The sequence below is a fragment of the Gleimia hominis genome (assembly GCF_032085515.1).
GTDB lineage: Bacteria > Actinomycetota > Actinomycetes > Actinomycetales > Actinomycetaceae > Gleimia > Gleimia hominis.
In genome coordinates, this window is sequence record NZ_JASXSX010000001.1 from 1,428,759 (window position 1) to 1,525,368 (window position 96,610).

84 protein-coding genes, 2 tRNA genes and 1 riboswitch are annotated in these 96,610 nt (G+C 58.7%); of the genes, 13 read left to right on the plus strand and 73 right to left on the minus strand.

Features of this window, described 5'->3' with window-relative positions; translation table 11 throughout:
• Positions 1–723 (plus strand): LPXTG cell wall anchor domain-containing protein (locus QS713_RS06065; RefSeq protein WP_313273355.1); only part of this gene is annotated, 723 nt, incomplete at its 5' end.
• Positions 724–963: 240 nt separating this feature from the next.
• Here the strand turns inward: QS713_RS06065 and QS713_RS06070 are convergent.
• The 7 genes from QS713_RS06070 to pepN form a co-directional block, all read right to left on the minus strand.
• A complete protein-coding gene (locus QS713_RS06070) occupies positions 964–1,476 on the minus strand; it encodes a MerR family transcriptional regulator (protein ID WP_233187348.1) in 513 nt (170 codons plus the stop codon).
• 307 nt (positions 1,477–1,783) lie between these two features.
• A complete protein-coding gene (gene ftsR / locus QS713_RS06075; RefSeq protein ID WP_313273357.1) occupies positions 1,784–2,530 on the minus strand; it encodes a transcriptional regulator FtsR in 747 nt (248 codons plus the stop codon).
• Positions 2,527–2,967: an FHA domain-containing protein gene (locus QS713_RS06080; protein ID WP_313273359.1), complete on the minus strand. Its 441-nt coding sequence runs from the start codon at positions 2,965–2,967 to the stop codon at positions 2,527–2,529. Before QS713_RS06080 ends, ftsR begins: the two co-directional genes overlap by 4 nt.
• Positions 2,968–3,133: 166 nt before the next feature.
• Positions 3,134–3,838, minus strand: coding sequence for a DUF881 domain-containing protein (locus tag QS713_RS06085; RefSeq protein WP_313273361.1), 705 nt, complete (start codon positions 3,836–3,838; stop codon positions 3,134–3,136).
• A gap of 3 nt (positions 3,839–3,841) precedes the next feature.
• The gene (locus QS713_RS06090) at positions 3,842–4,174 is read right to left on the minus strand and encodes a small basic family protein (protein WP_102215808.1); all 333 of its coding nucleotides are present in this window, start codon (positions 4,172–4,174) and stop codon (positions 3,842–3,844) included.
• Positions 4,171–5,049, minus strand: a complete 879-nt coding sequence (locus QS713_RS06095; RefSeq protein WP_313273364.1) for a DUF881 domain-containing protein — start codon at positions 5,047–5,049, stop codon at positions 4,171–4,173. Before QS713_RS06095 ends, QS713_RS06090 begins: the two co-directional genes overlap by 4 nt.
• On the minus strand, positions 5,037–7,580 hold the full coding sequence (gene pepN, locus QS713_RS06100) for an aminopeptidase N (RefSeq protein ID WP_313273365.1): 2,544 nt from the start codon (positions 7,578–7,580) through the stop codon (positions 5,037–5,039). The genes QS713_RS06095 and pepN overlap by 13 nt, the downstream gene beginning before the upstream one ends.
• Before the next feature lie 123 nt (positions 7,581–7,703).
• Between pepN and QS713_RS06105 the strand changes: the two genes are divergently transcribed.
• Positions 7,704–9,626: a solute carrier family 23 protein gene (locus QS713_RS06105; protein WP_313273368.1), complete on the plus strand. Its 1,923-nt coding sequence runs from the start codon at positions 7,704–7,706 to the stop codon at positions 9,624–9,626.
• A 282-nt stretch (positions 9,627–9,908) separates the two neighbouring features.
• Here the strand turns inward: QS713_RS06105 and QS713_RS06110 are convergent, their stop codons facing one another.
• Positions 9,909–11,330, minus strand: coding sequence for a YkvI family membrane protein (locus QS713_RS06110; protein ID WP_313273370.1), 1,422 nt, complete (start codon positions 11,328–11,330; stop codon positions 9,909–9,911).
• Between the two features lie 144 nt (positions 11,331–11,474).
• Here QS713_RS06110 and QS713_RS06115 point away from each other — a divergent pair, with 144 nt between their 5' ends.
• The 4 genes from QS713_RS06115 to QS713_RS06130 all read left to right on the plus strand — a co-directional run bounded on the left by QS713_RS06115 (position 11,475) and on the right by QS713_RS06130 (position 17,277).
• Positions 11,475–12,350, plus strand: coding sequence for a metallophosphoesterase (locus QS713_RS06115; protein WP_313273372.1), 876 nt, complete (start codon positions 11,475–11,477; stop codon positions 12,348–12,350).
• Complete coding sequence (locus QS713_RS06120) at positions 12,350–13,687, plus strand: MFS transporter (RefSeq protein WP_313273374.1); 1,338 nt, start codon at positions 12,350–12,352, stop codon at positions 13,685–13,687. The genes QS713_RS06115 and QS713_RS06120 overlap by 1 nt, the downstream gene beginning before the upstream one ends.
• 165 nt (positions 13,688–13,852) lie before the next feature.
• On the plus strand, positions 13,853–15,397 hold the full coding sequence (locus tag QS713_RS06125) for a Na+/H+ antiporter NhaC family protein (protein ID WP_313273377.1): 1,545 nt from the start codon (positions 13,853–13,855) through the stop codon (positions 15,395–15,397).
• Positions 15,398–15,522: 125 nt separating this feature from the next.
• Positions 15,523–17,277 (plus strand): glycoside hydrolase family 13 protein, encoded by a 1,755-nt coding sequence (locus tag QS713_RS06130; protein WP_313273379.1) that lies wholly within the window; start codon positions 15,523–15,525, stop codon positions 17,275–17,277.
• Positions 17,278–17,280: 3 nt separating this feature from the next.
• Here QS713_RS06130 and QS713_RS06135 read toward each other — a convergent pair whose 3' ends face one another.
• The 12 genes from QS713_RS06135 to QS713_RS06190 all read right to left on the minus strand — a co-directional run bounded on the left by QS713_RS06135 (position 17,281) and on the right by QS713_RS06190 (position 29,595).
• On the minus strand, positions 17,281–18,180 hold the full coding sequence (locus QS713_RS06135; RefSeq protein WP_313273381.1) for a carbohydrate ABC transporter permease: 900 nt from the start codon (positions 18,178–18,180) through the stop codon (positions 17,281–17,283).
• 1 nt (position 18,181) lies between these two features.
• Positions 18,182–19,138, minus strand: a complete 957-nt coding sequence (locus tag QS713_RS06140; protein ID WP_313273383.1) for a carbohydrate ABC transporter permease — start codon at positions 19,136–19,138, stop codon at positions 18,182–18,184.
• Between the two features lie 16 nt (positions 19,139–19,154).
• The gene (locus tag QS713_RS06145; protein WP_313273389.1) at positions 19,155–20,375 is read right to left on the minus strand and encodes an ABC transporter substrate-binding protein; all 1,221 of its coding nucleotides are present in this window, start codon (positions 20,373–20,375) and stop codon (positions 19,155–19,157) included.
• Between the two features lie 246 nt (positions 20,376–20,621).
• Positions 20,622–20,695, minus strand: a tRNA-Pro gene (locus tag QS713_RS06150).
• 182 nt (positions 20,696–20,877) lie between these two features.
• Entirely contained in the window at positions 20,878–21,984 is a 1,107-nt protein-coding gene (tal, locus tag QS713_RS06155; RefSeq protein ID WP_313273391.1) for a transaldolase, read from the minus strand.
• A 170-nt stretch (positions 21,985–22,154) separates the two neighbouring features.
• Positions 22,155–24,311, minus strand: a complete 2,157-nt coding sequence (der, locus tag QS713_RS06160; RefSeq protein ID WP_313273797.1) for a ribosome biogenesis GTPase Der — start codon at positions 24,309–24,311, stop codon at positions 22,155–22,157.
• Positions 24,312–24,342: 31 nt separating this feature from the next.
• Positions 24,343–25,491, minus strand: a complete 1,149-nt coding sequence (locus QS713_RS06165; protein ID WP_313273393.1) for a prephenate dehydrogenase — start codon at positions 25,489–25,491, stop codon at positions 24,343–24,345.
• Positions 25,488–26,234, minus strand: a complete 747-nt coding sequence (locus tag QS713_RS06170) for a pseudouridine synthase (protein ID WP_313273394.1) — start codon at positions 26,232–26,234, stop codon at positions 25,488–25,490. The genes QS713_RS06165 and QS713_RS06170 overlap by 4 nt, the downstream gene beginning before the upstream one ends.
• Positions 26,231–26,815 (minus strand): SMC-Scp complex subunit ScpB, encoded by a 585-nt coding sequence (scpB, locus tag QS713_RS06175; RefSeq protein ID WP_313273396.1) that lies wholly within the window; start codon positions 26,813–26,815, stop codon positions 26,231–26,233. The genes QS713_RS06170 and scpB overlap by 4 nt, the downstream gene beginning before the upstream one ends.
• A 105-nt stretch (positions 26,816–26,920) precedes the next feature.
• A complete protein-coding gene (locus tag QS713_RS06180) occupies positions 26,921–27,790 on the minus strand; it encodes a segregation and condensation protein A (RefSeq protein ID WP_313273399.1) in 870 nt (289 codons plus the stop codon).
• On the minus strand, positions 27,777–28,643 hold the full coding sequence (locus QS713_RS06185) for a ParA family protein (protein ID WP_313273400.1): 867 nt from the start codon (positions 28,641–28,643) through the stop codon (positions 27,777–27,779). The genes QS713_RS06180 and QS713_RS06185 overlap by 14 nt, the downstream gene beginning before the upstream one ends.
• A gap of 34 nt (positions 28,644–28,677) precedes the next feature.
• On the minus strand, positions 28,678–29,595 hold the full coding sequence (locus QS713_RS06190) for a site-specific tyrosine recombinase XerD (protein ID WP_313273403.1): 918 nt from the start codon (positions 29,593–29,595) through the stop codon (positions 28,678–28,680).
• A 270-nt stretch (positions 29,596–29,865) separates the two neighbouring features.
• On the opposite strand from QS713_RS06190, the gene tkt reads away from it, so the two are divergent.
• The 3 genes from tkt to QS713_RS06205 all read left to right on the plus strand — a co-directional run bounded on the left by tkt (position 29,866) and on the right by QS713_RS06205 (position 34,303).
• Positions 29,866–31,941, plus strand: a complete 2,076-nt coding sequence (gene tkt, locus QS713_RS06195) for a transketolase (protein ID WP_313273404.1) — start codon at positions 29,866–29,868, stop codon at positions 31,939–31,941.
• A 295-nt stretch (positions 31,942–32,236) separates the two neighbouring features.
• Positions 32,237–33,013, plus strand: coding sequence for a glucosamine-6-phosphate deaminase (locus QS713_RS06200; RefSeq protein WP_313273406.1), 777 nt, complete (start codon positions 32,237–32,239; stop codon positions 33,011–33,013).
• A complete protein-coding gene (locus tag QS713_RS06205; protein ID WP_313273407.1) occupies positions 33,014–34,303 on the plus strand; it encodes an N-acetylglucosamine-6-phosphate deacetylase in 1,290 nt (429 codons plus the stop codon).
• Between the two features lie 65 nt (positions 34,304–34,368).
• Here the strand turns inward: QS713_RS06205 and QS713_RS06210 are convergent, their stop codons facing one another.
• The 5 genes from QS713_RS06210 to tatA are packed head-to-tail and all read right to left on the minus strand — an operon-like array spanning position 34,369 to position 40,672.
• Positions 34,369–35,139, minus strand: a complete 771-nt coding sequence (locus QS713_RS06210) for a polyprenol monophosphomannose synthase (protein WP_313273409.1) — start codon at positions 35,137–35,139, stop codon at positions 34,369–34,371.
• Positions 35,132–36,727: an apolipoprotein N-acyltransferase gene (lnt, locus tag QS713_RS06215; RefSeq protein ID WP_313273411.1), complete on the minus strand. Its 1,596-nt coding sequence runs from the start codon at positions 36,725–36,727 to the stop codon at positions 35,132–35,134. Before lnt ends, QS713_RS06210 begins: the two co-directional genes overlap by 8 nt.
• 32 nt (positions 36,728–36,759) lie before the next feature.
• Positions 36,760–39,660: a DEAD/DEAH box helicase gene (locus QS713_RS06220; protein WP_313273414.1), complete on the minus strand. Its 2,901-nt coding sequence runs from the start codon at positions 39,658–39,660 to the stop codon at positions 36,760–36,762.
• Entirely contained in the window at positions 39,647–40,474 is an 828-nt protein-coding gene (tatC, locus tag QS713_RS06225) for a twin-arginine translocase subunit TatC (RefSeq protein WP_313273416.1), read from the minus strand. The genes QS713_RS06220 and tatC overlap by 14 nt, the downstream gene beginning before the upstream one ends.
• 6 nt (positions 40,475–40,480) lie before the next feature.
• Positions 40,481–40,672: a twin-arginine translocase TatA/TatE family subunit gene (gene tatA / locus QS713_RS06230; RefSeq protein ID WP_102215778.1), complete on the minus strand. Its 192-nt coding sequence runs from the start codon at positions 40,670–40,672 to the stop codon at positions 40,481–40,483.
• 151 nt (positions 40,673–40,823) lie between these two features.
• Between tatA and QS713_RS06235 the strand changes: the two genes are divergently transcribed.
• Complete coding sequence (locus QS713_RS06235) at positions 40,824–42,011, plus strand: DUF3866 family protein (protein ID WP_313273799.1); 1,188 nt, start codon at positions 40,824–40,826, stop codon at positions 42,009–42,011.
• Between the two features lie 114 nt (positions 42,012–42,125).
• On the opposite strand, the gene QS713_RS06240 is transcribed toward QS713_RS06235, so the two are convergent.
• From QS713_RS06240 to aspS, 26 genes are all read right to left on the minus strand, one after another.
• Complete coding sequence (locus tag QS713_RS06240) at positions 42,126–43,163, minus strand: ABC transporter substrate-binding protein (protein WP_313273422.1); 1,038 nt, start codon at positions 43,161–43,163, stop codon at positions 42,126–42,128.
• Positions 43,164–43,174: 11 nt separating this feature from the next.
• Positions 43,175–43,954, minus strand: a complete 780-nt coding sequence (locus tag QS713_RS06245; protein ID WP_313273424.1) for an ABC transporter permease — start codon at positions 43,952–43,954, stop codon at positions 43,175–43,177.
• A 64-nt stretch (positions 43,955–44,018) separates the two neighbouring features.
• Positions 44,019–44,143: riboswitch (FMN riboswitch) on the minus strand.
• Positions 44,144–44,163: 20 nt separating this feature from the next.
• Positions 44,164–44,835, minus strand: a complete 672-nt coding sequence (rpe, locus tag QS713_RS06250; protein ID WP_313273426.1) for a ribulose-phosphate 3-epimerase — start codon at positions 44,833–44,835, stop codon at positions 44,164–44,166.
• Between the two features lie 31 nt (positions 44,836–44,866).
• Entirely contained in the window at positions 44,867–46,303 is a 1,437-nt protein-coding gene (locus QS713_RS06255; RefSeq protein ID WP_313273428.1) for an RsmB/NOP family class I SAM-dependent RNA methyltransferase, read from the minus strand.
• The gene (gene fmt / locus QS713_RS06260; protein ID WP_313273431.1) at positions 46,300–47,235 is read right to left on the minus strand and encodes a methionyl-tRNA formyltransferase; all 936 of its coding nucleotides are present in this window, start codon (positions 47,233–47,235) and stop codon (positions 46,300–46,302) included. Before fmt ends, QS713_RS06255 begins: the two co-directional genes overlap by 4 nt.
• Positions 47,236–47,368: 133 nt before the next feature.
• Positions 47,369–49,696 (minus strand): primosomal protein N' family DNA-binding protein, encoded by a 2,328-nt coding sequence (locus QS713_RS06265; RefSeq protein WP_313273434.1) that lies wholly within the window; start codon positions 49,694–49,696, stop codon positions 47,369–47,371.
• A 65-nt stretch (positions 49,697–49,761) separates the two neighbouring features.
• Positions 49,762–50,952, minus strand: coding sequence for a methionine adenosyltransferase (gene metK / locus QS713_RS06270; RefSeq protein ID WP_313273436.1), 1,191 nt, complete (start codon positions 50,950–50,952; stop codon positions 49,762–49,764).
• Positions 50,949–52,157 carry a bifunctional phosphopantothenoylcysteine decarboxylase/phosphopantothenate--cysteine ligase CoaBC gene (coaBC, locus tag QS713_RS06275; RefSeq protein ID WP_313273438.1) on the minus strand — a complete coding sequence of 403 codons (1,209 nt, stop codon included), beginning with the start codon at positions 52,155–52,157 and terminating at the stop codon, positions 50,949–50,951. The genes metK and coaBC overlap by 4 nt, the downstream gene beginning before the upstream one ends.
• 18 nt (positions 52,158–52,175) lie before the next feature.
• Entirely contained in the window at positions 52,176–52,454 is a 279-nt protein-coding gene (rpoZ, locus tag QS713_RS06280) for a DNA-directed RNA polymerase subunit omega (RefSeq protein WP_102215770.1), read from the minus strand.
• A 58-nt stretch (positions 52,455–52,512) separates the two neighbouring features.
• Entirely contained in the window at positions 52,513–53,109 is a 597-nt protein-coding gene (gene gmk / locus QS713_RS06285; RefSeq protein WP_313273441.1) for a guanylate kinase, read from the minus strand.
• A gap of 92 nt (positions 53,110–53,201) precedes the next feature.
• Positions 53,202–53,513, minus strand: a complete 312-nt coding sequence (gene mihF, locus QS713_RS06290) for an integration host factor, actinobacterial type (RefSeq protein WP_102215768.1) — start codon at positions 53,511–53,513, stop codon at positions 53,202–53,204.
• Positions 53,514–53,638: 125 nt separating this feature from the next.
• Positions 53,639–54,256 carry a transcription antitermination factor NusB gene (nusB, locus tag QS713_RS06295; protein WP_313273446.1) on the minus strand — a complete coding sequence of 206 codons (618 nt, stop codon included), beginning with the start codon at positions 54,254–54,256 and terminating at the stop codon, positions 53,639–53,641.
• A gap of 1 nt (position 54,257) precedes the next feature.
• Positions 54,258–54,821, minus strand: coding sequence for an elongation factor P (gene efp / locus QS713_RS06300; RefSeq protein ID WP_102215766.1), 564 nt, complete (start codon positions 54,819–54,821; stop codon positions 54,258–54,260).
• A 39-nt stretch (positions 54,822–54,860) separates the two neighbouring features.
• Positions 54,861–55,412 (minus strand): shikimate kinase, encoded by a 552-nt coding sequence (locus QS713_RS06305; protein WP_313273449.1) that lies wholly within the window; start codon positions 55,410–55,412, stop codon positions 54,861–54,863.
• Positions 55,405–56,460: a 3-dehydroquinate synthase gene (aroB, locus tag QS713_RS06310; RefSeq protein ID WP_313273451.1), complete on the minus strand. Its 1,056-nt coding sequence runs from the start codon at positions 56,458–56,460 to the stop codon at positions 55,405–55,407. The genes QS713_RS06305 and aroB overlap by 8 nt, the downstream gene beginning before the upstream one ends.
• Before the next feature lie 39 nt (positions 56,461–56,499).
• Positions 56,500–57,051 (minus strand): shikimate kinase, encoded by a 552-nt coding sequence (locus QS713_RS06315; RefSeq protein WP_313273454.1) that lies wholly within the window; start codon positions 57,049–57,051, stop codon positions 56,500–56,502.
• Positions 57,048–58,256: a chorismate synthase gene (gene aroC, locus QS713_RS06320; protein ID WP_313273456.1), complete on the minus strand. Its 1,209-nt coding sequence runs from the start codon at positions 58,254–58,256 to the stop codon at positions 57,048–57,050. The genes QS713_RS06315 and aroC overlap by 4 nt, the downstream gene beginning before the upstream one ends.
• 147 nt (positions 58,257–58,403) lie before the next feature.
• The gene (locus tag QS713_RS06325) at positions 58,404–59,081 is read right to left on the minus strand and encodes a prepilin peptidase (RefSeq protein ID WP_313273457.1); all 678 of its coding nucleotides are present in this window, start codon (positions 59,079–59,081) and stop codon (positions 58,404–58,406) included.
• On the minus strand, positions 59,078–59,905 hold the full coding sequence (locus QS713_RS06330) for a shikimate dehydrogenase (protein WP_313273460.1): 828 nt from the start codon (positions 59,903–59,905) through the stop codon (positions 59,078–59,080). Before QS713_RS06330 ends, QS713_RS06325 begins: the two co-directional genes overlap by 4 nt.
• Positions 59,906–59,928: 23 nt before the next feature.
• Positions 59,929–61,236, minus strand: coding sequence for an endolytic transglycosylase MltG (mltG, locus tag QS713_RS06335; protein ID WP_313273462.1), 1,308 nt, complete (start codon positions 61,234–61,236; stop codon positions 59,929–59,931).
• Positions 61,237–61,242: 6 nt separating this feature from the next.
• Positions 61,243–61,734 carry a Holliday junction resolvase RuvX gene (gene ruvX / locus QS713_RS06340; protein ID WP_313273464.1) on the minus strand — a complete coding sequence of 164 codons (492 nt, stop codon included), beginning with the start codon at positions 61,732–61,734 and terminating at the stop codon, positions 61,243–61,245.
• The gene (gene alaS / locus QS713_RS06345; RefSeq protein WP_313273467.1) at positions 61,731–64,415 is read right to left on the minus strand and encodes an alanine--tRNA ligase; all 2,685 of its coding nucleotides are present in this window, start codon (positions 64,413–64,415) and stop codon (positions 61,731–61,733) included. Before alaS ends, ruvX begins: the two co-directional genes overlap by 4 nt.
• 145 nt (positions 64,416–64,560) lie before the next feature.
• Positions 64,561–65,181 carry a 30S ribosomal protein S4 gene (gene rpsD / locus QS713_RS06350; protein WP_102215756.1) on the minus strand — a complete coding sequence of 207 codons (621 nt, stop codon included), beginning with the start codon at positions 65,179–65,181 and terminating at the stop codon, positions 64,561–64,563.
• A 129-nt stretch (positions 65,182–65,310) separates the two neighbouring features.
• Positions 65,311–66,651: a replication-associated recombination protein A gene (locus QS713_RS06355; protein ID WP_313273471.1), complete on the minus strand. Its 1,341-nt coding sequence runs from the start codon at positions 66,649–66,651 to the stop codon at positions 65,311–65,313.
• A 76-nt stretch (positions 66,652–66,727) separates the two neighbouring features.
• Positions 66,728–67,342 carry an L-threonylcarbamoyladenylate synthase gene (locus tag QS713_RS06360; RefSeq protein WP_313273472.1) on the minus strand — a complete coding sequence of 205 codons (615 nt, stop codon included), beginning with the start codon at positions 67,340–67,342 and terminating at the stop codon, positions 66,728–66,730.
• A 162-nt stretch (positions 67,343–67,504) separates the two neighbouring features.
• A complete protein-coding gene (gene aspS / locus QS713_RS06365) occupies positions 67,505–69,295 on the minus strand; it encodes an aspartate--tRNA ligase (protein ID WP_313273474.1) in 1,791 nt (596 codons plus the stop codon).
• 336 nt (positions 69,296–69,631) lie between these two features.
• On the opposite strand from aspS, the gene QS713_RS06370 reads away from it, so the two are divergent.
• The gene (locus QS713_RS06370) at positions 69,632–71,374 is read left to right on the plus strand and encodes a DEAD/DEAH box helicase (protein WP_313273802.1); all 1,743 of its coding nucleotides are present in this window, start codon (positions 69,632–69,634) and stop codon (positions 71,372–71,374) included.
• On the opposite strand, the gene QS713_RS06375 is transcribed toward QS713_RS06370, so the two are convergent.
• The 4 genes from QS713_RS06375 to QS713_RS06390 are packed head-to-tail and all read right to left on the minus strand — an operon-like array spanning position 71,371 to position 76,705.
• Positions 71,371–72,948 carry a GTPase gene (locus tag QS713_RS06375; protein ID WP_313273476.1) on the minus strand — a complete coding sequence of 526 codons (1,578 nt, stop codon included), beginning with the start codon at positions 72,946–72,948 and terminating at the stop codon, positions 71,371–71,373. The genes QS713_RS06370 and QS713_RS06375 overlap by 4 nt on opposite strands.
• Positions 72,948–74,624, minus strand: coding sequence for a dynamin family protein (locus tag QS713_RS06380; protein ID WP_313273479.1), 1,677 nt, complete (start codon positions 74,622–74,624; stop codon positions 72,948–72,950). Before QS713_RS06380 ends, QS713_RS06375 begins: the two co-directional genes overlap by 1 nt.
• A 2-nt stretch (positions 74,625–74,626) precedes the next feature.
• A complete protein-coding gene (gene hisS, locus QS713_RS06385; RefSeq protein ID WP_313273480.1) occupies positions 74,627–75,952 on the minus strand; it encodes a histidine--tRNA ligase in 1,326 nt (441 codons plus the stop codon).
• Positions 75,953–75,985: 33 nt separating this feature from the next.
• Positions 75,986–76,705, minus strand: coding sequence for an MBL fold metallo-hydrolase (locus QS713_RS06390; RefSeq protein WP_313273482.1), 720 nt, complete (start codon positions 76,703–76,705; stop codon positions 75,986–75,988).
• Positions 76,706–76,926: 221 nt separating this feature from the next.
• On the opposite strand from QS713_RS06390, the gene QS713_RS06395 reads away from it, so the two are divergent.
• Complete coding sequence (locus tag QS713_RS06395; protein WP_313273484.1) at positions 76,927–78,267, plus strand: DUF349 domain-containing protein; 1,341 nt, start codon at positions 76,927–76,929, stop codon at positions 78,265–78,267.
• A gap of 124 nt (positions 78,268–78,391) precedes the next feature.
• On the plus strand, positions 78,392–78,877 hold the full coding sequence (locus QS713_RS06400; RefSeq protein ID WP_313273486.1) for a hypothetical protein: 486 nt from the start codon (positions 78,392–78,394) through the stop codon (positions 78,875–78,877).
• A gap of 14 nt (positions 78,878–78,891) precedes the next feature.
• Here the strand turns inward: QS713_RS06400 and QS713_RS06405 are convergent, their stop codons facing one another.
• The 18 genes from QS713_RS06405 to QS713_RS06490 all read right to left on the minus strand — a co-directional run bounded on the left by QS713_RS06405 (position 78,892) and on the right by QS713_RS06490 (position 96,601).
• Positions 78,892–81,219, minus strand: coding sequence for a RelA/SpoT family protein (locus QS713_RS06405; RefSeq protein ID WP_313273488.1), 2,328 nt, complete (start codon positions 81,217–81,219; stop codon positions 78,892–78,894).
• A 53-nt stretch (positions 81,220–81,272) separates the two neighbouring features.
• Entirely contained in the window at positions 81,273–81,812 is a 540-nt protein-coding gene (locus QS713_RS06410; RefSeq protein WP_313273490.1) for an adenine phosphoribosyltransferase, read from the minus strand.
• A complete protein-coding gene (secF, locus tag QS713_RS06415; RefSeq protein ID WP_313273492.1) occupies positions 81,813–82,934 on the minus strand; it encodes a protein translocase subunit SecF in 1,122 nt (373 codons plus the stop codon). It lies immediately after the preceding gene.
• Positions 82,931–84,817, minus strand: a complete 1,887-nt coding sequence (secD, locus tag QS713_RS06420) for a protein translocase subunit SecD (RefSeq protein WP_313273494.1) — start codon at positions 84,815–84,817, stop codon at positions 82,931–82,933. Before secD ends, secF begins: the two co-directional genes overlap by 4 nt.
• A gap of 37 nt (positions 84,818–84,854) precedes the next feature.
• Positions 84,855–85,496: a preprotein translocase subunit YajC gene (locus QS713_RS06425; protein WP_313273496.1), complete on the minus strand. Its 642-nt coding sequence runs from the start codon at positions 85,494–85,496 to the stop codon at positions 84,855–84,857.
• A gap of 138 nt (positions 85,497–85,634) precedes the next feature.
• Positions 85,635–86,669, minus strand: coding sequence for a Holliday junction branch migration DNA helicase RuvB (ruvB, locus tag QS713_RS06430; RefSeq protein WP_313273499.1), 1,035 nt, complete (start codon positions 86,667–86,669; stop codon positions 85,635–85,637).
• A complete protein-coding gene (gene ruvA, locus QS713_RS06435) occupies positions 86,662–87,249 on the minus strand; it encodes a Holliday junction branch migration protein RuvA (protein ID WP_313273501.1) in 588 nt (195 codons plus the stop codon). The genes ruvB and ruvA overlap by 8 nt, the downstream gene beginning before the upstream one ends.
• Positions 87,250–87,305: 56 nt before the next feature.
• Positions 87,306–87,935, minus strand: a complete 630-nt coding sequence (gene ruvC / locus QS713_RS06440; protein ID WP_313273503.1) for a crossover junction endodeoxyribonuclease RuvC — start codon at positions 87,933–87,935, stop codon at positions 87,306–87,308.
• 3 nt (positions 87,936–87,938) lie between these two features.
• The gene (locus QS713_RS06445) at positions 87,939–88,703 is read right to left on the minus strand and encodes a YebC/PmpR family DNA-binding transcriptional regulator (protein WP_102215739.1); all 765 of its coding nucleotides are present in this window, start codon (positions 88,701–88,703) and stop codon (positions 87,939–87,941) included.
• Between the two features lie 39 nt (positions 88,704–88,742).
• On the minus strand, positions 88,743–89,264 hold the full coding sequence (locus QS713_RS06450) for an NUDIX hydrolase (RefSeq protein WP_313273506.1): 522 nt from the start codon (positions 89,262–89,264) through the stop codon (positions 88,743–88,745).
• A gap of 85 nt (positions 89,265–89,349) precedes the next feature.
• On the minus strand, positions 89,350–89,832 hold the full coding sequence (locus QS713_RS06455) for a hypothetical protein (RefSeq protein WP_313273508.1): 483 nt from the start codon (positions 89,830–89,832) through the stop codon (positions 89,350–89,352).
• Positions 89,829–91,001, minus strand: coding sequence for a glycosyltransferase family 4 protein (locus QS713_RS06460; RefSeq protein WP_313273510.1), 1,173 nt, complete (start codon positions 90,999–91,001; stop codon positions 89,829–89,831). The genes QS713_RS06455 and QS713_RS06460 overlap by 4 nt, the downstream gene beginning before the upstream one ends.
• Positions 90,998–91,891, minus strand: a complete 894-nt coding sequence (locus QS713_RS06465) for an LpxL/LpxP family acyltransferase (protein ID WP_313273512.1) — start codon at positions 91,889–91,891, stop codon at positions 90,998–91,000. Before QS713_RS06465 ends, QS713_RS06460 begins: the two co-directional genes overlap by 4 nt.
• Positions 91,892–91,895: 4 nt before the next feature.
• Positions 91,896–92,513, minus strand: coding sequence for a phosphatidylinositol phosphate synthase (gene pgsA, locus QS713_RS06470; protein WP_313273515.1), 618 nt, complete (start codon positions 92,511–92,513; stop codon positions 91,896–91,898).
• Positions 92,514–93,062: an HIT family protein gene (locus QS713_RS06475; protein ID WP_313273518.1), complete on the minus strand. Its 549-nt coding sequence runs from the start codon at positions 93,060–93,062 to the stop codon at positions 92,514–92,516. It lies immediately after the preceding gene.
• Entirely contained in the window at positions 93,062–95,065 is a 2,004-nt protein-coding gene (gene thrS, locus QS713_RS06480; RefSeq protein ID WP_313273520.1) for a threonine--tRNA ligase, read from the minus strand. Before thrS ends, QS713_RS06475 begins: the two co-directional genes overlap by 1 nt.
• Positions 95,066–95,237: 172 nt before the next feature.
• Entirely contained in the window at positions 95,238–96,263 is a 1,026-nt protein-coding gene (locus tag QS713_RS06485) for a lipid II:glycine glycyltransferase FemX (protein WP_313273523.1), read from the minus strand.
• A gap of 263 nt (positions 96,264–96,526) precedes the next feature.
• Positions 96,527–96,601: transfer RNA gene (locus QS713_RS06490), tRNA-Val, on the minus strand.
• Positions 96,602–96,610 lie beyond the last annotated feature (9 nt).

Genomic DNA, 96,610 nt, shown 5'->3' on the forward strand with positions numbered 1-96,610 from the left:
GCACTGAAGGATGAGGATCCTGCTGGTAACACGGCGATCACCAGTGATTCGGACAAGCCTATGGGTATTCCTCCGGCACTGAAGGATGAGGATCCTGCTGGTAACACGGCGATCACCAGTGATTCGGACAAGCCTATGGGTATTCCTCCGGCACTGAAGGACGAGGATCCTGCTGGTAACAAGCCAATCCTGAGCGATTCCGAGAAACCGAGCTTGTCGCTTGATGACTTCATTAACTGGGAAGGTATTAAGGATATCCTGAAGCCCGGTAAGACCCTGGATGACTTCATTGATGTCACCAAGCCTGGTAAGACCCTGGATGACTTCATTGATGTCACCAAGCCTGGTAAGACCCTGGATGATTTCATTAACTGGGAGGGTCTCAAAGAGGCGCTGAAGCCGGGTAAGACGATTGATGATCTGATTGATCACGAGAAACTGGCTGACCTGATTGCTTCCATGAAGGAAGAGGGCAAGCAGGAGGCTCCGAAGGCTGAAGAAGGTAAGCAGGAGTCCCCCAAGGCTGAAGAGGGTAAGAAAGCTGAAGCAGTGGTTAACGCTGCCGGCGAGCAGAAAGTTGTGATAGTTGCGAAAGCAACCACCGCTGCTCCGAAGGCTCTTGCCTCAACTGGTGCTGACTCCACCGCTGCCGCCATCCTGGGCCTAACCGCTCTGACACTCGGTGGTGTAGGTGTCGCTGCTGCACGTCGCCGCGCACACTAAACCAGGTGACTAGATATGATCTAAGCGGTTAATTCGGACATTTCTATTAACCGCCTAGAAACAAAACGGGGGCTGAGTACACAACGTACTCAGCCCCCAAAAGTATCCAAAAAACAAATAACTATCTAGAAACAATCACAAGACCACACCGCTGCCGCGCAACCGCAAACTAGCTAACCGGAACCAACAGCGTGACCCCCAGGCACAAGAACTGCACCGGTAAAGAAGAAAGCGAAAAAACTACGAAGCACTCCGACGCGCATGCCGCAAAGCAGCGAGCTCATCAACCACCGCTGGCTGTGCCTCCTCAGAAGGCAATTCCGCTAGCGAACCCTCTATCTCACGCCACACGCGGCCAACTGCAATGCCAAACACGCCCTGGCCACCCTCAATCAAGTCAATCATCTCATCACGGGAACGACACTCATACACCGAAGCACCATCGCTCATCAGAGTAATAGAGGACAAATCCTCCACGCCCCGATTCTTTAAATGCCCCACTGCAACCCGAATCTGCTGCAGTGAAACACCCGTGTCGAGCAATCGTTTAACAACCTTCAGCACCAGCACATCACGGAACGAATACAAACGCTGCGAGCCGGAACCACGGGCAGAGCGAATCGATGGCTCCACCAAACCCGTGCGAGCCCAATAATCCAACTGCCGGTAAGTAATCCCAGCTGCATGGCAAGCCACTTTGCCGCGATAACCCGTGTCAGGTCCAATGTCAGCAAGAACATCCCCAAACAACATCCCTTGCTTAGGCTGCTGGGCCTCCCTAGCCTGTTCGCTCACCTTGCATCCTCGTTTCATACCAGTGTCAATGTCGATAATTCAACGCTAAACAGTTCCGCAGCTATCGTCAACGACACCCGCGGCGTGGCTAACCCTCAAGTTGAACTTGATACCATTTCGTTATCTTCCCTATAAACCATGCCAAGACCACATCGCAGTAGATCGCAAATAATACGCGCTACAGAGCCTAAAATATCGGCGCCAACATTGCGAAACACCGTCTGAATCCGCAGGTTTGTGCCCATCATTTCGTAGCCTCGGCCCATCATTTCGAAAGCCTGTCCACAGCAATGCGCAAAAACTCCACCTGCAGTTCCCCAAGTGTGCCTGCGAGTTCGCGCGCCCGCGCGTTCGCTCGCTCTTTATCCCCAGACCGGCCACGCGCACGCGTAGACTGCACACTCATATCAATTAGATCCGCAGTGCGCTCCGCACCAGCGCGCACCGACCGCAGGTTCCGCGGCGCTATCCCCAAGCTCCGCGCAGCCAAAATCAGCTGCACCACTCGGATCGAACGAGTTGGGAAATACCCCGCTAAATCAGGGGAAAGCAAACCCAACTCAACCAGGTCCTCCACCTGCGACTTCGACACACCCGTCAGATCCATCAGCTGGCGCACCGAAATGAAACTCGAAGCTGGAGTTCGTGCCTCCCCCCGGTCACTAACCACGCGGGCAGCACCCGGAACCTCAACGTCATGGCCGGCATCCAACGCCAACAGCTGCTCGTGAATCACCTTCAGAGGCAAATACGAATCCCGCTGCTGAGCAAGCACATAGCGCAAACGCTTAATATCCGCTTCCGAATACTTGCGGTAACCCGCCCGAGTGCGATGCGGGTTAACGAGATCCTCATCTTCCAAATACCGGATTTTAGAAACCGACAGTGCTGGAAACTCCGGTTTCACCCGCTCTAGAACCTGACTGATCGTGTACTTTGGCTGCCTACTAACATCCCGAGGCCAAGGTTCAACAGACCCCGAATGCTCCTGCAGCCTACGCGCTGAAGTCACTGCGCAGAAGGATGATACGTAAGACGGTACTTACCGATCTGCACTTCGTCACCGGCCTCCAGCAAAGCCTGCTCCTCCCGCTCCCGGTTAACATACGTACCGTTGAGGGAACCGGAATCACGCACCACGTACCCCTCGTCGGTACGGCGAAACTCACAGTGGCGACGCGAAACCGTCACATCATCCAAGAAAATATCCGCCTTCGGACTACGACCAGCGGTGGTGCGATCGCCATCCAACAAAAACCGGGCGCCAGAATTAGGGCCGCGCTGCACAATCAACAGTGCAGAACCAGCCGGCAAGGCGTCAACCGCAGCCTGATCGCGCGGTGAAAGCGGCGTGCGGACAAACGTGTCCTCAGGAACATCCGAAGCGTGGCCAACTGTGCCAAAAACAGCGGTCTGTGACGGGTCGGGTGCATTATCATTAATAGACATCGCCGCCTCCTAATTTCGATACTTCACACATCTTTACTACTCCTATTGTAGATTCCACTTCGACTAATATCCACGGACTCGTTTAACATCGCCTTTAACATCGCCAGACTGATTCAGTGTTGGCAGAATCGTTAGATGTCAACAGAATCGTTTAATGCGTACCAGCTCAGGGAACAACCTGGGCATGCTCGTAATCCACTGGTGCAACCGTAGAACGAATCACCAGATCCGCCACCTTGGTAATATCTACCCGCGCCCCAAACCCACGCAGTTGCGACGCAGCTCCGCCGGCAATCTCCAACGCCGGCGCGATAGTATCCGCATTCCCGATAACCGCCCACTCATAAGGCGGTTCCAACTCCTTACCCGAAACCGCGATATTCCCCCCGCGCATGGTGATAAAGGAACTGGCGTTGATGCGGTTACCGTTCAGCTCAATCGCTTCCGCCCCCGCGTTCCGCAGCTCCCCCAACACGGTCACGAATAATGTGGCCCGAAGTGGTTCATCGGGATAAATCGTCATTCTTATACCCGGGCCCTCTACCGGTTTACGGCCCGACAGGATCTCCGCTACCGTCTGCTCCTTCTGCGCGGTTTCACGCGCCACCTCCGCCTGCGACTGCGCGCTCTCTAACCGCCGCAACTGCGCCTGCAAATCCCCGCGTTCAGACCGCAACTGTTCCTCCGAAGACCCCAGCTGGTCTAGCAGCGTCACCAGCTCCTCCTCAGACAACCCCTCCAAAGGATCACTCCGACGCACCTTCAGCTGCGTCACCAACGCAAATCCAAGCAACAGACACAACAGGGCAATCACCACGTGCGTAGGTGAAATCGAAGTGTAGAGCAGATCCCGCAAACGCCTTTTCGCCATCGTTTACGCTCCGAAAAGGTGCCGGCGAATGGCCCCGGCGTTAGAGAAAATTCGGATCCCAAGCACCACCAGCACGGCGGTGGTTAACGCGGCTCCAACGCCCAGCTGCACCCCAAGCAGCACCAAAAGCGAAGCCACCAGCACATTCCAGAAAAAAGAGATTATGAACTGCTTGTCGTTAAACTGCCCCTCCAGATAAGCGCGGGTCGCACCAAACAGCGCATCCAAAGCCGCCACCACCGCAACCGGTAGGTAGGGCTGCAGCACTGCCGGCACCACCGGGTCTAAAACTATCCCCAGAACCACGCCGATAATCAACCCGAAAATCGCGATCACTGCAATTCCTCCTTCATCAAGCGCGCCTGTTCTACCGTACGATTATTTGCCGCCGGCAGAACGAGGTTGTCTTTAATATCGATACGGGTCGAAATGTTGTATTCGCGATTCAACGCAGCAATATACGTGCCCGTATCCCCGTTTGTAACCGCGGCCTGCAAGTCGTTGGCGTCACCAATTGCTTGCAGCACGTACGGTGGTTCAATTGGCCTGAAGTTAACCAAGATCGCTCCGCCCGCCGTGCGCACTGACGTGGTTGGGCCAACCCGGACATCGCCAAGCGTAATGCCTTCCGCTCCACCGGCCCACAACGCGTTGATCAACACCCGCAGATCGGCGTCCTGCACCCGGCCCTTCGCATCTGCATGCGCGTCCTCCCGCACTGTTAACACCACGCCCTCCCCCCGCAGTTCCTGCGACTGGGCTAATGCAATGCTGTTACTATCCGCCGGGCGGGCGCTGTCATCTTGCTTAGACAGAATCTGCACTTTGCCCTGCAAAGTATCCACCTCATCTTGAAGAGTATTCACGCTCTGCCGACTCATCTGAACCTGGCTGCGCAAAGACTTATTCACCACGTCACCCGAGTTAAGCTGCGCCAACAGACTGCGCGTACTGACCGTCACCACCAGCCCCAGCACCACTGCAAGCACCAGCGTTACCACACGTCCCCAAGCCGACCGCTTCGGACGCTCCCGCCCATTTCTTTGAGGTACTTTCGAATACCCATAGTTCAGCGGATCATACAAAAGCTCCTGCAAAAGGGACATGGATGCAGCGGCATCCCGCTTCGGCGAAGCGGTTTTTCGTTTCGATGCTGAGGTTTTTTGCACCTCGCCACTTTCGTCTTCGACGAAGGAGTCTACTCTAGCCACGCTTGCTGCACCTCGAATCGTTGCCGCAAGTCATCGCGCTTTTCCTCCATTAAACGCCGCAAAGCAGCGGGTGCATCCGATTCACTCAACCAGTACGACGCCTGATACAGCAACGCCTGCGCATCCGCCGAGTTCGAAGCGTCAATCAAATCTGGGAACCCGCCCGCCACAAACCGGTTGCCCATCCCGATCGAATGTTCCATCCAGTACGGCCCCACCTCGTCAAAGAAGCCACCTGCGAAACCGGGCACTTGGTTACCTATCCCGCCGACGGCAAGACCCGCCAGCACCGCGGACATCTCCTGATTAGTCAACTTGTCGGCAAGCACCATATCCCAAGCGTTGAGGCGAGACTTGCGTTGCGGAATCGCCGCCCCCGCCCGCAAGGCCCACACCCGGCCCTCACCCGTATTATCCTGCTCCAGTGCCGCGTCCACTTGAGCTTGAGTTAACCGTCCACGCGCCGCGAGGGCCACTCGGGCTCGCCACGCCAATGACGGACCCACGGTGACTAGACTACTGTTTTGGTTCGCGAGATCCTCAAGGAACCGGTTGTGCTCGGGACGATTAGAACGATCTAGAGTCAGGGCTTGCACTGCGGCGCTTGCCCAAATGTGCTGCCGGTCCCGCTCAGTTTCGTTAGCGCAGTTTTCCAATGCACGCTGAGCAAACCACGCAGCTCGTTCGTCCCGGTGGATTCCTGGGGTGAAGTACCGCAAGGCTTTAACCGCTTGGTTAATCAAGTCCTCTAATACAGCATCTTCGGTTTCGGTGGCTGCGCGCTGCCCCACCGCCTCAATGTACCGCGCGGGCGGGAGCTTCTGACTGAGCATAGCCGCCCACAGAGCGGACCACACCACGGCCCGGGAAGTAGGGTGCTCCATGCGGTGCACGTGATCGACAGCGTACTCCAAATCAGGCCCGTGCAGCTCAATGACGGCATAAGTGAGGTCATCGTCGTTCAGCAAGATGAAATCCGCGCTCATCTGCTTTTCAGACAGTTCCAGCTCGTAAGTTTGCTGCCGAATCGTCACCTCAACCTGATCGACCCTAACCGCGTCCTCACCCTTAAAGAAGCCTACGCGAATAGTATGCGGACGCATTACCTCACCGGCTTGGGTGATACTTAACCGCCGATCTTCACGCGAACAACTGAGCCGGCTCGGCCCCGTTGTTTCCAACCACAGGTGCGCCCAGTCTTTGAGGCCCGAACGCTCAGAATGAGTCTCTAGGACCTCAAGCAAATCATTAAGGGAAGCACTTGAAAAGGCGTGGCGCTTGAACAAATCACTCGCGCCCGCGTAAAACGCGCCTTCCCCAACGTAGGCCACCAACTGTTTCAACACGGCTGCGCCCTTTGCGTAAGTGATGCCATCGAAGTTATGTTTCGCAGCATCCACGTCGGGAATCGACGCGGCAATCGGGTGGGTGGTAGAAAGCTGATCCTGATAGTAAGCCCACTCCTTGCGACCCGCTGCGAACGTAGCCCACTCCCCTTTATATGGGGTGGCAGCCACCAGACCCGCACTGCCCTGGTTGTCCGCAAAAGATTCCTTCAGCCACAAGTCGTCCCACCAGCGAGGCGTCACCAAGTCCCCAAACCACATGTGGCACATTTCGTGAAAAATCGTATTCGCCCGCGACTGCCGCTCACTGCGCGTAGTGCGATCGCGCGAAATATAATTCTCGTTAAACGTCACGCACCCCGGGTTCTCCATTGCCCCCAAGTTGTATTCGGGAACAAACACCTGGTCGTACTTACCCCACGGGTACGTGTAGTTGTAGCGGGCGTGGTAAAAATCCAAACCGGCACGCGTCACCGACAAAACCTCGTCGGAATCCAAATACGGGGCTAGCGCAGCCCGGCAATACAGGGCCAGCGGCACGTCCACCGGCAGCGAATCCGCGGCGCCACCGCGCCAAACCCCACCGTCAACGCGCGTGTACGGGCCCGCGATCACCGCTGTGATATACGACGACAACGGTGGTGTGCGGTCAAACACTCGGGTCGTGAACGCCCCCTGCGTAGTTTCAGACACCTGCGGCTGATTCGACAACACCACCCAATCGGTATCCGCCGCAATCGTGAACTGCCACCGGGCCTTCAAATCTGGCTGGTCAAAACACGCGTAAACCCGCCGCGCATCCGTGGGCTCATACTGCGTATACAGGTACGTGGCGCCGTCTTCCGGATCCCGATACCGATGCAGCCCCTCGCCGGTAGTTGAATACTTACACTGCGCTTCAACCCGCACCGTCAGCGCCTGACCAACCGGCAAGTTCGACAGGGTAACCCGCCCACCGTCAAACTCAAACTGCGCGGCCTTGCCGTTGACCTCAACAGAATCGACACTAGAGGCAATCAAGTCCACAAACGTTTCACAGGTACGAGAGGTGAACTTCAGTTCACTGACTGAAGCGAATGTATCCCCCTGCCCTGCAGCGCCAGTTAAGTCCAACGTGACGTCGATCGTATCCAAATCGATTGTTTCACTCCGCCGGGCGGCTTCTTCGCGTGTAATTGTGTGCATTCTCTAAGTTTAATATGTGTCTCACAGTTCTGACGATTAAGATCAGCGATTTGCCCCGCGCTCCACCAGCGGTCATATAGTAGTGACTGTCCCTATCCCACTGCTCATAGATATGGATAATTAATGTCAACCAAAGACATGGATCCGGTTAATTACAAACCTCCTTTCGGAAAAACCCTTCTTCTATCAACCCAGCACGTTCTCGCCTTCTACGCCGGTGCGGTCGTAGTACCACTCGTGATTGCCGGCGGGTTAAACCTAACCCCAGCGCAGACAATCCACCTGATCAACGCCGACCTATTCACCTGCGGAATCGCCACTTTGATCCAGTCGGTCGGATTTTGGAAAATCGGCGTTCGCCTCCCGATCATTCAAGGCGTCACCACCACCGCAATCTCCCCTATTATCGCGATCGGCCTGGCAGTAACCGGGCCCGACGGGGGTGCCGAAGGCCTGCCCACCATATACGGTTCCATCATCGTGGCAGGGTTATTCACTTTCCTCGCCGCCCCTTATTTCGCAAAAATCGTGAGGTTCTTTCCACCCGTAGTGATCGGCACAGTCCTAGCCACCATGGGCATCACGCTACTGGGTGTGTCCGCCGGCGACATCATCAACCGGGTTGACGAAATGCAGCCACCCCAGCCGATCGCCATGCGTTCGCTCGCGTACGCCGCCGGCACGTTGCTCATAATCATCCTGGTGCAACGCTTTTTCCGTGGATTCCTCGGAACCATATCCGTGCTGCTCGGGCTCGTAATAGGCACCGGAGTGGCGATTGCCCTTGGGGATGCGTCCTTTAGTGAAGTGGGTACCTCGCACTGGTTAGGGGTCACCACCCCGTTCTACTTTGGCGCCCCCCGGTTTGCCCTCAGCGGGATTATTTCGATGATTATCGTCATGATCATCACCATGGTGGAGACCACCGGCGACGTTTTCGCTTGCGGTGAGATCGTGGGCCGGCGCATCACCCGCGACCACATCGCCCGCGCACTGCGCGCCGACGGCCTGTCCACCACACTCGGGGGCATCCTTAACTCGTTCCCCTACACGTGTTTCGCCCAGAACGTGGGGCTCGTGCGGCTCACCGGCGTAAAGTCCCGCTGGGTCGTAGCGCTCGCCGGGGGCCTCATGATAATTCTTGGCATTATTCCCAAAGCCGGCGCCGTAGTCGCCTCCATTCCCGGGCCGGTTCTGGGAGCGGCTTCGCTTGCCCTATTCGCGAACGTGGCACTCGTGGGCATCCAAATGCTCAGTAAAGTTGATCTGCACGACGCGCGTAACTCCGCCATCGTCACCACTTCGCTGGGCCTGGCGATGCTGGTGTCGTTCAAACCCGACATCGCGAACGTCTTCCCCTCGTGGGCACAGATTTTCTTCGCTTCCGGCGTGACAATCGGGTCCATAACCGCAATCGTGCTCAACCTCGTGTTCTTCCACCTGGTGAAAACCCGCGGTGAGGACGTGGCACTCACTAAAGGTAAACGGCTCACCCTCAGTGACGTGAACGCGATGGACAAAACGCAGTTCGTCCACACGTTTAAACGCTTGTTCAATGACGCCACCTGGCCGGTGGAACGCGCCTACCAGTCGAGACCATTCGAAGATGTGCAGCACTTGCGCGATGCGTTCCAAGAAGCCGTGCTCACTGCCAGCCGCGCGGATCAAGACACGCTGATTGGTGCATATCCGGACATGGCCCAGCTACTGCTTTCAGACGAAGGTGCGGCGCAGCAGATTTCGCAAGACGTTGGCTCCCTGGCGCTGGATCAAATGGATGACAAGGAACGCGAAGAAATCCAAGAACTATCCGACCGCTACCGCGAAAAATTCGCCATGCCCTTCGTGGCCTGTCTCGGCGCGCTCACCTCGCGAGAACAAATCGCGAAAAAGGGGTTGCGCCGGCTAGAGAACTCGCCGGTGCAAGAACGAATCATCGTCCTGTCCGAAATCGTGGAAATCGCGAACGACCGGTTCTCCATCATGCTCACCAACGCGAACCCGGTACGGACCGCGTGGTCACGCAAATTCGAACGCCTCGACTAGGTGCGGCGGCTCTACTAAGAGCCGAGCCTCTACTAGGGGCGGAGAGCCCCTACTGGGGGCGGCGGCCAGCCGTCGAAAGAGCTGGTAAGTAAAACTTAAGCAAAACTCTAGGGGTGCTGATCCAAGTCGATCAGCACCCCTTTTTCGTCACCTTTTTCTAACGATGCCTGCCAGATATGGGACAGTTACCTAATGAAGCCTGCCATCTGATGGCCAGTAACCTTGAGGAGAACGCCTCCTCACCTACCGGCAATCGCCGGCTGTTCTGAAGTGGGAGCGGGCTTAGTCTTTATGCGCCACAGCTTGGGCCGCCTCATCCGTCAAAGCAGTGTCACTGCTGTCGTTCGCCTGAGCAGTCTCTTGTGTCTCGTCCGTCTGCGCAGTCTCTTCTGTCTCGTCCGTCTGCACAGTCTCCTCGGTATCCAGCAGGTACGGCTGTGCTTCTTGCTCCGTGAACTCTTCGACATCCGAATCCGCAACGAGTTCAGTTGCCACCTCATGGTGAATCTGATCGGACAAGTCCGCGTTCTCCACATTCGAATCCTCGATTGTGCGAGCAAGTTCCGTGCGGTGTTTGCGCTGGAAGCGTTTGCGCGGATGCAATTTGCGCTGGATTAGATCGCGTACCCGCTCGCGCCGCTCGTGTTCTTGCGTAATATCCCCATAGGAACGCAGCCACGAGACCACCAGAATCGCAACCATCGCCACGCCCAAGTAACCCAGGATTGGGAACAGCCACGAAATAAGCGACTTGAACCCCAGGAAGCTGAATACGAAACCCGCAAGCGTGCTCAAAATTAATGCGGGGCGGAACCAACTTGGTTTCACCGCTTCCGCTCGTTTTGCGAGCGCGTAGTAGATCCCAATTGCCGTATTGAAAATCATGAGGTAAATGACTACCGCCATGATTACACCGACGGTGGGGTGGATCGCGTCCATGAGCGCCAGCATCGGCAAGTCCGCGTCTCCAACTTTATCTATTGCAGACAGTAACCCAACTGCGGACAGTACCAGGAGCACGCCGAACAGGGAACCACCGGCAACACCGCCCAGACCGGCCGCACGGGTATTTAGCTGGTCCCCACCCATGACGAGCGCCATCGAGATAGCGAGGACGAGGGCTAATCCAACGTAGTTAATTGCCGACAGCCACCACGGGGGCATTGCGGGCGTGATCTTACTTGCCGCTTGCGCCGCAGCACTGAACGTGAGGTCCGATTGGCTGATCGCGTAACCGGCCCCGAGCACGAGTAACACCACGATCAGCGGCGTAATCGCCCCAATCAAAGTGGTGACTTTATCGACGTCTAGGAATCCGGCTGCAATAACCAGAACTGCCATCAGCGCAGCCCCAACCCAAATGGGCAGGCCAAACTGCTGATTCAAGTTAGCGCCCCCACCTGCGATCATTACGAATCCGAAGCAGAAGAGGGTGAATATGAGGATGCCGTCCAGAATCCAAGACACTATCGGGTGGGTTACCTCGTCAAGTACAGATTTGTGCTCACGAGCCCGGTAATAGGAGCCTAACTGCAAAATAGCATCCCCGGAAATCGCCATGACAATCCCGGTTATGACTGCGCCGACAACCCCCCACTTACCGAATGCGACAAAGTACTGCAGGAGCTCTTGTCCGGATGCAAACCCAGCCCCCACAACCATGCCTAGGAACGCCATCGCGATTTTAATTATTTTTTTGAACATGTGCTTTCTACCGTTAAAGGTCTCTCGGGGCTTCGAACGGTTCAACGTTACCGACAAAACCCGCTCAATGCATATGGAGTGTGCCCGCACGCACGTGAAAACTACGAGGTGTTCGTCACGGTAGTTTCCTGATACTTTTATTACATGCGAATAATTCAAATCTCAGAATTTCATCTTCGCTCAGACGGAAAGCTATCGTTTCAAAAATGTGATACCCGCGCATTCGTCGCGAAAACCATCGATTGGTTGAGGGATTTAGAACCCTACGATTTGCCAGATTACTTTGTGGTAAGTGGGGATTTAGCTGAGGGTGGTACCCGCGAGGGGCTAGCAATGGTTCGAGAAGAACTCGCTCGCCTGCCGCGCCCCGCCTACGTCGTTCCCGGTAACCACGATGACCGCAACCTGTACTTGGAGATGCTGCCCGACAACGCACCCGTTGCGAGCGATATTGCACCTTATATTTGCTACACGGTAGAGTCACAACCCGTTCGTTCCATATTCATCGACACATCTTTACCGGGGAAACACTGGGGTGGTTTAGCAGACCCGGTGGCGGACTGGCTCGAAGCCCAGCTCGATAAACACCCCAAGACGCCCACGATCGTGTTTGGCCACCACCCACCGTTTGAATCCGGATTACCGGCGATGGACGAAGGATTTGAAAACCGGGACCGGATGGCGCAGATATTTGAAAAGCACAAAGATCACATCATCTACTGCTGCGGACACCTGCACACGCCGCTGATCACCACGTGGCACGGGGTGTCCTGCCGCGTCAGCCCCGCGGTGTGCATGCAAATGGAAGTTGATTTCCGCACGCCCGATAGCCCGGACGTAACTACGAAAGAGCGTGAAGCTGGTTTCAAAGGTGGTGGCGACCGGTTCTACTTGGCGAACCCCGCCTGTTACATCCACAACTTCGTGGACGGGCAGGTTAACACCCACTACGTGCCCATTCCAGTGGGCGCCGACTACTCTGGTCCGTGGCCGTTCAAATACTACGAGGGAGAACACTGATGACCGCCATCGCAACCCGAGTAACGGCCAATCAGCAACCTAGCTTACGACGCGTCGCCGCGGTAACCCTATTCGACTCCTCAATCCAGTGGTACTGCTTCCTCCTATACGGAACAGCAGCAGGTACCGTGTTCGACACCGTGTTCTTCTCGCAAGTATCCGATCGGACCACCGCGCTAATCCTGTCTTACCTATCGTTCGCCATCGGATACATTGCCGGCCCCTTCGGCGCCATCTTTTTTGGCAACCTCGGGGATAAGCACGGACGCAAGTTCACAATGTACACCTCCCTACTTACCATGGGCGTTTCCACCGCAATCATTGGCCTGTTACCTTCCGCCGCCGCATCGGGCGTATGGGTAGTGGTCGTACTGCAACTAATGCGCCTGCTGCAATGCTTTGGTCGCGGCGGCACGTGGGGCGGGTCAATCCTCATGGCCTACGAAAACGTGCCCGAAAACAAACGCTCCCTATACGCGGCAATCCCCCAAATCGGCCTTCCCCTTGGGTTCGGCCTGTCGTCACTTGCGATCGCACTACCCGCCTACCTGCTGGACGAACACGTCTTCCTCTCGTGGGGATGGCGGTTCCCTTTCTTGCTAGCCGTAGTGCTAACCGCAATCGTGGTGTACGCCAAAGACCACATGATGGAAACCGAGGATTTCAAAAAAGCGCAGGCGCGCATGGAACAAATGGACGCAGCCCAAGCGAAAGAAAGTTTGGGGTTCATCGCAATGTGCAAAGGGTACTGGCGAACCCTGCTGCTAGGTTGCGGAACCCGGTGGGTAGACGGAACGTTCTACAACATTTTCATCGTCTGGATCATGGCGTACCTGCACGCCTACCACAACACTCCCCTGCTGCACACGTACATAATCACGATTGTTGCGTGCATCTTTAAGATCCCATTCACCTTCATTGGTGGCCATATCGCGCAGCGGATCGGGAACGCGAAAACCTTCATGATCGGCGCGGTCTTATCCGCACTGATGTCCATCCCCACACTGAAGCTTATCGAATGGTCAGACGGGGAGATTTTCCTCACCACCACCGTGATCGTCTTGGGTTGGTCCGGTGCGTTTACTTTGGTGTGGGCGTCGATGGGGGCTCTGTGGTCATCATATTTTGAACCGGAAGTGCGTTACTCCGGCATCTCGTTCGTCTACCACGTGCCGTCGTTTCTGGTGGCGGGTATCGTCCCGTCCGTGTGCACATACCTGGTGTCCGTAGTTGATGGAGACACGATCCTGGTGGGGTTGTTCTCCACCGTTACCGCGTTCATTTCCGTGCTCTGCGCGTACGTCTTAGCTAAGCGGCACGCCGCGGGGAAACGCTGAGGTAAACCGCCCGCACGCTTCGACGCGTACTAGAACGGTCACAAAGTACCTCCGGATCAATTTCGCCTTGATTGTATCCGGAGGTACTTTACATCTCTTTATGCATATTTATCACTTCTTGTGTATGGTTATTCTCGGTTTGTTTTTCTTTGGGAGGGATAAGAAATGGAGAATATGGGGTTAATCTCCCTGATACCACCGGTTCTAGCGATCGGGCTGTCCATTGCGTTTAGACGGGTGGAAGTATCCCTATTCGCCGCACTATTCGTTGGCCTACTCATTATTCTGCACGGCAACCCGGTGGACACCAGCATGTCCCTCGTCAAAGATTACTTAATCGAACAAGCCACAGATTCCTACAACGCCGGCGTGCTCGTACTCCTGTTTTTTATCGGCGGATTCGTTGCTCTCGTAGAAAAATCTGGTGGCGGCAACGCCCTGGCAGAGCGTAGTGAAAAACTCATCACGTCCCGCACACGCGCCCAGTTCGCCACCTGGCTCGGCTCACTCGCAATCTTCTTTTCCGACCTTGGCACCCCACTGATTCTGGGCCCCATCTTCGAAAACATCTATGACAAAGTGAAATCCTCGCGCGAAAAACTCGCGTGGATACTGGACTCCACCATGTCTCCCGTCGCGGTGCTCATCCCATTCATCGGATGGGGCATATACATCATGGGGCTAATCGCAGACGCGTTCGACCGTGCCCACATCAACGCATCCGAATTCACCACGTTCGTACACGTGATTCCCTTCCAGATGTACGCGATCCTCACGGTTTTATCGGTCCCAGTCGTAATCTTCGCCAACGCAGATTTCGGCCCCATGCGCCGCGCCGAAGCCCGTACCGCCTACCACAACCAGCGTTACTGGCCGGGTTCAAAACCACTTCGGGGCGAAAACGGGCAACAAAACGAAACGCCTAAAGCAAGCCGCGCCACACTCATCTGGCTGCCTCTCGCGGTTCTGTTCACCACCCTCTTTGGGATCCTTATTTCACAGGGATTTCCCGTAAAACAGGTGCCCGGCAATGAGTTCCGCGCCGCCCTTTCCACCGCCTACCTGTTCGCCGCGATCACCCTCGTGGTACTCATGCTCCTCTACAAAGTGAGCTCACTTGGAAGCGTATTCTCTACGTATGTAAAAGGCATGGAACGGATGATTAACGTCGTAATAATCCTGGTGCTCGCCTGGAGCCTCGGAGCGCTCCTAGACAAAATGGGCACTGCCAACTACATTGTCGAAATCCTGCAGGGCAACATCCCCGGTTTCCTAGTGCCCGCGCTCGTGTTTATCGCAGCCGGCCTCATGTCGTTTGCCACCGGCAGTTCGTGGGGAACGTTCGCGATCATGATTCCCCTCGCGATCCCCATTGCCCAAGGTTTAAACGCCCCCATGCTCGTGTGCATAGGTGCGGTATTGTCTGGCGGAATCTTCGGTGACCACTGCTCCCCAATCTCCGACTCCACCATCCTCGCCTCCACAGGCGCGGCCGCCGACCACATCGACCACGTGCGCACCCAAATCCCCTACGCCCTCACCAACGGTACGATCGTGCTCCTCATGTTTATCGTCGCCGGCATCACCGCCAGCCCATACACCGTTGTCCTCGGCGTCATCCTCATGATCGTGAGTTTCGTAACGATTGGCCGCCTCATGCGAAAACGCGACGACGCCTACGCGCAGATACCCCAACCTCAAGCGCACTAAGCAAAACCCACCCCAACTCCGGCTGACCAGCCAAAACCCACGCCTAACTACGCACCCAAGCAAGTGGGCAAGTAAACTTGGGTGAGAACAGTTCGTGACCCCTAGTTTTAGAACGAGGCAGTGAAATGACACAGTTCGTACTACCAACCCCCACCGCAAAACGCAGGTTCGACTCCAGCGACGCGAACTGGTGGCGGCAAGCAGTCGTCTACCAAATCTACCCCCGCTCCTTCCAAGACAGTAACGGCGACGGAATCGGAGACTTCCAAGGCATCATTTCGCGAATCGACTACCTAGCAAAACTTGGGATCGACGCCGTCTGGCTCAGCCCGTTCTATCCCTCCCAACTGGCTGACGGCGGCTACGACGTGGACGACTACCGGGACGTAGACCCACGCATCGGCACACTCGAAGACTTCGATGAACTCGCCACGAAACTACACGAGCGTGGTATTCGCATCATTATTGACATCGTGCCAAACCATACGTCCAACCGGCACCAAATGTTCAAAGAAGCTATTGCTGCCGGACCCGGATCACCAGAACGCGACCGGTACATCTTCCGCGATGGACGCGGCGAACACGGGGAACTACCGCCATCTGACTGGGAATCCACTTTCGGTGGGCGCGCTTGGACCCAAGTTGATGACGGTCAGTGGTACTACCACTTCTTTGCCCGCGAACAACCGGATCTGAACTGGCACAACCCGGAGGTAAAAGAAGAGTTCTTAGAAACCCTCCGCTTCTGGTCTGACCGCGGGGTCGACGGCTTCCGCATCGACGTGGCCCACGGGTTGGCAAAAGACCTCCCGGAAATCCTGCCCACGCAAGAGCAGTTAGATGCTCTCCCTCACGACGGTAAACACCCCCTGTGGGATCGCGACGACGTGCAGGATATTTACGCTACGTGGCGGGAAGTGTTCAACTCGTACGACCCACCCCGCACCGCCGTAGCAGAAGCCTGGGTGCATCCCGATCGGATTCCCCGCTACGCAAACCCGCAGAGCCTGGGGCAAGCCTTCAACTTCGACCTGCTAAAAGCAAACTTCGATGCAGGTGAGTTCCGGCAGATCGTCACCCACAACCTGAAACTAGCCAAAGCCTCAGGCTCGTCGAGCACCTGGGTGCTGAACAACCACGACGTCGTACGCCACCCTACCCGCTACGGGCTCCCACCCTCAAAACACACGGCCGGAAGCGTGCTCGACAACGAACCGGGCCCAGAATCTGAATGGCTGCTCTCCGGTGGTGAGCACCCGCACTTGGACCGCGAAAAAGGTGCGCGCCGCGCCCAAGCCGCAACCGCGTTCATGCTTGCCCTGCCGGGATCAGCCTACATTTATCAAGGTGAAGAACTGGGATTGCACGAGGTCGTTGAAATCATGCCCGCCGAGCGGCAAGACCCCACATACTTCCGCACACAAGCTACGCAGATTGGGCGTGACGGCTGCCGCGTACCCATTCCGTGGACGCAAGCGCGCCCCGCATTCGGTTTCAGCACCGCGCAAGCACACTTACCGCAACCAGATTGGTTCGCGAACTTCAGCGTGGAAACCGAAGAGGCGGACAGTGGGTCGTTCTTGCACTTCTACCGCGCAGCCCTGGCCTGGCGCGCCGCCATGGAGGGCGACGAAACATTACAGTGGTGCGAAGACCTGTGCACGAACGACGTACTTGCGTTCAAACGCCCAGGCGGATGGGTGTGCGTTACGAACTTCGGTGCCGAACCCATCGAACTGGCCCACGCCGCTTCAGAAGGGGACGCGAGTCTGAACGCAGACAACGTAGTGCTATCGACCCAGCCACTACCGGACACACCCGCCGCCCGCGCGGTGCAGATCCCCGGTGAAACCACCGTGTGGCTGCGGGCAGCGCAGTAAGCATCAACCTTTCACAGCGCCCTGGGTGACACTCGCCATCACCCAGCGCTGTGAAAACAAGTACGCCACAATCGCCGGGGTCATCGCCATTAAATACGACGCAAACGCAATGTTGTAGTTGTTAGAAAACTGGGTTTGGAACTGGTTTTGCCGCACCGGGAGTGTCTGCCACTGCGGGTCAGAAATCATGAGGGACGGCAGCATAAAGTCGTTCCACGCGTACAAGAACGCGAAGATCCCCACGGTGGCAGCCATCGGGGTGAGCAGTGGCATAATCAGTTTCCAAAACACTTGCCACGTGGTGGCCCCGTCGATCCGCGCGCTTTCTTCTAACTCCAGTGGGATGGACCTCAAGAAAGCGGTGAATAGCATTACGCTGAACGCCATCTGGAACATGGTGGACAGCACCACCACGCCCACGGGGTTATCTAAATGCAACCGGCCGGTCATTTGGATCTGGGGTAAAGCGACCACGGGGAATGGGATGAACATCATCGCCATGATGTAGAAAAACGAGTAGCGGGAAAACCGTTTCTCCCAGTTGCGCACCACCGCGTACGCAACCATGGCCGCCAAAGTAATGGTGCACACCACGGTGCCGGCAGTTACGAACACTGATACGAACGCGCCCTTAGGGAAATCCGTGAGCGACCACGCTTGCGTAAAACCTTCCAGGCTGAACGGGTTCGGCATTGAAAATGCTTTGCCGTCCACCGCCTGGCCCGTGGTTTTAAGCGCCATTGAAATAGCGACGAAGAACGGGAGGATCACCGTAACCGAACACAAGATGAGCACTACGGTGGTAGACCAGTTGACGCGTTCCTTACGGGTTTTTACGTGGTCCGCCCGGTGCCCGCGCGTGGCCGTCGCAGGTTTTGACAGTGTTTGTGTGTGTGCGGACATGTTAGATCGCATTCCTTCCACGCGTTAACGACAGTTGCAGCACCGCCAGAGCGATAGCCAAAATAAAGAAGATGGTGGCGTTTGCCATTTGGTAGGCGTAGTCCCCGCCGAAGAATCCGGTGATTATCGTTAGGGCGACCGAGCGGGTGGCGGTACCTGGCCCGCCTCCGGTGAGGCCGACGATGATGTCGTAGGAGTTCAAATAGTTCTTAAACCCAATCACTATGTTAATGACGACATAGCCGAACACGAGCGGCAGGGTTATGCGCATCATTTGCTGCCATTTTGAGGCCCCATCAATCGCGGCGGCTTCGTACACGTCCGTGGGAATAGATAGCAGGCCCGCAATGTAGATCAGCAGCATGGTGGGCATAGATTGCCATGCAGTTACGATTACTACCGCCAGCCACGCCCAGTTTGGGTCACTGAGAATACTTTGTTCCAACCAGCTTATCCCCAGAGCCTGCCCAATGTTCGGCAGCGTGGTGGAGAACAGGAAGTTGAACACGTACGCAATGATGATGCCAGAAATCACCATTGGGAGAACGAACACGGCTCGGAGGGTGACTTTGAACTTTATCTTCGCGGTTAACCCCACCGCTAGTAGGAACGAAATAATGTTCACGATAATGACGGTCACCAGCGAGAACCCGAGGGTGAAGAAGTAGCTTTGCCGGATCGCTGGGTCTGCGAACAGTGTCTTGTAGTTCGCTAGCCCAATGAAGTCCCAGTCCCCCACACCAATGTAGTTGGTGAAACCGAAGAAGAACCCAACTATTGCCGGCACCGTAATCACAAGTGTGATCAGAATTAGGGTGGGCAGCAGGAAGAACCAGTAGATCGGTTCTACCGATAGGCGCCGGCGTTTTCTCTTCACCTGTCTGCCGCGCATTCCCGGTTGAGCACCGGTGTGCTTGGTGTGCGCTGGGGCGGGTATTGGAGCGTATTCAGTGGACATCGTGTCGCCTCTTTCCTTAACGCCGTGACGCCAAACGCGCCCAGTCTTCGTCGAGCGTCTGCAAAAGTTTATTCGGCTGGTCGCTCAGCAGCATCTCTTGTGTGTAGTTGAAAACCGGGATTGTCTTGTCGATCAGCACGGACGGACCCTGGTAGAACTGCGCTTGGTTGTAGTAGTGCATTGCCCCTTGGATCCGTTCGTCTTTCGTTTGTTCCGCCCCTTCAAGTGGCACTATCCCCAGTTGGGATGCGTTGTATTTTTCGATTACTTCGGGGCTGTATAAATAGTTGAGGAACTCGCGCGCCTGAGGTTTGTGTTTTGACGCTTGAGGGATCCAGCCCGCTAAGTCGACGTTAACCCGCACTTTCAGGTCGTTCGGATCATTGGTCATTGGCAGTGGGAATGTGCCGAGGTTCAGATCGGGATTCGTCTTCGCGATTTCACTGAACGACCACGGGCCTTGCATAAGCATCGCGGCTTTACCTTTTGCGAAGTTCGTGTTCCCATCCCCGTAGGAGCGGGAAAACGCATCGGGATTCACAAAATTGTCGGCTAGATAACGCATCTTTTTGACCGGCTTGGCGAAATCCTTTTCAAATGAGACTTTAGATTGCGCTCCCACGTGTTCACCCTCAGATTTAAGGGCATCAAAGAACTTCAATACGTCCAAGGAACCACCTACGGAATAATCGAACCATCCCTGCCCGATCGTCCACCCTTCAGCCGCGCTGAACGTACCGTAAAACGGGGTGACCCCATTATCTTTAAGCTTCTGCGATACCTCAATGAGTTCATCCCACGTTTTCGGCACCTGCAGATTGTACTTTGCAAACGTGTCTTTGTTATAGATAACCGCCGACGCCATGATTGAGTACGGAAGCGCACTCACCCGCCCTTCGCACTCGCCGTACTGCTTCATGAGGGGCGTGAGGTCTGGGTTTATCTTAGCGGTGGGCCCGAAATCAGATAGGTCGGAAAGGGTGCAGCGTTCCACGAACCGTGCGGTTTCCATGTTGTAGTTAGCGAGCGCAACATCCGGTGGGTTGCCCCGCACGAAGCTGGCTGACATTGGGTCTACCCCGGATGTGTCCATCACGACCGTAACGTCTTTGTGGGCTTTGTTGTAGTCCGCTACCACTTGGTGCATAAACGGAATCGCTTCGCGTTTACTAAAAACAAAGTTCAAACGCGTATGCCCACCATCTGAACATGCGGACAGTGGCAAAGTCAGTGCCACACACGCTATTGCCGCGCATAAGCACCGCCAGGCTCTTTTTCGCATAACTAATGCCTTCCATAGGGTTTACAACTGCGAAATTAGTTACTTCCCTATCTGATCGACTTTGATACGCACACTATTTTAAGCATATTTCGGTAAAAAGGCTTGTTCGAAAAGCAAACAAATAAGTCACGGTAAATAAGCAACTCACTCAGCACCGAGGAACTGTTTGTCTATCTGACAAGATCTGCATCCAAAATTGAGTCGGGCTGACAGGATTTGAACCTGCGACCCCTTGACCCCCAGTCAAGTGCGCTACCAAGCTGCGCCACAGCCCGATGTTGCTTTCGCAACGGGTTTTATTTTAGCCCACCCAGTAGGCGTAACGCCAATCCATTTTGCTCGCGCGAAAGCGACTTTAGTTACATGCAGACGTGCCGGCCACGGCTACTACCGGTGAGGGGTAGGTTTTGCGACCTACCCCTCTGCCTGCGGTTATTCCTCCTGGTTAATACCGTGGTTATTTCGCCTGCGTCAAGGCTGCTTGCACATTTTCTAGCAGTTCATTCCAAGCAACCTCGAACTTCTCTACGCCCTCGTCTAGCAGCTGCGCTGCAACCGCGTCGAAATCAATTCCCAATTTTGCGAGCGCGTCAAAACATGCGTGCGCCTGGCTGTACTGTGTCGTGACCGCATCAGCTTGCGCCTGCGACTGCTCCGCTGCTGCTCGCAAGGTAGCCTCAGGCATTGTATTGACCGTGTCTTGTACCGCCAGCTCGTCTACGTAGAGAGTCTCTGGCAGCTTCGGATCTTTCACCCCAGTGGAAGCCCACAGGGGCCTTTGCCGATTCGCCCCCACGGCCGCCAATGCTTTCCACCGGTCGGACGTCAGCGAATTTTCGTATTCCTCGTAGGCCAAGCGGGCGTTCGCTACCCCCAGGCGGGAGCGTAGTTCGGCCGCCGCATCCGTACCCAGCTCATCGAGCTTTGAATCAACGAGCGTATCGACACGGGAAACGAAAAATGACGCCACCGAGTGGATCTGGGAAATATCGATGCCCCGCTCGAGCGCCTCCTCCAGGCCCTGCAGGTACGCGTCGATTACTTTGCGGTATTGCGGGACGGAGAAGATTAGCGTCACGTTCACACTGATTCCGCGTGCCGTGGCCTCGGTAACTGCTGGAAGTGACTGTTGGGTTGCGGGAATCTTAATCATCGTATTTGGGCGATCTACCCGGTCCCACAGTTGTTGCGCCTGCTCAATAGTTTCCGTTGTCTTCGCAGAAAGGCGCGGATCCACTTCAATGGACACGCGCCCATCTTGCCCGTGCGTGCGGTCGTAGATCGGCATTAGCACATCGGCGGCATCCCGCACGTCGTCGATGATCATCGCGAACGTAGCTTCATCCACGTCCGTGTTTGCGGCAGCTAACTGGCGGACCTGATCGGTGTAGTCTTGCCCATTACCAATCGCTTTCGAAAAGATAGCGGGGTTGGTGGTGACTCCCACCACGCAATCTTGGTCAATGCGTTCCTGTAGGTCCCCGGTGCGTAAGCGTTTGCGTGAAAGGTCGTCCAACCAAATGGAGACGCCTAGTTTTGACAGTCTTTGCAGTTTCTCGGACATGGTAATGAACCCTCCTCGGCACACCCAATTAACATCAGTCGTGTTAAGTCTAACAAGACTGATGTTATTTTGTGGGTTTTGTGGGGATCGTTCCACGCTGGCCCAGGTGCTTGCTCCGACTGTCAGCGCAGGCGCGCCGTGGCTTCGCCACCGCGTAATGGCGGGAGGGTTTATTTGCGTCGTTTTTCTCGCACGCGCACACTTATCTGAATGGGCGTGCCCGGGAAGCCCCACAGTTCCCGTAACTTCCGTTCGATAAACCGCCTGTACCCCGGATCTAAAAATCCGGTAGTGAACAGCACGAACCGCGGGGGTCGGCTGGACACCTGGGTGCCAAACAGGATTCGCGGTTGTTTACCACCGCGCACCGGGTGCGGATTAGCTGCTACCAGTTCACCGAGGAACGAGTTCAACTTTCCTGTCGAGATTCGCGTCTGCCACCCCAATAATGACTGATCAATGGCACGCACCAGCCGGTTCGTATGCCACCCCGTAGCCGCAGAAATGTTTACGCGCGGCGCCCAACTGACCTGATGAAGATCCCGCGCAACTTCGCGTTTGAACTCCGTCTGCCGATCGACATCCACCTTATCCCACTTGTTGTTAACCAAAACGAGTGCGCGCCCTGCATCAACGACCTGCTGCACGATCCGCACGTCCTGCTCCGTTAACTCCACCGATGCATCCAGGAGCACCAACGCCACTTCTGCTTTTTCGAGGGCCGCTTGCGTACGCAAAGCCGCGTAGTAGTCCGCGCCCGTCGAGCGGTGTAGCCGTCGCCGCACCCCCGCGGTATCGACAAACCACCAGGGCCGCCCATCTACCTCAATCAGTTCATCGACCGGGTCGCGGGTGGTTCCCGCCATATCGTGCACCACCACGCGTTGTGCACCCGCTAACTGGTTCAGTAAACTCGACTTCCCCACGTTCGGCCGGCCTATCAGCGCTATCCGCCGCGGCCCCCCTTCAGGAAGCGCGGGTGCCACCGCAGATTCCTTCGGCAATACCTGCACCACGCGGTCCAGCAGGTCCCCGCTGCCCCGCCCGTGCAGGGCTGACACCGCAATTGGCTCGCCCAAACCAAGCGACCACAGCATCGCGGCATCGGCCTCTTGGGCTTCAGAATCAGTTTTGTTAGCTGCCAGCACCACTGGTTTACCACTGCGGCGTAACAAACGGATTAGACGCTCATCCGAATCTGCCACCCCAACCGAAGCGTCGACCACGAACAGCACCGCGTCCGCCATCTCAATCGCCAGTTCGGCCTGCAGCGCCACTTCCTTGTCTAACCCCTTCACGGTCGCATCCCAACCACCGGTATCGACCAATGTGAAATCCTTACCCGCCCAGTTCGCCGGGTACGAAACCCGGTCGCGGGTCACCCCAGGCTGGTCCTGCACCACGGCTGCGCGCCGCCCCAAAATGCGGTTCACCAGCGTGGATTTCCCAACGTTCGGCCGGCCAATCACCGCCAAAACAGGTGCGCCCGCGCGCGTTCCCTCCTGCTCCGCGGCCCGCACGTGCCCGTCTAGCACCTCGGCGTCATCGTCGCTTAGTTCATAGGCCTCTAAACTCGCGCGCATCACCCGCGCCCGGTTCTCTTCCTCAGCACGTTTGGCCTGTTCTTGCTGGATCCTCTCAATCACCAGGTCCAGAACGCAATCCATAGTTTCGTCCACACTCAGCGCAGACGAATCCAGCGTCGCCACTCCCTCAGCGGCAGAAGTGAAATTAACTACCGTGGAATCCTTCGCATCCCGATCCACCACCTGCGCGCGTGTCTGCGCCTCCAGGGCCTCATCGGATTTACCGTCGTGCAACTGTTTAGTACGCCGATTCAAACGCGCTTTCTGCGAAGCCGTCAACAGCAGCCGCACCGGCGCCTGCGGTGCCACCACCGTAGTGATGTCGCGCCCCTCAACGACAATGGGAACGCCCGACGCCTCACTGGTGGCAATAATTTCCTGCTGACGCCGAACTAACCCCTCGCGCGCAGACACGTTCGTGGACACGGTAGACACGTTCTCGGTAACTGCCTGCGACCTGATCTCATCGGTCACGTCCGCAGCCCCCACGAGCACGCGAAACTCATTAGGATCGGTCGAAATTGCCAGCGGAAACGAATCTGCCGCCCCGGCTACCGCCTCGGCGTCACCAATTAAATCGTTCTCCATGCAGTACCACGCCAACGCCCGGTACATCGCGCCCGTATCCAGGTACTCGCCGTCAAGCAGCGTCGCCAGCTTACGGGCAATCGTCGACTTCCCACTACCAGATGGCCCGTCGATCGCCACAACCAAACCCAACGCGTGGGTCTCATGCGCCATCGCATCAATCGTTACTTCATTTTTCACAGTCTTATCCCTCCGTGACAATCCGCCATCCACGCGCCAACAACTCCGCAGCCGCGTCGTGCGCGCGCGCCGGGTCAATCTGAATGCGTGCCGACCCCACCTGCTGGTGCGCGGAGTGGTCTAACGTCAAGTCTTCAATATTCACATCAATATTTCCCAGTTCACTAAACAGCCGCCCCAGCTCACCCGGGCTGTCGGGAATAAGCACCTCAATCGTTGCCCAGCGACGAGCCGGACCTCCGTGCTTACCGGGAATGCGCACAACCCCCTCGTGGCCGCGGCTCATCACCTGGTTAATCGCACCGGCTAACCCCTGTGCCTCAAACCCCGCGTCAACCCCCGCCCGCAAGGCGTCCAATAGTGCCTGCAAATCCACGTTCAAACTCGCTAGCACTTCCCACACGGGTTCGCAGTTACCACAAATAATATTGGTCCAAAGCTGCGCATTTGAAGCCGCTATCCGCGTGGTGTCACGCAGCCCCTGGCCCGCCAGTTCCAACGCGGAATCCGGAGCGTCCGCCAGGCGAGCTGCCAGCAGCGAAGCGACCAACTGCGGAACGTGCGACACCAAAGCCACCGCCCGGTCGTGTTCGCCCGCTGCCATTTCCACCACGCTCGCCCCCAAGTCGGTAGCTAACGTGCGTACCGTCAGCACTGCTGCTGGGTCGCAGTGCTCATGTGCGACCAACACCCAGGGCCGGCCCACAAACAAATCGCGATCCGCCGCCGCAGCACCGGACCGTTCCCGACCTGCCATCGGATGCGACCCAACATAGCGGGACGTGTCAACGGGCGCAGCCAGAACTTCGTCAACCACTACCTGTTTTACGGAGGCCACATCCGTGACGACCGCGTTTGCAAACCGATTCAACGCGTCCACCACGACGGGCGCCACCACGTCCGGTGGGGTCGCTACGATCACCAGGGCGGGGTCTGGGGCACCTGGCCCGTAGGCCTCACCGGCCCCAATGTCGCGCGCCAGCGCCAGCGCAGTTGGGGAAATGTCCTGCAAGTACACTTCGATTCCCGCGCCGCGCAACGCCAAGGCAGCAGACGTTCCCAGCAGACCCATACCTACCACGAGCACCGGTCCGGTGGTTGCGAATACTCGCCCGTCCTGGTTCTTCGCAGCAGCCCATGCGGTCGCTCTCATAAGCCCACGCACCGGTACAGTTCTTGCAGCACGTCCCCTTCCACCTTGCGGGTAACCCCCGGGTGTAGCCGCCCGATTTTCACGGGCCCAAACTCCGTGCGCACCAGTTCAATCACGGGAAATCCCATTTCTTCCATGAGGCGGCGCACGATGTGGTTGCGGCCTTCATGCAGCGTAAGCTCCACCAGGGTGAGGTCGCCGTAGTGGTCTGTAATCTGGAAATCGTGCACTGTTACGGGCCCGTCTTCCAGCTCGACGCCGCGTTTGAGGCGTTTCCCCAGCCCGCGCGGGACGTCCCCCGACACGGTTGCGACATATTTCTTTTGTACTTCGTAGGAGGGGTGCATTAGGCGGTGTGACAGTTCCCCATCGTTGGTGAGCAGGATCAGGCCCGCCGTGTCTGTATCCAACCGGCCCACGTGGAACAGACGCTGGGAGTATTCCGTGGTGTAGTCCGACAGGCATTCGCGGCCCTGCGGATCATCCATGGTGGAGACAACTCCCATTGGCTTATTCAACGCGATCGTGAGCGTGTCCTCGTCTAGCATTAGCCGGTCGCCGTCCACGTGGATCACCTGTTTCGCCGGGTCGACGCGGGTTCCAAGTTTGCGAACAACTTGTCCGTCAACCATGACGCGCCCCGACGTGATCATTGTTTCCGCATGCCGCCGAGAAGCGATACCGGCTTGGGAAATAACCTTCTGTAGCCGCACGCCGTTTTTCACGTGTGGATCTTTTCTCACTTTTCCTCCAAAGTTTTTGATATTTCTGACAGTTCGTCGCGTTTTGGCAAGTGGGGTGCCAACGGGGCGAGTTCGTCAAGGGACGCAATCCCCATGCGTTCCATGAACTCGTTGGTAGTGCGGTACAGACTAGCGCCCGTGACGGTTTGCCCATCTTCCATCACGAGGCCGCGGGCTTGCAGGTTGCGCACCACAGAATCAACGTTCACCCCGCGGATCTCGCGAATGCGCGCGCGGGTGATTGGTTGTTTGTAGGCGATTATCGCCAGCGTTTCTAAGGCTGCGCGCGAGAGCTTTTGCGTTCCTGTTCCTACGATGAACTGGGATACGAAGGGGTCGAATCGGGGCGCTGAGTAGATTCGCCACCCGTTGGCTATATTGCGCAGTTCGAACCCGCGGCTTTGAGTTTCGTATTCGCGTGCGAGGCCTTGCAGGCTCTGCTGCACGGTTTCCACGTCTACCTCGAGTGCGCGCGCAAGATCGGTTTGTGAAACCGGTTGATCTACGACCATTAAAATTGCTTCGAGGGCACCTGCGAGCTCGTTGCCCGACAGGGATCGCAGCGTGTTGGCTTGTTGCATTTAGTGTTGACCTCCCGCCAATAACTCCGTTTCTAGTGTAGCGGTCCGTGCCCGGTTTGACGAGCTTAGCTCCTCACCCGAACTAGGTTTGACGAGCGTGGCCCCTCACCCGAATTCATCCATGCCCCGCAGCCAGGTGGTTTCCTTGTCGGCCCGATCTGCATCCAGGTGCACGTACAGGGGTTCAAGCGGCGCATCCTGGTTGAACCACACGACGCGTTCGCGATACAGGTTCAAAAGCGCCAAAAATCGCGATACCACCGTGTTTAAATCGGGAGCGTCCGCGCACAGTTGCGTGAAGGTTTGCTGTGGCTGTGCGGCAAGTTTTTCTACAATTATTTGCGCTTGAGGGCCCACCGGTACCAGCGGGTCATGCAGGTGCGTGAGAGTTACGCGTTCGGGTTGGCGCGTGAGTACCTCCGCGGCGATCACTGCGAGCTCCTGCCCGTTCACTTCCCACCTCAGTTGCGGTAAAAGCTGGGCGAATTTTGGTTCGAGGGGAATGCTCCGCGCGTGATATCGGGCGCCGCGTTCTAACAGTGCCCCTTGGATTTGTGCTACCTCTTTGTACGCGCGGTATTCGAGAAGGCGAGCAAACAGGAGGTCGCGTGCCGCGAGGAACTCCAGATCTTCCTCTTCCTCCCCGGTCTGCTCGTCGGGCAGTAGTGAGCGAGCCTTCATGTCCAAGAGGGTGGCGGCAACCACCAAGAAGTCACTCGTGGCAGACAGGTTCGGAAATGCCCGCATGTACGCTAAGAACTCGTCGGTCACCTGCGCTAACGCCACCTGGGTGATATCCAGTTCGCGCTTCGAAATCAGCCCCAGCAGCAGGTCGAACGGCCCCGAAAACACTTCCAGATCCACGGCGAACGCCGGTTGCTTAGGTTGGGTTTGATCAGCCGGTTGCTTTGGTTGAAGCGGATCCGCCGGCAGTTTAGGTTGGGTGTGATTAGCCGGCTGTTTAGGCTGCGTCACCGCGAGCAATAACTTCCCGTGCTAAACGCCGGTAAGCGTGCGCACCCGCGTGCGTGGGAGCGTACGTGGTGATCGGTTCCGTAGCCACCGAGGCGTCGGGGAACTTCACGGTGCGGCGAATTTTCGTGTCGTACACTTTGTCACCAAACGCCTGTTCCAAGCGCTCCAGCACTTCCCGGGCGTGCAACGTCCGGGTATCGACCATGGTTGCGAGCACGCCATCGATCTTCAGATGCGGGTTCAACCGGTCGTGCACCATCTCAATAGTGTCCACCAGCAGAGCCACCCCACGGAGCGCAAAAAACTCGGTTTCCAACGGGATCATCACGCCATGCGCAGCCGTGAGCGCGTTCACGGTAAGCAACCCAAGCGACGGTTGACAATCGACAAGAATCACATCGTACTCATCCGTAATCGGACGCAGCGCACGCGCCAGCGCCTGTTCGCGCGCCACCTCGTTAACCAGCTGAACTTCCGCGGCCGACAAGTCAATATTCGCAGGAACCACGTCGAGGTTATCCACCTTGGTTCCCACAATCGCGTCCTCAATCCGCGCCTTGGAATCCATCAGCAAGTTGTAAATCGTCAGGTCCATGTCCGGGGCATTTACCCCCAAACCAGCACTCGCCGCACCCTGCGGGTCAAAGTCAACTATTAAAACGCGCCGCCCATACTCCGCCAGTGCCGCCGCCAAATTAATGGTGGTTGTGGTTTTCCCGACCCCACCTTTTTGGTTACACATGGCAATGATCCGCGCCGGCCCGTGTTCATTTAAAGGTTCGGGCACGGGAAAATCCGGGTCACTACCCTCTTGAGGGGGAACTGGCACTAAAGGTGTTTGAACGTCGCTCACACATCTAGTTTAAGGCATAAGTAAAAACCATGGGTCATCGCGCTCGCGGGTGCGTGGTCGCGTGAACCTCCTGCAGGGTGGAGATCGAGACCTTAGTGTAGATCTGCGTGGTGGTTACCGACGCGTGGCCAAGTAGTTCCTGCACATCGCGGATCGAGGCGCCACCCTCGAGCAAGTGCGTGGCAAACGAGTGTCGCAACGTGTGGGGGGACACGCCCTCAACGTGGGCTTGATCCGCGCATTTACGCACCACTTCCCACGCACTCTGGCGTGACAACCGCTGCCCACGTTTGTTCAAAAAAAGCGCGTGGCTCACCGGCTGCTGCTTTGCCCGAGCAGCTAACTCGCCGCGGGCATGCAGATAGTCCACTAGGGCTTCGCGCGCGTATTTCCCCAGGGGAACCAACCTCTCTTTGGAACCTTTGCCCCACAGGCGCACGTGCGGGAAGTCGCCCTCAAGGTCAAAATCATCAGCACTCAGCGCGACGAGTTCACTGATACGCGCCCCCGTGCCGTAAAGCAGTTCCAGTAGTGCGCGGTCACGCATACCGATTACACCCGGCGTAGAAGCAGCAGCTGTTAGTAGTTCCCCCACTTGGTCTATCGTGAGGGCTTTAGGTAGCGAACGAACTTGTTTGCGTGGCTCCAGGTCCGCGCTCGGATCCTGGGTTAATACGTCCACGCGAATCAGGTACTGCAACCATGCGCGCACGGACGCGCGATACCGATTAATAGTTGCGGCTGCCATGGGCCTACCTGTCACCTCTCCACTAGCGAGCTGTGTGAAGAACTGCGTCAGCTGACCCGTGGTGATTCTCTGCGGGGTACGCACGCTGGCGGGTAGCCAGTTCAAGAACGCGCGCAAGTCTCGGCCGTAGGCAGCAACCGTATTCGGTGAGCGGCCCTTGTCGACGGTTAGATAATCCAAAAAGTCCTTGACGTACCGGTCCAATTCGCACTCCCACCTTTACGGACGCTTAGAATGTAGTGTAGAACGCATTTCCTAGTTGAAGAGGATGGAAACGAGACTACACGTGACTCACGCCCTACTAGATAATCACAACTAATGTTATGTTTAACAGTAATGATGTTAATTAAATGGGTGTGAGTGCCTTCGCTAAACCTTGATGACGCGGATGGCGCAGCGACTAACACTAGAGATTAAACCCAACCCAATGGTTACCGACCATTGAGACACCTACGACAAGAGAGGTTATTACACATGTCCCTCGAATGGACCGACTTAGATTCTCGCGCGGTAATAACAGCAAAAACGCTCGCGGGCGACGCAGTGGAACAAGCTGGATCGGGCCACCCCGGTACCGCCATCTCCCTTGCGCCCCTTGCCTACCTATTGTTCCAGCGGCACATGAAGCTGGACCCGAAAGATAAAGACTGGCTCGGACGCGACCGCTTCGTCCTGTCCGCCGGCCACGCCTCCCTGACGCAGTACATCAGCCTGTACTTAGGAGGCATGGGGCTTGAACTAGAGGACCTGAAGAAGTTCCGCACCTTCGGCTCCCGCACCCCCGGTCACCCCGAGTACAGTCACACGGACTTCGTCGAAATCACCACCGGCCCGCTCGGCTCCGGCCTCGCCGCCTCCGTGGGCATGGCGATGGCCCAGCGGCGCGTGCGCGGCATGATGGACCCGAACGCACCCGAAGGGGAATCCCCGTTTGACCACAAGGTATACGTAATCGCGGGCGACGGCTGCTTACAAGAAGGCATCTCGTCCGAAGCCTGCTCTTTAGCGGGCACCCAGAACCTCGGGAATCTAATTCTGATTTGGGATGACAACCAGATTTCCATTGAAGACGACACCAACATTTCCTTCAGCGAGGACGTGTTGAAACGCTACGAGGCATACGGCTGGCACACGCAGACAGTGGACTGGACCAATAACGGGGGCGAATACCACGAGGACGTGAACGCGCTCGACGAGGCCCTGACGCGCGCGGAAGAGCAGACAGATAAGCCGTCCATCATTGCGCTGCGCACCATTATCGGCTGGCCCACCCCGGGTAAGCAGAACACCGGTGCGATACACGGTTCCGCGCTTGGAGATGAAGCGCTGCGCGGACTCAAAGAGGCTCTGGGAGCAGACCCGGACAAAATGTTCGACGTGGACAAAGAGGCGGTGCAGCACTCGCGCGACAACGTGGCTCAGCGGGGGCAGCAGGCACGTGCTGAATGGGACAAGAAATACGAGGCATGGCGAAACGCTAACCCCGAGAACGCGAAACTCTTAGACCGCCTGGTCGCGCACGAACTGCCCGACGGCTGGGAGAAGGCGCTGCCAACCTTCGAAGAAGGCAAGTCCTTAGCTACGCGCGCAGCGTCCGGCACTGTGCTCAACGCGATCGCTGATGTGCTTCCCGAACTGTGGGGCGGGTCCGCCGACCTCGCGGGTTCGAACAACACGTTGATGAAGAACTACCCCTCGTTCCTACCGGAAGAGCGCCAGTCGAAGATGTTCTCTGGCAACCCGTACGGCCGCAACCTCCACTTCGGGGTGCGCGAACATGGGATGGGCGGGATTTTGAACGGCATTGCCCTCAACGGCCTCACCCGAGTGTACGGCGGCACATTCCTCGTCTTCGCCGACTACATGCGCGGAGCAGTGCGGTTAGCTTCAATAATGAACCTGCCCGTGACCTACGTGTGGACCCACGATTCGATCGGTGTGGGTGAGGACGGGCCCACCCACCAGCCGGTTGAACACTTGACGGCATACCGGGCAATTCCGAACCTATCCATGGTGCGGCCCGCGGACGCGGCAGAAACCGCGCAGGCGTGGAAGGCCATTTTGGAACAGCGCGGCCCCGTTGGCTTGGTTTTGACTCGCCAGGGCCTACCCAACCCAGCGCGTGGTGCAGAAACAGGCTTGGCTTCTGCCGAAGGCCTGGCTAAAGGTGGTTACGTGCTCGCGGACTGTGAAGGCACCCCGGACATCATTTTGATGGGGTCTGGTTCAGAAGTGCAGTTAGCGCTCGAGGCGCGGGAGAAACTGACCGAAGAAGGTGTGAAGGTCCGCGTCGTGTCGATGCCGTGCATGGAATGGTTCGATGCTCAAGATGAGGATTACCGCGAATCAGTACTGCCCTCAGATGTGAAAGCTCGCGTGTCCGTCGAGGCAGGTTTGGACACCCCGTGGATCAAGTACATCGGTGACGCGGGGAAGGCCGTGGCCATGGACACCTTCGGCGGAGTTGGGCCCGCTGACGAACTGTTCGAGCACTTCGACATCACCACGGACCACGTGCTCCGGGCAGCCCACGAGGTGCTAGGCAAATAACTCCGTTTCCCCCCCCCACTAGATGCCCGGCTAGATGCAGGAAGCTAGTGGGAGCGGATTTTTAGGAGGAGGTTGCGACCGCTTGGTCGTAGCCTCCTCTCTTTTTGCTCCTAGCTGTCCCGAGACCACGCCTTGCACCGCATTTATTTGCGCCTAACTATCTCGAAGCTAAACCGTGCGGGGCTATCTCGAAGCTAAACCGTGCGGGGCACGCACTTGGGCCCAACAGTGCTGGGAACTAACTTGGTAGAATAACCATTGTGCGCACCCCAGGTATTAGTTAGGTAGATTGCACATGCGAATTGGTATTTTCCCCAACGCACCACAGGCGTCCAAAGTTGCCGCCGACATGGTGCTCGAACTGTACCGCGAAAACCCGGACGCCACCCTGGGCGTGGCCACCGGTTCCACCCCCGAGTACCTGTACGACTACTTGCGGCAAGCCCACGCGGCCGGCACCCTCAGCCTAGAACGCGCCAAAGCGTTTGCCCTCGACGAATACGTGGGCCTGCCCGACGACCACCCTCAAACCTACCGCAATGTACTGAGACGCGAACTGGTGGGAAATGACAAAACCGGGCTGCGCGAAAACTACTTGTTCACCCCCGGCCTGGCGGCACCTGCGGACGATCCCACGGTGACGGCAGATCAATACGACGCCGCGATCGAAGCCACCGGGGTGGACCTGCAGATCCTCGGGCTGGGGGCGGATGGACACATCGGGTTTAACGAGCCTGGGGACTCACTGGTTTCCCGCACCCACGTAGAAGTCCTCGCGCCAGATACGATCCGTGACAACGCGCGTTTCTTCAACGGTGACGAAACGGCGGTACCGAAGAAATGTATCACCCAGGGACTGGGGACCATCATGGATGCGAAAGCGGTGGTACTACTCGCGTTCGGAAAGCAGAAAGCCGAAGCCGTGCACCAGCTAATTGAAGGCCCCGTCAGTGCCCGCTGGCCCGTGACGATTTTGCAAACCCACCCGGCTGTGACCGTGCTGCTCGACGACGCGGCCGCCAGCAACCTAGAACTAACAGATTTTTACAAACGACGTTGGGAGCTCGCATAAATGTACTACCTCGGGAAAGTATTTAACGCCAATGGGGAGATTCAGGCGCAAGGCATTCAAGTTGAGGAAGGTAAAGTAACCCGCCTGCTGTCAAAGCGGGACGCAGACCAAATCCGCCGGCAGGAGGCGAGCGAAGACGCGGAAACTGCTGCGTTCATTACGCCCGGCCTGGTGGACCTGCATTGCCACGGCGGAGGTGGCTACGCGTTTCCCGATAACTACGCGCCCGAACAGATTGAAACCGCCATTTTGACCCACCGCAAACGCGGGACCACCGCCATGTTTGCCTCCCTCGTGTCCCTGGCTGACCCGATGCCGCAGATTGAGGCGCTGCTCCCATTTTGTGAAAGTGGTGATTTAGCGGGTATTCACCTTGAGGGACCATACGTGTCGAAAGCGAAATGTGGAGCGCAAAACCCCGACGTTATCCGCGCGGTAGACCGCGGGGAACTGGAACACTGGCTCAAGGCCGCAGGCGGCTACATTAAGACGATTACGATCGCCCCTGAGGCCGAGGGGGCGCTGGATGCACTTCCCGTGCTGGCCGCGTACGGTGCTAAACCCTCGTGGGGACACACGAGTGGTACCGGAGCGCAAGCAGCCGCCGCGCTGGAAGCCACCGTGCGAGCCTACGATGCGCACGGGCAAGCGTCGGGTGAGGCCGCTCCCGGGCACGGGACAGCTGAAACCGCGCAAGACGCGCCGGACATGCCCCACTGCAGTGACATGCGAGCAGGTGACCCCGCGCAAACTGTAACTCACTTATTCAACGGGATGATTGCTGTTACACACCGAGCTCCCGGACCTGTCCGCGAGTTCGTGCAAGCAGCCCGCGTGGGCACCACGGTGTGTGAAATGATCGCTGACGGCCAGCATTTGAACTTAGACCTGGTAGAGGACCTCGTCGAATATTTAGACGACCCGCACCGGGCCGGTGCCCTGTTCGTCACCGACGCGATTGGCGCAGCCGGGATGGGTGAGGGACGCTACACCCTCGGGGGATTAGAAGTGGAAGTAAAAGATGGGGCCTGCTGGCTCGTCCACAAAGACAGTCTAGCTGGAGGCGCGTCTTTGCTGGCAGACCAGTTCCATCTGATCGCGAGCCGAGGGCGGATTCCACTGGAAGCAATTATCCGCGCCACCATCGGCACGCCCATCCGCGGTGGTTCCGTTTGGGACGCCCCGGGGGTGACCACTGAGTTCAAACCAGGGCAGCGCGCGAACTTAATTGCGTGGAACGAAGAATACGCACCGCAAACCGTGATTCGCGAAGGCACGAAAGTACAGTAACCCGCGCCTGGGTGCGCATGCGATTGACGACAGCCCGCTAGCCGCGCGGATGATTCCAACCGCGCTCAACCGCGAAAGTGGTTCCAGGCCCGCTGGAGCCCCCACTGGGTGACGTGACGGAATTCTTCTAGCACAATGCGGGTGTCCATCTTTGACTTGCCCGCCCGCCGCTCAAGGAACACGATCGGCACCTCCAGTATGCGCGCCCCCACGTGGTCCGCCATGCGGGTCATTTCCACTTGGAACCCGTATCCGCGCTGCTGCAGCGCACTCAGGGGCATGCGGCGAAGCAAGCCTGCTTGGTACACCCGGATTCCCGCGGTCGCATCCTTTACCCCCAGCCCCAGCATGAGGCGAATGTACAGGTTCCCCAGCCGCGACAGGGCCACGCGTTTCGCCGACCACCCGGGCGTTGCACCCCCCGGGATCCAGCGCGAACCAATCACAAGTTCACCGCCCCGCTGCACTGCTGCGCCCAGCATCCGGGCCAAGTCTTCTGCGCGGTGGGATCCATCTGCGTCCATCTGGCACAAATACTCATAGCCACGCGCCATCCCCCACGCGAAGCCGTCTAGGTACGCACTAGCCAAACCTGATTTTGCAGGGCGCGAAAGCAAGAAGACGCGGTCTAAATCACGCTGTTCGCGTACCCAGCGCGCAGTGCCATCCGGGCTGGAGTCGTCCACAATCAGCACATCCACTCCCCTCAGGTGGCTGCGCAGATTCGCTAGGGTCCGCGGCAGGGTTAATCGCTCGTTGTAAGTGGGGATCACCACGAGTGCGCGCACACCTTTCGAAGACTTATTTGCCGTATCTACTTCACGTGCCTTATCCACGGGGCCTCCTTCTGAGCAATGCCAAGAACACACCAACGCACAGCGCCCCGCCCCACGCGGCGATAACGCCGGTGCGTAACTGCGGTAGGTGACGGGCAGAAAAAGTAATTGAGGTGCGCAGCGGGACATCGTCAATCAGCGTGGCAGATTCAAACAAGTGCGTCTGTTTGCGCACCGACCCGTCGGGCCAAATGAGGGCAGACTGGCCGTTGGTGGACACGTGCACCGCGGAGCGCGACAGCGACATCGCCCGCAACCGCGTCATCTGCAGCAGCTGCCCCGATTCTACTGAGTTACCAAATGAAGAGTTATTAGTGGGCATAAGCAGCAGCTGACCACCTGCCAGCACACCGCCAGCCAGAACCTCCTCGTAGGCAGCCTCAAAGCAAATTCCAATCGCCGCGGGTAACTGTCTTTGCCCACTCAGGGGGATTTTTACGAACCCCGGTTCTGAACCGGGCAGCATGTCGACCGACACGCGCGCCACATCTTTAGACAAAACAGATAAGTACTTGCGCATCGGCACGTATTCACCGAACGGGACGGGCAGTTGTTTGCGGTACTGGTCTACGATCTGCCCATCTGGCGAGTAAACCAGCATGTCGTTGTAACGCGCAGTGGGCGTGTACTTGACGGAACCGACCAGTATGGGCACGCCCGCGGCCTCCAACGCGTGGTAAATGAGGTCGTATGCCTGGGCATCCTCGCGCGGATCCGTGTCCGCCGAGTTTTCGCCCCACACTAAAAAGTCCGCCCGCTGGCCCGCACGCACTGTTTTAAGTGTTTGCTGCACGTGATTATCAGTCACTTTTAAATGCTGAGCGAAAGTTTGCTCCGCGGGCCACTGCACGTTCCCCTGCACCGCTCCCACGCGCACCGAACCGGCTTCTTGCGCAAGCGGCAACCGCAGCATCCACGGACCTGCGCACAAGAGCGCGGCCAGCACGAGTGCCGTCGCTCTTGAAAAGAACCCGAAGCCAGGGCGCAGCCAGCGCGGCCTCACTAAAACACGCATCACCAAACTGGCGGTCAGTGCACACACAAACCCGATCGTCACTTCGGACCCCCACGGAGCGAGTGTGCGCACGGGCAGATCAACCTGGCTGTAGGCCAGGAGTGCCCACGAGAAACCCCCAAACGGTACGCACGCACGCAACTGTTCTACCCCAACCCAGGCCAATGCGAGTAAGACGGAGTTACCGACCGCGCCCTTAGCTAGATAGCGCACCACGCCTGCGGAAAACCCGAAACCAGCCAAGAATAAGGCTTGCACCAGGCACAACGCGAACCACGGGAGGTATCCCCCCACCGAGATTGTCGCCCACCAAATATGCGGCAGAAAAAAACCCAGGCCGAACAAGAAACCGTACCAGGTGCTGCGCCCCACCCGCACCGCGTTCAGCACGGCGAACAGTATGGCCAGTGCGGGCACCGCCAGGTACCCCATGGCAAGTGGTGGAAAAGACGCCCAAAATAAGGCCACGCTAACTGCTAACAGCGGGTAGTCCCACCAGCGCCGGCCCCGCCCCCACGTGAACCACCGCAATCTTCGGCGCGCTACTTGGTTGGTTTGCCGCGTGTTAGTCACCGCGCACCCGCTCGTTGCATCGCCCGCATTTCTTATGCCTCTTCGGCAAGTGCCACAACGGACCGGCGGATAGAGTCGACACACACATCACATGTGCGCGCCAACTCGGAGCTGGACTGCGATTTAACTTGCCCCAAAAGGTCAATCACCTGGCGGCACCACCGCACCCAGTCTCCCGGTTCCAAGTCTGCGGCCTGCACCGCGGTTGCCAACGGATCCCCATTAACCCACCAGTACATGGCATTCACGAGCCCGTACTCCAGTGGCATCGTTGTTGGCGCATGCGCTTGAGCTTCGGCCTTATTAACCCGCGTCATGATGCGCTGAGTAGAAGTCAGTGCTTTCGACAGGGAAGACTTTGGGCCGCCTGGAATATCCATGTCGGGGTCGTGATTCTTCCGAGGTTCAAACACACACGTGGACGCCACCGCGGCTAACTGTGCGGGCGTGAGGCCCTCCCACACCCCCTCGTGCAAACACAAAGACACCACGAGGTCTCGGTCACTGTAAATACCCCGCAAAATCTGCCCGGCGACGGTTAGACGCTCCCCATCCAAACAGTCTTCTTCTTGCAGCACGCGGACAATCGCATCAAATTTTTTGGTAATCGACGAGGTCTGCTGGTCCACCTTGCGGCTTAACCGCAAGTATTCGCGGCGCGCGTGGAGCCATTCGCGGCCGGTGCGGGCGTGCTGATCCCGGTGCGGACAGTGGTGCACCGGGTGGGTACGCACAGCGTGTTCCAGCTGATCAATCTGCTTGGCAATGTGTTTTGGCATGGGTGGACGCGCCCGTTTGGGATACATGAGTTTACCGGCCTTGCGCATGTTCGTGAGGTCGCGGCCAATCCGGTGGGAACAGCGCCGCACGGACCGCAACACGTCTTTGCGCAACCGCATGTGCCCTAAAACAGTTAGGCCGGCTGTGAAGTCCTGCGCGATGGCGGTGCGCAGGTGACCGTCCTGCGTAACGATTTGTACCATCGGATTGCGTCCGCCCCTACGGGCCCGGCGGGTAACCACCGCGTCCAGCATCCGTTTTCCGGCCGGGAAAGACACTACCTCACCGACCTGTAAATCAAGTACTTCCAGGGGGTGGACGGACTGGAACCGGGCCCGTGCTTTCGCCCCTTCTTTTTGCAGTCGCGTAAGTTCGTCGCGGGCAATCAGATATTCTTTGACGTTCCCGTGGGAGCATTCGAGCCCGTGATCGGCCTGTTGCATGAGGTTCTCAGCCGCCTTCGAGTCATGCGCAATCGCCACAACTTTGCGGTCTGCCTGGAACTGCGCGAACGAGCGGTCCATCACCTCGCGCGCCTGCGCCATCGACCCGGTGGCAGTTAGGTTCGCAACCATGTTGTAGGTGGGGCGGAATGCGGATACGAGGGGGTAGGTGCGTTTAGAAGCAAGAGACGCAACCAGTTCAGGTTCGTTTTCCGAGGTGTAAACCACCACGCTGTGCCCTTCCGTGTCAATCCCCCGACGCCCAGCACGGCCCGTGAGCTGCGTGTACTCACCGGGTGACAGCGGGACGTGGGCCATCCCATTCCACTTCCGCAACGCTTCTAACACGACGGTTCGCGCGGGCATGTTGATTCCCAACGCGAGCGTTTCAGTGGCGAAAACGATCTTTATTAGCCCGCGTGAGAAAAGGGTTTCAACAGTCTGTTTCATGATTGGCAGCAGGCCTGCGTGGTGGGCGGCGACCCCCGCTTCTAAGCCCATGATCCACCGGTCCACTCCCACCACAGCCATGTCTGCCGCCGGTAGAGTCGCCGTAGCTTCTTCGACTATCGCGCGGATTTGTTCGCGTTCCGTCCGGTTCGTGAGGGTGATTCCGGCGGTGACCAGGTGGTCGACGGCATCATCGCAGCCGGCGCGTGAAAATATGAAGTAAATGGCGGGCAGCAGGTGCGCGTGTTCTAACGAGATCGCGACCTCTGCACGGGAGGGGCGGCGAACTCGTTTAGGCGTGCGGATACGGCGCCCACCGGCGAGACCGCGGCGCCGCTCCCCCACTGACCGCGACTGAATCCCCGTTGCCCGCGCCACCGCGGCCCGCAGATCGGGATTCAGTTTGCGCTTTGACAGCGGCTTTTGCGCGCGCGCTGGGGCATGATCACCGTGTGTACTGGAACTGCCCGGGTGCTCGGCCCGACTGCCCGCATTCTCACCGCGAGGTGTGCGCAGTTTTTCTACCGGCGAGTACAGGTCGTATATTTTCCTCCCCACCATCATGTGCTGGTACAGGGGTACCGGGCGGGTTTCGGACACGATGATGTCGCAGTTGCCGCGCACCTGCTCAATCCATTGCCCGAATTCTTCCGCGTTCGAAACAGTGGCAGACAGGGCCACCATGTTCACGTGCGCGGGGGTTTGAATCAGCACTTCCTCCCACACTGGGCCGCGGAACCGGTCCGCTAGGTAGTGCACTTCGTCGAGCACTATGAACGCTAGATCCGATAGGTCACGCCCCTGGTAGATCATATTCCGCGCCACCTCCGTGGTCATCACCACGAGGTTCGCATCTCCATTAATTGACGTGTCGCCCGTCAGCAACCCCACTTGTTCTTCGCCGTAGCGGGCCACGAGTTCGCGGTATTTTTGGTTCGATAGGGCTTTGATTGGCGTGGTGTAGAAAGCTCGCCTCCCCTCCTTCAGCGCGAGGTAGAGGGCAAACTCACCCACAATTGTTTTGCCCGCCCCCGTGGGCGCGGCAACGAGTACGCTGCGGCCAGCCTCGATTGATTCGAGCGCACAGGCTTGAAACGGATCTAACTCAAAATCGAGTTGACTGGCGAACGCGGCTCGCTGCGTTTTTGCGTACGCATTGCGGTCCATTGCCGCCCGGTAACGCTGTGCCGGGGTGGGGGCCACCTCCGGGTTTTGCTTCGGCTCCGCGTTGCGGTTTCGCCTGCGTTTACGCTTCGCCATCACTCGGTTCCTTCCTCCCAGTTCGGCTCAGTGCCTGGTTCAGCTGCGCATCCTCTTTTGCTCGTTTCTTGTCAACCGAACGGTCCCTCAAGAACGCGATCCCGACCGCCAGGAAATAAAGGCCGCACAGCATCAACGCTTGGAATGTCATGGTCCACGGGTCTGGCAGCGGGTTCGCAATTGCGGCGAAAACGAATGCGATAACCACTGCCCACCGCCAGGCTTTCAATAGCGTGCGGGCCCTCACGACACCAAGAAAGTTGAGGCCCACCATCACTAGTGGCACGGTGAACGACAATCCGAACACCACCACCAGGCGCATGTAAAAAGTGAAGTACACGCTAGATTTCATCAGTAATACCGATGATGAGGGCGCGAACGACGTCAAGATATGCACCGCATGCGGCATAATCCACACGCCCGTTGCCCCACCGGCAACGAACAATATGATGCCGGCGAATGTGAAACTGAGGATGTAGATTTTTTCACTCTTGCGCAGCGCGGGCGCCAGGTAAGCCCAGATTTGGTACATCCACCACGGGGTGGTTGCAAGGAAACCTGCGAACATTGAGATCCGTAGTTTCAAGTCGAATGCTGCGGAAACGGTTTCGAAGTTAAGTTCCGCCTGCTGACCTTCTGCACGCAGTTGCGCCAGGGGCGCCGCCATGTAGTTGAAAATGGGTTCGTAGAAGAACCACGCCACGATTGTGCCCACCAGAATGCCCACGAGGGCTATGAGCAGTCGTTTACGCAGTTCCCGCAGGTGTTCCAGCAGTGGCATCCGCCCCTGTGGATCCCGTTGCTTTGATGCCATTAGTGTTTATTGACCACTGTCTTTCGGGCCGGTCGATTTTGCGTTGCTGTCCGTATCGCTATCTTCGGTGAGTTCCTGCATTTCTTTCTTGAGGACTTTCGCGGACTTGCCTACGTTCTTTGCGATGTCGGGGAGTTTGGAAGCACCAAACACCACCACGAGCACGATAATTACCACTACCCAATGCCAAGGCCTCACGTCTATCTCCTTCAAATGTGAACCGCAATGTGCCGTCCCAACCCAAAAGCCGTTGGGGGCAAAGCTAGACTGTTTCGATACCTATCCTAAGGCATGCGGCGGTTGGACTGGTGGGCACGCGCTCAAAGCCAGTCTGTATTCTAGATGGGTGATGCAAAGAAACGCGGTGGTCCGCAAGATTTTGAGCCAGTGGTCGACGTGTGTCAGTTTTGAATGCACGATAACGCACGCCCCGGCCGGGGCCAGCGGCTTTGAGGGTGGCGAAACAGTGCGGGCGTTAGCGTATACGGACCTCGTGGGTGCGATCGCCGTTGGTGAACGCGTGCGGATTGATTGTTCGGGGTTAGCGAAGCACCTCGGTACCGGCGGGTTTGCCACCACGCTCGCGACCGCTACTGTGCCGGCAGATTCGCTGCCTGTAAACGGCCATATTGTGAAGGCGCGTTACACGCCGCACCAAGTGGTTGTCCAATCTGTTGAGGAACCTGATTCTGTGCACCATCAGGTTATGTGCGCGGCCCGCTCGCTGGAGGGCATGCCGGTGATTGTTGCTGACCTGCATTCGTCATTGCCGGCCGTGGTGGCAGGGATCCGAGCTGAACAGGCGCAGGCGCGGATCGCGTACGTGTGTGATGACACCGCGGCTTTGGCCCTGCGGTTTTCCCAGTTGTGCGCCGCCATGCGCGCGGCCGGTGACCTGGTGACCACCATTACTTCGGGTCAGTCTTTTGGCGGAGATCTGGAGGCCGCATCAATGCCCTCCGCACTGCTCGCCGCCCGGCACGTGGCCCACGCGGACTACGCGGTGGTTACTCCCGCTCCGGGGAACTTGGGTACCCAAACCCCCTGGGGGTTTTCTGGGACCGCTGCCGCGCAAGCACTGCACGTTGCCCACGCCCTGGGCGGAGTACCGATTCCCGTGCTGCGCTGCTCCGGCGTGGACCCGCGCGCCGAACACCGCGGGGTATCGCACCACTGCCTACGCGTGTTGCGCCAGCTCGTGCTCGTTCCCCTCACGATCCCAACCATGACGGTCCGCCCCCAAGACTGGCACCAAAACCGGGCGCAAAACCGTCCCGCGCGAACCCCTTCAACTACGCCGCAAACCAGTTCCGCCTCACAGATTCCAAGTGCCCTCGAGCAATATCGCCATGACTTAGCGGATTTGGCTGCGCAGCATAATATTCATGAGGTGGATGCCTCTCGGTGCGAAACCGCGCTCGCCCACTGTGCGCATCCCCTGCGGTCTATGGGGCGCACCTGGCAGCAGGATCCCCCCGCATTCCTGCCCGCGGCTGCGGCGGGAATTTACGCCACCGAAATCAAACGCGCCAAGTAACCGAAACTGCGCCTGCGGATCTGTAGCGGCCCCACGTTAGCTTCGACACGCTGAGAAAACACGTTCGCTTCGACACGCCGAGGAAGCCACACCCGCGGTAGCTGGTAGTGGCGCTTATTGCTCCAAGTACTCGTTTGTAACCGCTTCGGTCACATCTACTTTCGAGCCCAGCACGCCCTCAATCTGAGAAAGAAAATCGTTCATCCGTTTCCACTGGTCCACATCCTGCGTGAAATCCACTTTCCCCGCGGGGGCGAACAATTTATTCGTCGCCTCCAACGTGGCTTTAGTGGAAGCCAGTGCCTCATCGGACGTCAAATTCTGGTCATAACTCTTAGTGATATCCACGGCCCGCGCCGGATCATCCACACACACCTGCATGCCCTTACTGAGCGCCTGCAGCGTGTGCTTCAACGCGTCCGCGTGATTCTTCGCAAACTGGGAAGTAGTCACAATATTCATGCCCACCAGCGGTGGCTCCCCGGTTTTCGCCAAATCAATCTCGCGCACCGGCACGTCCGCTAGTTCAAACTGGACCCCATCATTGTTACTGAACCCAACAACCGCGTCCACCTTGTCACTCTTCAACGCGGCCAATTGGGTAAAGCCAATGGATTGCACGTCAATGTCGGCGCGCGTCATCCCCGAATCCTTCAGGGCCGCAAGCAGGCCAAACCAGTTCGACCCGAACTCACCGGGCAAACCCACCTTCTTCCCCTTCAGATCCGCTACCGACCGGATCGCGGAATCGTCCTTCACCATAATTTTCGTCGGATACTTCTGGTAGTACTGCCCCACTGAAATGAGGTCCATTCCCTGCGCCCGCGCCTGCAGCATCTCGTCCGCAGACGCGATCACCACATCTTCCTCACCGGCCAGCAGAGCCGTGAATAGTCCCTCGTCGGTTCCGTGGTGGCGCAGCTTCGCCGCCACGCCCTCAGCGGTAAATAAACCCTCTTTATCCGCCACGTAAGCGGGCGCGAACTGCACATTCGGAATATACGTCATCCCCACCGTCACGGGGCTGCCCCCACCGGCTTTATCCGAAGGCTTCGACGCGGACTCACCACCTGTCGAAGCCGTACACCCCGCAATCAACAAAGAAAACCCCGCTACCAGTGCAGCAACCGTTTTCCGCCCAAAAAAACCCATTTAAAACTCCCCTAACCGCGCCTGAACCTGCGTTCAATCGCGTACAAAACGGAGTACGCCGCCATCGCCATCACGCACAAAAGCGAAATGGTGACGAACATACCCACCGTGTCCACACTATTTCGCTGACTAGTCAGAACCAGGCCTAAACCGTGGCCCCCCATCACCATCTCGCCAACCACAGCGCCCGTCACCGACAGGGTGAACCCGTTGCGCAGCCCCGCCAAAATCGCGTACAACGCCAACGGTGCCTCCATGTACACGAGCATTTTCCACCCGTCGGCCCCATCTAACCGAGCGGCATCCAACACCTCAGAATCTAAGTGCCGAAACCCTAAAGTTGCGGAAACTAGAATCGGGAAAAACACCATCAACGCGCACAACACCACAATCGGGAGGGTGCCATACCCCACCCACAGCATGAGCAGGGGGGCTAACGCGATCGCTGGAATAGCCTGGGTAGCCCCCAAAAACGGTTCCACTGCGGCAGCTAGAATTTGAGAACGGTAAATGAGGTACGCCAACGGCAGAGCCACAATCGCTCCCACCAGGCAACCTAAAAGTGCTTCCTGCGCCGTCGTCCAAACCGCGTGCCACAGCACAGGGTTTTTGATTTCGGTACTGAAACGCTGAACAAATGCCGAAGGGCTGGGCAGCACCCAGGTCTTAACCCCGGGGGCATTAGCAGTAAAAAACCAGCCTAAAAACAGTATCAACCCAAACACTACGGGTGCTAAGAAAGATACGACCGGGCCGTGTTTAATCGCTTTGACCCGTTTGAGACTGGACAACTACACCCCTCCGAACCTCTAATTCCGCGTTCGGGGTGCAACACAAACACGCGTGCGTGTTTGCAACATGCTTCTCCCTTCCGGACTTTAACCGTCGGCACTGGAATTCCACCAGCTCAGTCACCCAAGAATAGGTGAGTCGCGGACTTTAACCGCCGGTTCGGACTTTCACCGACCCCGAAGCACAGCCCTAGTATACACGGTTGCGTTTAAGCATGGGCATGCATCGCGCTCGCCGCGATCCGTCGCAGGGCCTCCACTTGCGCGTACGCGTCCTCCGCCTTATACACCGCAGACCCGGCCACGAACACGTCCGCTCCCGCTTCTGCTGCGCGCGTTATTGTCTCTTGCGTTACCCCGCCGTCCACCTGGATTGCTAAATCCAAGTGTTGTGCCTGCGCTGCCTGGCGTACCCGCCGCACTTTCGCCATCTGCGAATCCAAAAACGGTTGGCCCCCAAACCCCGGTTCAACCGTCATCACCAGGATCATGTCGAAACTTCCAAGCACGTCCACGTAGTCGGCAATATCCGTCGTTGGTTTCAGCGCCAACCCCGCTTTCGCTCCGAGCCGGTGCAACTCGTTCGCCAAGCGGATCGGGGCGGCCGCCGCTTCCGCGTGGAACGTAACTGACTGCGCACCTGCCTCCGCGTAGCCTGGGGCCCACCGGTCCGGATCCTCAATCATCAAATGGCAGTCAACCGGCACCACATCTTGCGCCACCACGGCCTCCACTACGGGTAAGCCCCACGTTAAGTTCGGAACAAAATGGTTATCCATAATATCCACGTGAGCGAAGTCGGCGTTGCGGATCTTATGCAGCTCTCCTTTTAGGTCCGCGATGTCGCAGTTCAGAATCGATGGGCTAATCGTGGGGTTCATTTACTGACCTCATGCTTTCTAGTTGAAAAACCTATTCTTTTGTTAAAATCGCGAGGAACATTGCGTCCGTATCGTGCACGTGGGGCCACAGTTGAATCACGTTTCCATCCCCAATTTGGACAGGTGTGAGCTCGATGTCAGACATTGACACCTCCCGCACGGCTGCGGCTGCGCTTAAAACGCGCACCCCAGGTTGTTTCGCCACGCGCCGGATTTGATCTGTTGTCTCCTGTTTCACTGGGGAACAGGTGACGTACCCTAGAATCCCCCCGGGGCGCAGGGCCCGCAATGCCTCGTCTATCAACTGGGCTTGCAACTGCACCAGCGACTCCAGGTCGCTCACTTGCCGGCGCCAACGCGACTCTGGGCGCCGCCGTAGCGAACCTAAACCGGTGCAGGGCGCGTCCAGGAGGATACGGTCAAACGGGCCACGTGCACTGACCTCCCGGCCATCGCCAACTACCACGTCTACGTTACTGAACGGGCGGAGCGTATTCTCCACTAGACGTGCGCGGTGAGCCGCCACTTCGTTCGCAACCAGATGCGCGCCGCTCTCACGAGCAAACGCTGCCAACAGCCCGGCTTTACCGCCCGGGCCGGCGCATTGATCGAGCCACGCGGAATCCGCCCCGCCGTCCACCACCGGGGTTTCAGCGAACGCGGTCGCGACCAACTGCGACCCCTCATCTTGAACCGCAGCAATGCCTTCGCGCACCGGTTCCAAACGCCCCGGATCACCGGCGGAAAGCACTACGGACCACTCGGAGTAATCCCCGGGCCGCACTTCGCAGCGCAGTGCCTGAACCGCGACGTCCGCTAAGTCACCGGGCAAAATCATGCTGGGGCGCGCGCACAGGGTAACCCACGGGTTCGCGTTATTGGCTTGTAGCAGCGCGGTTAACTCCCGCGGGTCGCGACCGTGAGCGGCCAACGCGGTGGCGAACTGGCGGACCATCCACTCCGGATGGGAGTATTCCACAGCCACGCGTTGGGCATTGTCTTTAATCGCGCTTATTCGCCGGTCCCATTCCCCCACTGAATGCTCCACTATGGAGCGCAGCACCCCGTTAATGAACTTCTCGGCACCCCGGTCGCACTCGTGCTTGGCAAGTTCAACCCCTTCCGATACCGCCGCGTGGTCGGGCACCCGCAAGTGCAGAATCTGGTGTGCACACAAGCGCAAAATAATTCGCACGGGCGCATCTAGGTCTGCGAGTGGTCGCTTGAGGTTCTGTGATACCACCCAGTCAATCCGCCGCTGGTTCCGCAGCGTGCCATACGTCAGTTCGGTTGCAAACGCGGCATCCCGGCGGCCCAGGTGGGCGCGCGAAATTAGCGGCGGGAGAGCGAGGTTCGCGTACGCGTCTTGCGTTTCTACCGCCATGAGGGCATCGAAAGCCACTTTCCGCGATGCCTCCACCCGTTTTGGCACAACGTAAGGTTCTGGTTGCACGTGCTGACCGCTCATTGGTTAACCCCCAAAATCGCGTGTTCCCCCAGGCGGGCGCCACGCGCCCAGTCGGCAGCACGCATTGGTTTCTTACCTGCCGGCGCAACGGTGAGCAGTTCCAAGTCGCCACTTCCGGTACCCACTAGTACTGAGTGTTTACCCACTTGGAGTTCGCCCGTCTGCAGCGTGGCTCCACCTGGGATGCGGGTGCTCAGAACTTTCATACGCGCCCCATCTGGCAGCGTAGTGTACGTCCCGGGCGTGGGTGCCCAGGCGCGGACTTTGTTGTGCACCTGCTGGGCGGTGGCAGAAAAATCCAGCGCCAGTTGCTTCGTCTCGACCATGTGTGCGTACGTGGCGCCGGCATTCGGTTGCGCAGTTGGATGCGCGGTACCTGCCTCAATCGCATCCACCACGTCGGTTACCAGTGGGGCGGCCACTTCACTCATGTGTGCCAGCAGGGCCTGGCCCGTAACCTCATCGTTAATCTCTACTGGCTCACTGCGGTAAATGTCGCCCGTGTCGAGGCTCGCTTCCAGTTCAAATACGTCCACCGCGGTGTGCGTGTCACCGGCTTCAATTGCGCGTTGCACCGGCGCTGCACCGCGCCACCGCGGCAGTTTAGAAAAGTGGGCGTTAATCCACCCGTGCTCTAATGCGTCCAGCAGGGTTTGTGGGATTATTGCCCCGTACGCTACCACGACCCCTAACTGTGCACCCGTTTCTTGGATTTCGCGTTGCACCGGTTCGGATTTCACCGAGTTAGCTTCAATGAGGGGCAACTCGTGTTCGCGTGCGAAAACAGCCACTGGTGAGGGATGCAGGGTGCGGCCCCGCCCCCGCCGAGCGGGTGGGCGCGTGAGTACGCCAACAACCTCGTGGGAGGATTCGTGGAGTGCCCGCAAAGTGGGCACGGCAGTTTCGGGGGTACCAGCAAATAAAACTTTCACGTCCCAAGTCTAACGTCTTCCAGGCCGGCCCCATACTACCCGCGCAAACGCGGGCTCGCCGGTGCACACCAGCGGTTTTCGTCGGGCCAGCGCGCAGCGAGGAATCGCCCCGCCCGGCTCGCGGCGAAAACTGTTAGAACAGTTGCGCGGGGTTCACGTGGACGTTCACAACACTGGCTCCGCGGGTAGAACGCGCCACCAGCTGAGCGCGAAGCACATCAATCAGTTCCTGCGCCCCATCCCAGTGGGCGCGCAGCAGGGCCCGCGCCGGCTTTGTGCCATACGCCTTCGGGGTGTCCCGGCCCGTGAGCTTCGCGGTACCCAAATATTCACACCGGGCTGGCAGTTCAACCGCGGCAACTACTTCGTCAACTGCCTGCGACGGCCCGTCCACCGCCACTATACAGCGCGCCGGGTAGAACTCTAGGGCTTCACGCTCATCCAGCAGGAGCGCTGCGTACCCAACCGGGTCGCGGCGGATCAGTGCCTGCGCCAACCGCGTGTCATCCACCCCCACCACGAGCATCCGCCCCGTTGGCCGCACTAGCGCCAGTACATTCATCCACCGGCGCATCGCCTCTTCTGGTGCCCACAGTTCCGGCCGTCCCACCACCGCGTTTGCATCCAGTACCACGGCGGCTGCGTACCCATCTTCCGCTAGCGGTTCCTTCCCCGGCGTGGCGACCACGAGCGTGGATCCACTCACCTGCCCTTCGATTTCATGATCCGCATCCGAAGCTCGAACCGCGATCCCTTGGAATGCCCGCCCCAGGTCTGCTGCGGTACGCGACGAACCTAACCGCACGGTCCTCCACGCCCGCCCTTTGCATTCATGGCACCGCCAATTAACCTGAGGCCGGGAGCACCAGTTACAGTACAGGTCTGCCCGCGCACCGGCTCGCAACGGGCCGTGGCACACGCTGCACTGCGCGCCCGCCCCGCAGCGACTGCAGGCAATCACGGACGACCACCCGCGGCGGGGCACGTGAATAAGCACCGGACCATCGCTAATTGCTTCCCGCACGCGTCGCTGCACCAGAGGCGGAATCTGCGAGTAACCCGCAGCTCCCTCCCGCTCGCGGTCAAACTGGTCCGGTACCTCAACAGTTGCGGATTCGCTGCGTCGCTGCTGCGGGCTGGTTGACAGTATCGGTGCGTTCCCCGCCCGCGCCCACCGCATTGCCGCCACCGACATGGTCATGCCCGCGCTAACTACGGACACGGCCTCGTGTTCGGCGCGGAAAATCGCCAGGTCTAACGCGTTCATGTACGGGTTTTGCGGGTCCGTCATCCGGTCGTCACCGGCATCCATCACGAGGATCAGCCCCAAGTTCGCAAGCGGCGCATACACACTTGAGCGCGTCCCACACACCACATCCACGTTTCCGGCCCGCACGTTTAGAAACTGCGTGTACTTAACTCGCTGTGAATCCTGCGCAGTTTGCACCATGCACGACAGTTCCGTGCCGTGCAACAGCTCTTGCATCATCCGCACTTCCCGCTGCGTTGGGGCAACCACAATCGAGTTCCGCCCCGATTCCTTCACCGCCTGTAAAAGTTCTACAATCGGGTGCGCAGGCGCCACTTGTGAGTTTGCCGCGTTCGCAACACCTTTTTCTGCTACGTCGGCTTGTTGCGCTGTGTCCCTAGCCTTGTCGGCCTTGTGCTCAACGTTCTTTGCTGCCGCCCCAGCCTGCTTTGTCACATTCGGTTCGACCGTTTCCGCTTTGGGTGCACTAGGCGTTGGAATGCCAAGCTTAGAAGCCGTTCGATTCGAATCGGCCGGCTTGGAATCACTCGACCTGGGCCCTCGTGGTCCAGGTGGGAAAACCCCGGCGGTAAACACCCAGTTCGCGTTCGGTGACTGCCCGTTGCGAATCCGGTTCAATAGCGCCGCCCCACCCGGATATTCCCGCCACGCACTTCCCTGCGGCAACTGTGTTGCGCTACTAATCGCCCGGGTTTCTTCGCGCATCGTTTTTTCCGGCATCGCTTTTTCCGCTTGAGGCTGGAGCGACTCCACTTGTTCCCTACCACTCGATGGAGTCAGTGCAGCCGCTTGCGACTCGTGGGTACGCATCCAATCTTTTTCCGCCGGACCACTGCGCTTAGGCACGATTGATTGAATGATCCGCGTTGTGTTCGCACAGCCCCGGCGGGCAACTGTTTGCGCGAACGCGTACATAGTAGGGGTGAGCAACTGCAGGGGGGACACCACCTTGTTGACAGCTTGGAGTTTTCCAGAAAAGTCTGAGGTTTCAGCTGTTTCCACGACCCAGCCTTCACGCCAACTGCCTGCAAACCGTACCCGCACCCTCATGCCCACTTCAACAGTGAGCCCAGCGGGAATCTCGTAATCAAACGGGCGATCCAGATGCGGCACAGAGGTTTCCACGAGCACGCGTGCGACGTGACGTGAATCGTCGACCTCAAATAGCCCCTCAGTTGCCTCCATACTCATATGAAACCACGTGGCACCCAGATTTTCGTTGCAAACGACTTGAATGCAAATAAGCTAATTGCAAGCTATTTAATTGCCTCGCGCAAAGCATCCGCTCGCTCCGTGGTCTCCCAACTGAAACCGTCGCGACCAAAATGCCCGTACGCCGCGGTGGGTTCAAACACGGGTTTCGATAACGCGAGAGCGGTAGTTATCGCCGCTGGACGCAAATCGAAGACCTCCAAGATGGCGGCGATGATCTTCGCTTCGGGCACTGCTGCGGTGCCGAACGTGTCTATCCACAAGCCCACGGGTTCAGCCCGCCCAATAGCATATGACACCTGGAGTTCACAGCGTTTAGCTAAACCAGCCGCAACCACGGTTTTCGCGATCCACCGCATGGCATAAGAGGCAGAGCGATCCACCTTCGACGCGTCTTTACCAGAAAACGCGCCGCCGCCGTGGCGGGCGAAACCACCGTACGTGTCGACAATTATTTTCCGCCCCGTCAGCCCTGTGTCTGCCGCTGGCCCGCCCGCAACGAACCGACCGGAAGGGTTAATCAGCAATCGGGTTCCCGACACGTCTAAAAGCTCGGAACAGCGGCGCACGATCGGGTCAACCACCAGGGTCCGCACCGCGTCCCGCACCTGGGTAAGAGACATTGACTCATCGTGCTGCGTGGACACCACCACGGTGTCTAACGCAACCGGGTTGCCGCCCTCAAACTGCACACTTACCTGCGTCTTCCCATCGGGACGTAACTGCGGTACTTGCGCACGCGCGGCCTCTAACTGGTGGGCCAACCGGTGCGCCAACGCAATCGGAACCGGCATAAACGCGGGCGTGTCCGCACACGCGTAGCCAAACATTATCCCCTGGTCACCAGCCCCCTGCTGCGACAATGCGTCCTGCACGCCACCTTCGCGGGCCTCCAGGGACGTGTCCACGGATTGGGCGATGTCCGCAGACTGCTCCCCCACCTGCACGTCCACGTCGACCGTGTCCGCAGCAAACCCCAACGCCGGGTCCGTGTAGCCAATGCGTCGCAGTGTACGCCGCACAATCTGCGGGTAGTCGAGCGTTCCCCCGCAGGTAACCTCCCCGGCCAGCACCACGCGATCGCGCGTCGCCAGTGCCTCCACCGCAACGCGGGCGCTCGGATCTAGGCGCAGGGCCTCATCTAAAACCGCATCTGAAATCTGATCGCACACCTTATCGGGGTGCCCCGCAGTTACCGATTCTGAGGTGAATAGGTGTCCACTTTGAGTATTCACTCGGTATGCTTCCGTCCTCTTAGATCCTCTACCGCGTCAATTATGAACGCGGCAATCTCTTCTTTACTGCCTCGCTTGCTGCCAACCAGCTTGCCGTCGCGATCCACCACAGTCACGTCATTGTCACTGCGGCCGAACGCCCGTCCGTGCCCCACCGGGTTAATAGCTAGCAGAGACGCTCCCTTGCGGCGCGCCTTTTCTTTCCCAAAGTTCAAGACGGTTTCTGGATCCCCCGTCTCAGCTGCGAACCCGACGGTCAGCAGATGTGGGAACCTTTGTGTAACCGTGGCTAAAATATCGGGGTTTTGCTGTAGGTTTAGCGTCAGTCCATCACCCGCATGCTTTTTCAGTTTCTGTTCGCTGGCGTTCGCCACCCGGTAGTCCGCAACTGCTGCGACAAAAAACGCTATGTCGCTCGTCTCTGCCCGTTTGAGCGCTTGCGCGTACATCAACTGCGCGGTGGGGGTTTCTACCACGTACACGCCGGTGGGAAGCAAGTGTTTTTCAATATTCGCGGCCAGCAGCGTTACGTGGGCACCGCGGCGCTGTAGCTCTCTGGCAATCGCAATTCCCTGTTTTCCAGAAGAGTGATTACCGATATAACGCACCGGATCGATTGGTTCACGCGTCCCCCCGGCAGTAACGAGTGCCCGCATTCCACTCAGGCTCTGTGGCCGCGCAGCAGTCTGGCTAGACAGCACGTGGGCTGCGATTTGCTGCGGGTCCGGCAGGCGCCCCGCGCCCGTGTCCCCAGAGCTCAACGGCCCGTCGTCTGGATCAATAACTTCCACTCCGCGGCCACGCAGCACCGCAACATTTTCCTGGGTTGCAGCATTGCGCCACATATTAGTGTGCATTGCCGGAGCCAACACCACTCGCACGTCGGCGGCGAGCACAGTAGCGGTGAGAAGATCGTCCGCTACTCCCATCCGGAACTTCGCCAATAGATCCGCGGTCGCCGGGGCTACCACTATTGCATCTGCCCACCGGGCAAGTTCAACGTGGCCAACGCCCGCCTCCGCTTCAAAAACATCCGTGTGAACCGCGTTCCCAGACAAAGCGCGCCACGTTGCGGCGCCCACGAACTCTAAACTCGCGGGCGTTGGCACCACGTGCACTTCGTGGCCCGCTTGCGTAAAGGCCCGTACTAGCGCGGTGATCTTGTAAGCTGCGATCCCAGCGCCAACCCCGACAACAATATTCACGGCCGCGTGTTTTCTGCGCTACTTGGTCTCGACGTTCTCTGGATTCTGTTCGAGCATGAGCATGTCCTGCGAGATTTCGCGCAGTGCAATCGAGAGAGGCTTTTCATCTTGCTCCACCGGAACTACCGGGCCAACAAACTGAACCATATTAGATTCCAGCTGCAGGTTATAGGAGTTGATCTGCCGTGCGCGACGCGCCGCGAACACTACGAGCGCGTATTTTGAATCAACTTTCTCCATCAAGTCATCAATAGGAGGGTTCGTGATTCCTTCTGGGTGGGCAACAATTCCCGACATTAGTCCTCTTTCAACCTAAACGTACAGATTTCGACTTAAACGTACAAACACGCCAATACTACGTCAGACCCATGACGCTCGCCAAGGCCTGCGCTGTGTCTTCAACCTCGTCATTAACTAAAACGTGGTCGAACTCATCTTTCGCTGCCATTTCAATGCGCGCGGTTTCTAAGCGCGTGCGCATCTGCTCTTCCGATTCTGAGCCGCGGCCACGCAAACGCGCCACCAGTTCATCCCACGAAGGCGGGGCAATAAACACGAACTGCGCGCCCGGCATCTGCGTGCGCACCTGGCGCGCACCCTCCAAGTCAATCTCGAGTAGGGCGGGCCGACCCTGCCGTAAGGCCTGCTCAATTGGGCCGCGGAGCGTACCGTACTTGTGCTTGCGGTGCACCGTCGCCCACTCTAGAAAATCTCCCCGCTCAATCCGGCGGTCGAAGTCGTCGCGGGTGATGAAGTGGTATGACCGTCCGTCTACTTCACCTACGCGCGGGCTGCGGGTGGTGGCGGAAATCGATAAATACACCTGCGGGTAGTGCTCAACCAGGTACTTAACTACCGTTCCTTTGCCCACGGCGGTGGGCCCAGCTACGACTGTTAGTGCGGGGCGGTTCCCATCGCGCTCGGTTGTGTTTTGTGTTGATGCATCAGCCATAGCGCAATTGTGTCACGTGCCGGGTGTATGTCCACCCGGCACGTCCGAATCCCAGCGGTTTATAACGCCCGTCACCAGGGCGGTCAGTTTGTTTAGTGGAACCTTTCGATGAGGGCGTTGCGTTGCAGCGCTCCGAGCCCGCGCACGCGCCGGGAACGGGCGATCCCAATGCTGTCCAAAATATTCTCAGCGGTTATCGCTCCCACGCGTGGCATGGCCTCTAACAGGGCGGTTACTTTCATTTTCGCAACTGCCTCATCGGTTTCAGCGAGTTCGAACACTTCTGCTAAAGTCATGGTTCTCGCTTTCAAAGCAGCCTTAACTTCAGCGCGTCGCCGCCGTGCTACCGTAGCTTTCTGAAGAGCGGCTCGGCGCTGCTCGTCAGTTAGTTTCGGAAGTGCCATCTTTTTGCCTCCCTAGATGGTGATATTCCCCCTATAGTGAAAACTATATGTCAACCTGGGAACTTTTGGGAGATAAAACGGCGGCTACTTCTACGATAGCGCCGGACAACCGTTGACGGCGTTAACTACCAGCGCCACTCGGACCCTGAAGATTCTCTATCCGAGTCGAAGTCTTCTCCGAAGTCCGCAGTGTCACCATGCACAGCATCTTCCCCACCACGAACAGGTTCTTCCTCACGCGGATGCGCGGCTTCGCTCGGCGCGTCAAAGGCCGCTGCTAGCGCAGCATCGGCCTGCAACGCCTCGGCTGCATTCTTCCGAATCGCATCCAGCATGGCGTTAACCACGCTCGGTGATTCCTCCGTCGACACCTCTTTAACGATCGTCACCGCCTCATCGATCGCGGTGACGTCTGGCACCTCATCATTCCACAGGATTTCCCACGCGCCCACGCGCAGTACCGCCCGGTCCACACTCGGTAGGCGGTCGAACGGACGCGAAGTAGAGTACTGCGCTAACAGATCCTCAATTGTCCCGAGGTGGTCAGCGACCCCCTCAACAATTTCAATCGCGTACTCGGGTAGTGGACTCTGCGCTGCGGTGACGCGCCGGCGCTGCTGCAATAGGTCACGAATCGCACCGGGCGTGCCCAAGTCCCGCTGCTCGGCTTCAAACAGCGTGTCAACTGCGCGTTTGCGCGCCCGCGTACGAGACGTGAACCGTGATTTAGTTTTCGAAGACATACTAGGCGTTTACACGTCCCGCGTACTCACCCGTGCGGGTGTCAACCTTGATGCGCGCACCCTCATCCAAGAACAAAGGCACCTGGATTTCGTACCCGGTTTCGAGCGTGGCCGGTTTCGTTCCCGCGTTGGAACGATCCCCCTGCAAGCCCGGTTCCGTGTATGAAATTGTCAGCTCCACCGTCGGGGGCAGTTCAATGTACAGCACGGAGCCTTCGTACATCGAAACGATTGCCGACTGGTTCTCGACCATGTAGTTCTTCAAATCCCCCACCGTGTCCCCGGTCACGAGGATCTGATCGTAGGTAGCTGCGTCCATGAACACGTAGTCGTCCCCATCTTGGTACAGGTACGTCATGTCGCGCCGGTCGACGGTTGCGGTTTCTACCTTCACGCCCGCATTGAAAGTTTTATCGATCGTCTTTCCCGACAGCACGTTCTTAATCTTCGTGCGCACGAACGCCGGGCCTTTACCGGGTTTAACGTGTTGGAACTCCACCACGGACCAGAGTTGGTTATCAATCTTCAACACCATGCCGTTTTTGAGGTCGTTTGTGGTTGCCACGCGTTTTCCCTTCCATTGAAATGAAAATTATTGTTGATTTTAGGATACCGCGCGCCCTGGTATTAGCGCGAATACTCGCTCGGATACGCGCGTTACGCTCTGTCCCGTGGTATCCATTTTGTGCGTCACCAGCGGTTCGTACGCAGTTTCGTACTCTTTCATTAAGTTCGCGAACATGCGTCGGGTGGGTCCTAATCCAGCTGCCCGCGGAGCATTCAAACCAGTGCGCCGAATTAGCTCCTCCAGCTGCGCGGTGAAACCTATGATCACTCCCCCGCGAGATTTAAGTTCCTCTAGGCGCGCCGCTACTTCCGGATTTAATGGTGCCTGAGGGGGCAGCGCAACCACGCTGGGCTCCGCCAGTGCCTGCAGAGCCGCCTGCTTGATGAGCTGCTCGTACCGGGCTTCTCCCCGGTCAATGAGCACGTCGGACACCGCGGTTCCGGCGGCGTCACTTGCCCGCTGTTCAACCGACACTATGGATAGGTCCGGGTGGGTTCGCCCGAGTTCGCGTGCCACCTCCACCACTCCTGCACCTGCCACGCCCAGCAGGACCGCGCGGGGCTGGTTCGACTTTGCCGTGTCACTCATCGATTACCTCCATGTTCTTCGCTGCGCGCCGCAATACCTTTGTTTCGACGGGCACGACAGTTGGCTGCGCAGGCCCGGCGAGCAGTACCATCCGAATGTGCTCCGACCGCACTTTCTTGTCCCGCTGCATTAGTTCCAAAACCGCGTCAAAGTTCGTTGTTTTCCAACCCGTTGGTAGGCCCTGGTTGCGTAAGGATTCGCGCTGAACCTCAAGCCACTGCGAAGAACCCAACCCCATTTCTTGGGCCACGTGGGCCGCGTAAACGCAACCAATGGACACGGCTTCCCCGTGGGCGATCGTAAAGTGCTCTAGTACTTCAATCGCATGTGCCAGGGTGTGTCCATAGTTTAAAATCTCGCGCTCTCCCGCTTCCTTTGGGTCCGCGCCAACTACCCTGGCTTTTACCGAAACAGATTTGGCGATCAACGATTCCAAATGGGAATGCTTCGGGCTAATAATCTCCGCTGCATCATCCAAAATAGATGGATCGGCAATAAAGCCGCATTTAAGCACTTCCCCCATGCCTTCAACCCAGTAGCGCCGCGGCAGGGTGGTCAGCAGATCCGTGTCCGCGACCACGCCGATCGGGCTGTGGAACGCGCCCGCCAGGTTCTTGCCCCGACTGGTGTTAATGCCCGTCTTGCCCCCTACCGCAGCATCCACCATGGCCAGCAGCGAAGTGGGCACGTGCAGGACATCGATACCGCGCAGCCACGTGGCAGCCACGAAACCCGCCAGGTCGGTAACGGCGCCGCCGCCTACCGATACGATCAAGTCCTCCCGGCCTAGCTGCACCTCCGCAGCTCGGTCCCAGGCTTGTGCAAGTACCGCTGTGGTTTTCGCGGCCTCCCCGTCCGGTACCTCCAGGTAGTGCACGCGCATGCTCGGCTCCAGGTACCCCCCAACTCGCTGCGCGTACGCCCGCGTGGACTTTGTGTGCATCACCAGGGCGCGGCCGCCACGCGCATACTCCGCCACGCAGCTCAAGGTACCGCTCCCCACTGACACGGAGTAGTCGCGTTCGCCGCGAACTCTTATCTGCTTCATGCTCCCAGCCCTTCTGCAACCAGCTCGGCGCTCTGCCCGCTAGTGTGCTCCACCAGTATTATCCCGCGGTTCAAAGTCTGCCTCCGCCACCAGCCGCGCACACAACCTTTGGGCATGCACGTGCGCTGGCCGATCGTCCACCTTGAGGTGCAGATTCGCGCACTGCCGGTACCACTGGGTGCGCCGGCGTGCGATCGAGCGCAAGTTTTGTTCCGCCCCACCGCTCAGCAGTGGCCGGTGGGCAGTGCCGTCAATGCGGCGCAGTGCCTCGGGTACCTCAACGTCTAAAAACACTACTGCACTGCCGCGCCCAGTGGCCTCCATCAAGTCGCGGCGATTACAGGGCGTCTCCACCACGCCCCCTCCGGTCGCGATAACGCAGTCGCCGCGGCTCAACCATTCGCGCAAGCAGTTCGCTTCAACTTCGCGAAAACAGTCTTCACCTCGCGCAAAAATCTGCGCAATCGACGTGCCGGCGCGCCGCTGAACTTCCTCATCCAAATCTACAAACTCCCAGCGCAGCAACGCCGACAACGCCTTGCCCACACTGGACTTACCGCTGCCCGGCAGGCCAATCAGAATAATACTCACGGCTGCAGGCGCGCCCTTGTTTCGCGCACGTATGAATCCATCGCCGTGCGGGCACGGTCCACAGTGGTGCCGCCAAACATTTGCGTTACCGCATTGGCCAATACCAGCGCCACCATCGCCTCCGCGATCACCGCAGCCGGTACCACCGCGCACGTATCCGACCGCTGATGCAGCGCCTTCGCAGCAGTGCGGTTTTCTAAATCAATGGTGCGCAACGCGTGGGGAACCGTAGAGATCGGTTTGAACCCAACGCGTGCCACTAGTGGCTCACCGTTGCTCATTCCCCCTTCTAAACCACCGGCGTGGTTCGTCGGACGGTAAGCACGCGCGTCAACCAAGATTTCGTCGTGCGCGCGCGACCCCCGGGTCTGCGTTTGCGTTAGGCCATCGCCGATCTCCACGGACTTCGCCGCTTGGATCGACATGAGTGCTTGCGCCAGCTGCCCGTCCAACCGCTGATCCCACTGCGTGTAAGTGCCCAACCCCGCGGGCACGTTGAACGCCACCACTTCAACCACCCCGCCGACCGTGTCACCACTGCGTTTCGCCCCATCAATTTCCGCTCTAAACCGCGCCGCCGTTGCCGCGTCAACACACCGCACGTCACTGGCATTAACCGCATCCGCGTCCCCCAGTGTTAGCTGGCGGGCGGGCGCGGCTTCCTGGCCGACTTGCACCACGTGGCCCAGAACCTCAATGCCTGCGACCTGACGTAGAAACTGGCGCGCCACCTCACCCAGCGCAACCCGCATCGCGGTTTCGCGCGCGCTTGAGCGCTCCAACACGTTGCGAGCGTCCTCATGCGCATATTTCAACATTCCGGGCAGGTCCGCGTGACCGGGACGGGGCTGCGTCAGCCGCTTATTGCGCGCCACTTCGCGCTCATCACCCGTCCCTGCGTCAATCATGAGGTCCTTGGGATCCACCGGATCAGAAGACATAACGGTGCGCCACTTCGGCCATTCCGAGTTCGCCACTTCGATTGCAATCGGTGAGCCCAAGGTCCGGCCGTGACGCACCCCGGAAAGTAAACGCACCCGGTCTTGTTCGAACTTCTGCCGCGCTCCCCGCCCGTAACCGGTGCGTCGGCGTGCCAATGCACCCTCGATATCTGCACTAGTGATTGCTAGGCCCGCGGGCACGGATTCAATAATCCCCACCAGAGCTTCACCGTGCGATTCCCCGGCTGTTATCCAACGCATCATGCCCCCAGTGTGTCACATCGAGATTACGCGAGCCCAAACACTCCGGATTGCGCCAACACATCCGTTCCGGTCCACGCGGATCTACGTGCCCGGGTCCACGCAAACACAGGCGCTTCGGTACACGCGAGCTCGCGCGCCTCAGGGGCATTAGAATGACGCGATCGTTCCAGATCCCATCAGCCAGATCAGTGCGGCCCCTGAAATCATCGCCGGCCCGAACGCCACCGTGTCCTTTAACCGGGCTCTACGAGCCACGAGCAGCACGCACGCGTATACACCGCCGATCACGAAACCGGTGACCAGACCCCCGAACGCGGTACCTGCCGAGTACAATCCGAGCCAAGCACCGAGCAGTGGTGCCAGTTTAATGTCGCCGCGCCCAACGCTGCCGCCCAAAGATCGCACTACAAACAGGGGCAGGAACCAAACGAGCGCGCCCACAGCTACGTTGAACAGCAGTTCCGCTAAATGCACGTCTTGCCACGCGTGGACCACGCCGATCACCGCGCCAACAGCAAGCAGGCCCGCACCGATTACCGTCAAGGCATTCGGTAGTTTCTTCACCGTCCCATCCACCAGCAGGTGCATCGCGAGTACGCCGCTGAGCGGCAGAGTCACCGTCAAAAACGGGTCAGTGAAGCCAGCGAATAAAACCGCAGCTTCCACCAGCGCCGTCAAGTACACCAAATGTGACGCCGCCGGAGTCGGTAATCCGTGGGGTTCAAAGTAACGCGCCAGCAGCCTCGGCCCGCGCATCCCAGCCCAAATAACTACAGCCAAGCCCAACGCGCACGCACACGCGTACCAAATGATTTGCGCGCTCAACTGTTCCTCCCCACATGATCCATCGCGGCGTCCATCGCCTGCCGCATTGCGCGAATATCCGGTGACTTCCCAGTCATAAGCTCAACTTGCTGAACCGCCTGATGCAGCAGCATCTCGTGGCCCGACACCACCCGAGCGCCCCGCGCGTGAGCCTGCGTAGCCAATGCAGTCGGCCAATCCTCATACACCACATCCAACACCGTCGCGCCCGATTGGAACGGAGCATCCGCCCATTCGTCCGCCACCGACCTCGGCACCGTCGAAATCACCACATCCGCGCGAGCCAGAACCTCAAGGGCTTGACGGCGATTACGCCACGGCACATGTCGGGTCGACACTCCCATCCGGTTTTCCGCCAAAGTAATCGAACCCGGACCACCGAAACTGCGTGCAATCGTCCAGATTTCCCGAGCTCCCAACTGCCCTAAAGCGGCGAGGGCGGAAGACGCGGTGGCCCGGCCACCCACAATAACCGCGGTTTCGTAGTGGCCCTGCTCGTGCTGAACTGCCTGCACGATCCCGTGCACATCCGTGTTGAACCCCGCTAGCACTCCGGCGGATGGCACCACGGTATTCACCGCTCCTACCGCTTCCGCAAGCGGCTCAACCGCATCTAAAACCCCGATGATCACCTGTTTAAGCGGCATCGTGACAGCGCACCCCAGAAAACTCGAGGGCCGCGACTGCACCCACTGCGGCAACCGTTCAGCAGTGACGTCAACGGCTTCGAACTCGTGGTCTAACCCCAAGCTCGCGTAAGCTGCGCGGTGCAAAATCGGTGACAAACTGTGCGCCACCGGATGTCCAATCACATACCCACGCATCTAGTTCTTACCTTCATCGGCACTTAGCACTTACCTTTATTTGCCGAGCACCAGTCTTGCAGCTTCTTCTGCGCCTGCTCATGCTCTTCCCTGGTGTTCGTGAAAATCGTTTCCCCTGAATCCAGGTTAACGGTCACGAAATACAACCACTTGCCCTTCGCGGGTTCCAGCGTTGCTTCAATCGCATCCTCGCTGGGCGCCGCAATTGGCCCGGGGGGAAGCCCTTTGTGTTTGTACGTGTTGTATGGGGAATCGACCTTCAGGTCGTCGAGCGAAGGCACCCCACTTTGCCGGCCCAACGCGTAGTTGACCGTGGAGTCCATTTGCAACAGACCCGCAGTCTGCCCCCCGGTATCTGCCAACCGGTTGTCGATTACGCGCGCCACCTGCGGCAAGTATTTCTTAATATTTACTTCCCGCTCCAGAATGGAAGCCTTAATCAACAGTTCTTCCTGCTTGTCTTCGGGCACGTTGTAGTTACTGAGGGTCTCTTTCGTTTTATCCACCATCTGTTTGAGCACGGACTGCACCGAGTCGTCCTGATGGACCTCGTAGGAACCCGGGCTGAGCCAGCCTTCCGAGTTTCCGTTCGCAACTTTCGGTAGCCCCAGTGCCTGCGCGTCCCTCATCGCGTCTTTAACGGTTTTCTCGTCGAAATTCGCAAACGACGCGAGCCGCTGCGCAATCAAGTCGTTACTCATCCCGGGGGATACGGTGACGGCGTTCGAGCTGCGTTTCGTATCGTCAAGTAGTGCCGCGACCGCATCCACCGCACGCATCTGCTTCTTCATCTGGTAGGTACCCGGCTTCACCGTGGCGGCCGCTGCGTTATCGTTCCAGGCTTTCAAGAACGCGTCCTGGGTCTTCACAATATTCTTTTCCACCATGTTCGCGCCAATAATGGTGCCCGAATCCCCCGGGTTTACTACGAACTGCACTTCCCCAGTACCAGGCCCCGCATAATCAGTAGATTCTTGAGGGGTTTTACCGCCCCACACGGCATTGAGCGCAAAGTACAAGCACACCGCCAAAATCGCTACCACAACCCCAATGATGAGGCCCGTGCGGATCTTCCGGTTGCGTCGGCGTTTGCGCACGCGCGCCCGTTCTGCTTCCAATCGCCTAGACCGCAAGCCAGTTGTGGTGGTTAGATGTTCCCCGTTGCGAGCAAAACGCGGGTCCGTGCTTCGCGCACCCGGTGGGGTTTGCTGCGAGGCACGCGCCCGAGCCCGCTCCCGCCGGGTTGGGAACGGGGAGTGTGAAGGTTCCGCGTTCCGTGATCTGTCGGGACCACGGTTTTGCCTCGCGTTGTTGTTTGCGCTCTCGTTCACGGTACTTTAACTCCCTGCGGGTCGGCCGCGGCTGATGGTCTCCCCCGGCTCTTTACCCGTTCTGCGTTCAATTTCAATAGCCTGTTCCAAAATTACGGTGGCTGCAACCTGGTCTACTTTATCTTTGCGTCGGCGATTATCAATGCCAGCGGCTGCCAGCTGCTCATGCGCCGTGGAAGTCGTTAACCTTTCGTCCACCATACACACCCTTAGCTGCGGGCAGGCTGAGCCCAGTTTATGCGCAAACTTGCGGGCAGACTTCGCGGACGCGCCGCTGGCACCACTGAGGTGTTTAGGTAGCCCCACCACAATTTCAATGGCCGCCAGTTGCTCCGCCAGGTCCGCGATCTGGTCGACGTCTTCGCCCCATTTGCTGCGGGCCACGGTTTCGTGTGGGAGGGCAAACCGCCCCGCCGGATCAGTTACGGCTACGCCGATGCGCGCACCGCCGTAGTCCACGCCGATGCGCACCCCCGCTCGAAATGACTGTGCGGTCACGACTGTTCGAGAGCCCGTTGGGTCGCGGCTACGGCGGCGTCGATGTTGTCTTTGCGTTGTCCACCGCCTTGAGCGATGTCGTCGCGGCCACCGCCACCACCACCGAGTTCTTTGGTGACGATGCGCACGAGCGCGCCCGCTTTCGCGCCGGCATCCCGAGCCGCCTGGTTGGTAGCCACCACCGCCTGGGGTTTGTCGTTCACCACGCCAATCCCGACGATTACAGCGGGTTCACTCTCTCCCATCCGCTCGCGCATGTCCAGCACCAGGTGGCGCAGCGCATCCGCGGAAGGGACTTCGCCCAGGTTCTTCACAACCGCGGTGTAGCCGCCCAGTCGGTGCGCGGTCTTAATCAGCTCCGGGGCGCGGGCCAGCAGCTGCGCTTCCCCGAGTTTCGCCAGTTCTTTTTGCGCATCCTTGAGCCGCTTGAGAGTTTGCTCCAAACGAGTGGGCAGTTCCTCTGGTTTGCCACCCATCAACGCAGATAAGCGAGATACGAGTGCGTGTTCTTTCGCTTGGAAGTCGTACGCACCGTCCCCAACGAGCGCGTCAATCCGCCGCACGCCCGACCCGATAGACGATTCCCCCAGCACCGCGATGCGGCCAATATGGCCCGTGGTGGGAACGTGCGTGCCGGCGCACAGTTCGAGGGACCAGCCGTCCCCAATGTTCACCACGCGCACCTCCCGCCCGTATTTTTCGCCAAACAACGCCATCGCCCCCAGGGCTTTCGCGTCGTCAATATCCATGATGGAATCCGAGATCGTGAGGTTGTCGGCCAGCCGGTCGTTCACGCGCGACTCGATTGCTTCCATCTGGTCTGCCGGCACCGCTGCCGGGTTACGGAAGTCGAACCGTAATCTGGAGGGCGCGTTCTCGGACCCAGCTTGCGTTGCTCCCTCTCCGACGTATTCGTGAAGGGCCTTGTGGATCATGTGGGTTGCGGTGTGTGCCCGCGCGATTGCGAGGCGGCGGTCTTGATCTATCTGTGCCACGCACTTGTCATCTAGTGCAAGCACGCCCTCGATTAGGCGGCCGCGGTGCACGCTCAGACCTTTGACGGGTGCTTGCACGTCGTCGACCTCAAAAATGCCCCCGCCCGCGGTGCGGATTGTACCGTGGTCGGCTAGTTGCCCACCCATTTCCGCGTAGAACGGGGTCTTATCCAAAATAACTTCGACGCTCCCCGGTTCGGTCACAACCGGTGCGGGCACACCATCTTTGACGAGCCCCACGATGCGCGACTCAGTCTTCCAGTCGGTGTACCCCAGGAACTGGGATCCACCCCCGAGCTTGGCCTGGAAGTCATGGTAGATACGCGAGTCCACGTGCCCGGACTTCTTGGCGAGCGCATCGGCCCGCGCCCGCTGCTTTTGCTGTGCCATGAGGGTGCGGAAACGCTTCTCATCCACTCCCACGCCCTGCTCGCGTGCCATTTCCAACGTGAGGTCAATCGGGAACCCGTACGTGTCGTGCAGCGTGAAGGCTTCATCGCCACTGAGCAGGCCGCTGCCGGATTTCTTAGCGGACTTCACGGCCGTATCCAAAATTGTGGTGCCCGCTGTTAGCGTGCGGCGGAACGCCTCTTCTTCCCCGTATGCCACATCTGCGATGCGGTCCCAGTTGGTTTCTAGTTCCGGGTAGGTTGCTTTCATCGCGTCTCGTGCAATCGGCATGAGGGTGGGGAGCGTTGCGGTATCCACCCCCAGCAGGCGCATGGAACGAACAGCGCGGCGAATCAACCGGCGCAGCACGTAGCCGCGACCATCGTTACCAGGGATTACACCATCGTTGATCAGCATCATCGCGGAACGAACATGGTCACCCACAATTCGCATGCGCACGTCATCTTCCGGGTCTCCACCACCTTCGTAAACGCGGCCAGAAAGCTTCTCTGCTGCCGTGATCACCGGGCGCACCTGGTCGATTTCAAACATGTTCGCCTTGTCTTGCAAAACGAAGGCTAAGCGCTCTAGGCCCGCGCCCGTATCAATCGCTTTCTCATCGAGCTCACCGAGCAGCGGGTAGTCCTTCCCCGTGCCCTCGCCTCGCAAGAACTGATCGAACACCAGGTTCCACAGTTCCAAGTAGCGGTCGCCACCCGGATCCACGGTGCCACCCACGGCCTCAGGGCCATAAGCGGGGCCGCGATCGTAATGCCACTCCGCACACGGGCCCGCCGGACCGGGCTGGCCGGTGTCCCAAAAAATGTCTTCTCGCGGCAGGCAAACGATATGCTTCGGGTCCATCCCAATCTTGCGGGTGAGCAGGTCGTAAGATTCCTTATCCTCATCCCAGATTGTCACCCACATGCGGTCGCCGTCCAAACCGTAATTGCCGTCATCGACGGACCCGGTCAGCAGCTCCCACGCGAAATCTATCGCGCCTTCTTTGAAGTAGTCTCCGAACGAGAAGTTACCGTTCATCTGAAAGAACGTGCCATGACGCGTGGTGCGCCCCACGTTGTCAATATCGTTGGTGCGCACGCATTTTTGCACCGAAGCTGCGCGCGGCCACGGGGCTTTTTCCGTGCCCACAATATAGGGGATAAACGGGACCATCCCCGCGATCGTGAACAGTACAGATGGATCCGGGGACACCAGCGGGACGGATGGAACGATCTCGTGACCGTGGCGGCGGAAGTAATCGTTCCACCGCTTAGCAATTTCAGCGGTACGCATCAAAGCCTCTTCTTCACAGGATTAACTACTGGCAACAGTTTACCCGCCGCAGCGCCCGGGAATAAACACGACCCGACTGCGGCGTATGTATGCGAGCGCGCCCCGTGGAACCGTCCAGTTCCCCGGGGCGCACCGGCGTTAAAGCTTAGCGTGAGTAGTACTCAACGACCAGCTGGTCTTCACAGATCACGGGTACTTCCACGCGCTCTGGTTTACGAACCAGTTTGGCACGCAGTTTCTCCAAATCAACCTCTAGGTACGGCGGCACTGCGGGCAGTACGTCACGGTGCACACCCGATGCGGCGATCTCAAACGGCACCGTCGTCTGCGACTTCGGCTTCACCTGAATCGTCTGGCCCGGCTTCACACGGAACGAGGGGCGATCCACGATCTTCCCATCCACCAGGATGTGGCGGTGCACAACCACTTGGCGTGCCTGCGCGATCGTGCGGGCAAAACCGGAACGCAAAACGAGCGCGTCCAGGCGGGTTTCGAGGTGCTCAATCAAGTTAGAGCCCGTGCGTCCCTCTTGCCGTTTCGCTTCGTCGAATGCCCGACGCATCTGCGCCTCGCGGATACCGTACTGGGCGCGCAGACGCTGCTTTTCTTTCAGACGCACCGCGTAGTCGGACTCTTGCCGGCGACGGGCGCGGCCGTGCTCACCCGGACCGTATGGGCGGCGCTCAAAGTAGCGCGCTGCTTTCGGGGTGAGTGGAATCCCGAGGGCGCGTGACAAGCGCACCTGGCGGCGAGAACGATTTGCCATAAAAATACCTGCTTCTTTCCGTTACGAATCGTCACTGATACTTTTGCATCAGTTACGGGGCCACCTCCGTAGGGGTTTCCTACTTGGGCTAAGACCCCAGGGTTGCCTTAGGCGGGCAACTTGAACATCTTAACGCATCTTGAGGCGGTTTTTCACCTTTGCTAACCGCTTGGTGATGCGTTCCTCATATCCGTTCTGGGTTGGGTGGTAGTACTCCGTGCCCTCGAGTTCGTCGGGTAGGTATTGTTGCGCCGCGATCGCGTTGGGTTCGTCGTGTGCGTAAATGTAACCTTCCCCATGTTTGAGGCGCTTGGCACCACTGTAGTGCGCGTCCCGCAGGTGTGGGGGAACCAGCCCGGTGCGACCGTGGCGAATATCGCCTATCGCCTGGTCTATCGCCCGGTATGCCGCATTTGATTTGGGCGCGCAAGCCACGGCAATCACCGCTTGCGAAAGGATTATCCGAGCCTCCGGCATCCCCACCATCGCCACCGCCTGCGCCGCCGCAACCGCGGTTTGCAGGGCGCTTGGGTCTGCCATGCCCACGTCTTCACTGGCGCAGATCATGATGCGCCGGGCGATGAACCGCGGGTCCTCCCCCGCTTCGCACATGCGCGCCAGGTAGTGCACGGCCGCGTCCACGTCGGAGCCGCGCATGGACTTAATGAATGCGGACGCAACGTCGTAGTGCTGGTCTTGGTCGTAGCGCACCATTGCCGTGGAGGCGGCGTCGGACACGATTTCGGGCGTGATCGCGTTTAGCCCACCGTCGTCCGCTGACCCGGCTGCAGCCTCCAAGATTGTGAGGGACCGGCGTGCATCCCCGCCCGATAGGCGCACGATCATTTCTTTCGCGTCGCCCTCCAGTTTGTAGCGCCCATTTAGCCCGCGCTTACTCGCCAGGGCCCGGTCGATGAGGTTCCCGATGTCGTCCTCACTGAGCGGCTGCAGCGTCAGCAGGATGGAGCGCGACAGTAATGGCGATATCACGGAGAAAGACGGGTTCTCCGTGGTCGCGGCCACGAGGGTCACCCAGCCGTTCTCAACCGCGGGCAGCAGGGCATCTTGCTGCGACTTAGAGAACCGGTGGACCTCGTCAATAAACAGTACTGTTTCTTGCCCCGATGTGGTGAGGCGGCGGCGTGCTCCCGTGATTACGGCGCGCACTTCTTTCACCCCGGCGGACACTGCGGATACTTCTTCAAAATGCCGTCCCGACGAGCGGGCCACCAAGTACGCAAACGTGGTCTTCCCCACGCCAGGTGGGCCCCACAGGATCACGGAAGAAACGGCTCGGTTCGGATCCGCTGGTTCCAATAGCCGGCGCAGCACCGAGCCGTCCGCCAATAAGTGGGACTGGCCCACTACCTCATCAAGTTCGCGCGGACGCATCCGCACCGCTAGGGGCGCGTTCGTTTGCGTGACGGGCACGCCCGCATCGTCAATACCGGCAGCCTCAAAAATATCCATATTCTAATTGTCTAGAACAAATCAGCCGATCCTGCACATTCTGACAATAAGATTCTGGCCTGCTTCGAAAATGTGTTTAGAACAGCTCAGTGGAGCCCGCACCTTCGCGGACCACTACGGGGGATCCATCGGTGAAGTCCACCACGGTGGTGGAACCTTCGTGGCCAACCGGACCACCGATCACGGTATCAACCTGTTTCCCTACCGCTTCGAAAACCTCTTCCGCATTCCACATGGCTTCTTCATGGCCCGGCAGAATCAGGGTGGAGCACAGGAGGGGCTCGCCCAGTTCCTCCACGATTGCTTGCGTAATCTTGTGGTCAGGAATCCTAACGCCCACCGTGTGCTTCTTCTTGTTTAAAGTCATGCGCGGAATCTCTTTAGTGCCACGCAAAATAAACGTGTACGGCCCGGGCGTCAATGCCTTAATGGTGCGGAACGCCTTATTGTCAACGATCACGAGGGAGCCGAGTTGGGAGAAGTTGTGGCACAGGAAAGAGAAGTTGTGCTTTTCATCCAGATCCCGAATCTGTCGAATGACGTCCATGCCATCTTTATTGGCCATTGCCGTGGCGATTGCGTACCCAGAATCGGTGGGTAACGCGATGGTACCTCCATTTCGGAGCGTGTCCACGACGGACTTAACTAGACGGGTTTGCGGGTTCTCAGGGTGAATCTCTACGTATGCCATGTGCTTATTCTAACAAGACCTGACCGAGAATGTGTCCAAGAACACGTCTCGATCAGGTCTTATTGGTAGGCGACCTAGCGGTCTTAGTCAGAGACTTATCGGTCTAAATCAGCAACCTTTCGGACGACTTACCGGGCGCCTTATAGGGTGCAAACCAAAACACTAGGCTTGATCCTGCGCTTCGTCCTCGTCATCTTCAGGCACGTAGTCGACTCCTGCTTCCTCCCGCTGCTGCGGGGTGATCGGAGCCGGCGCCTGCGTGAGCGGATCGTAACCACCACCAGACTTGGGGAAGGCAATCACATCGCGAATCGAATCGGACTTGGTGAGTAGCGAAACGATGCGGTCCCACCCGAACGCGATGCCGCCGTGCGGGGGCGCACCGAACTTGAACGCGTCCAGCAAGAACCCGAACTTCTCCTGGGCTTCTTCCTCCCCGATTCCCATCACTTTAAACACACGCTCTTGCACGTCGCGGCGGTGAATACGGATCGACCCACCACCGATTTCGTTGCCGTTACACACGATGTCGTACGCATACGCCAGCGCGTTGCCCGGGTCCTGTTCGAACCGGTCAATCCAATCTGGGTTCGGTGACGTAAACGCGTGGTGCACCGCCGTCCACTTCGAGTGCCCCACCGACACGTCATCGTCCATCCCCGCGGGTTTAAACAGTGGTGCATCCACCACCCACACGAACGACCACGCGTCTTCGTCAATCAGCCCGGTGCGCCGCCCAATCTCCAGGCGAGCCGCGCCCAGCAGCGCGCGGGACTCATCCACACCGCCGGCGGCAAAGAAAATACAGTCCCCCGGGTTTGCTCCCGTAGCAGCCACTAAGCCGTCGCGTTCAGCCTCAGAAATATTCTTCGCAACCGGCCCCCCAAGGGAACCATCATCCGCAACTGTCACGTACGCCAAGCCCTTAGCGCCGCGCGAACGCGCCCATTCTTGCCACTTATCAAACGTGCGCCGCGGTTGTGACCCGCCCCCGGGCATCACCACGGCCCCCACGTACGGGTTCTGGAACACTCTGAACGGAGTGTCCTTGAAGTACTCCGTCAAGTCCGTAATCTCCAAACCGAACCGCAGGTCCGGCTTGTCGGAACCGTACTTTTCCATCGCCTCTTTATAAGTCATGCGCGGAATCGGGGTCTTGAGGTCATAGCCAATCAGCGCCCAAATCTCGCGCAAAACCGCTTCCGCAACCTCGATCACATCGTCTTGTTCAACGAAAGACATTTCGACGTCCAGCTGCGTGAACTCCGGCTGCCGGTCCGCGCGGAAGTCCTCGTCCCGGTAGCAGCGGGCAATCTGGTAGTACTTCTCCATCCCCGCGACCATCAAAAGCTGCTTAAAAAGCTGCGGTGACTGCGGCAGCGCGTACCAGCAACCCGGCGCCAGGCGGGCGGGCACCAGGAAGTCCCGCGCCCCCTCAGGGGTAGAACGCGTGAGCGTCGGAGTTTCAATCTCCACGAATCCGCGTTCATCCAAAACCCGGCGGGTTGCTTGCGACACCTTCGAACGCAACCGCAGCGCATGCTGTGCGGGGGCGCGACGCAAATCCAAATACCGGTACTTCAACCGGGTTTCCTCACCAACTTTGCCCGCGTCATCCGCGTGGCTAGACACCTGGAACGGCAGGGGTGCCGCCGTATTCAAAATCTCAATGTCGTCCCCAAGAACCTCAATCTCCCCGGTCGGCAAGTTTGGATTCTCATTACCTTCGGGCCGGCGCGACACCGCCCCGGTTACCCGCAACACAAACTCGCTGCGCAGCAGGTGCGCTACCTTCTCGTCGCGCACCACCACCTGCGCGATTCCCGACGCGTCCCGCAGATCCACGAAAACCACCCCACCGTGATCTCGACGCCGATCCACCCAACCGCAAATCGTCACCGTTTCGTCTAATTTTGACGCGTTCAAAGTACCAATGTCGTGCGTTCGTAGCATCGATATCCTTCCAAGTTTTCGTTGCATTCCCCGCGAGACAGGCGGGCGCAACACCATCTTAAACCGCGGCTCGGCGCCCACGAAAACGCATCCGCGGGTGTCACCGAATTCACAGCCGGCACGCTAGCTATCAAACGCATTTCCCGTTACCGTAAAAACTGGCGAACCTCCGGTGTGTAGCTACCAATTAAACGAACGTCCATTCCAAACATAGCGACCATGGATAGTCGGTAGCAGCGTGTGTGTTGTGGGGGTAACGCCCCGAAGAGAAGTTGGATTTTAGTTATCTTGGAAAATACCGTACGTTTCGCTGACCTGAACCTGCCTGCGCCCATTATGAGCGCCATCGAAAAACTGGGGTTCGAAACCCCAACCCCCATTCAAGCTGAAGCCATTCCACCGCTTTTAGACGGTTGCGACATCGTTGGCGTTGCCCAAACGGGCACGGGGAAAACCGCTGCGTTTGGCCTGCCCATGCTCGCCCACCTAGATCCGAGCGAACCGCGAGTCCAAGCCATCGTGCTGGCACCTACCCGCGAACTGGCCGTGCAAAGCGGCGACGCGATCGCATCTTTCGCCGCGGACCTGCCGGACATTACGGTGGTAACCGTATACGGCGGAGCGCCCTATCCACCGCAGATCCGTGCCCTCAAAAATGGCGCCCAGATTGTGGTGGGCACCCCGGGGCGGGTAATCGACCTGATTGAAAAAGACGTGCTGCACCTAGACCAAGTGAAGGTTCTCGTGCTCGATGAGGCCGATGAGATGCTCCGCATGGGATTTGCAGAAGACGTGGAAACCATCGCTTCTGCCGCGCCGCAACCCGGCGAGCGCATTACCGCACTATTCTCAGCCACCATGCCACCGGCGATTCAACGAGTCGCCCAGCAGCACCTGATTGAACCGATACGCGTCGAAATCGCCCCGCAATCCTCCACTGTCGACACCGTGGAACAGACCTATGCGATCCTCGGTTTTCGACACAAAAAAGAAGCGTTAGCACGCGTACTGTCTACCGCCGATGCGGATGCCGCAATAGTGTTCGTCCGCACCCGCGTGGACGTGGACGACGTGTCTTCCGACCTGACGCGGCGCGGTTTCAAAGCCTCCGGCCTGTCCGGGGACGTGTCCCAGGCTGAACGGGAACGCATCATCGCTCGGCTGCGCGACGGATCCCTCGACGTCCTCGTCGCAACCGACGTGGCTGCGCGCGGACTAGATGTGGAACGCATTGGCCTAGTCGTTAACTACGACGTACCGCGTGAAGCAGAAGCCTACGTGCACCGCATTGGCCGTACTGGGCGGGCTGGCCGCACCGGGCGGTCCCTCACGTTCTTCACCCCGAAGGAACGCTTCCGCCTCAAGCAAATCGAGAAACTCACCGGCACGCACATGACTCAAGCAGGGATCCCAACCCTGCGGGACGTGGCGTCTCACACGGGCAAACAGTTGCTGGCGGAGGTGGCGCCGCGCTTGGAACGCGGCCACCTCGACCTGTACGAAGAACTGCTCGAAACCGTAACTCAGCAACTCGGCTTAGATTACCCGCAGGTCGCCGCGGCACTGCTGGCAAACGCTGTGGGTGACACCGGGGAAAACCGGGACGCGGCGCAACACGCGGATGAAGACTTCGCGAACGGCAGTTTCGAAACCGGTGGGAAAAAACGCAAAGGCCGCGGATCACGTGCCGGCACGCGCGTGGAACCAACCGGCAGTGGAAGACGCTACCGCGTAGAAGTGGGGCGTAAAGACGGAGTGAAACCCGGGGCGATTGTCGGCGCAATTACCGGTGAAGCCGGGCTGTCGGGCGACGATCTGGGGCGCATTGAAATCTTCCCCACGTTCTCGCTCGTGGATATCGCCGGTGAACTCCCCGCATCGGCGCTACGCAAAATTGCCCGCGCCACCGTTGCGGGCCGCCGACTGCGGATCCGCGAAGACACGGGGCCAGAACCCAGCGATTCTGCGCACAGGAAGCACCGCGGGAAGTCAAAATCGTTTTCTGACCGTGGGGGCCGCGGGTTTGACCGCAGCGCCCACCGGGCAAAACGGCGGTCGTTCAAAAACGGTCGGCGCTAACGCTGCAACGTGCTGATTGCCGATGCGATCCGCTGTTGGCGTTCCTCTTCGGTGCGCAGCGGTTCCCACACGCGCACCCGCACGAGGGTTTCTAACTCTTCGCGCAGTTGGTTGGCAGCGCGTTTACCCGCCCGCCGCGCAGCCACCCTCATGCACATATAAGAGCAGGCGGCAACCAACAGGGTCCACGCGAGGCCGCTAAGTAGCAGCCACGTGGGAATCGGCACTATCCCGTATTTAGGTACCCCAATGTCGATTAGCAAAACGGTGCGGGCGAGCACAGTGCCCAGCAGCCACAGACCACCCACGGCAGCGACTATCCATCCCACCCACTGCAAGGCGTTGAAAGCACGCCACCAGCCGCGCCTGTTGGGCAGGTGATAGTCGGTCTGCGCGGTCACTTCGCTCATCTGGTCAATCAGTTCGGTTTCGCTACCAGTGCTGGCGAGCAGTTTTTCCCCCCAGATGCGCGGCCTCGAGTCTGCGTACGTGGCCAGTACCGACCGCATTGCTTGCGACAGTCGCGCCCGGGCCGCCGGATTTCCCCCTGGCTCCACTGCCCCTAATTTGAGGTCCTTGAGGGGATCGTGGGTGAATCGGCGGGCGATTCTAAACGGGAGCCAATGGCAGTACCGACCGGCCCGGTAGCGGTAAGCCCCGGCAACGCGGCGGCTCAACGCGGGTGCGTCCATGGCTTCGCCCGCAGCTTTGGTTATCTGCGTGGGCAGCGCCTGCGCGTCAACTGGTTCAATCTCTTGCTCATCCGCCAGCCGGTCTGCCAATAATTCAGTGGCTTCTTGCAAATCTGCGTGCATGCGTTGACCCCGTTTTGCGGCTAGGCGAGCCACGTCGTGCAGGTGCATGCGCAGCTCTTGCGTGCCCTCCCCGGAACGCGCCGAGGTCAATACAATGCGCGCTCCTGTTACCCCATCGTTTTTTACTAGCCGCGCCAGATCAGTCCGCACCTGCTCAGCTTGTTCAGCTGTCATGGTGTCGGCGTGCGTTAGGATCACCACGGTGTCGCGCGAGTGTTTGGCAAACCGTTTAATGAACTGGTTGTGAAGCACGTCGTCGGCGTATTTCTGCGGGCTCGTCACCCACACCATCACGTCCACGCGTTGCAGCAACCGCTCCACGAGCGCGCGGTTTTTGCGGTCGATCGAATCAATGTCCGGCATGTCGACCACAATCACGTTTTCCGCAACCGTTTGCTCCGCCGGAACCAAGACCCGGTCTTTGATCTGCATCCAGTCGAGCAGTTCGCCCGCCTCTTCTTTAGGAGCGCACGCCGCCAGCGGGGCGGTGGTGGTGGGGCGCTGATACCCCACCGTCGCCAGATCCGCTTTGAAGATCTGGTTGAACACACTGGATTTACCTACCCCCGTTGCCCCCAGCAACGCCACCACCGCGTAATCAGCCGACAGTGCGGCGCGTGTCTGCAAGTTGCGGTTCAGCTGGCGTAGGCGCCGTTCGTCCTCCGCAAGCAGGTCACCGTCTAGTTCCTCCACGATCCCGTTCAACACTTTGGTTTTCACGAGGGGATTCGTGCCGCCCCACCGTTCAAACAGTCGCATTATCCCTCCGTCCACTCGCGGCGTGCCCGCGCCAGTGCCTGCTGGATTTCGCTTGAGGAAACGAGGTCTGGAAGCGCATCTGTAAGCGGTTCCATGGCTCGTTCCAGCGCGCGGCTCATCTGCGTTTTCAATGCTCCGTGCGCCCGTTGCGTCATTGCCGCTACCGCTGCGTCACCGAACACGGCTTCGAGCACGCGTTGCGCAACTATGCCCGTTGCACCCGCCACCGTAACTTCAGCACCAGTTAGCCCGCCAGTGGAGGCGAACAGGACAATAATCAGCGCCAAGCCCAGAAGGTTCACACCGAATGCGAGCATGCGGGCAGACGTTTTCTTGTTCGCCCCCTGGCGTTTAATCAAGTCCACAACCGCGCGTTCCCAGTTCTTTACAGCTGCGCGGGCCTCATGCTGTAACTTTTCTTGGGAAAGCGGAACTACCTGCGCTTCAAACGGACGCATCGCCGGATTCGCACGCCAAGTGGTGCGAACATGCTGCACTGCGCGCACCAGTTCGTCGCAAATTATTGTGCTCAAGTTAGAGCCAAGAATTTCTTTCACTTCATCTGCGCGCGCGTTCCGCCCGGTGAAAAACCCGCTCACCCGCGACCTCACCCGCGTAACAATCCGATCAATCCCCGCGGAAATGTCTGCAACCCCCAGCATGGCCTGCCACCTGGACAGCACTTCGCCGCGCAGAAGTTTCCCATTTTGAGTTGCCTGTTCCAAGCGGCGCAGTGCCACCCGCTGGTTTTCATCAACCACAGATGCGGCGTCGGTACGTACCAGCGTCTGCCTCGATAAGACCTGCAACAGGTGCTCGACGTCCGCGAACAGTTCCGCAACCGTGCCTTCTAACGCTCGTTTCGCCACTTCAGCACGCGTGTGCGCAGTGTCGGAAAGGGAGGACAGCCAGTTCTTCACGGTCCGCACCGAAGCTGGGTCTAACCGGTCGTGCTGCAAAGGCATCTCGTTCACACAAATAAGGGGCGCGCCAGAAAGCCCCGCGTCCGCTAAAAGCCGCGCAAAATCACCGCGAACCACATCTGTTGCCCCAGGTGGTACCCGATTCAGCACAATGGAAAGCGCCACCGAGCGAGCGTGTGCCTCACGCAAAACTTCCCACGGAACCGCATCTGCGTAACGCGCGGCAGTGGTCACAAAAATCCACAGGTCCGCCGCATCAAATAGCTGCACCGCCAACGCCCGGTTGCGGTCAACGAACGAATCCAAATCCGGGGCATCTAGCAGCGCGAGCCCGCGCGGAACCCGATCGTTCACCTGCAGGCGCAACGCGTTCTCCCCGGCTGACTCGCCCGCACCGGTACCGCGCACCCGCGTGAACGAAGGAAGCACCCGGGTGGATTCGAACCATGGGGCATCCTCCGCCCGGTAAATCAGCGTCGGGGTGCGGGTCGTGGGGCGAATCGCGGAGGTTTGCACCACGGACTCACCGAGCAGGGAGTTCACCAGGGTTGATTTTCCCGCCCCCGTGGACCCACCGACGACACAAAGCAGGGGCGCATCCAGCTGCTGGGCGCGGGGGATAATAAGGTCCTCCAGCTGCTGGGCGCGCCGCCGCGCCAGTGTCTGCGCCGCCTGCGCTTCCTCAACCTCGAAGGGGAACGTGAGGGCACGCAGCTGCTCTTGCAGCTGCGCTAACGCATCTACCCGGTTCACGTTTACAGCTCCCAGCTTGGCCACCGATCCGCTTGCGGTGGCTGCCAGGTCTGCGGGTTGGCATCCACCTGTTCGCCCGAGCGGATGTCCTTCACGGAGTGTCCACCTTGCTCGTCAGTGAACCACACGTACGGGATACCCCGCCGGTCTGCGTATCGGATTTGTTTGCCGAATTTCGAGCTTGAGGGCGACACCTCGGTTGGGATTCCCCGTTCCCGCAGCGCATACGCCACTTCGTTGGCATCGTCGCGTTCACTCTCGTTAGTCACCGCAACCAGTACGCAGGATGGTACTTCGCGGCTAGCCCGCGCCATGTCGGCGCCAAGAATTCGCGAGATCAACCGGGAAACGCCAATGGACATACCCACCCCCGGGTAGGTCCGCTTCCCCACTGTTACCAGCGAGTCGTAGCGGCCGCCCGAACAGATTGACCCGAGGTCTTCGTGGCCGCGCAAAAACGTTTCGTACACAGAACCCGTGTAGTAATCGAGCCCGCGGGTAATCTTCAGATCTGCAATCACCACGCCGGGAGCGTGTTTTTCTGCCGCTTGTAAGAGCGCTTCGAGCTCCTCCAGCCCCTCATCTAACAGCGGGTGGCTCAGCCCGAGCGCGCGCACCTGTTCCAGGACCTCCAGGCCCCCGTGGATCTGCGCTAACTGCAGCAGCCGTTCCCCTTGCGCGCTGTCAATCCCATGCTGGGTCATCTCTTCTAGCACGCCGGATTGGCCGATCTTGTCGAGCTTATCGATGCTCCGCAACGCGTCGTCGACCTGTTCAATCCCGAGTGCCTCGCACATGCCCTGCACGATCTTGCGGTTATTCACATGCATCTGCACGGGTGGAATCGGGAGTGCTGCCAGGGCCTGGGCCATCACTAGGGGCACCTCCACCTCGTGGTGGAACGCCAGCTCTCCCGCGCCAACGACATCAATGTCTGCCTGGTAGAACTCCCGGAACCTGCCTTCTTGTGGTCGCTCCCCTCGCCACACTTTCTGGATTTGGTAGCGCCGAAATGGGAAGTGCAGGGAGCCCGCGTTCTCACCTATATACCGCGCGAACGGGACCGTCAGGTCGAAGTGCAGGCCGATTGACTTATCCGCTTTTGCGTCGTGGCCACCGCGGTCTTGTAGCCGTGAAAGTAGGTAAATCTCCTTGGAGGTCTCCCCTTTGCGTTCGAGTTCCCGCACGGGCTCCACACTGCGGGTTTCAAGTGGAGCGAAACCGTGTAGTTCAAACGTGCGCCGCAAGATGTCCAGTACCCGTTGTTCTACAATGCGTTCGGCTGGGAGCCATTCGGGAAAACCCGAGAGTGAAGTTTTTGCTGCCATATTAAACCATTCTAAAATATCGTCGGGTGTTTTTTAACCAATGCTGCGGGCACGGCGCACATACAGGTTCGTCGCCAGCTCGTGCTCCCAGTGTGTGGCCGGCCCGTGACCCGGGAGCATCCAGGTGCGCGGGTCAATCACGTTCCCCAACGTGCGCAACGTGTGCCGCATTTGGCGTTCGTCCCCGCCGGGCAGGTCGGCACGCCCAACCGAACCGGCAAAAATCACGTCGCCCGTAAACGCAATCGGTTGCGCTTGTTTAACCGGCCCGTGCCCGGTGCGTTCCGACGGTAGTTCCGCGTTCGTTTCTAGTGTTTCTCCGGCTGCAATTTCCATGAGGAACAGGGCGGACCCTTCGGTGTGGCCAGGAGCGGGTACCATCAGCACGTTAACTCCGGGGACGATCGCGACCGTGCGCGCGGTAAGGTCACGCACCTCCTGCGGCGCCCGCCACTGCACTCCTTGCGGACGCATCTGCGGCAGCAGTGCGGACAGCGGATCTTCCAGCCGATACCGGTCCGGGTTCGTTATATACACGGGGACGTCAAAGTTAGCACACTCCCACACGTGGTCCGCATGCCCGTGCGTTAGCAGCACCGCACGAGCAGTTAGGCCCTCCTCATGCAAATACTGTTTAATCCGATCGGTCACGCCCAATCCGGGGTCAACAATCAACGCCGCGTCTTCGTTCGGTGCGCTCACGACGTACGCGTTCGCGGCAAACAGTTCAGCCTCAAACCTTCGTATCCTCATGGTCCGATCCTACCGCGAACCACAGGACCTCGTTTTCCCAGATCTTTGCACAACTAATTGCGCGATTTATTAGCGTGATTGATCGGGGGATCAAAAAGAAACGAACTCCAAGTATGCGAAATCACATTGAAACCCCGTAGTATAGGCACATGGGTGCGTAAGCATCTTAAAAATGTAGTTTCGTCCGGGCGAACGCCCAACCGTATCCCAAGAGGAACACCGTGAGTGATCAAAACGAGAATCCAGCAGCAACAGACACCACTGACACTGATGAACAGGTGCAAGAAATCCGCCCGGCGGTCGTAGTGCGCGCCACTTCGGATGAGGACCCGGCGTCTTTCGGTCGCATCGATGAGGACGGGAACGTGTGGGTGCGTGAAGCCAGTGGTGAACGCCAGGTCGGATCGTATCCCGACGGTGTGCCCGACGATCCTTTCGGCATTTACACTCGCCGCTACCGCGACCTGGAGGCCACTGTTAACCTCTTCGAATCGCGCTTACCGACGTTGAACGCCCACGAGATCGACACGACTTTAACGAGCTTGAAGAAAGCCGTTGAGGCCCCCGCTGCGGTGGGTGATTTAGATGGGCTCCGCAAGCGCGTTGCAGACTTGCAGGAGGCGGGGGCGAAACGGAAAGAAGAGGCGAAAGCAGAACGAGCCGCCGCGAAGCAGGAGGCTCTGGAGCTGCGCACCGCGGTCGTTGAACAGGCGGAAGCGGTGGCGGCGCAGGATCCGGAACGCACTCAGTGGAAGCACTCCGGGCAGCGGCTGCGGGACCTTCTGGAAGAGTGGAAGCGTTTGCAGCGCCGCGGCCCGCGCTTAGATCGGCCAACGGAGGACGCGTTGTGGAAGCGGTTCTCTTCCGCCCGCTCCCACTTCGACCGTGGGCGGCGCCAGTTCTTCGCCAAGCTCGACGCGCGGCAGGCGGAAGTGAAACGCGTTAAAGAGGGGTTGATTGCAGAGGCGGAAGCCATGCAGAACTCCACCGACTGGGGCCGTACCTCAGCGGCATACCGCGATTTAATGGACCGGTGGAAGGCAGCTGGACGGGCGTCTCGAAAAGTTGATGACGCTCTTTGGGAGCGGTTCCGCGCAGCCCAACAAGTGTTCTTCGATGCCCGCCACGCTAAAGACAAGGTGGTGGACGAAGACCAGCGCCAGAACCTCCAGGCGAAAGAAGAACTGCTGGTGCGCGCAGAGGCACTGTTGCCCGTAAAGGATTTGGAAGCCACTAAGTCTAAACTGCGCGACATTCAAGACGAGTGGGAAGAAATCGGGTTCGTGCCGCGTGCGGACATGAAACGGGTTGAGGGCCGGCTGCGGAAAGTGGAGCAGGCAGTGCGGGATGCCGAAGATCAGCAGTGGAAACAGACTGATCCGCGCACTAAGGCGCGCGCCGGATCTATGCTTGGACAGCTTGAAGATTCCATTGCGGAGCTGAAGGCCGATCTGGAAAAGGCGCAGGCGAACCAGGATGCAGCGAAGGAAGCCTCAATCCGGGAGGCACTCGAAACGAAACAGGCTTGGTTCAAACAGATCTCTGATTCCGTGGACGAGTAGCTGAAAGCGTTCGCGCCAGGGGAACTCGTCCGCCCCGGTGTCCGAACCAGAGCTGACCGAAGCGTTATCCACAGGCGGGGCGGTGCCCTGTTCCCGTGGGTAACGCTTCCTCCATACTGGGGGCATGTGCAGCACTAACCCAGCGGCGTATTACGCGCATTTAGTCCCGGGCCGCATTGACGTATTAGACCGGGTTGGTTTCATGTTCTTGAGGGATATGGCTCGCGGTGGGCCGGCTGTGCAACTGCATCGAATGATCGTTGCGCAAGACTGCTTAACAACTCCGGTGTTGCGGGCTCGCACGCTCGGGGTGCTGGTGCCCCGCGGGTGGGCGATCAGCCACTGGTCAGCCGCGTGGGTGCACTGGCACGTGGGGTCTGCCCTACCCCTGCACGTCGCGGGCCCGCAGCGTCGCCTCGCTGATGACGAGTTAGTGCCCCACCAGCGGAGTATTGAAGGCACTGTGGATGCAAACCTGCCTGGCGCCGTGCAATCTCGAAGTCAAACGTTTGTAGACTTAGCGCAGTTGGGAGCATTAGAAGAGCTGCTCGATTCAGGGGTTGTGTCAGTGCGCTCTGCGTGCGCCACTACCTCGGGACGCGCCGGATAGCTGGGATACCTTTACTAGGCACCTTTCTTGCCGCGACTGTGGGCTCCCGCCCGGTGGTCGCCGTGCACTCGATAAACATCGAACACGCCTTCTACCCCACGCAGTGCAGCCAGCGTCGCCTTCAAATGAGCCGGATCAGCCAGCTCAATCGTGAAGCGGAAAACCGCCACTCGGTCTTTGGACGACCTCATTTGCCCAGACATGATGTTCACGTGACTGTCCGCTAAAATCGCGGTCACTTCGGAAAGCAGGGACGGCCGGTCTAACCCTTTAACTTCAATCTGCACCAGGAACGTAGCGGTTGAGTCCGCTTCCCATTCCACGTTCACAAAGCGTTCTGGATGCCGTTCTTTCAGTTCTACCGCGTTCGAACAGTCGGGCGAATGCACACTCACCCCGTTGCCGCGCGTAACGAAGCCAACAATCGGGTCACCGGGCACCGGGGTGCAGCAGCGCGCGATCTTGACCCACACGTCGTTCGCACTCATTCCCGACACGGTCACGGACGCCGACGGGTCGGTAACTGAAGAGCGGTTGTGCCCCGGGGTGACGGCTTCAGACAGGGTCTCTTCCGTTCCCGAATCGCCCCCGAGTGAATCCATTAGCCGCTCCACCACGTGCTGGGCAGAAATGTTGTTATCCCCCACTGCGGCATACAGGGCGGACACGTCCTTATAACCAAAGTCCGTGGCCAGTGACAGCAAAGACTCGTGCGTCATCAACCGCTGCAGCGGCAAGCGCTGTTTCCGCATCGCCCGCGCAATCCGATCTTTGCCAACTTCGGCGAATTCTTCGCGCCGTTCCTTCGAGAACCACGATTTAATCTTCGACCGTGCCCGCGAGGATGCGACGAAATTCAACCAGTCTCGACTCGGCCCAGCCTTGGCGGATTTTGAGGTGAATACCTCTACGATATCCCCGCTTTCCAGGTGCGTATCCAACCCCACGAGTTTACCGTTCACGCGCGCTCCCACCGTGTGGTGCCCCACTTCGGTGTGCACGGCGTACGCGAAATCAACGGGCGTGGATTCCGCTGGGAGTACCCTCACGTCCCCCGCTGGAGTGAAGACATACACTTCGTCGCCCGCGATTTCAAACCGCAGAGAGTCCAAGAACTCCTCGGGATCATCCGTTTCGCGTTCCATCTGGATGAGTCCGCGCAGCCAGTTCATCTGTTCCTGCTGACTCATCTTGTCGGAATCTGCTTTGTTCGACGCATTCGGGTCCTGCTTGTACCGCCAGTGCGCGGCCACGCCGTACTCAGCTTGTTCGTGCATTTCGAACGTCCGCACCTGGATCTCCACGGGCCGTCCGCCCGGCCCCATGACCGTGGTGTGCAAGGAGCGGTAGAGGTTGAACTTCGGCGTTGCAATGTAGTCTTTAAAGCGGCCGGGAATCGGGTTCCAACGGGCATGGACAGAACCGATTATCGCGTAGCAGTCGCGCACAGTTTCCACGAGCACCCGCACCCCAACCAGGTCGTAAATGTCGTCGAACGCCTTGCCGCGCACAATCATTTTTTGGTAAATCGAATAGTGATTTTTTGGGCGGCCCGAGACGGTCCCTTTCACTTTAGACCGCCGCAGGTCCTCTTCTAGGGCGCGCACTATTTGCTTGAGGAATTGCTTCCGCTGGGGCGCGCGTTCCGTTACAAGCCGGTCAATTTCTTCGTATATCTCTGGGTAGAGGGTGATGAAAGATCGTTCTTCCAGCTCCCACTTGATTGTGTTCATCCCCAGTCGGTGCGCGAGGGGTGCGTAGATTTCAAGCGTTTCTCTGGCTTTGCGTTTGGCAGATTCTCTTGAGACGTACTGCCAGGTGCGGGCATTGTGTAGCCGGTCTGCGAGTTTAATCAACAGGGTGCGGATGTCTTTCGACATTGCGACGATCATTTTGCGCAGGGTTTCGGACTGGGCCGCTGCCCCGTATTTAACTTTGTCTAGTTTGGTAACGCCGTCGACAAGAAGTGCGATTTGAGGGCCGAAGTCCTCAGTGAGCTGCTCCACCGTGTATTCCGTGTCCTCGACCGTGTCGTGCAGCAGTGCGGCCACGAGCGTGGGTGGAGTTATCCCAATTTCGGCAAGTATCGTAGCTACGGCAACAGGATGGGTAATATAAGGCTCGCCAGACTTGCGCATTTGCCCTTTGTGATACTTGCGGGCCGTTTCGTACGCGCGTTCAATATCCGCTACGTCTGCTTTCGGGTGATGCGCCCGCACCGCGCGGATAAGCGGCTCAATTTCGGGGGCAGTATCGCGTTTGCGCGACCCAAACCACATGAGGCCCGCGCGGACGCGCGAGCCACTCACGGGCTTGTGGGATTCCAAATTGCTAGACGTCATTTTTCTATGTTATCCCAAAGTAACGTCGGCTTTGGGGGCTAAACCGGCACTGCCTAGAAAACAACCCCGGATTCGACCGTGAGGCCCTCGAGTTTCTTCCGCCCACCCAGCGCAGCCAGTTCGAGCAGCACGGCGACGGACACAACTTCCGCTCCACACTGACGCACCAGTTCCACCGCTGCTGCAGAGGTCCCACCGGTTGCCAGAACGTCATCCAAAATGAGGACGCGCTGGCCTGCTTTAACGGTTTCTGGCCGCAGTTCCATTCGGGCGCTACCATACTCAAGCGCGTAGTCCACGCCGATCACCGGCCCCGGAAGCTTCCCGGCCTTACGCACCGTGATCATGCCGATACCAAGCCTGGTAGCCAGTGGCGCGGCCAAAATGAATCCGCGCGATTCCAAGCCCGCAACCGCGTCGATTCGACCCTCGTAGTGTTCCGCCAGTACCTCAATGAGGCGGGAAAATGCCGGGCCGTTGGCCAATAGTGGGGTGATGTCGCGAAACAGGACACCCGGTTCGGGGAAGTCTGGAATCTCGCGTAGATTCTCGGTAATTAGTTGAGCAATCTCTTGCGGAAACTCGCCGCTCATCTATTTCTTCTTCCTTTTCTTCCGTTTTGGTTGCGCGCTTTGCCCTAGGTGTCGTCCGGCGCGCACGGGGTGCGCAACGACTTCCTCGGGCGCATTGTCACCTTCACCGCGGGTCTGCGAAGTGCCTTTACCATCGCCAGTCCCCCGGTCTGCTTGCCGCTGGTGCTGCACCGCTTCCGTGTGTTTCGCAATGTCTTTGTTGCGGTTGCGCAGCACGACCAGCATTGACGGGGCTATGAAAATCGAGGAAAGCGCCCCCGAAATGGTGCCCACGAAGATCGCGAGGGAAATATCCATGAGGGTACCCGCGCCTAGCAAGACGGATCCGAGGAACAGGATTGCGCCTACGGGCAGGATCGCCACCACGGAGGTGTTAATGGACCGCACGAGCGTTTGGTTCACCGCGAGGTTCACGAGTTCACCGTATGTGTAGCGGCGTTGCGCGCTCAGGTTAGCGGTTAGCTCCCGCACCCGATCGAACACCACCACCGTGTCGTATAGCGAGTACGCCAAGATTGTGAGGAACCCAATTACCGTGGCTGGCGACACTTCAACTTGAGTTAGTGCGAAGAATCCGGTCACGACGAACAAGTCGTGCATTAGTGCGAACAGGGCGGACACGGACATTGCAAATGAGCGGAAGTATCCGGCCATGAGGATTCCTACGAGCACGAGGAAAATCACGAGTGACTGCAGGGCCTTCATGGTGACGTCGTGCCCCCAGGTGGGACCGATGTTGGTGGCGTCTGCGTTTGCCTCGTCCACCCCGTAGGCTTTCGCAAGCTCTTTGCTGATCTCTGTCGATTCTTCAGTGTCCATTTGGGAGGCTTGGACCCGCAGGTTACCTGAGCCGAGTTTCGAGATCTTCACGCCTTCGCGGTAGCCGTGGGCGCGCATGATTTCGTCGGCTTTTGCCTGGTTGGTGTCCGCCACCCCGGTGAGGGTGAACTGCGATCCACCCGCGAACTCAATGGATGGGTTCAGCCCCCGTAGGCCCAGTAGGGCGATAGCGATCACCACGATTGTCAGACCAATCGTGATCCACCGGCGGCGGTTGGGAATAAAACCAAATGACTTATCGCCTGAATACAGTGCGTTACCAAATGACGCTAAGCTCATCATTGTGCGTCCCCCTCTTCCCCGTCGGCAGGCGCATCCGTTGTTGCATTCACCGCTTCTTCACGTTCTTCTTCCATCCTCCGGCGCTGAGCAATAGACACCCGACCGGGTTCCACTGCCACGGCTCCCGCCGCTGCTTTCTTCTTCGCTTTCCTCGGTGCGGCGATCCGTCCTCTGCCCTGGTAGATGGCCCGCGAATGCGCGCCTAAGTGCTCGGGGTCCAGACCGGACCAGCGGCGGCCTTCGCCGAAGAACCGGGTGCGAATCAGCATTTCCATCATTGGGTGTGTGAAGAACAGGATGATCGCGAGGTCCACGATTGTCGTTAGTCCAAGCGTGAACGCGAAGCCCTGTACCCCGCCCACAGCCAATAGATAGAGGATCACTGCGGCAAGTAAGTTAACCAGGTCTGAAACGATGATGGTTCGGCGTGCCAGCCGCCACCCGTCGGACACGGCACTGCCAAGTACTTTACCTTCACGTACTTCGTCACGGATGCGTTCGAAGTACACGATGAACGAGTCCGCGGTAATCCCGATGGATATCATCAGGCCCGCCACCCCGGCCAGTGACAAGCGGTACCCCATGAGCCACGACAGCAAGGTGATGGACAGGTAGGACATGAGTGCCGCAACCACCAGGGAGCCGGCCGCCACGACCGCGAGTCCGTGGTATTGCCACACCAAGTAGAGCACCACTAAGATCAGGCCGATCAGGCCTGCCCACAGGCCCTTCTCGAGGTGCGAGGCGCCCAGTGTTGCAGAAATGTGCTGTTCGGATTCCACCTGGAAGTTCAGCGGCAGGGAACCGAACTGCAGTTGGTTCGCCAGGGTTTTCGCTTCTTTCGCAGTGAAGGAGCCCGTGATCTGTGCGGATCCGTTTGTGATCTGCGAGTTCATGGAGGGCGCGGAAATCACGTTACCGTCTAGCACCACGGCGAACCGGTTGCGCACCGGGTCGGTTTGCTTCAAGTCCACGAGGCGCTTCGATACGTCCGAGAACGCTTTCGCCCCCCGCTTATTGAACTCTAGTGACACCATCCACTGTCCGGTGTTCTGCCCCTGCTCGTTCGTAGCCATCCCCGCATTCGCGGCTTTGAGCATGGTCCCTTCCAGGTCAACGGGGCCGAGAATGTACTTCTCTTTCCCTTCGTGGTCGCACGTCACTAGTGGCTTCTTCGGGTCGTCTGCGGAACCTTTAGCCAATTGTTTCGGGTCCGTGCAGTCGGTGGTGAGGAAGTCGTAAACCGCTTTTTCACTAATCCACGCAGTATCCGAGTTATCTTTCGGTTTCTGTTCGGGCTCGGCAGAGATTTTTCCGTCTCCATTGCGGTCCGCCTGCTGCTTCGCCGCTTCCTCCGTTGTTAGGTCCGATTTCGGGGCTTTCACGTCCGGGTTTGGTTTACGCCCCTCTTCTTTGGCCTTCTTCTCTTCTTCCGCCTGTGCCTTCGCTTTTTCAACCGCGTTGGGATCTAGTTTTTGAGGTTGTCCCGCGGCAAGCAGAGGACGGAACCGCATGACGGCCGAGGACCTCACGAGATTAAGCGTATCTTCGGATGGGTGACCGGGAAGGGCCACCAGAATGTTTCGCCCACCTTGGCTGGTTATTTCCGCTTCCGCAACCCCGGAGGCGTCCACGCGCTGCCGGATGACGTTAATCGCTTCTTGCAGGTCTTCTTGTGAGATCTTAACTTTTGCTGGGTCTTCCCCTTCCCGCGCCGTTGGGGTGAGGATTAGCTGCGTCCCTCCTTGGAGGTCGAGTGCCAGCTCGGGAAACAGCGATGTTTTTCCCGCTACGTGCCCGCCGATGAGCGCACCTGCGGCAATCACGATCACTATCGTGAGTGCCACCAGTGTGCGGACCGGGCTCTTTTTCTTCTTTGCCACTGTGGTCTTCCTCTAACCGATAACGGTGTTTCCCGTTTTACTTACCTTGCTCGTCCTCATTCGGAAGCCGTGTTTGCGCGTCGTCCAGGTCTTCGGCACGCACCTGCTCCCCTGGGGTTTCGGGGGTTCCGGGGGTTTCAGGACTTTCGAGGGTTTCGGGGCCTTTGGGGGCTTCGTGAGTTTCGGAAGTTTCAGGACTCTGCGGGGGCTCAGGCATTTCCGGGTTTGCGGACGGGATCGGCTTATTTCCCACCGCTGCGTCGTTCGCCTCCGCTGCGGGAACGTCGTCGGCGTCCGCTCCTGCTTCCGTAGCGTCGTCAGCTTCTGTTGCTGCGCCGGAGTCAGCATCTGCCACGTCGGCTTCTGTTGCTGCGCCGGAGTCGGCATCTGCCACGTCCGTTTCCTCCGCATCCAGATCCGCGGCGAATGGAGGATCCGCAATCATCGCGATGGCTCGTTTATCCCAATACGTCTCATCACCCGCGGGTGAGGTGAGGATCACGACGTCGCCATCGACATCCGAGACAATACCGTAGTATCCCGATCCGGTGCGTACCCACACCCCTTCCTCAAGACCGCGCTGCAGCTCCTCAATGTGTTTAGCCTGTTTTTTACGCGCTTGCGAGGACATGAACCACATGACACCGATAGCCACGATGGCGAATAATATTATCGACACGGAGTTACTCACTTTCGTTTTCGGACAAACGGGTCCGTGCAGAGTCTAGACGTTTGAAGCGCCGATTGCACATCGGTATCACGCTGCAACCGGCTGGGGGCGCAATGCCCGCTTTGGGCTCTATTGGCGCGCCGGACCTCAGGAAAACAGGGCGTTATCGGCCGGTGGGGTTAACCCAAGGTGTTTCCACGCCAAGTCGGTTGCCGCGCGACCTCGTGGAGTGCGGATCATGAAGCCCTCTCGCACCAGGTAGGGTTCTGCCACGGTTTCCACCGTTTCTGCTTCCTCCCCCACCGTGACGGCAAGCGTGGTGAGACCCACTGGACCTCCAGCAAAACGCTTGCAAAGCGTTTCCAGAACTGAACGGTCCAACCGGTCCAAACCAAGCCGATCCACTTCGAACAGGTCCAACGCCGCGTTCGCGTCTTCCAAGTTCACATTGCCATCCCCGTGCACTTGCGCGTAATCAACTACGCGGCGCAACAGCCGGTTAGCAATCCGAGGGGTACCGCGCGAACGACGCGCCAGCTCCGCCTGTGCCTCCTTTGTGACCTGCACGCCCAGCAGGCCAGCGGACCGGCGCACCACTTGCTGCAACTCATCGGCCGCGTAGTACTCCAAATGAGCAGTGAAACCAAACCGGTCTCGCAGCGGGGCGGGCAGCAAACCGGCGCGCGTAGTTGCGCCTACCACCGTGAACGGAGGAAGTGTCAACGGAATTGAAGTGGCGCCAGGGCCCTTCCCCACCACGATGTCAATGCGGAAATCTTCCATCGCCAGGTAAAGCATTTCTTCCGCCGTGCGGGCCAGGCGGTGAATCTCGTCAATGAACAGCACGTCTCCCTCCTGAAGGGAAGACAAAATCGCTGCTAAATCCCCCGCATGCTGAATCGCCGGACCAGAAGTAAGCCGCAATGAAGCCCCCACTTCCGCGGCAATGATCATCGCCAAAGTAGTTTTCCCCAGGCCCGGAGGACCTGCGAGCAATACGTGGTCGGGCGACACCCCACGGCCCTGCGCTGCCCGCAACACCAGGTCCAGCTGCGCGCGCACCGTGTGCTGGCCAATAAAATCATCGAGCTTCTTTGGCCGCAGTGCTGCTTCCGCAGCGCGTTCAACCTCACTTGCACTCGCGTCCGTTACATTTGCGTCCGCGAACTGTGATTCATCCACGATGGCCTCCCAGGTTTACCAATGCGGCCCGCACCATCTGCTCGGTCGTCAACCCCGATTCCGCTACTTGCTCCACCGCGGCGTGAGCAACCGAAGTGCTCCACCCCAAGCCCACGAGGGCTTGCACCACGTCTTCGTTCACCTGCGTCGGCTGAGCCGTGGCCGCCGTGTGCTTTACCGGGCCAAGTTTGTCCGCGATGTCGAGGATCATGCGTTGCGCAGACTTCTTCCCGACCCCGGGGATTTTCTGCAGCTTCTTCTCATCGCCCTGCGCAAGTGCCTCCCGCAGTTCATCTGGCGTGAGCGCCTCCATACACGCCAACGCTAAGCGCGGCCCCACACCCCGCACAGTTTGAAGAACCTCATACGTATCGCGCTCATCTTGAGTTAAAAACCCAAACAAGCTAATCGCATCTTCCCGCACCACCATTGAAGTGAGCAGTTCGCAGTGTTGCCCAATCCGCAGTTCGCTGAGGGTGCGGGCAGTCACCATGACTTTCACCCCAAACCCGCTTTTCAACACCACAACCGCGTGATCAGCACCAACCGACAGAACCTCGCCGCTAATGTACGCGATCATTCGTGTGCCTCTTCCCAACCAGTTGCTGAACTGCGAACCATATTACCAACCGCCGATCAGTGTCGCCGCAACCGCGGATCCACCGCACCTTTTTGCCGCGAGGTCGCCAGAGCCTGCGCCCACTGCTGCTGCGCTGGCGTGAGATTCTGCTTCGCCTTCACCCCACCGGAAAGCGTGACGTTAAACTGCCCGTCCGCGCTGGCGCCCTGCAGGCCACTGCCGCGCCACCCGTGGCAGATTGCGATCGCTAATGCATCCGCTGCGTCCGCTGGTTTAGGGGGCTTTTCTAGTTTGAGGACGCGCGCAACCATGTGCTGCACCTGTGCTTTCCCCGCCACCCCGGAACCGGTGATCGCCGCCTTTACTTCTGAGGGCGTGTGAATCGCCAGGGGAAGACCCGCCCGCCCCACGCACACCATGGCCGCACCCATCACCTGCATGGTGGTGGTCACGGACTGGAGGTTTTCTTGCGCAAAAACGCGTTCTATCGCCACGACCTCCGGTTCAAAGCGTTCCAGAGCCCGATCGATTTCGTCCGCTATGCTGCGCAGCCGAAAGTGCGTGGCGAGGTTCTTATCGGAACGGGCCACACCGACGTGAACCAGTGTGGCCCGCCGCGTTTCATCGACATCGACCACACCGATTCCGCACCGCGTGAGGCCCGGGTCGATCCCTAGTATTCGCAAGACCTACGCGTCTTCTTCCTGCAGTTGCTTGCGTACCTCGTCGGACGCGGTGAAGTTCGTGTAGATGTTCTGCACGTCATCGGAGTCCTCCAGTGCATCCACCATCCGCATCACCTTCTTCACCCCTTCTAAGTCCAAGTCCACTAGCGTGGTGGGGACAAACGAGGATTCAGCAGAATCGTATTCAATCCCTTCCTTCTGCAACGCTTCGCGCATCGGCACCAGGTCTTGAGGTTCACTGATGATTCGGAACGTGTCCCCTTCGGACACAACTTCTTCCGCGCCCGCATCGAGCACTGCCATCAAAAGGTCATCCTCGGTAAGTCCCTCAGACTTCGGTACTTCAATGACGCCCTTGCGGTTAAAAAGGTAAGACACGGAACCCGGGTCAGCTAAGTTCCCCCCGTTGCGCGTGAATCCGACGCGCACCGCGGAGGCCGCGCGGTTGCGGTTGTCGGTTAGGCATTCCACTAGGAACGCCACCCCAGCTGGGCCGTACCCTTCGTACATCACGGTTTCCCAGTTCGCCCCGCCGGTTTCCTCGCCAGATCCACGTTTCACGGCGCGGTCAATATTGTCCGCCGGCACCGACTGACGCTTCGCCTTCTGAATCGCATCGTAAAGAGTGGGGTTGCCGGCCGGGTCTGCCCCACCGGTGCGGGCGGCAACCTCAATATTCTTCACAAGCCGAGCGAACAATTTCCCGCGCTTAGCGTCAATCGCTGCCTTCTTGTGTTTTGTAGTCGCCCACTTAGAGTGTCCTGACATGAATGTTCCTCTCTGTCTTAAAAGTTTAAAATGCTTGCTTCACACAGCGATAGTAACGCATTTCCCATCCCAGCCATCCGCCATCCACCGGTTTAATAACGATGGTAATTGCGCCGGATAAATCGGGGTTTTAAGCTGCGCAAGTTGACTAATCGGAAGCCACCGCATTTCGTCTAGCACGCGTTGCTCATCTGCTGTCCAAGCGGCGTTAGCGGGTTCGAAGCGGCTTGTATAGAGCAAGAAGAAATGCTCCCGCTGGCGGCGATCGCGATCGGCGAACCGGAAAATGCTGTCGCGGTAGATTACGGGACCGATGAAATCGCTAGTGGAGGCGTCGTAACCCGTCTCTTCCCAGAGTTCACGTCGCGCTCCTTCCCGTGCGTCCTCAGATTTTTCTCGGCCACCTCCGATAGTAAACCACCATTGGCGATTTGGCTCAGAGAAATCGTGTCCTTTAACTAACAATACGTGGTGGTCTGCTGAAATGACAATCACGCGCGCAGCATCGCGGGTCGGTAAACCGTCTGGCGCAATCGGCCACTCGTTTTCTGCTTGCAACAAGACAAATACCTCCCGTCAACTCGGCTTTTAAGAATGATCGCTCGCGCCTTCGTGCAATGCTCTGCCGCGCATTCACGGGCGGGCGTTACTCACCGTCGTCCATGTCGAATGATTCGGGCATGGGGGCGCGACCGGCTAAATGAAATAGGCGCACTGCCCAGTTGAGCCGCAGGCGCCTAATTGTAGCCACCTCGTTATTGTAAAACCGGCGGGCCACCTGAAGTTCCAGCGCATTATCGTCCAGTTTTTGCAAAAGGGCTGTGGCGGGCTGATCCAGATTCGACTCGTTTTGTTCCAGCAGGGGCCGCACCGCGGTAATCCAACGGCTCAGCTGTGATTCATTCGTTTGAGTGGGGAAATCGCAAGCACGCTGAGGGACTTGCGGAGCATGTGGATAAAGCTGCGCAACTTTACCGGCAAGCTCCCAACGCTCTTCCAGGCGCTGGCACAAAAGTGCGTACGCACCATTGCCTCGCCGGTGGAGCGCGTCGAGCCGCCGGGCTTTAGAAACTAACAACCCAATCAGCACAACGACCACCAGGGCGGTCACTGCGATCCACTTACTCAAATACTGCTCCTTCGGTCAAATAGGTTCCGCACCTGGTTAACCAGCGTCGGTGACGGCACACCGTGATCGCGCGACCCAATCACCGTGTCATACACCGTCAACACCTGGTCAGTAACCGTATCCCAATCGTATTTTGCGCACGCCCGCTCCCCCAGCTGGGCCAGCCGCTGGGTATGCGCCCGGTCATCCAGAGCCACGTTAATCGCGTTCGCCAGCGCCTGACTATCACCCGTGCTAAACAGGGTTCCCAGCTTCCCATCCTCAAGCACCAGGCGGAATGCTTCAATGTCAGAAGCTATCACTGCGGTACCGGAAGCCATCGCTTCCACCAGCACGATACCGAACGATTCCCCACCGGTTTGCGGCGCCACATAAACGGTTGACCCGCTGAACAACGATGCCTTCTGCGCATCGGTAATTGGCCCTAGGAACTCGACACTATCGCCCAGTTCAGCGGCGGCTGCGCGCGCCTGCTCCGCATACCCCTTACCGGCAATCAAAAACCGTGCTCCCGGATGCCGCGCCAGCACCTGGTTGAACGCCCCCACCAGCACGGGCAAGCCTTTGCGCGGCTCGTCTAACCGGCCGAGGAAGCTCACCACTGGCCGCTGCGCACTCTGCTGCCACGCCGGTTCAGGTTGTGCCTGGCGGAACGCCAGAGTGTACACGCCGTTTGGAATGATCACCGCGTCCCCACCCTGGTGTTGCACCACGGTCCGTCGCGCCTCCGCAGACACCGCGATCCGCCCGTCAATGCGTTCCAACAGGGGGGCGAACAGCGGCGTGGCCCAAGCCATCGCTCGGGACTTTTCCATTGCCGAGTGGCACGTGGCCACCACCGGGCAGGTTGCCTGTGCAATCGCAATCAAGTTAATCGATGGAGCCAGCGGTTCGTGCACGTGCAAGACATCGAAATCGCCGGCTTGCAACCACTTGACGGTGCGCCGGTAAGCGATGGGGCTCATCGACAGTTTCGCAACCGAACCGTTGTACTTGACGGTAAACCCACCACCGGCGCTAGTGACGAACTCAGGAACGTCGTTCTCAGCAGGCGCGATCACAGACACCTCGTGGCCGCGGCGCATTAGTTCTTGCGCCAGATCACGCACGTGGAACTGTACGCCACCGGGCACGTCCCAACTGTAGGGGCAGACAATCCCGATTCTCACTGCGCCTCCTGAACTTTTCGGCGAGCTCGCTCCAGGCGCTGCAGATCCAAATCCTCAACAAATAGTTTTTGCATCATGTGCCAATCTAGCGGATTACCCCGCATAACCGGCTCCAGGGCCGACACCCACCGCTGGCTCGTTTGCGCCACGTCCGCACCGAGCTTCACGGGAATCAGGTGCACCCGGTAGCCCATGCGTCGCCGGCTTCCCTCCCTGTATAAACGCCCAGTAACGTACCCGGCGTACAGGGGCGCGTTCAAGCGGTGCGCCAGCGCTGCTGGGCCAGCTGCCACCAACGCCAGGCGGTCGAACCACTGCACTTGCACTCCCCGTCCCGTGATGTCCCGGTCCGCCAGCAGGGGTACCAGCACGTGCCGGTTCTTTACGGCCTCAAGCAAACTATTAAAAATGCCGTGCCGGGCAGGCAAAATTTCAATCCCCACGTCTGCGCGGGTGCGGGTGAAGTATTCAAACAAGGCGTGCGACGCAAGTTCTTCCGCAACTGTAACTACGGGCGCGATGTAGTGGTGCGCGTAAGCACCCGCCATATCCCAGTTACCCGAATGCGTGAGCGCGATTATCACCTGCCCCCGCCGCGCATGCGCCCGTAACTCGTGCGTGCGGGGAATGTCTACGGCGCGTCCCAGTTGCGCCTGGCTCATTTTGTGCAGGTGCGGGGTTTGGGCGAACATACACAGGTAGCGCGCCACGGCCTCTCGTATATCCCGCTTATTTAGCGTTGGATCAATGCGCTTGAGGTTGTGGCTCAGCTGCGTATTTGACGCGTTGTTTAGCTGTCCAACCGCGCGGCCAATGCGGTAGCCCACCGCTTCGCTCGTGGCGTCCGTGAGGTGAGCTGCCGCTTGGAACAGGCTCAGTGTCAGGTCCACGCCATCACCGCGCTTGGAGCTGCTGGTAGACCACTACGGTGCGGTGGAAAACAGTTATGGCGGTGGCAATCGCCAGCCACGTCATCGCAATCACAACGAGCCACATGGACAGGCCGAACCCGGTGAGCCCAGCGGCAACGAGGGCGATCACGAGCCGGTCTGTGCGCTCGGCAATCCCCACGGACGCGTGCGCCCCCTCGGCTTCGGCGCGGGCTTTCGCATACGGCACCGTTGCGACCCCCACCATGGTGATGAGCCCCGCGATCAGCAGCCACGTGCGCATCCACCCGGCCGGCAGGTTAGTGAAAGAGAACACGAGGGCACCGAACACGGCGCCGTCCCCCACGCGGTCCAAGGTGGCATCCAGGTACGCACCAAAGTGTGAGGATTCCCCAGTGAGCCGCGCAATCGTCCCGTCGAGAGAGTCGGCGAATAACACGACTCCCAATGAGATCGCTCCGGCCGCCCAGTAGCCGGGAGCCAGCAGCGCGGCAGATAGGATCACGGTCAACGTTGTGCCAGCAATGGTGACGTGGTTAGCCCGCACCCCCATGCGGGCAAGTGCTCGTGCAGGCGCGGTGAAAACTCGTTTCGCTAATCCCCTGCCGTGTGTTCCCAGCATCTATTTGGCTTCCTCTTTCCAAGCGGCCGCCAGGCGTGCTCGCGCGTCAGCAAGTAGTTCTGGCACCGCTTTTGTCTGCCCGATAATAGGCAGGAAGTTCGCGTCACCGGCCCACCGGGGAACCACGTGTTGATGCAGGTGAGCGGCGATTCCCGCGCCCGCAACGCTGCCCTGGTTCATGCCCAGGTTAAATCCCTGGGGGTTGGCGCTTCGCCGCAGAACCCGCATGGCCTGGGCGGTTAACTCCCCGATTTCGATGCGTTCTTCACCCGTGATATCCGTGTAGTCCGACACGTGACGGTAGGGGCAGATCAACACGTGACCCGCGTTGTACGGGAACAGGTTCATGATTACGAACGCCCGCTCGCCCCGGAACACAATCAGGGATTCTTCGTCCTCCAGGTTCGGAGCCGCACAGAACGGGCAGTCCGCAGCATCTTTAGAGGCAGGTTTCGCCTCTCCTCCAATGTAGGCCGCGCGATGCGGGGTCCACAGTCTTTGGAAGCAGTCGGGTACGCCCGCGAGATCTTCGAAACTTTCCGTTTGCATTACAGATCGTTACTCCGCGTCTGGATTGCCTGCACGATCCGCTGCACGGCCTCGTCGATCGGCACTTGGTTTTGCTGCGAGCCGTCCCGCAGACGGAATGAAACCGCTTGCGCTTCCTCGTCGTCTCCACCCACGATTAGGGTGAATGGAATCTTTTCTTTCGTTGCATTGCGGATCTTCTTACCGAACCGGTCGTCGGACTCGTCTACTTCCACGCGAACCCCCTGGGCGCGCAACCGGTCAGCAACTTTCTGCGCGTAGTTGGTGAACACGTCCGCAACCGGAACTAGGCGTGCCTGCACGGGCGCGAGCCATGCGGGGAACGCCCCCGCGTAGTGTTCAGTTAGTACGGCGAAGAAACGTTCGATCGAGCCGAAGAGGGCGCGGTGGATCATGACGGGCCGCTGCCTGGAACCATCCGCCGCAGTGTACTCTAGCTCGAATCGCTCCGGCAGGTTAAAGTCCAGTTGGATCGTGGACATTTGCCACGTGCGCCCGATCGCGTCTTTGGCTTGCACCGAGATTTTCGGACCGTAGAAAGCAGCTCCACCCGGGTCAGCCACCAGATCTAGCCCCGAGGCGGTGGCAACGTCTTGCAGGGTGCGTGTCGCTTCTTCCCACACGTCGTCCCCACCCACGAACTTATCTGGGTTCTTCGTGGACAGTTCCAGGTAGAAGTCGTTCAGCCCGTAGTCTTTCAGCAGGTCGAGCACGAACTGCAGCAGTGACGTGAGTTCGTCTTTCATTTGCTCGCGCGTGCAGTAGATGTGCGCGTCGTCTTGAGTGAAGCCCCGTCCGCGCGCCAAGCCGTGCACGACCCCGGATTTTTCGTAGCGATACACCGTTCCGAACTCGAATAGCCGCAGCGGTAGTTCCCGGTATGACCGCCCTTTGGATGCAAAAATCAGGTTGTGCATGGGGCAGTTCATGGGCTTGAGGTAGTAGTCCTGCCCCGCGTGTTTCACGTGCCCGTCTTCAGCTAGTTCCTCATCGACTCTGATCGCGGGGAACATACCGTCTTTGTACCAGCTGAGGTGCCCAGACTTTTCAAACAGCTGCGCTTTAGTGATGTGCGGAGTGTACACGAAGTCGTATCCGGCTTCGATGTGGCGCCGCCGCGAGTACTCTTCCATCTCCATGCGGACGATCCCGCCTTTGGGATGGAACACCGCTAGGCCGGAGCCGATTTCTGTGGGGAACGAGAATAGGTCAAGTTCGTTCCCAAGCTTGCGGTGGTCGCGTTTCGCAGCTTCTTCCATCCGCGTTTGGTACGCGCGCAGTTCTTCTTTGCTGGGCCAGGCTGTGCCGTACACGCGTTGAAGTTGGTCGTTTGCTTGGTCGCCAAGCCAGTAGGCTGCTGAGGTTCTGGTGAGAGCAAAGCCGTTGCCAAGAATCTTCGTGGTGGGAACGTGAGGGCCGCGGCACAGGTCACTCCAGGCAACGTCACCGTTTCGGCGCACGTTGTCGTACATCGTTAGTTCCCCGGCGCCCACTTCAACGGACGCGCCTTCCCCGAGTTCTTCGGATTGCCCTTTAGAACCCACGAGGTGCAGCTTGTAGGGCTGGTCCGCCAGTTCTTCTTGCGCCTGCGCTTCGGTGACTACGCGGCGACGAAACGTTTGCCCTTCTTTCACGATGCGTTTCATGATCTTTTCAATTTTCTTCAGATCTTGCGGAGTGAAGGGTTCGACGTTACCGAAGTCGTAGTAGAAACCGTCAGTTACCGGCGGTCCGATTCCGAGGTTCACCTGTGGGTTAAGTTCCTGCACTGCCTGCGCCATCACGTGCGTGCATGAGTGTCGCAAGATCGCGAGGCCTTCTTCGGACCCGATGGTGATAGCTTCAATCTGTTGGCCGGGCGCGATTGTTTCCGCGAGGTCTTTGGCCTGGCCATCTACTCGCATCGCCACTACGTCGCGGCGGTCCCGGTAGTGGTCCAGCCCCGTTGTGCCGGGTTCGACCTGGACGGGGTCGCCATCTATTACGGCAGTGTCTTGCGCCACTGGATCTCCTTAAATGTTAACGTGCCTGCATTCTCAAACAGATCCTAGTTTACGCGGTTCGGGTCGGGGATAAAACGCGGCTCCCCCGGCTGGTACCCCCGCCCTAGTTTCTGATGCTCACTAACGCGAGTTTCCGATACTCATTAACGCGAGTTTCTGATGCTCACACACCCTAGTTTCTGATGCTCCCTAACGCACGCTTTGCCCACGCTGCTGCACGCAGCGCCAAGTACACCGGAGTGTTCACCGGTACTTCCCACGCCCCATCCACTTCCGTTTCATGGCGTGCGAACCTGCGTTTGTACTGCCCGACGGTGAACAGTTCCGGGACCCTCATTGAGTCGACTCCCATGAGGTCAAACGTTACGTAGCCTTCCTTGCCGAGCTGGTGGCCAATCCACAGATCTAAGTATTCTGCCGCACTAATTTTGCGCGCCGCAGCCGAGTGGGCACCGTAGTACGCCCACGCGCAGTCCCCATTCATAACCACCAGGGTCCACGCGGCGACTTGCCCTTCGATTTCTATGCCGTATAGGCGCGCGTGCTTCGCCCCTAGGGTGCGCAACATGTTCCAGTACACGTGCGGTGGGTGCACTCCAAATCCGTCGCGGTCAGCGGTTTCTACCAGGACGTCGTAAACCTGTTTGAACTTCGCTTGCGTGCATTGAGTCAGATCGACTGTTTGCGCAGCTGGGGTTGCACGCATTTTTCGGATTGCGCGGCGGAATCGTTTTCGAGCAGACGCGGTGAGTTCGCCCATAATCTGGTCCCACTGCCCACCCATGGTTTTCATTTTCACAGTGTGGTCGTAGGGCAGGGATTGGACTAGGTCGTACGTGTCTTTACTGCTGTATCGGGCGTGGAGGCGGATGAATACGATTGTTTTGTCACGTTTGCGCGTTTCGGCAATCAAGGCTTTTCGCAGTGTCCGTTCCATGTCGGGCGACTGCCGTCTAAGCCACACGGGCCCACGTTTTGCCCACAAAAAACGCACGCCCCGCAGTTCGAAAACTGTAAAAGACATGAGCGCAGCACACCGGTTATCTACGTAGAACGCGTATTTACCAAAGTTTTCTCGGTCATAAACGCGGTCGAATCGATCCCAGTGCTCAGTTTGCTCTATCGGCAGCGTAAGTCCTTCTTCACGGGCGATTTTAGCCAGCGCCTCACCGCTTATTTGTTCTAGCTTAGTTTCCAATAGAGCCTCGCTAACCACTTTCCACACCCCCACAGCCCGCTAGAACCCGAAGAGTCCCAAACCTGAAGGGCCCCAACTCCAAAGAGTGGCTAGGCCCCAGGAGCCTCTAACTCCGCAGTCCCATCACAGGAAAGAATCAAGCGTTCCTATCAAGGGAGAGCATTCACAGGACGAATTAACAACAGCATTATTCTAATCAGAAAACCCGAGCGGCTACACGCCAAACAAAAATCCCCGTCGGAAATAAATCCGACGGGGCACTCTGGTGGGCGATACTGGTTTCGAACCAGTGACCTCTTCCGTGTGAAGGAAGCGCGCTACCCCTGCGCCAATCGCCCGAGGAGGTT

What these genes read in the sequence shown, in the direction of transcription:
- QS713_RS06070 (WP_233187348.1), bottom strand. Translation starts at nt 1,476, where the DNA reads ATGTTGTTTGGGGATGTTCTTGCTGACATTGGACCTGACACGGGTTAT.
- QS713_RS06080 (WP_313273359.1), bottom strand. Translation starts at nt 2,967, where the DNA reads ATGTCTATTAATGATAATGCACCCGACCCGTCACAGACCGCTGTTTTT.
- QS713_RS06085 (WP_313273361.1), bottom strand. Translation starts at nt 3,838, where the DNA reads ATGGCGAAAAGGCGTTTGCGGGATCTGCTCTACACTTCGATTTCACCT.
- pepN (WP_313273365.1), bottom strand. Translation starts at nt 7,580, where the DNA reads ATGCACACAATTACACGCGAAGAAGCCGCCCGGCGGAGTGAAACAATC.
- QS713_RS06105 (WP_313273368.1), top strand. Translation starts at nt 7,704, where the DNA reads ATGTCAACCAAAGACATGGATCCGGTTAATTACAAACCTCCTTTCGGA.
- QS713_RS06110 (WP_313273370.1), bottom strand. Translation starts at nt 11,330, where the DNA reads ATGTTCAAAAAAATAATTAAAATCGCGATGGCGTTCCTAGGCATGGTT.
- QS713_RS06115 (WP_313273372.1), top strand. Translation starts at nt 11,475, where the DNA reads ATGCGAATAATTCAAATCTCAGAATTTCATCTTCGCTCAGACGGAAAG.
- QS713_RS06120 (WP_313273374.1), top strand. Translation starts at nt 12,350, where the DNA reads ATGACCGCCATCGCAACCCGAGTAACGGCCAATCAGCAACCTAGCTTA.
- QS713_RS06125 (WP_313273377.1), top strand. Translation starts at nt 13,853, where the DNA reads ATGGAGAATATGGGGTTAATCTCCCTGATACCACCGGTTCTAGCGATC.
- QS713_RS06130 (WP_313273379.1), top strand. Translation starts at nt 15,523, where the DNA reads ATGACACAGTTCGTACTACCAACCCCCACCGCAAAACGCAGGTTCGAC.
- QS713_RS06135 (WP_313273381.1), bottom strand. Translation starts at nt 18,180, where the DNA reads ATGTCCGCACACACACAAACACTGTCAAAACCTGCGACGGCCACGCGC.
- QS713_RS06140 (WP_313273383.1), bottom strand. Translation starts at nt 19,138, where the DNA reads ATGTCCACTGAATACGCTCCAATACCCGCCCCAGCGCACACCAAGCAC.
- tal (WP_313273391.1), bottom strand. Translation starts at nt 21,984, where the DNA reads ATGTCCGAGAAACTGCAAAGACTGTCAAAACTAGGCGTCTCCATTTGG.
- der (WP_313273797.1), bottom strand. Translation starts at nt 24,311, where the DNA reads ATGGCGCATGAGACCCACGCGTTGGGTTTGGTTGTGGCGATCGACGGG.
- QS713_RS06165 (WP_313273393.1), bottom strand. Translation starts at nt 25,491, where the DNA reads ATGAGAGCGACCGCATGGGCTGCTGCGAAGAACCAGGACGGGCGAGTA.
- scpB (WP_313273396.1), bottom strand. Translation starts at nt 26,815, where the DNA reads ATGCAACAAGCCAACACGCTGCGATCCCTGTCGGGCAACGAGCTCGCA.
- tkt (WP_313273404.1), top strand. Translation starts at nt 29,866, where the DNA reads ATGTCCCTCGAATGGACCGACTTAGATTCTCGCGCGGTAATAACAGCA.
- QS713_RS06200 (WP_313273406.1), top strand. Translation starts at nt 32,237, where the DNA reads ATGCGAATTGGTATTTTCCCCAACGCACCACAGGCGTCCAAAGTTGCC.
- QS713_RS06205 (WP_313273407.1), top strand. Translation starts at nt 33,014, where the DNA reads ATGTACTACCTCGGGAAAGTATTTAACGCCAATGGGGAGATTCAGGCG.
- QS713_RS06220 (WP_313273414.1), bottom strand. Translation starts at nt 39,660, where the DNA reads ATGGCGAAGCGTAAACGCAGGCGAAACCGCAACGCGGAGCCGAAGCAA.
- tatC (WP_313273416.1), bottom strand. Translation starts at nt 40,474, where the DNA reads ATGGCATCAAAGCAACGGGATCCACAGGGGCGGATGCCACTGCTGGAA.
- QS713_RS06235 (WP_313273799.1), top strand. Translation starts at nt 40,824, where the DNA reads ATGCAAAGAAACGCGGTGGTCCGCAAGATTTTGAGCCAGTGGTCGACG.
- QS713_RS06240 (WP_313273422.1), bottom strand. Translation starts at nt 43,163, where the DNA reads ATGGGTTTTTTTGGGCGGAAAACGGTTGCTGCACTGGTAGCGGGGTTT.
- rpe (WP_313273426.1), bottom strand. Translation starts at nt 44,835, where the DNA reads ATGAACCCCACGATTAGCCCATCGATTCTGAACTGCGACATCGCGGAC.
- QS713_RS06255 (WP_313273428.1), bottom strand. Translation starts at nt 46,303, where the DNA reads ATGAGCGGTCAGCACGTGCAACCAGAACCTTACGTTGTGCCAAAACGG.
- QS713_RS06265 (WP_313273434.1), bottom strand. Translation starts at nt 49,696, where the DNA reads ATGAGTATGGAGGCAACTGAGGGGCTATTTGAGGTCGACGATTCACGT.
- rpoZ (WP_102215770.1), bottom strand. Translation starts at nt 52,454, where the DNA reads ATGTCGGGAATTGTTGCCCACCCAGAAGGAATCACGAACCCTCCTATT.
- gmk (WP_313273441.1), bottom strand. Translation starts at nt 53,109, where the DNA reads ATGGCTGATGCATCAACACAAAACACAACCGAGCGCGATGGGAACCGC.
- mihF (WP_102215768.1), bottom strand. Translation starts at nt 53,513, where the DNA reads ATGGCACTTCCGAAACTAACTGACGAGCAGCGCCGAGCCGCTCTTCAG.
- nusB (WP_313273446.1), bottom strand. Translation starts at nt 54,256, where the DNA reads ATGTCTTCGAAAACTAAATCACGGTTCACGTCTCGTACGCGGGCGCGC.
- QS713_RS06305 (WP_313273449.1), bottom strand. Translation starts at nt 55,412, where the DNA reads ATGAGTGACACGGCAAAGTCGAACCAGCCCCGCGCGGTCCTGCTGGGC.
- aroB (WP_313273451.1), bottom strand. Translation starts at nt 56,460, where the DNA reads ATGAAGCAGATAAGAGTTCGCGGCGAACGCGACTACTCCGTGTCAGTG.
- aroC (WP_313273456.1), bottom strand. Translation starts at nt 58,256, where the DNA reads ATGATGCGTTGGATAACAGCCGGGGAATCGCACGGTGAAGCTCTGGTG.
- QS713_RS06330 (WP_313273460.1), bottom strand. Translation starts at nt 59,905, where the DNA reads ATGCGTGGGTATGTGATTGGACATCCGGTGGCGCACAGTTTGTCACCG.
- alaS (WP_313273467.1), bottom strand. Translation starts at nt 64,415, where the DNA reads ATGCGTACCGCTGAAATTGCTAAGCGGTGGAACGATTACTTCCGCCGC.
- rpsD (WP_102215756.1), bottom strand. Translation starts at nt 65,181, where the DNA reads ATGGCAAATCGTTCTCGCCGCCAGGTGCGCTTGTCACGCGCCCTCGGG.
- QS713_RS06355 (WP_313273471.1), bottom strand. Translation starts at nt 66,651, where the DNA reads ATGGATATTTTTGAGGCTGCCGGTATTGACGATGCGGGCGTGCCCGTC.
- QS713_RS06360 (WP_313273472.1), bottom strand. Translation starts at nt 67,342, where the DNA reads ATGGCATACGTAGAGATTCACCCTGAGAACCCGCAAACCCGTCTAGTT.
- aspS (WP_313273474.1), bottom strand. Translation starts at nt 69,295, where the DNA reads ATGCTACGAACGCACGACATTGGTACTTTGAACGCGTCAAAATTAGAC.
- QS713_RS06370 (WP_313273802.1), top strand. Translation starts at nt 69,632, where the DNA reads ATGAGCGCCATCGAAAAACTGGGGTTCGAAACCCCAACCCCCATTCAA.
- QS713_RS06375 (WP_313273476.1), bottom strand. Translation starts at nt 72,948, where the DNA reads ATGCGACTGTTTGAACGGTGGGGCGGCACGAATCCCCTCGTGAAAACC.
- hisS (WP_313273480.1), bottom strand. Translation starts at nt 75,952, where the DNA reads ATGGCAGCAAAAACTTCACTCTCGGGTTTTCCCGAATGGCTCCCAGCC.
- QS713_RS06390 (WP_313273482.1), bottom strand. Translation starts at nt 76,705, where the DNA reads ATGAGGATACGAAGGTTTGAGGCTGAACTGTTTGCCGCGAACGCGTAC.
- QS713_RS06400 (WP_313273486.1), top strand. Translation starts at nt 78,392, where the DNA reads ATGTGCAGCACTAACCCAGCGGCGTATTACGCGCATTTAGTCCCGGGC.
- QS713_RS06405 (WP_313273488.1), bottom strand. Translation starts at nt 81,219, where the DNA reads ATGACGTCTAGCAATTTGGAATCCCACAAGCCCGTGAGTGGCTCGCGC.
- QS713_RS06410 (WP_313273490.1), bottom strand. Translation starts at nt 81,812, where the DNA reads ATGAGCGGCGAGTTTCCGCAAGAGATTGCTCAACTAATTACCGAGAAT.
- secF (WP_313273492.1), bottom strand. Translation starts at nt 82,934, where the DNA reads ATGATGAGCTTAGCGTCATTTGGTAACGCACTGTATTCAGGCGATAAG.
- ruvA (WP_313273501.1), bottom strand. Translation starts at nt 87,249, where the DNA reads ATGATCGCGTACATTAGCGGCGAGGTTCTGTCGGTTGGTGCTGATCAC.
- QS713_RS06445 (WP_102215739.1), bottom strand. Translation starts at nt 88,703, where the DNA reads ATGTCAGGACACTCTAAGTGGGCGACTACAAAACACAAGAAGGCAGCG.
- pgsA (WP_313273515.1), bottom strand. Translation starts at nt 92,513, where the DNA reads ATGCTGGGAACACACGGCAGGGGATTAGCGAAACGAGTTTTCACCGCG.
- QS713_RS06475 (WP_313273518.1), bottom strand. Translation starts at nt 93,062, where the DNA reads ATGCAAACGGAAAGTTTCGAAGATCTCGCGGGCGTACCCGACTGCTTC.